Consider the following 114877-nt stretch of genomic DNA (forward strand, 5'->3'; position numbering starts at 1 on the left):
ACGGGGCCGGAGCGGCGGGGGCGGGCGCCGCCGCCTTCGGCTCCTCGGCCTTCGGAGCCTCCGCCTTCGGAGCCTCCGCCTTCGGAGCCTCCGCCGGGGCGGCCAGGTCGAACAGCGACCCGCCGGAACCGAGGTCCGCCGTCGGGGCCGGCTCGGCCTTCGGCGCCTCGGCCGGCGCAGCCGCCGGAGCAGCCGGGGCGGCCGCCGGGGTGTCGAACAGCGAGCCGCCCTCGTCGAACAGGGAGCCGCCGCCGGCAGGAGCGGCAGGCTTCTCCTCGGCCGGGGCAGCCGGAGCCGCCGCAGGCGTGTCGAAGAGCGAGCCCGGGTCGTCGAAGAGCGAGCCGCTCTCCGCCGGAGCAGCCTTGGCCTCGGGCGCAGCCGATGCAGCAGGAGCCGCCGGGGCCGGGGTGTCGAACATCGAGCCCGGGTCGTCGAACATCGACGAGCCGCCCGACGCCTTGGCCGCGGGGCCGACGTCCTCGGTGGCGACGACGGTGTCCTCGGTGATCGTGACGTCGCCGGCCTCCGGCTCCGCCTTGGTCTCGACCGGCTGGGCAGCCTTGGCCGCGGCCGGCTTGGGGGCGACCTGAGCGCCCTCACCGGGCAGCAGCTTGGTGGCCTGCTCGCCCTTGACCGACGCGAGCAGCATCTGCGCGACGTCGAGGACCTCGACCTCCTCGCGGGCCTCGCCGTCGGCCTGCATCTTGGTCAGGCCGTCGGAGAGCATCACGCGGCAGAACGGGCAGCCGACGGCGACCTGGTCGGCACCGGTGCCGACCGCCTCGGCCGTGCGGTTCAGGTTGATCCGCTCGCCGATGGTCTCCTCCATCCACATGCGGGCACCACCGGCGCCGCAGCAGAAGGACCGCTCGGCCGAGCGCTCCATCTCGGCGAGCTCGGCGCCGGGGAGGATCTGCAGCAGGTCGCGCGGGGGCGTGTAGACCTGGTTGTGGCGACCGAGGAAGCACGGGTCGTGGTAGGTGATCTTGCGGTTGTGCGCACCGGCGCCGGTGGCGACCGGCGTCAGCTTGCCCTCGCGCACGAGGCGGTTGAGCAGCTGGGTGTGGTGGATGACCTCGAGCTCGAGTCCGAGCTGGCGGTACTCGTTCTTGAGGGTGTTCATGCAGTGCGGGCAGGTCGAGACGACCTTCTTCGCCTTGGCGTCGTTGAGCGTCTCGATGTTCTGCTGGGCCAGGCCCTGGAACACGAACTCGTTGCCGGCGCGGCGGGCGGAGTCGCCCGTGCAGGTCTCACCGTTGCCGAGCACGCCGAACGAGACGCCGGCGAGGTCGAGCAGCTCCGCGACCGCGCGGGTGGTCTTCTTGGCCCGGTCCTCGTAGGCACCGGCGCAGCCGACCCAGAACAGCCAGTCGACGGACTCGAGGTCCTCGATCTGGTCGCCGACGACCTTGACCTCGAAGGGCAGGTCCTTGGCCCAGTCGAGGCGCGCCGTCGGCGACATGTTCCACGGGTTGCCCTTGTTCTCCAGGCCCTTGAAGAGGCCGTTGAGCTCGGAGGGGAAGTTCGACTCGACGAGCACCTGGTAGCGGCGCATGTCGACGAAGTGGTCGACGTGCTCGATGTCGACCGGGCACTGCTGCACGCAGGCACCGCAGTTGGTGCAGGCCCACAGGGCGTCCTCGTCGACGACGAAGTCGCCGCCCTCGGGGTTGTAGAACCACTCCCCCTCGCCGGCCGAGCCGACCAGCGCCTTCTCGGCGGCGCCCTCGACGCCACCGGCGGCGGCGTACGCGTGCTCGCGCATCGCCATCATCATCAGCTTGGGCGAGAGCGGCTTCTCGGTGTTCCAGGCGGGGCACTGCGACTGGCAGCGACCGCACTCGGTGCAGGTCGTGAAGTCGAGGATGTCCTTCCAGGAGAAGTCCCAGATGGAGCCGACGCCGAGGACGGCGTCCTCGTCGAGGTCGTCGACGTCGTCGAGCGTGATCGGCTTGCCGCCGGAGGTCAGCGGCTTGACCGCGCCGAGCGCCGTACGACCGCTCTCCTCGCGCTTGAACCAGATGTTGAACCAGGCGGTGAAGCGGTGCCAGGCCACACCCATGGTGAGGTTCGAGGAGATCACGATCAGCCAGATCATCGCGGAGGTGATCTTCACCATCGCGATGAAGAAGATGATGTTCTCGAGCGTCCCGATCGAGTCGTGGCCGGTCGGGTAGAGGTTGCCGAAGAACTGCGAGACCGGGAAGTGGAAGCCGTCGGCGTGCTCGGCGGCCTCACCGCCGTGCGCCTTGGCCAGGTTGTACTCGGCGCCGCGGATGAAGAGGATCGCGGAGCTCTCCAGGAGGACCATGGCCTCGACGAAGTAGGCCTGCCACATCGTCGATCCGAAGAAGCGGCTCTTGCGCCCGAGGCTCTCGGGACGGTGGGTGAGCCGGTAGACGATCAGCGGGATGATCGCCAGCGACCCGAGCAGGCCGAGGATCTCGGCCACCCACTCGTAGAGGAAGAACTTGCCGAGGACCGGGATCGTCCACTCGGGGTCGAACAGCTGCGGGAACGCCGCAGCCACGGCGGTCGAGAGCGCGATGAAGGCCGCGAAGGCGAACCAGTGCAGGATGCCGACCCACGTCCACTGCAGCATGCGCGTGTGGAGGACCGTCTCCTTCAGCATGGTCAGCGTGCGGCCGGCCGGGTTGCCGGTGCGCCCGGGCGCCGGCTGGCCGCGCTTGATCACGCCGAGCATCGAGCGCACGGCGCGCGCGGTCAGCACGACCGCGACGACCGAGACGGCCAGGGAGACGACGATCGCAACGATCTGCATGGTGTCCAACAGCTCCTCATCCGGCAGGGAGTCAAGGGGCGCGCACAGGAGTGCGCCCGACGAGCCTAGTGCCGACGGGCGGTCCCGATCGTGATAGGCAAGCCTTACCCACGTGCGCGGACGCAGTGAGCACCGCGGATACTACCGGCAGGTAACTTCCCGGCGCCGTGACGCTTGCCTCACCGGTGGTACTTGACCTTCCTCACGGTCCCGTCGGCCCTGAGCTTCACCGCGACGCTCACCTTGACCATCTTCTTGGTCCTGGTGCCGTCCTTCCTCACCTTCCGGGCCTGGGCACAGAAGGTGAACTGCCTGTCGAGGCGAAGGTACGGCTGGCCGACGGCGGCGATCACTTGGTCGGTCGTCAGGTGCTTGCGCACCATCCGCTTGCCGAGCTTCCTCGCCTTCGCGAGAGACATCCGCAGGTTCGGGTTGCGGCACGAGTCGGGCCGCACGCCGTACGCGCGCTCCCACATCTGCAGGTACGCCTCGGCACCGCGGGCCATGTCGTCGACGATCTTCGCGCCGTCGCCGGGGTGCTGGGCGTCGGCGACCCGGCGCAGGTCCTCGACCCAGTCCGGGTAGAGGCCGTACTGCGCGACGCCGTCCTTGTTGATGTCCCACACCCGCTCCCCGGCGCGCTGCCTGTCGATCGTCACGCCACCGAGGCCGGTGAACGGGTACCGCACCGGGTTGGGTACGTCGGCGCCACGCGGGTTGCCCTGCGCGCCGAGGCCGTTGATGTCGGCGCCGAAGCCGAAGCCGAAGTAGTAGCGCGGGTCGGCCCAGCCGAGGTGGCGGCGCCACTTGGCGACGAAGCCGGTCGAGTCGCCGGCGTACGGCGTGATGAACCCGCCGGCCCGGTAGATGCGCGGGTAGGTGTCGGGCGTCGACCACGAGTGGCTGGAGATCACACCGGCGTACCGCAGGTCCTCGATGACGTCCATCGAGGCGGAGCGCGCCTTGACCGAGAGGTGGTCGGGGTCGAAGACCATCTTGCGCTTCGCGAGCCCCTCGATCGTGTGCACGCCGAGCTCGGTGAGGCCGCGCTTGTTGCAGTGCGCGGGCTGCGGGTAGAGCGGCAGCGCAGGGAGCAGGCCGAGCACCTTGCCGAGCGCACCGAAGAGCGCGTCCTGCTGACCCGCGGTGATGTCGGGGATCGTGATCTGCGCGTTGTCGGCCGACTCGCCGTCGGCCGGCTCGCAGTGCTCCATCGCCCAGAACGTGCCGGTCTCGAGGAAGTTCGCGGCGTTGACCAGCGGCCCGATCGCGCCCGCGTCGCCGGCGACACCCGCCAACGCGTTGTCGAACTTGTTGACGAGCTCCATCTGGCGAACGCCGAGCGCCTGCATCTCGTCGAGGTTGGCGTCGATCTCCTGCGGCGTGCAGGCCGGGAAGTCGCGCCCGAGCAGGGTCTTGTAGGTGCAGCCGAACGGGATCGACGTCTCGATGCCCATGACGACGGCCATCTTGCCGGCGTTGATCACGCGCCGCGCCTCGAACGGGTCCTTCACGATCCGGTAGAAGCCCTTGCCCGGACCACCGAACTGGGCGTCGATGTAGTCCTGCATCGTGTGCATGTCCTTGGCCTGGAGCCGGATCGAGGTCATGTCGTCGCAGGAGTTCTTCTTCAGCGGGTACAGCTGGCAGAGCTTGTTGTTCTCGACGAGCAGGTTGACGAACAGCCGCTCGCCACCCCGCCAGGCCCGCTCGAGCCAGCGGTAGTAGGTGCCCTCGTGGGTCAGCGACTCGGGCGCCGGCCAGTCCTTGAACGTCGGCCAGCCGACCGGGTCGTGGGACGGCTTGCCGGAGAGCACGGACTCGAGCAGCGCGCCCTTGCCGCCGGTGATCTTGTGGTCGGCGCAGTCGTCGAGGGCGTACGGCGCGCCGTACTCGTGCCACGGGCGGCCACAGTGCACCTTGCCGCCGAGGAACTCGAAGGCCATGCCGTGGGTGTGGGCGTCGACGAAACCGCGCACCTCCTGGTACGGCGTGGCGCCGCCGAACGGCTCGCCGGAGACGTTGACGTCGGCCTCGGGGTACTCCGGGCAGCCGCCGGCGAGCGCGACCTGGAAGGTGGTGCCGGACGCACCGCTGGTGAGCGCGCCACCCTGGGCGACGAGCGCACCGGCGCCGTCGATCTGGAAGGTGAAGGCGCCGTTGCCGCCGGCGACGGTCCAGTCGGCCTGCGGGCTGGGCTTCGCCGCGACCGCGACCGCACCGGTGCCGCCGCGCGTCAGCTCACCGGTCGGGGTGTGCAGCAGGTAGCCGCCGAGGCGGGTGGCCTTGAAGTAGTAGGGGCCGAAGGAGGCGCCGCCCGCGGAGAGCGTGTAGCAGCCGCCGGCCATCGCGTAGCGGTCGGCGGGCACGGCGGTGCGGGGCGGGTAGGCGGCGGTGGGGACCAGCTTCGGGTCGGGCAGGGCGCGCTCGGTGTCGACGTACGACGCCGCCGCCTTGCGCTCGCGCGCCGTGGTGGGGTCGACGACGTCCTCGCCGACCGCGAGGCCGCGGGCGACCTCGTTCTTGGTCCTCGGGTCGTTGTGGTCGTGGGGAGGGAGCAGGGCGTCGTCGTGCGGGACGCCGAGGTCGGACTTCTGCTGCTCGGCGGCGGAGGCGAGCGTCGTCGTGCCGTCGCCCGATCCCGACGCCGGCACCGCGAGCGCGACCCCGACCACGGACAGCGCGACGAGCGCGGCCAGCCCGACCCGCTGCCACCCCTGGGGGCGTGCGACCTGTGCTTCGTCCACCACTTCACCTCCCGGTCCCGGGCACACCTCAGTGACCCCGATCACTGCTCCAACGACGGTCCGGCGCGGAGGTGACGGGAAAGGTGAATCCCTGTCAGATTCCGGGAGGCGGCATGATGCGTCCATGACGCGGAGCGCTGGTCTGGCCGCCGCAGCTGCGTGCTGCCTGGCGCTCGCGGCCTGCGCAGGCCAGGCCTCCGGAGGCGCCGCAGTCCCCGGAGGGGCGTCGTCGGCCGCACCGACCAGCTCCCCCAGCAACACGGCGGCAGCCGGCGACCTCGCGATCGCGCGCAGCGACACCCGGGCGGACTCGGTCTACCCCGAGCTCGGCAACCCGCTGGTCGACGCACTGCACTACGGCCTCGACCTGACCTGGGCACCCGACGCCGATCGCCTCACCGCGCGCGAGACGCTCACCTTCCGCGCGACCGGCGACGCACCGCAGATCCCCCTCGACTTCAACGAGCAGCTGGCGATCTCGTCCGCCACCGTCGACGGCGCGGCCGCAGAGGTGAGCGTCGAGGGCAACGACCTCACGATCGCGCACCCCCTGGTCGCCGAGCAGCAGTACGAGCTGGTGCTGGAGTACGCCGGCTCGCCCGCCTCGGCACCCGCCCCCAGCCAGCGCGCCGACTTCGCGCAGGGCGTCGGGTGGAGCACCACGCCCGAGCACGAGACCTGGACGCTGCAGGAGCCCTACGGCGCCTTCACCTGGTACGCCGTCAACGACCAGCCCTCCGACAAGGCCCTCTACGACTTCACCCTCACCGCCCCGGCGCCGATGTCCGGCGTGGCCAACGGCGTGCTCGTCTCCTCGACCACCGAGGGCGGGCGCAGCGTGAACACTTGGCACCTCGCGGAGCCGGCGGCGTCGTACCTCGTCACGGTGGCGTTCGGCCGCTACCAGCACACGGACCTGACCTCGGCGAGCGGCGTGCCGATCCAGGTGTGGGCGGACGCCGACGGCGACCCCCTCCCCGGCGACACCGCGAAGACCCCCGACGCGATCGACTGGCTGGAGAAGCGGCTCGGCCCGTACCCGTTCGACAGCTTCGGGGTGCTCGTCGTCGACAACGACAGCGGCATGGAGACCCAGACCATGGTCACGCTGGGCGACTCGCCGTACAGCCTCTCCGAGGCGGTGCTCGTGCACGAGGCCGCGCACCACTGGTACGGCGACACGGTGACGCCCGCGGACTGGTCGGACGTGTGGATGAACGAGGGCATGGCGATGTACCTGCAGGGCATGTGGGAGGCCGAGCAGGAGGGCACCACGATGGTGCGCAAGACGGACGAGTGGGCGGCCTTCGAGTCCGACCTGCGCGCCGAGTCCGGGCCGCCCGGCGCCTTCGACCCCACGCGGTTCGGCGACGGCAACATCTACTACGGGCCGGCGCTGATGTGGCAGGAGCTGCGGGAGCGGGTCGGCGAGAGGAAGTTCTTCGAGGTGCTGCGCGAGTGGCCCGCGCGGGAGGCCAACGGCACGGCCGACCGGCGCGAGTACGTCGACTGGATCGAGCAGACGACGGGCGAGGAGCTCTCGGACTTCTTCGACGCGTGGCTGCTCGATCCCGACACCCCGTCGCGCGACTAGGTGGCGCAGGTCATGGCGTGCGCCGGGATCCGTCGTCTTGAAAAATATGTAGACCGGTCTATTCTTAAGCCATGGCATCCAAGGGAGACCTGACGAAGGCGCGCCTCGCAGAGTCCATGCTCGAGCTCATCCAGACCAGCGGCTACAGCGGCACGGGGCTCAACGCCGTGATCGAGCACGCCGAAGCGCCCCGGGGGTCGATCTACTTCCACTTCCCCGAGGGCAAGGAGGGCCTGGGCGTCGCGGCGGTCGAGCTCGCGGCCCAGCGGTTCGAGGCGCTGATCGTCGAGGCGGCCGCCGACGCCGGCGGCCCGGCCGAGGCCGTCCGCCATGCGATCGAGGCCCTGACGACCATCGTCGCCGAGAGCGACTTCCGGCTGGGGTGCCCGGTCTCGGTGGTCACCTTGGAGATGGGCGCGGAGAGCGAGCGGCTGCGGCAGGCCTGCGCGACCGCGTTCGAGTCGTGGATCTCCCCCACCGCCGCGTTCCTCGAGGCCAGCGGGGTCGCCCCCGACGAGGCCCACTCCCTCGCGACCGTCGTCGTCTCGACGATCGAGGGCGCGGTCATCGTCTCGCGCGCCCTGCGCAGCACCCAGCCCCTGGAGTCCGCCGCCGACGTCGTGGCGGAGCTCATCGACCAGCGCTGCCAGACCCCCGGAGGGACGCGATGACCACCCACGACGCCACACGCCACGCGCTGGTCTTCGGTGCCTCGGGCCTGATCGGCCGGCACCTGGTCCTCACGCTCGCCAACGCCGGCGCCGAGGTGACCGCGGCGGTCCGCTCGCCCGAGTCCGGAGCCCGTGTCCAGGAGTGGCTCCGCGACCACGGACTCATGCGCAGCATCAGGACGACGACCGTCGACTTCGACGCCGCCGAGATCGTGCCCGGGGGCGCCGCAGCCTTCGCCGACGTCACCGAGATCCACAACTGCGCGGGTGCCTTCCGGTTCGGCATGAGCGCCGAGGAGGCTCGCAGCGCCAACGTGGGCCTCGTCGAGAAGGTGCTCGACCTCGCCGCCGGGATCCCCGACCTGCAGCGGGTCGTGTACGTCTCGGGCTACCGCGTCGGCGGGCAGGACCCGGCGGCGGTGCCGTGGTCCGAGGAGCGCCGGGCCGCGACCTACGCCGAGCTCGGCGCGTACGAGGCGTCGAAGATGGAGTCCGACGCGATCTTCCAGGCCCGCGCCGTCGAGCGCGGAGTCGCGTGGACCATCGTCAACCCGGCCACCGTCATCGGCGACAGCGTGACGGGCGAGACCGACCAGCAGATCGGCCTGGCCACCTCCGTCGAGCAGGTCTGGGACGGCGCCCTGACAGCGCTGCCCGGCAACGACTCCACCTTCCTGCCCGTCCTCACCGTCGACTACCTGGCGGCATTCATGGTGGCCGCAGCGACGGATCCCGCGGCCGCCGGCCAGGCCTACTGGGTCCTCGACGACGACACCCCGCCGCTGGCCGACCTGCTCACGCACGTCGGCCGCCATCTCGGCGCGAAGGTGCCGCGCCTGCGGATACCGGTCGGTGCGGTCAAGCGGCTCCCCCGCTGGCTCACCAAGGCCGATCCCGAGACGCTCGGCTTCCTGTCCGCGGACCGCTACCCGACGAGGTCCGCCCTCGAGCTCGCCGAGCGGCACGGGATCGAGATGCCCGACGTCATGGTGTCCCTCGAACGATGGGCCGACCACCTCGCCGCGCATCGCTTCGGCGCCGCCACGGGAGCTGGCCGTCGATTCGTCTCGGCCGGCGGCCTGCGGACGTTCGAGCTCGGCGCCCCCGGGTCCCGCCGGTTGATCCTTCCGGGCCTGCCGGTCAACGCGGACACCTGGGCCGACGTCGCGTCGGGCATCGGCGCGCGCGTCGTCGACCTGCCCGGACTCGGGCTCAGCGGCGGGACCGGCGTCCGGGACTGGGCGCAGTGGCTGCCGGCCGTGCTCGAGGAGCCGACCGACCTCATCGGCCACTCCATCGGCGCGGCTGCGGCGGTGGTCGCCGCCGACCGGTACCCGGCGAAGGTGGAGTCGCTCACGCTGGTCGCACCGTTCTTCCTCCAGGCCCCCATGGGCGCCACATCCCGGCTGCGGCCGCTCGTGCGTACCTACCTGCGACGCACGGACCCCGCGCGACTCGCACGCCAGCTGGGCGGCACGGACGCGGGCGCCGGCGCTCTCGAGTCCAGCGTCAGCGACCTGCGACGGAGCAGCGCCGCGAGGGTGGCCGAGCAGCTCGCACTCGCGGGATCGGAGCAGTGGCGAGCCGAGCTGCGCGAGGCACTCGGGCGATTCGGCGGACCTGTCCGCATCGTCACGGGGAGCGACGACCCGCTCTGCGCCGGTGCGCTCGAGGAGCTGGCGTCACGTCCGAACGTGGAGCTGGTCTCGGTGCCGGGCGCCGGGCACCATCCGCAGCTGACCCACGGCGACGCGCTCGTCGACCTGCTCAGGTGATCGAGCGGGCGAACGGGGCGGCGGGGGCTGCCACAGCCTCGGGGAGCACCAGCCCTTCCCAAGAAACTGGAACGCGTTCTACTCTCCCGGGATGCGCATGCTCCGCGTCGCGGCCGAGGTGATCGCCGCAGCCCTCGCCCTGTCCCTCGGCGTCCTGCCGGCGGCACCGGCCCACGCCGATCTCGGGCTGCCGGGCCTGCCGGCCCTGCCGACGATCCCCGGCCTGCCGATCCCCTCCCTGCCGACCGACCTGCTCGCCCCCCGTTTCACGGGCGCCCCGGTCACCGCGCAGCCGCTCGACGCTCCGCCGATCCCGCAGAACCCGTACCTCGCGCCCAACGGGCGCAGCAGCATGCACAACGACCCCTACAGCTCCGACGCGTACGCCGTCTCCGGGCCGCTCGGCCGCAACCTGCAGGTGAGCACCGCGTCGTACGGCGTCCGGGAGTGCGCCACGATGGCGTTCGACTCGCACGACCGGATCGTCGGGCTCTGCGGCGGGCTCGAGGGCTTCACGCTGATGGTGATCGACCCCGTCACGCTGCGCGCCGTCTCGCAGCTCCAGCTCTCGCAGCGCGACCTGCTGTCCGGCGCGAACCCGCTGACCGACATCTGCGGCGGCACCTACTTCTTCCTCGACGGCCAGGACCGCGCGTACGCGACGACGACCGACTCGTCGATCGCCGAGGTCACCGTCAACGCCGATGGGTCACTCACCCGGGGGCGGACCTGGCTGCTCGCCACGCACCTCGGCGCCGACGACTGCCTGGTCGCGACCGGCGTCGACTGGGCCGGCCGGGTGTGGTGGTTCAGCCAGCAGGGCACCGTCGGCACCCTCGACCGCACGACCGGCCTGGTCAGGGCGCTGGAGCTGCCCGAGGGCGAGGGGATCTTCAACTCCGTCTCCACCGACGAGACCGGTGGCGTCTACTTCGTGTCGACCCACCGGTCGTACCGCCTCGACGCTGCCGACGACGGCACCCCGCAGATCACCTGGGCGATCCCCTACGACCGCGGCAGCGTGAAGAAGCCCGGCATGCTCTCGCAGGGCTCCGGCACGTCGCCGACCCTGATCGGCGAACGGTGGATCGCGATCGCCGACAACGCCGAGCCGCGCAGCCACGTCATCGTCTACGACCGCCGCAAGGGCGTCGCCGACCGCGAGCACTGCTCGATCCCCGTACTGGCACCGGGCGCGAGCACGACCGAGAACAGCCTGGTCGCCGCCGGGGAGTCGCTGATCATCGAGAACAACTACGGGTACGCCGGCGTGCAGTCCACGCTCCTCGGCAAGACCACGACCCCCGGAGTCTCGCGGGTGATGATCGACCCCGAGGGCTGCCACGTCGCCTGGACCAACCCGACCAGCGCACCGACGTCGGTGCCGAAGGCCTCGCTCGGCAACGGGCTCGTCTACGTCTACTCCAAGCCCAAGGGCAACCTCGTCGACCCGTGGTACGTCACCGCGATCGACATCCGCACCGGCGAGACCCGCTGGAGCCGGCTGACGGGCACGGGCATCCAGTGGAACAACCATTACGCGTCGATCTACCTGGGTCCGGACGGCGCGCTGTACGTCGCCACGATCGTCGGGCTGATCCGGGTCACCGACGGCTGAGCCTGCGCAATGGGCTCAGGTCGTCGTCTCCGCTGCCGATCAAGGGGCTTCCAGGACTCTGCGGCAGATCGGAGGCGGCCATGACGTCCGACGTGCCCGCACCTGACAGCTTCACCGAGGCTGCCCGGCGCGTCGTCGGCTACCTGGCCCGGCGCACCCCGCTGACGAACTGGTCGGTGTCGCGGGTGGCCGGCGGCGAGCAGGTCCACGTCCACGTGCACGGGCACGGCCTGATCGGCACCGGCGACCGCGTGCGGTGGGACGACACCTTCTGCCGCCAGATGACCCTCGGCGCCGGGCACGTCGTACCCGACTCGACCCTCGATGCGTCGTACGCCGGGCTGCCGGACTCGCCGGCCGTCCGGGCCTACGTCGGGTACCCGATCCGCGACGACCACGGCGACCTGTTCGGCATCCTGTGCGGGGTCGGGGACAGTCCGCTGCCCGACCCGGCCGCGGTCGACGACGACCTGGTCGAGACGCTCAGCCACCTGCTGGCCAGCCACCTCGCCGCCGCCCGCGCGGCGGACAGGGGCCGGCGCGCGGAGCTGCTGGCGACCGCGCTCGCCGACACCGACGCACTGACCGGACTGATGAACCGCCGCGGCTGGGACGGCCTGGTCGCGGACGCCCAGGAGCGCGTCGACGCCTTCGGCGACCCGGTGGCCGTCGCGGTGCTCGACATCGACGGCCTCAAGGAGGTCAACGACACCGCGGGCCACGAGGCCGGCGACGAGCTGCTCCGCCGTGCGGCCGACGCCCTGCGGCTCGCCGCGACCGACCGGGACCGGGTCGCACGCTACGGCGGTGACGAGTTCGTCGTCCTCTCCAACAACGTGCCTGTCACCGAGCTGACCGCGCACTACGCGCGGTTCGTGCACGCCCTCAACCAGCACGGCGTCGAGGCCTCCCTCGGCCACGCGTTCACGGGTCCGGGCGAGCGCACCGTCCGGGAGGCGTTCCGGCAGGCCGACGCGGCGATGTACGCCGTCAAGCGGGCCCGTCGCGCGGGTTGACCCGACGCGGGTCGGCCCACAGGCAGCCCGCCGCCGCGGTGAGGGCTTCGTCGACCGGGACGTCCCGCAGACCAGCGGTGCCGTGGGTGGCGACGAGGGCGCGGGCGGTGCAGCGCGCCGTCGTCCGGTCGAGGCCGGCGTCGCGCTCGAGGCTGCGGGCGAGCCTCGCCACGGCGTCCGGCTCCGGGTCGTGCCTGCGAGGCACGCCGAACGCCGCCGCGGCGCTCAGGGCCAGCACGGCAGCGACGACGATCGCGACCCAGCGCCGGCGCGACCGCCGGCTGGGCGCGGCCCGGAGCGCGTCGCGCAGCCCGGCAGCCGTGGCGGGCGGCTCGGCGAGGACTCCCGCGAGCGCCTGGGTCGGCGTGTCGGCGAGGAGCTCGCGCAGCAGCCGCACCAGCGCCCGGACGTCGTCGACGGCGGCGTCTGCCTGCGCAGGGACGGCGATCCCGAAGTCCGCGAGGTAGGCGACGGTGTGGGTGCCCCGTCGGCGCAGCAGCACGTTGGACGCCTTGACGTCGCGGTGCGCCATGCCCGCTCGGTGGGCCTCGGCGAGCCCGTCGGCGACCTGCGCGACGAGGTCGACCGCCTCGCGCTCGGGCAGCGGGCCGTGCCGTCGCAGCGCCGCCCCCAGGTCGCCGTCGGGCACCAGCTGGCTGGCGAGGAAGAGCCGGCCGTCGATCTCGCCGTGGGCGAAGACCTGCACCACGTGGGGCGAGTCGAGCGACGCCTGGGCCCGGGCCTCGCGGACGAACCGGGCACGGAGGTCCGGGTCGTCGGCGAGCTCCGGGAGGATCAGCTTGAGCGCGACGTGGCGGCCCAGCGCCGTGTCGACGGCCTCGTGCACCGTGCCCATGCCGCCACGCCCGAGGTGCCGCAGGATCCGGTAGGGACCGAGCGTCTCAGGCGGGTCGGGTGCGGACATGCCGCCGTTCTACCGGCCCGGTCCGGCACGGGCGAACGCTCGTCCACAGCTCTCGTCGTCGAGTCAGAACAGGAGCGCCGTGGCGGGGTCGCTCACCAGGTCGGCGACGTCGGCGAGGAACTGCGAGCCGGTGGCGCCGTCGACGTGGCGGTGGTCGAAGGACAGCGACAGGGTCATCACCTGGCGCGGCACGACCTGGTCGCCCACGACCCACGGCTGCGGCTTGATGGCGCCCAGGCACAGGATCGCGGACTCGCCGGGGTTGATGATCGGGGTGCCGCCATCGACGCCGAACACGCCGACGTTGGTGATCGTGAACGACCCGCCGGCCAGGTCGGTCGGCTGGGTGCGGCCCTCTCGAGCGGTGGCGGTGAGCGTCTCGAGGGCCTGGGCGAGCTCGACCAGGCTGAGGGCGTGGGCGTCCTTGATGTTGGGCACGACCAGGCCACGCGGGGTGGCGGCGGCGATGCCGAGGTTGACGTAGTGCTTGACCACGACCTCCTGGGCGGCCTCGTCCCAGGTGGAGTTGATGAGCGGCGTACGACGCATCGCGAGCAGGCAGGCCCGCGCGACGACGAGCAGCGGGCTGACCTTCACGCCCGCGAGCTCCCGGCGCTCGCGCAGCCGGGCGACCAGCTCGACGGTGGCCGTCGCGTCGACGGTGACCCACTCGGTGACGTGGGGTGCGGTGTAGGCGGAGGCGACCATGGCAGCGGCCATGTTCTTGCGGACGCCCTTGATCGGCTCGCGGGTCTCACGGCCGGCGGGGTCGACGGCCACGGGCGCCGCAGCGCGGGTGGCAGGAGGGGCGGTCGGCGTGGCGGAGCCGGCGGCGGCGAGCACGTCCTCCTTGCTGACGGTGCCCTTCTGGCCCGTCGGCACCAGCGAGGACAGGTCGACGCCGAGGTCGCGCGCCAGGCGCCGGACCAGCGGCTTGGCGAGGGCGCGGATCGGACGGGCCGGCTCGTCGACCGGCCCGGGTACGACGACGGCCGGGACCTCGTCGGGCATCGCCTTGCGGGCCCGTCGCTTGAGCGCGCGCTGCTTGGGGCCGTAGCCGACCAGGGTGGCGTTCCCCTCCGGCGGGATGTTGGTGTCGATGGGCTCGCTCGCCCGGGGCGCGGACGGCACCTCGGAGGCCGGGGGCGGCGGGACCGCGCCGGGCTCGCCGATCCGGATGATCGGCGTACCGACCTCGACGGTGTCGCCCTCGCCGACGAGCAGCGCCAGCACGTGGCCGGCGTACGGCGAGGGCAGCTCGACGATCGACTTGGCGGTCTCGATCTCCACGACGATGTCGTTGATCGCGACGACGTCGCCCTCCTTGACCCGCCAGGCCACGATCTCGGCCTCGGTGAGGCCTTCGCCGACGTCGGGGAGCTTGAACTCGTTCACGGCCATGGCAGCTCTCCTCAGAACCCGAAGGTCCGGTCGACGGCGTCGAGGACCCGGTCGAGGTCGGGCAGGAACGCCTCCTCGATGCGGGCGGGTGGGTAGGGGGTGTCGAAGCCGCCGACGCGCAGCACCGGCGCCTCCAGCGAGTGGAAGCACTCCTCGGTGACCCGCGCGGCGATCTCGGCCCCGACCCCGAGGGTCACGTGGGCCTCGTGGACGACCACCAGGCGTCCGGTACGACGCACGGACTCGTGCACCGGGACGAGGTCGAGCGGGGAGAGGGTGCGCAGGTCGATGACCTCGAGCGAGCGGCCCTCCTCGGCGGCGACGGTCGCCGCGTCGAGGCAGGTCGACACGGTCGGGCCGTAGGCGACGAGCGTCGCGTCGGATCCGGGGCGGACCACCCGGGACTGCCACAGCGGCGCGGGCGGCGCCGACTCGTCGACGTCGGCCTTCGCGGAGTGGTAGAGCCGCTTGGGCTCCAGGAAGACGACCGGGTCGTCGGCGTGGATCGCCTGCTGGATCATCGCGTACGCGTCGGCCGGGTTGGAGCAGGCGACCACCTTGAGCCCGGGCGTGTGCACGAACTGCGCCTCGGGCGACTCGCTGTGGTGCTCGACCGCCCCGATGCCGCCACCGAACGGGATCCGGATGACCATCGGGACCTTCACCCGCCCCTGGCTGCGGAAGTGCAGCTTGGCGACCTGGCACACGATCTGGTCGTAGGCCGGGTAGACGAAGCCGTCGAACTGGATCTCCACCACGGGCCGGTAGCCGCGCATCGCCAGGCCGACCGCGGTGCCGACGATGCCGGACTCGGCCAGCGGCGTGTCGATCACCCGGGCGTCGCCGAAGTCCTTCTGCAGGCCGTCGGTGATCCGGAAGACGCCGCCGAGCCGGCCGACGTCCTCGCCCATGACGACGACCTTGTCGTCGTCCTCCATCGCCTTGCGCAGGCCGGCGTTGAGCGCCTTGGCCAGGGTCATCGTGGTCATCACGACACCTCCTCGTACGACGCGGCGTGCGCGTCGTACTCCGCCTGCTGGGCCGCCAGCTCGACCGTCTTCTCGGCGTGCACCAGGTCCCACAGGTCGTGGGGCGAGGGATCCGGGAGCGCGTGGCACTCACGGCGCATCCGCTCGCCGAGCGCGTCGGCCTCGGCCGCGACCTCGGCCATGAACGCGTCGTCGGCCATGCCGTTGCGGCGCAGGTAGACCTCGAGCCGGGCGATCGGGTCCTTGAGCTTCCAGTGCTCGACGTCGTCGCTGAGCCGGTAGCGGGTCGGGTCGTCGGTGGTGGTGTGGGCGCCCATCCGGTACGTGTAGGCCTCGATCAGGATCGGCCCCTGGCCCTCGCGCGCCCGCTGCAGCGCGGCCTTCGTGACGGCGTACGTCGCCAGCACGTCGTTGCCGTCGACCCGGATGCCCGGGAAGCCGAAGCCGTGGGAGCGGCGGTAGAGCGGGATCCGGGACTGCCGCTCGAACGGCTCGGAGATCGCCCACTGGTTGTTCTGGCAGAAGAACACGACCGGCGCGTTGAACGAGGCGGCGAAGACGAACGCCTCGTTGACGTCGCCCTGCGAGGAGGCGCCGTCACCGAAGTGGGCGACCACGGCGGTGTCGCGCTCGGGGTCGCCGGTGCCGACCAGCCCGTCGCGCTGCACGCCCATGGCGTAGCCGGTGGCGTGAAGTGTCTGCGCGCCGATGACGATCGTGTAGAGGCCGAAGTTGTGCTCGGCCGGGTCCCAGCTGCCCTGGTCGACGCCGCGGAACAGCGCGAGCAGCCGGACCGGGTCGACCCCGCGGCACCAGGCGACGCCGTGCTCGCGGTAGGTCGGGAAGACGAAGTCCTGGGGGGCCAGGGCGCGGCCGGCTCCGATCTGCGCGGCCTCCTGTCCCAGCAGCTGGGCCCACAGGCCGAGCTCGCCGTGGCGCTGCAACGCGGTCGCCTCGACGTCGAGGCGGCGCACGAGGACCATGTCGCGGTAGAACCCGCGCAGCTCGTCGGCGCTGAAGTCGACGTCGAAGCCGGGGTGGTGGACCCGCTCGCCCTCAGGTGTGAGCAGCTGGACGAGCTCGGGATCGGGCGCGCGTTCGGGTGCCGGTCCGAAGACGGGGTCGGTCATTCGCCACTCCTTGCATCCGCCGCCTGCGGGGTCGCCGCGGCACGGGTCGGGTTGGTCAGTGGTCCGGGTCCGTCACAGGGGTGGCGCGACGTGTGATCCGGAGCACACCGTCACTCGCCACGATACTTCGTCCCCATGATCGGCTCGTGAACCCAACGCCGGCCGGCGTTGGGGGCGACGCGGGAAGCGCTCCCGGCGTCCTGTCCCCCCAGGGCGGCACGACGGCGCGGGGAGCCGCGCCGTCGCGCCGGATGCATCACTTCTCGACGTAGCTGTAGCCGCTGACCAGCCAGCTGCCGGTGCTGCCGTCGAGGGCCCAGGTCGAGTCGAGCGTCTTGCCCGTGTTGGGCGCGTAGACGTCGCCGTAGACGTTGACGACATAGGCGTCGAGCGTCGGCTCCGGGTCCTTGAAGGTGTATTCCGCGTTGGACATCTCGAGGTTGCCCGCGACCGCCTTGCAGCCGGCCTGGTCGGTGAACTCCGAGGCGAAGTACTCCGGCGTGGTCAGGCCCTCGACCGCCAGGCAGTCGCCCTCGAGGAGCGAGTCGAGGAAGGCCCGCGCCGTGATCGTCGGGTCGTCGGTCGGCACGTCGGCGCCGTCGGTGCTCTCCGTCTCCGTCGGCTCGTCGGTGGGCTCGTCGGTCTCGGTCGCGTCGTCGGTCGGCTCCGCGGTCTTCGACGTGTCGTCCTTGGCCGCGGGCTTGTCGTCGTCACCCTTGAACACGGTGAAGGCGAGCACCGCCACGATCCCGAGGACGAGCACGACGGCACCGGCCACGATCGCGATGACCAGGCCCTTCTTGCCGCCGCCACCGGCCGGGGGCGCCGGGAAGCCGGGGCCCCCCGGGCCGCCGGGGTAGCCGCCACCCGGGTAGCCGGGAGCGGCGGGCTGCTGGGGGTAGCCGGGTTGGGGGTAGCCGGGCTGCTGCGGCTGCTGGTAGGCCGGCGCGGCGGGCTGCGGGGGCTGCGGCGGGTAGCCCGGCTGCTGCGGCGGCTGCTGGCCCGGGGCGCCGTACGGCGGGACAGGGGCGCCACCCGCAGGCGGCGCCATCTGGGTCGGGGGCTGTTCGCCCGGCTGCCCAGGTGGGGGGAACTGGTCGCTCACGCGCGTGAGCCTAGTGGTACTCGGGCTCCGGGACCGGCGATTCGTCCCGGCGCCGCGGCCAGAGGCTGACGAGCAGCAGGGCCAGGCCGACCGGAGCAGCGACCAGGAAGCCGCGCGCGTACGGCTCCAGCGAGCCGATCACGGTGTCGAGCAGGACACCCGCGAGCTCGCGGCGCTCCACCGCGACCCGGTCGAGCGCGGCGGCTGCGAGCGGGTCGGCCACGAGCAGCAGGCCGACGGCGCCGAGCGCGACACCGAGCAGGGCGAAGCCGAGCGCACGCACCTCGGCCCGCCAGCCGCGCGCCACGATCAGGACGAGCGCGGCCAGGCCGAGCCAGACGAACGGCAGCAGCCGGCTGACGCCGTCGACGGCGCGGTACGCCGGCCCCGACCCTGCGACCTTCGACTCCTTCACCACGGGGACCCGCAGCGCGACGTCGGGCAGCAGCCCGACCGGGATCCCCCGGTCCTCGAGCCGTCCCAGCACCAGGTGGACCAACGGCCCGGCATCGACGGTGATCGAGCCGTCCGCGGGCGCGTCGGGATCCTGGAGCACGGCGAGCACCTGGTCGTGGACGTCGGCGTTCGCATCGCGCCAGAACGCCGGGAACTCCGGGCTCTCCACCACCATCGTCGCGGCCTTGTCGGCCCACTCCCGCACGGCCTCGGGCAGCCCGACCGGGATGTGCTCCTGCAGCGCACGGACCGCACCGTCCGCCGCGGCGTCGGCGAGCACCCGGCGCACCGTCGGGTCGTGCGCGAGTCCGGCGACCGTGTCGACGTACTCGCCGCGGTCGTCGACCCGCGCGGTCAGCCAGCTGCCGGCGATCGCGAAGGGGGCGACCAGGGTCGCGAGGAGGACCGTGACGGTCGCGGTGAAGGTGCGCATGGGAACGTGGGATCAGTCCGAGTCCGCGTCCGCGACCTTCCAGTCGCCGTCCTCCTTGACCAGCTTCACCGTCAGGGTCCGCTCGTCCGTGCGGTCACCGTCGAGCACGTCGTCGACGAACTCCTGGTCGCCGGTGAACTCGGCCGTCTGCCGCACCTCGACGCTCGCCTCGTCGCCGTCCTCCTCGACGTCCTTGACCTCGTACTCGTAGTCGAAGTCTGCGCGGATGTCGTCGAGCGAGAGGCCGTACTCCTCCTCGTACTGCTTGGTCGCGTCCTCCTCGTCCTTCGCCTGGGCGTCGGCGAAACCACCGCAGTCGCTGGCGTCCGCGGCGTCGATCAGGGACTGGCGCTCGTCCTCGGACGACAGCTCGCAGTACTCCTCGTGGTCGCCGTCGGCCCTCGCCTCGAGGTAGTCGGTCGCGACGCCCTCGGGCCCTCCGCCGCCGACCGCCTTGACCAGGACCACGACGACGAGGAGGAGCACGACGAACGCGGCCGCGACGCCGCCGAGGACCAGGCCCAGCTTCTTGCCACCACCGCCGCGGCTCGGTGGCGGGGTCCAGCCGAGCTGCTGCGGCTGGCCGAACTGCTGGGGCTGGCCGAACTGCTGGGGCTGGCCGAACTGCTGCGGCTGGCCGAACTGCTGCGGCTGGCCGAACTGCTGCGGCTGGCCGAACTGCTGCGGCGGGCGGGGGGCGATGACGGTGGCGTCAGCAGCCGGTCCGGCGGCCGGCGGCTGCGTGTGCTCGGTCCACTGGGTGCCGTCCCACCAGCGCTGCCCACCCTGGCCGTCGGGGTACCAACCGGCAGGGACGGTGGGCTGGTTCGGGTCGGACATCACACTCTCCTGGGCGGCGCGGGCAGGTCGCCGGGCATCATGCCACGCAGGCGCAGGGCTCAACCCCGCTGCGACCGTGGTGTGACTCAGCCCGCGTCGACGCCGGCCACGCGCCACTCGCCGTCGACCTCGACGAGCTCGACCGTGCCGCGGTCGTGGGGGCCGGCGCCCTGCCAGATCGCGTCGAACCCGGCGTGGTCGTCGCCGTGATAGCGCAGCTCGACGTCGTAGGTGACCCGGGCCCGTCCGTCGCCCTCGCTGAACGGCTCGACGGTGACGACGACGTCGGTGTCGCCACGGTACGGCGCGAGGGCTGACGTCTCGGCCCTGGCGGCGGCCGCCTCGGCGTAGGCCGCACAGTCGGCGTACGGCTCACCCTCGTAGAGGTAGTCGCGCCACTGCTCGGTGGCCAGCGAGCACTCGGTGCGCCAGGCGCCGTCCCAGCTCGCGCGCAGGTAGTCCTCCGCGACGTCCTCGGGCGCCGGGCCGCGCAGCAGCACCACGACCGAGGCCACCACGGCCACGACCACGGGCAGTGCGGCCAGGGCGAGGAGGGTGCGGCGTCCGGGGCGTCGCACCCGGCTCAGTTGGTGGTGGTGATGATCGCGACCAGCACCACGAACAGCACCAGCGCGATCGTGGTCAGCAGACCCACCGTGAAGCCGATGGTCCGCCTGGTCGAGACCGGCGGGGGCGGCAGCGCGGGACCGCCGTAGGAGGCGGGTGCGCCGCCGAGGTACGGCGGGGGCGGCGGGCCCGGGGGCGGCGGCGGAGCACCGTACGGCGGCTGGCTCATGCGGTCAGGTTAGTAGGGATCGGGCCGTCGCGGGGCCGGTCAGCCCGCGTCGCTGATCTTCCACCGGCCGCCTTCGCGGACCAGCTCGAAGTCGGACTTCTGGCTCGAGCCGTAGATCGTGATCTCGACCGGCACGGTCGCCGTACCGGCGGCGGCGTCGACCGTCGCGTCGCCGACGTCCCACTTCACCGAGTCACCCAGCTCGGTCGGGATCTCGGCGGCGTCGCAGCTGCCCTCGTCGGCGAGGTACGCCGAGGTGACCAGGTCCTCCGCGGTCGCGCAGTCGCCGGCGAACGCGGAGTCGAGGAAGGCCTCGACCACGGCGGTCGGCTCGTCGGGAACGGCACCGGCCGTGCTGGACCCGCCCGCGGAGGGGCTGCCGGAGGGGCTCGGGCCGTCGGTGGGCGCCGTGACGGACGGGCCCTCGGAGCTCGCGCTGCGGGCGACGTCGTAGGACGCCACCAGCCACTCGCCGTCGACCTTCTCGAGCACGAAGGTGTACGTCGAGCTGCCGGCCTGGCTGGTGAAGTCGGCGGGCACGCTCGCGGTGGAGCCGTCGATGCTGGCGTCGTGGACGTCGGACTCGACGTCCTCGGTCGCGAGCAGCCGGAAGTCCTCGGACTCGCACGGATCGCTCGCCCTGGCGTCCTCGGTCAGCAGCTTCTCGGCGGCCGCGCAGTCGCCGTCCTCGGCGGCGGCGACCAGCCTCTCGACGACGTCCTCGGGTGTGGCGGCGGCACTGTCGCCCCCGCGGTCGCCGTCACCGTCGCTGTCGTCGTCGCCGGTGAGGGCGACGACCAGGCCGATGGCGATGCCGATGAGGAGGAGCACGCCGACGACGCCGAGCACGATCCACAGTCCCTTGCCCTTGTCGCCCGACGGCGGGGGGAAGCCGGGCGGCCCGGACGGGGGCGGACCCCACGCCGGCGGGCCCGCCGGGGGCGGGCCTGCGGGGGGCGGGCCTGCCGGGGGCGGCGGGAAGGACGGCGGCGGCGGGGGGTGCTGGCTCATCAGGGGTTCACCTGCTCGAGGTAGTCGGAGAACCACGACTCCAGGTCAGCGGGGTCGGTGGGGAACGGCGGGATGTCGTCCGGGATACCCGACGGCACCCCACTCGGAACCTTCGTCGGCAGGTCCGGGACGCTCGGCGCGCCGCTCGGCAGGTCGGGCAGGGGCTCGGTCGGCAGGTCGCTGGGGAAGTCCGACGCGTCGATCGTGGGCAGGTCGAGGGTCGGCTTCGTGGCGGGCGCCCCGGGTGTCGTGCTGCTGCTGGTGTCGTCGCCGGCCGGGGCGGCGTCGCCGTCGTCGCGACCGACGAGCAGGAAGGCGGCGAGCGCCACGATCGCGAGGACCAGCACGACACCGCCGACGGCGACGGCCGCCCGCAGGCCGCGGCCTCCGCCGACCTCGAGGGACGGGCCATCGGTCGGGAGCTCGGGGGGCACGGCCTCACCCTAGACGAGCCGGGCTTGCAGAATGGGGGGATGGCCGGAGCGTCCACGCCACCGAGGAACCCCTTCACGCCCCTCAGCGTGGAGAGCGAGTCGACGGTGTCCCGGGTCGCGGCGGAGGTACGCCGGGCGATCTTCGAGGGCGACCTGGAGAGCGGCACGCCACTGCGGGAGGTGGCGCTCGCCGAGTCCCTCGGCGTCTCGCGGCCGACCGTGCGGGAGGCGCTGACGGTGCTCGTGACCGAAGGGCTGGCGACCCGGGAGCCGCACCGCGGCGTGATGGTCGCGACGCCGCGGGCCGAGTCGGTGCGCGACGTGTGCCGGGCGCGGTGGGTGCTCGAGGGCGCGGGCGTGCAGGCGTGGCCGGCCGCGGACGCCGTACGGCGAGCGAGGGTGCGCACCACCCTGGACGCCTACACGGCGGCGGTGCGCAGCGGCGAGGCGTCGTACGAGGAGCTCAACGAGCGCCACCTGTCCTTCCACGTCTCGCTCGTGGAGCTGACCGGCAGCCCGCGGCTGGTGCAGATGGCCGAGGCGCTGATGGACGAGCTCAGGCTGGCGCTGGCCCAGGTCGAGCGGATCAACCGCAACGCGCACGACGAGGCCGGCTCGCACGAGGGCCTGGTCGAGCTGCTGGAGGCCGACCGGATCGACGGCCCGGACGGGGCGCACGCCTTCCTGCGCAAGCACATCGACGACGCCGAGGTGGAGATCATCGAGGCGCTCGGCCTGGAATGACACACTGGCCGCATGCTGGCCTTCCTGTCCCGTTGGGCGATCACGGCCGCCGCGCTCGCCGTGGCCGCGCAGCTGATCGACGGCATCTGGTTCGAGGGTGCGAGCGAGGGCCGCGCCGAGCTCGACGACAAGATCCTGCCGCTGCTGCTGGTCGCGCTGATCTCGTGCGCGGTCACCGCGTGGGTCAAGCCACTGCTGACCCTGCTGTCGATCCCGTTCATCCTGGTGACGCTGGGCCTGTTCCTCATCGTGCTCAACGCGCTGCTCCTGCGGTTCACCGCCTGGCTGGCCGACGTGGTCGACATCGGGTTCCACGTCGACGGGTTCTGGCCGGCGGTGTGGGGCTCGATCATCATCAGCGTCACCACCTGGTTCCTCGACGCGGTCCTCGGCTTCGACGACTGATGACCACCGCTCCCCCACCCCGCACCCCGGGGCGGTACCGCGTCGCCCTCGTCTGCCTCGGCAACATCTGCCGCTCGCCGATGGCCGACGTCGTGCTCGCCGCCCGGGTCGCCGACGCCGGCCTCGACGACCGGGTCGAGGTGATCAGCGCCGGCACCGGCACGTGGCACGTCGGCGAGCCGATGGACCGCAGGGCCGCCGCCCTGCTCACGACCGAGGGGTACGACGCCAGCCGGCACCGCGCCCAGCAGGTGCTCGCCTCCTGGCTGGACGAGCAGGACCTGGTCCTGGCGATGGACCACGACAACCTGCGCGACCTGCGCGCCCTGGGTGACGCCGACCCCGCTCGGGTGCGGCTGTTCCGCGACTTCGACCCGCTGGAGCCAGGCGGGGAGGTGCCGGACCCCTTCTTCGGCGGCGACGAGGGGTTCGGCACCGTGCTGGCGATGGTGGAGCGGACCTCGGCCGCGCTCGTGGCCGAGGTCGCCGCCGTACTGGCCTGAACTGGTCCTACTCACCGGTCACCCTTACGTTTACTAGGACGTCCTAGTAATCGAGCGAGGGGAACCTGATGACGAGCATCGAGCGTGTGGGAGTGGTCGGCGGCGGCCTGATGGGATCGGGCATCGCGGAGGTCAACGCCCGCGCCGGCAAGGACGTGGTCGTCGTCGAGTCCACCGCCGAGGCGGTCGAGGCCGCCCACCAGCGCCTCGAGAACTCCCTCAAGCGCGCCGAGAGCCGCGGCAAGATCGACTCGGCGGCCGCCGTCCTCGAGCGGATCCGGGTCGTCGACGACCTCACCGCCCTCGCCGACCGCGACATCGTCATCGAGGCCATCGTCGAGGACGAGCAGGCCAAGACCGACCTGTTCCGCCGCCTCGACGAGATCGTCACCAGCCCCGACGCGATCCTCGCCTCGAACACCTCCTCCATCCCGATCATGAAGCTGGCCGTCGCCACGAAGCGCCCCAGCCACGTGCTGGGCGTGCACTTCTTCAACCCGGTCCCGGTCCTCAAGCTGGTCGAGCTGGTCCCGTCCCTGATGACCGACACCGACACCACCGAGCGCGCCCGCGCCTTCGTGCAGGACGACCTCGGCAAGACCGCCATCGACTGCCAGGACCGCGCCGGCTTCGTCGTCAACGCCCTGCTGATCCCGTTCATCCTCTCCGCGATCCGGATGTTCGAGTCCGGGTTCGCCTCCGCGGAGGACATCGACCACGGCCTGGTCCTCGGCGCCGCCCACCCCCAGGGCCCGCTCGCCCTGGCCGACCTGATCGGCCTCGACACCGTCAAGGCCGTCGCCGAGTCGCTGTACGAGGAGTTCAAGGAGCCCCTGTACGCCGCCCCGCCGCTGCTCGCCCGGATGGTCGAGGCGCGGCTGCTGGGCCGCAAGACCGGGCGGGGCTTCTACACGTACTAGTCCGGCCGTCGCCTCGCTCCGGCATGTCGTGTGGGCGCGTACGACATTCGGCTGAGTCTCGTCGTGCCGCCCGCCGTTCCTGGACGACCCGACCGGCGGGCGGTGGCCACGTGGTCGGCGAGCTCGGGGAGCGGAGGGTGTGGCGGGGGCGGGTGGTGGCTCCGGGCGCTGTAACACGTGGTTCGCCCGCCTACCATCCGCCTGACCACGCAAATGGGGGACTGTGCGGGTCCGCTACAGGTGACATGGGGCTGGTAGGACGGCGAACGACGTGTTACAGCGCGGGCGGTCGGTGCGCGCCATCGCGCGCGGTGTCCCGGGCGCTGTAACACGTGGTCCGCCCGCCTACCATCCGCCTGACCACCCGAATGGGGGGCTGTACGGGTCCGCTACAGGTGACATGGGGCTGGTAGGACAGCGAACCACGTGTTACAGCGCCGGCGGTCGATGAACGCCGGACGAGCGAGCCGCGGGCGGAAGAAACGGCGTCGGCAAGCGGCGCGGCGCCAGACGGCTCAGCCCTTGAGCCCCGGGAAGTCGTCGTCGCGGAACTCGCCGGCCGGCCGAGTCCCCTCGACCTCGTTCTCCCGCTGCCGCAGCTCGACCCGCCGGATCTTGCCGGAGATCGTCTTGGGCAGCTCGAAGAACTCGAGCCGGCGTACCCGCAGGAACGGGGCGAGGTGCTCGCGGGCGTAGCGGAGGATCGACTCGGCCGTCTCGGCGCTCGGCTCGTGACCGGGCACCAGCGCCACGTAGGCCTTCGGCACTGCCAGCCGCACCGCATCGGGTGCGGGCACCACGGCAGCCTCCGCGACCGCCGGGTGCTCGATCAGGACCGACTCGAGCTCGAACGGGCTGATCTTGTAGTCCGAGGCCTTGAAGACGTCGTCGGTGCGGCCGATGTAGGTGATGTAGCCGTTCTCGTCGCGGGCCGCGACGTCACCGGTGTGGTAGAAGCCGCCGGCCATGGCCTCGGCGTTCTTCTGCGGGTCGCCCTGGTATCCGGTCATCAGCGTCAACGGCCCACCACTGCCGGCCGACAGGTCCAGGCAGATCTCGCCCTCGCCGACCCCGTCGACGACGACACCCGTGAGCGGGTCGACCAGCACCACGGGTACGCCGGGAAGCGGCCGGCCCATCGAGCCCGCGACCACGGGCTGGCCGGGGGTGTTGGCGATGGCGGCGGTCATCTCGGTCTGGCCGAAGCCGTCACGGATGGTGCGGCCCCAGTGCTTCTCGACCTGGCTGATCACCTCGGGGTTGAGCGGCTCGCCGGCGGCGATCGCCTCCCGCAGCGCGCCGGGTCCACCGGACAGGTCGGCATTGATCAGCATCCGCCACACGGTCGGAGGCGCGCAGAACGTGGTCACGCCCTCCGCCCGCAGCTGCCCCAGCAGGGCGGCGGCGTCGAAGCGCGCGTAGTTGTAGACGAACACCGTGGCCTCGGCGAGCCACGGGGCGAAGAAGTTCGACCAGGCGTGCTTCGCCCAGCCGGGGCTGGAGATGTTGAGGTGCACGTCGCCCGGCTGCAGGCCGAGCCAGTACATCGTGGACAGGTGGCCGACCGGGTACGACACGTGGGTGTGCTCGACCAGCTTGGGCCGCGAGGTGGTGCCGGAGGTGAAGTAGAGGAGCAGCCGGTCGGTGCTCGCGTTCCCCGGGTGCGGGACGGGTGTGGCGACCGACTCGTACGCCGTCGCGTAGGACGACCAGCCGTCGGCGGAGCCCACGGCGATCCGCACGTACGAACCGGGGACCTCGTCGAACTTGGCCGTGTCGGCGGCGTTGCAGATCACCGCGCGGGCGTTCCCGCGGCCGAGCCGGTCGACGAGCTCGGCCGGGCCGACGGCGGTGGTCGTCGGCATGATCACCGCGCCCAGTCGGATCAGCGCGAGCATCGACTCCCACAGCTCGACCTGGTTGCCGAGCATCACGACGACGCTGTCGCCCCGGCCGATCCCCTGCTCGGTGAGGAGCGCGGCGACCTGCTCGGAACGGGTGACCAGCTCACCGAAGGAGTACGACGCCCGTCGGCCGTCCTCCTCGACGATCACCAGCCCGGGCTGGTCGTTGTCGCGCGCGAACGAGTCGAACCAGTCGTGGACGAAGTTGAAGGTGGGACCCACGTCGGGCCACTGGAAGCGGGCGACGGCCTCGGCGTGATCGGCGCGGAGGTCGCGCAGCAGGTCACGGGCGGTACGCAGGGTGGTGCTCATGGTGCTCACTCTCCTCGCCGCCGTGGCGACGCGGCACCCTCGAAAGGGGGCGCCGCGCCGCCACGGGGCGCACGACGGGTCGGTGCGGTTCAGCTGCTGGCGAGCAGATCGCCGAACGGCGGGGCATCACCGACCCGGCTCACTTCAGCAGGATGTCCAAGAAGCGGTTCGGGAGCTCGCCGGCCGAGCTGCGCCGTCGCTGGCGCGTGGAGAGCGTGGTCGAGGGCGCGGCCGCGACCTGAGTCCGGCGGCCCGACGACGCCGGACACCCGACATGCCGGATACCCAAAATGGGGTATGCCCGGCGCAGGCGTCCCGATGGACGATGCCCAGACGGTCGAGAGAAGGGGACGGACATGGGCATTCCCACCTCAGGTGTGGCATGGGCACTGGCAGGAGGGCTCGTCGCGACGAGCCTCGTCGGCGCGGCGACAGCAACCGCTGCGCCAGCGGCAAGAGCCGCGGCGTGCGCACCGGCCGCCAACATCCAGGCCATCATCGATGACTCCGGGTCCATGTCGGGGACCGACCCGGACCGGCTCCGGGTCCAGGCGATGAACCTGCTCATCGACGCACTGGCGCCCTCGCGGATCCTCGGGGCGACCGAGTTCGGGTCGGTCGAGGACAACGTCTTCGCCCCGGCGGCCGTCGGGCCGAACGCGGCGGCGATGAAGGCCTCGCTCGACACGCTGGTCCAGGCCGACAACGGCGGCACGGACTACAACCTCGCCTTCGACTCGGCACGTGCGGTCAACCCGGGCGCCTCGGTCCGGATCTTCCTGACCGACGGCGGCCACAACAGCGGGGACTACCTCAACACCCACCTCAACCCCGCCCCGCAGGCCCAGACGCCGACGTACGTCATCGGCTTCAGCCCCGGACTCGCTGCGGCCGAGGACCAGGCCCGGCTCCAGCAGATCGCCGCCGACACCGGAGGCCAGTACTTCGCCCTCCCGGACGCGCAGGCCCTGCAGCCGGTGATGAACGAGATCCAGACGCGGCTGACCTGCCAGTCACCGCCGAAGACGTTCGTCGACACCGTCGCGGCGGGTGGCACGAAGCACCACGGCGTGAAGATCAAGCGGAAGTCGCGCTCCGCGCAGCTGACCCTGACCTGGACCAGCCCGCTCGACGCGTTCCAGGTCAAGAAGGTCAAGATCAAGCGCCACGGCCGGGTCGTCGCGACCAAGGGCCACCCGCTCAAGATCAAGACCAAGCGCGGCTCGACCTACCTGGTCATCAAGGTGACCAAGCTGGTGCCGGGCAAGATGACCTTCGTCGTGAAGAACACGGCAGCCGGATCGGGCGCACCGCAGGTCACCGTGACCACCCAGGTGAGCCAGAGCAGGTCGAAGAAGTAGGTCAGCCGGCGAAGTCGCCCGAGGCCTGCCGGACCTGGCGCAGCAGGTCGTAGGCATCGGCCTGCTGGTCACCACTGAGGCCGGTCACCGCGAAGTCGATCGCGGTGACCGCCTTGGTGGCCCGGCGCACGGTGGAGCGGCCCTCGGGGGTCAGCCGGGCGAGGGTACGGCGACGGTCGGCCTCGTCGGGCACGCGGACGACGTACCCCTGGGCCTCGAGGCGGTCGATCGCGCTGGTGACCGACGTGGGGTGGACCATCAGCCGCTCGCCGATCTTGCTCAGCGGCAGCGAGCCGTGCTGGCTGAACAGCAGCAGCACGAGGACCTCGTAGCGGGAGAAGGTCAGCCCGAACGGCTTCAGCGCGGCGTCGAGCGCACCGATCATCAGCTGCTGGACCCGCATCACCGAGGTGGCCAGCCGCATCGCCGTCGCGTCGCCGAAGTGCTCCTCCCAGAGGTCGCCGGCACGGTCGATCGGGTCGAACGGCAGGCGGGACTCAGGCATGCGCCAGACCTTAGCCTCGATCCGCCGGTGGCTGGCTACTACGCGCCACCCACCGGCGGATCGAGTCCGAGGGCAGGCCGGGACTTTTCCAGATTGCTTGGACGTCCTACTATCGGAGATCCAAGGAGTTTGGAGGATCGATGCCCGAGCACGCCCTGCACGTCCCGCAGCACCCCGTCCGCCTGGTGACGGCGTCCAGCCTGTTCGACGGCCACGACGCCTCGATCAACATCATGCGGCGGATCTTCCAGAGCCAGGGCTGCGAGGTGATCCACCTCGGGCACAACCGCTCGGTCGCCGAGGTGATCGAGGCCGCGATCGAGGAGGACGTGCAGGGCATCGCCGTGTCGTCGTACCAGGGCGGCCACGTCGAGTACTTCGAGTACCTCACCCAGCTGCTCCGCGAGCGCGGTGCGGGCCACATCAAGGTCGTCGGCGGCGGTGGCGGCGTCATCGTCCACGACGAGATCAACCGGCTGCGCGAGTCGGGCGTCACCATCTTCTCCCCCGAGGACGGCCAGCGGCTCGGCCTGCCGGGCATGGTCAACACCGTCGTCGAGGCGTGCGACACCGACCTGTGGGAGACCGGCAGCGTCACCGCCGAGCAGGTCCTCAGCGGCGACCGCGCGGCCCTCGCGCGCGCCATCACCGGCGCCGAGCTCGGCCGGCTCGACCGGGCGCTGCTCGACCAGCTCTCCGCGGCGGCGGCCGCGCACGCCGTACCCGTCCTCGGGATCACCGGCACCGGCGGCTCCGGCAAGTCCAGCCTCACCGACGAGCTGGTCCGACGTCTGCGCGTCGACCAGCAGGACAAGGTCCGGGTCGCGGTGCTCGCCGTCGACCCGACCCGGCGCAAGGGCGGCGGCGCGCTGCTCGGCGACCGGATCCGGATGAACAGCCTCGACCTGACCGGCCACGGCCTGGACCGCAACCAGGTCTACTTCCGCAGCCTCGCCACCCGCGGCGCGCACGAGGTGCCCGAGCACCTCGACGACGTGCTCACGGTCATCAAGTCCGCCGGCTTCGACCTCGTCGTCGTCGAGACCCCCGGCATCGGCCAGGGCGACGCGGCGATCGTGCCCTTCGTCGACACCTCGCTGTACGTGATGACGCCCGAGTTCGGTGCCGCGTCGCAGCTGGAGAAGATCGACATGCTCGACTTCGCCGACGCGGTCGCGATCAACAAGTTCGAGCGCCGGGGCGCCGAGGACGCGCTGCGCGACGTGGGTCGCCAGATGGTCCGCAACCGCGAGGCGTTCGGCAAGCAGCCCGCCGACATGCCCGTCTTCGGCACGTCGGCCGCCACCTTCGACGACGACGGCGTCACCGCGCTCTACCAGTACCTGCGCGGCCTGCTCGCCGGCCAGGGCCTGACGGTCGGCGAGGGCCTGCTCGCGCCGGTCGAGGGCAAGAGGTCGACCCGGATCCAGACCGTGCTGCCCGCCGACCGGGTGCGCTACCTCGCCGAGATCGCCGAGACCGTGCGCAGCTACCACGCCGACACCGAGGTGCTCGTCGAGAAGGCCCGCCGCGCGCAGCGCTTCGCCGCGGTCGCCGAGGAGCTCGCCGAGATCGAGGACCTCGCGGCCGCCGCGGCCCGCGCCAACGACGACCTGCCGCTCGACGTGCGCGACCAGCTGGCGGCGTGGCCGGCGACCGTGGCGCAGTACGACGAGGACACCGCGACCAAGGGCCGCGAGTCCCTGTCCGGCAACCGGGTGCCGCGGGTCGCCGTACCCCGCTTCGCCGACCACGGCGAGCTGGTCCGCTACTGGCGCCGGGAGAACCTCCCGGGCCACTTCCCCTTCACCGCCGGGGTCTTCCCGTTCAAGCGCGCCGACGAGGACCCGGCCCGCATGTTCGCCGGCGAGGGCGACCCGTTCCGCACCAACAAGCGCTTCCGGATGCTCTCCGAGGGCCAGCCGGCGACCCGCCTGTCGACCGCCTTCGACTCGGTGACGCTCTACGGCCGCGACCCCGACGAGCGTCCCGACATCTACGGCAAGGTCGGCACGTCCGGCGTCTCCGTCGCGACGCTCGAGGACATGAAGGCGCTCTACGACGGCTTCGACCTGCTCTCGCCGACGACCTCGGTGTCGATGACGATCAACGGCCCCGCCCCGACGGTGCTGGCGTTCTACCTCAACACCGCGATGGACCAGGCCCGCGAGCGGGGCATCGACCCGTACGAGGCGATCAAGTCGATCCGCGGCACCGTCCAGGCCGACATCCTCAAGGAGGACCAGGGGCAGAACACCTGCCTGTTCTCCACGGAGTTCTCGCTGCGCTGCATGGCGGACATCCAGGAGTGGTTCATCCAGCAGCAGGTCCGCAACTTCTACTCGGTCTCGATCTCCGGCTACCACATCGCCGAGGCCGGGGCGAACCCGATCAGCCAGCTCGCGTTCACCCTCGCCAACGGCTTCACGTACGTCGAGTCGTACCTCGCCCGCGGCATGGACATCGACGACTTCGCGCCCAACCTGTCGTTCTTCTTCTCCAACGGCATGGACCCCGAGTACACCGTGATCGGCCGGGTGGCCCGTCGGATCTGGGCGATCGCGATGCGCGACCGGTACGGCGCCAACGAGCGCTCCCAGAAGCTGAAGTACCACGTGCAGACCTCCGGCCGCTCGCTGCACGCGCAGGAGATGGACTTCAACGACATCCGCACCACGCTGCAGGCGCTGATCGCGATCTACGACAACGCGAACTCGCTGCACACCAACGCCTACGACGAGGCGGTCACCACCCCGTCGACCGAGTCGGTGCGCCGGGCGCTGGCCATCCAGCTGATCATCAACCGCGAGTGGGGCCTGGCCTCCAACGAGAACCCGCTCCAGGGCTCGTACGTCGTCGACGAGCTCACCGACCTGGTCGAGACCGCCGTCCTCGCCGAGTTCGACCGGATCTCCGAGCGCGGCGGCGTCCTCGGCGCGATGGAGACCGGCTACCAGCGCGGCCGGATCCAGGACGAGTCGATGCTCTACGAGCACCGCAAGCACGACGGCACGCTGCCGATCATCGGGGTCAACACCTTCCGCGCCCCCGACGCCGGCGACGGCACTCCCGACGAGATCGAGCTGGCCCGCGCCACCACGGAGGAGAAGGAGTCCCAGCTGACCCGGCTCCGCGACTTCCAGTCCCGCCACGCCGACGACGCCACCGCCGCGCTCGCCCGCCTGCGCGAGGCCGCCACGAGCGGCGAGAACATCTTCGCCGTACTCATGGACGCTGCCCGGGTGTGCTCGCTCGGTCAGGTCACCGAGGCGTTCTTCGAGGTGGGTGGGCAGTACCGGCGCAACGTGTAGCCCGGTCCGGCTGTAACACGTGGTTCGCTGCTGTGGCCGCCGGGTCTCCGCTGTAACACGTGGTCCGCTGCTCTAGCAGCCCCATGTCACCTGTACCAGCCCCGTGCAGGCCCCGATCCGGGTGGTCTTCGGGCTGGTAGGTGAGCGGACCACGTGTTACAGCGGCCCGAGGGCTGCCACAGCGGCCACCAACGTGTTACAGCGCCCTCGGACCACCCCGCAGAAAAATTCCTCGACACCCATGTCGAAGCCGCGGCCGTCCGTTCGACGTAGGTTCGGAAGTCACCACCAACGAACCGAAGGACTGATCAAGATGCCGCGTTTCATGGGACTCGTGCGGATGGAAGAGGGACAGGGCAACCCGCCGCAGGCGCTGTTCGACGCGATGGACGCCTACATCGGGGAGCAGGCCCAGAAGGGTCACTTCCTCGACGGCGGCGGGCTGTTCGGGCTCGAGGACGCGATCAACTTCGTGGTCCGCACCGGCGAGGTCACCCGGGTCGACGGCCCGTACGCCGAGGCTCGCGAGGCCGTGGGCGGCTGGGCGCTGCTGCAGTACGACAGCCTCGAGCAGGCGATCGAGAAGCAGCAGGAGTTCGCCGACCTGCACGCCAAGTACTGGCCCGAGTGCAAGATGGTCGCGACCCTGCGGCAGATCTCGGACGCGCCGCCCGAGGCCGCCGACGCCTGAGCACCACCCCGCACCGACGTCGCTGCCGTGCGGCCGGCCCTAGGCTGGCCGCATGGCCGACGCCACCACCGCCGACACGATCACCGCCACCTGGCGGCAGGAGTCGGCCCGGCTGGTCGGCGCGCTCGCCCGGATGACCCGGGACGTCGACCTGGCCGAGGACCTCGCGCAGGACGCGCTGGTCGCCGCCCTCGAGCAGTGGCCGTCGACCGGCGTACCCGACAACCCCGGCGCCTGGCTGATGACCACCGCCAAGCGCCGCGGCATCGACCACATCCGGCGGGCCGAGACGCTGCGCCGCAAGACCGAGGAGCTCGGCCATGCCGCGGAGGAGGTGAGCCCGATGCCCGACCTGGAGTCCCAGGTCGACCACATCGAGGACGACGTCCTGCGACTGGTCTTCCTGTGCTGCCACCCGGCGCTGACCCCCGAGTCCCGTGCCGCGCTCACCCTGCGGCTGGTCGGTGGCCTCACCACCGACGAGATCGCCCGCGGCTTCCTCGTGCCGAGCACGACGATGGGCCAGCGGATCTCACGGGCGAAGAAGACGCTCACCGAGGCCGGCGCCGAGCTCGAGCTGCCGACCGGCGCCGAGCGCACCCAGCGCCTCGACGACGTGATGGCGGTGGTCTACCTCGTCTTCACGGAGGGGTACGTCGCCACGGCGGGTGACGACTGGACCCGCCCCGACCTGGCCCAGGAGGGCATCCGGCTGGCCCGGCTGCTCGCGGGCATCGCGCCCGACGAGCCCGAGGTCCACGGGCTGCAGGCCCTGCTCGAGCTGCAGGGCTCGCGGCTCCCGGCGCGCACCGACGCCGACGGCGCCCCGGTGCTCCTCGACGACCAGGACCGCACCCGCTGGGACGCGCTGCTGGTCCGTCGCGGCCTCGCCGCGCTGCGCCGGGCCGAGGAGATCGCCGCACGCGGGGTGCCGATCGGCCGCTACTACCTGCAGGCCGCGATCGCCGCCGAGCACGCGAAGGCCACCACCGCTGCCGCCACCGACTGGCCCCGCATCGCCCGTCTGTACGACGTCCTGGCCGCCGCCGCTCCCGGCCCGGTCGTCGAGGTCAACCGCGCCGTGGCCCACGGCCGCGCAGCCGGGCCGGACGCCGGCCTCGCCGTCCTCGCGGCGCTCCCGGCCGACGTGCTGCGCGACTCGCCGCTGCTGCCGAGCGTGCGCGGCGACCTGCTCGAGCGGGCCGGCCGGCACGCGGAGGCCGCCGAGGAGTTCGAGGAGGCGGCCCGTCGTACCCGCAACGGCGACGAGCGGACCCTGCTCGAGCGCCGCGCGGCCAAGGCCCGCAGCACGACCTGACCCACTCCGGTCCCGCCCGGTGGAAGTGGACGGGGAGCCGGACCGACGGGCTGGGACCATCACAGCGTGCCGACCACGACCACCACCGAGGGGACCCGCGCACAGTTCGCGACCCTGGCCGCGATCACCGTGGTCACCGGCGTGGTCAGCAGCCTCGGCGCTCCGCTCGTGCCGGTGGTCGCCGCGGAGCAGCACGTGCCGCTGTCCACCGCCCAATGGGTGCTCACGGCCGCCCTGCTCGCCGGCGCCGTCGTGACGCCCGTGCTCGGCCGGTTGGGGACCGGGCGGTGGCGCCGTCCCGTCCTGCTCGCGGGACTGGGTGTCGTGCTCACCGGGACGGTGCTGAGCGCCCTCCCCCTCGGCATCGGACCGATGATCGCGGGCCGGGCGCTGCAGGGCGTCGGCATGGCCCTGGCCCCGCTCGCCTTCGCCGTCGCGAGGGACCTGTGGTCCGGTCCGGACCTCCTGTCCCGGCTGGCACTGCTGTCGGTGGCGACCGTGAGCGGCGCGGGTCTCGGCTACCCGGTGTCCTCGCTCGTCGCCGACCGCCTCGGGATCGGCGGCGCCTACGCGTTCGGTGCCGTCCTGATCGGCACCGCGACCCTCCTCGCGCTGCGCCACCTGCCGTCCGCGCCGGACGACGCACGTCAGCCGGTGGACGTCGTCGGCGCGACGCTGCTGTGCACCGGCACGCTCGGCGTGCTGCTGGCCGTGAGCCAGGGCGAGCGGTGGGGCTGGACGGCCTCGCCGACCCTGCTCGCCGGCGGCGGAGGAGTTCTGCTCGTGCTGGCCTGGGTCAGGTGGAGCGTCGAGCGGACCCGGCGCGGCCGCCCCTCGCTCGTGGACCTGCGGATCGCGACACGCCGTGGCGTCCGGGCCCCGAACGCCGTCACGGTCGCGATCAGCATCAGCCTCTACGGGCTGTTCACCCTGGTCGTCGTCGTGATCCAGGCCGACGGGTCCGCCGGGTTCGGCCTGCACGCCGGTGTCGCGGTGAGCGGTCTGGCCCTGGTCCCGTACGCCGTCGCCAGCATCGCGTCCAACCGGGTCGCGCTCGTCATGGCCCGCGGGGTCGGGACCCGGCTGCTGCTCCCCGTCGGCTGCCTGGTGTTCGGCTCGTCCCTGCTGATCCTCCTCGCCTGGCACGACGCGGTGTGGCAGACCTTCCTCGCCATGGCCGTCGGCGGCCTGGGTGGCGGCCTCACCTTCTCCTCGATGGCGATGCTGATCGTGCCGAACGTCGCCGCCGAGGAGACGAGCAGCGCGATGGCGTTCAACCAGCTGCTGCGCTACCTCGGGTTCTCGGTCGGCTCCGCCGTCACCGTCGCCCTGCTGGAGACGTACGGCGGCGACGCGGCCGCCTTCCGCGCCACCGGCTTGACGATGGCGGTGATCTGCGTGGTGGCGGGCGCCCTCGCGGCCCTCGAGCGCAGCCCTACCGCCCGCGCAGGGTGACGGACGGCGCCACGCCGTAGCGCTCCCGGTAGGAGGCCGCGAACCGGCCGAGGTGGGCGAACCCCCAGCGGGTGGCGACGTCGGAGACGCTGTCGGCGCCGCCCGCGAGCAGGTCGGCATGCACCCGCTCGAGGCGGATGGCGAGCAGCTGCTGGGTCGGCGTGCGGCCGAGGTAGCGCTGGAAGCCCTGCTGCAGCCGGCGGATCCCGACCCCGGACGCGGCGGCGAGCTCGGCGGCGGTCCAGTCGCGCGCCGGGTCGGCCTCCATCGCCTCGACCACGCGCGAGACGATCCGCGGCCGGATGGTGCCGCAGCCCGGCTCCTCGGGGAAGCAGGCGGCGACGAAGGCGGCGGTGAGGGTGCCGGCGAGGCGCCGCCCGACCCGTGCATCGCGGACGAGGACCGGGTTGCGCAGCGCCTCGGTGCCGATCGAGCCGAGCAGCCCGATCCAGGCCCGGCCGCCGTCGGTGCGCAGGTCGACCTGGGCGGGCAGCCGATCGGTGGTGAGCCCGACGAGGGCGGTGACCTCCTCGGCGAGGTAGGCCCGCTCGACCCGCATCCCGACGATCGAGCAGTCGGCCGACCAGCGGGTCATCCGGGTGTGCTCGTCGGGCGGGCAGACCGTCGCCTGCCCGTCGAGGGACAGCACGTGGTGGCCGCCGACGGTGGCCTCGAGCACGCCGCTGCGCGGGACGTTGACCGCCCACGCCCCCGGGTGGTCGGACTCGACGGCGACCTCCGAGCCCCAGCCGATCCGGGCCAGGCGCACGGGCCCGAGGTCGACGGCGCGCAGGTCGGCGGGACCGGCCGGGCTCCGCTTGATCGCCAGCTCGTGGGGGAAGTAGGCGCGTGCGACGGCGTCGGAGAAGTCGCCCAGCTCGTGGGACGACGCGGTCAGGGTGCCGGTCACGCTGCTCACCCCCTTCTCGGTGACGCCCATCACAGTACCTGCGCAACCTTGTCCGCAAAACGCACCCGATCCACCCCGCTGCGCATTGCGGACAGTCCCTTCGCGCAGCGGATCGCCCCGGACGTCGCACCGGCCTAGCGTCCCCGTCCACCCGACCCACCCCGGACGACGGGAGGTCTCGAACGACGAGGAGGAGTCATGGACCCGCGCACGCTGCGCTCGACCTTCGGTCGCTTCGCGACCGGCGTCACCGTCATCACCTGCCGTACCCCCGACGGCACCCACCACGGCGCGACCGTCACCGCCTTCACCCCGATCTCCCTGGACCCGCCGCTGGTCCAGGTGGCGCTGACCCGGACGTCGAGGGCGGCCGCCTACCTCGACGGCGCGTCCTTCGCCGTCAACGTGCTCGCCGCCGACCAGGTCGACGTGGCGATGCACTTCGCGGGCCGCCCGAGCGCGGACCCGCTGCCCTGGTGCGACGGCTCGGTCGCACCGTCCCTGCGCGGCACGGCGGCCACCATCACCTGCCGCGCGCACCGCACCGACGACGGCGGCGACCACCTGCTGTTCCTCGGCGAGGTGGTCGACGTCGTGAGCACCGACCGTCGCCCGCTGCTCTTCCACGACAGCGCCTTCCACCAGATCGGCCGCCGCTCGTCCGACGTCGTCTGGCTCGGCTGCCAGGACGACCCCCACACCAGCTGGTTCGGCGCGCTCGTGCCGGCCGACACCCACTACTGAGGAGAACCCCGAGATGACCGACACCCTCGCCCCCGAGACCACCTCCCACGACGACGGACCGCCGACCGTCAACCCCGCCGCGGGCTCCCCCGCCAACCAGCAGACCAACTTCGCCTCCCGGCCGATGACCGGCGACGAGTACGTCGAGAGCCTGCGCGACGGCCGCGAGATCTACCTCAACGGCGAGCGGGTCGAGGACGTCACGACGCACACGGCGTTCCGCAACCCGATCCGGATGACCGCCCGCCTGTACGACGCCCTCCACACCGGCCCGCACGTCGACGAGCTCACCGTGCCCACGGACACCGGCAACGGCGGCGTGACGATGCCGTTCTTCAAGACGCCGACGTCGTCGGCCGACCTGCTCAAGGAGCGCGACGCGATCGCGCGCTGGGCGAAGATGACGTGGGGGTGGATGGGCCGCAGCCCCGACTACAAGGCGTCGTTCCTCGGCACCCTGCACGCCAACAAGGAGCTCTACGCCCCCTTCGAGGCCAACGCCGAGCGGTGGTACCGCGAGTCCCAGGAGAAGGTCCTCTACTGGAACCACGCGATCATCAACCCGCCGGTCGACCGCAACCTGCCGCCCGACGAGGTCGGCGACGTCTACATGAAGGTCGAGAAGGAGACCGACGCCGGACTGGTCGTCTCCGGCGCGAAGGTCGTCGCGACGGGATCGGCGATCACCAACTACAACTTCATCGCCCACTACGGCCTGCCGATCCGCAAGAAGCAGTTCGCACTGATCTGCACGGTCCCGATGGACGCGCCCGGTGTGAAGCTGATCTGCCGGACGTCGTACACCCAGCAGGCGGCCCAGAACGGCACGCCGTTCGACTACCCGCTATCGAGCCGGATGGACGAGAACGACACCATCTTCGTCTTCGACAAGGTGCTGGTGCCCTGGGAGAACGTCTTCATGTACGGCGACGTCGACCGCATCAACGCGTTCTTCCCGCAGTCCGGCTTCCTGCCCCGCTTCACCTTCCAGGGCTGCACCCGCCTCGCCGTGAAGCTCGACTTCATCGCCGGCCTGCTGATGAAGGCCCTCGAGACCACCGGCTCCGGCGACTTCCGCGGTGTGCAGACCCGGGTCGGCGAGGTCATCGGCTGGCGCAACCTGTTCTGGTCGCTCACCGAGTCGATGGCCCGCGACCCCGAGCCGTGGGTCGGCGACGCGGTGATCCCGAAGCTGGAGTACGGCCTGACGTACCGGATGTTCATGATCCACGGCTATCCGCGGGTCAAGGAGATCATCGAGCAGGACGTCGCCTCCGGCCTGATCTACCTGCCGTCCGGTGCCGCCGACTTCAAGTCCGCCGAGGTGCGCCCGTACCTGGACAAGTACGTCCGCGGCTCCAACGGCATCACGGCGGTCGACCGGGTCAAGGTGATGAAGGCGCTGTGGGACTCGATCGGCACCGAGTTCGGCGGCCGGCACGAGCTGTACGAGCGCAACTACTCCGGCAACCACGAGAACGTGAAGGCCGAGCTGCTCTTCGCCGCCCAGAACCGCGGCATCGTCGACCAGATGAAGGGCTTCGCCGACGAGTTCCTCGGTGAGTACGACCTCGACGGCTGGACGGTCCCCGACCTGTTCTGACGCCGGCGGCCGCGGTCCTGCCACCTCCGGGTCGCAGGACCGCGGTCAGGCCTCCTGGGACAGCAGGTAGATGAACCCGGCGCACAGCCCGCCGAACACGATCATCGTGATCGCCGCTCCGGCGAGCATGCCCACGCCCCAGGGCCGGGTGCGCGCACTCGTGAGGAACGGGACCGGAACCAGCAGCGGGAGCAGGATCCCGCCGATGATCCCGATCGCGACCGGAGTCCCGTCGTAGTCGTTGGCCTGCGTCGAGAACGAGCTGCCGATCGCCAGTCCCAGCAGGGGACACACCACGGCGAGGATCGGCCCGATCAGGAGCCCGCCGAGCAGGTAGCCGAGAAGCTTGTTGGTCGTGTCCGGCGGCCGCTGCGGCGGCGGGAAGGACCCGGGCGGGAACTGCTGGCTCATCTCGACTCCTTCACCTGATCCACCACCACACGCCGACCCCGCCCGCGACGACGAGCGCGCCGAGGTAAGCCAGCACCAGCCGGGTGTCGCCCAGCAGGCACCGCGACCGGAGCAGCCCGGCCCTGCGGGCCCGGGCGTAGCCGACGAAGCCCAGGGCCGCGAAGCCCAGGAGCGCGACCGGGCCGAGCAGCCAGCCGAGCAGCGCGACCGTCGCGAACACGCACAGCCGCAGGGGGTCCGGCAGCTCGCTGTCGGCGCCGGCCCGGTCCGTCGGCTCGACCCGGGGCGGCGTCACCAGCCGCGGGTCCTGGTCCGCGGCGCTCACGGGGCGGTCCGCCCTGTCGCGGTCGAGAGCCTCGTGCGCGCCAACGGCTCCCACGCCTGCAGGGCGCAGAAGGGAGCGCACTGGTGCCCGCCGGTCGTCTCGTTGACGGTGGCCACGTGCACGCAGCACTGGGTGAGCCGCTCCTCGATCATCGTGTTCATGTCCATGAACGGCTTGACCGTCACCCGCAGGACCCGTTCCCCGAGCAGGCGACGCAGCCTCTGCTGCTGACCCGGCAGCCGGGCCGCGGCCAGGGTGGCAAGGGTGCCGATGCCGAGGTCGCAGGTCTGGCAGATGTCGCGCCAGATGTTCGCCATCGAGGGATGGCTGAGGCTGGACTGCTCCGAGAGCAGGTCGAGCAGCGAGTCCTTCACGACCCGCCGCAGGTCGGCGGGGATGGCGTCGTCGGCGATCCGGTTGGCCAGCAGGTCGGGCTCCAGGTCGAGCCACTGCTTGAGCCGCTCCGGGCCGATCAGCGACACCAGCGAGCGCCAGGTGCCGGCGTCGTCGCGGAGCAGGTAGCCGACCGAGCAGCAGTGCGGGTGGCTGCACGGCAGCGCGGTGAGGTCACGCCAGCCGACGGTGCCGCCGGTCTGCGGACCGAGCCGGGCCAGCACCCCGGTGTGGGTGAGCCGGTCCAGCGGGTCGATGCCGCTCGAGCGACCACTGCCGAAGACCGGCTGGATCGTCACGCCACCGACGTACGGCGTGTCGAGGGCACGCTTGACCACGAACCCGATCTCGTCGTCGTTGACGCCGAGCGCGGCGGTCATGGTCAGCGTCGTGAAGATGCCCCGGCTCGACAGGCGCTCGATCGCGTCCTCCTTGAAGCGCCGGATGTCGGCCCCGCGGTGGTGGGTCGACGCCTCGGCGCTCTGGCCGTCGTACTGCAGGTAGACCTCGACCCGCTCGCGGTGCCGGGTGAGCAGGTCGAGCAGCTCGTCGTCGCGGGCGACCAGCAGGCCGTTGGTGTTGACCAGGATCCGCACGACCGGGCGCCGCGCCACCTCGTCGAGCAGCTCGGCCAGGTGGGGGTAGAGCGTCGGCTCCCCGCCCGAGAGCATGAGGACGTCGATGCGCCCGTTCTCCCGGGAGATCCGGGTGTCGATCGAGGCGAGCACCTCGGCCAGCGGGGCGACGCTCGCCAGGGCCGGGGAGGACTCGGCGAAGCAGGTCGGGCACTTCAGGTTGCAGTGGTCGAGCAGGTCGGCCAGCAGGATGCAGGTGTGCTGGGTCTGCATCTCGGGAAGCCCGTCGGCGTACGCCGCCGGCACGGGAGCGAAGTTGCCGAGCAGGTCGGGGGTGTGGACCTTCGTCGGTGCGGTCCACTGCTCGAGCCAGGTGAGGATCTCGGGCGACTCGTCGTAGAGCGTGCGGACCAGTCCGTGCCGCGCGCAGCCGCGTTCGAGCCACACCCGGTCGTCACGGACGGCCAGCCACCCGCTGAGGCGCGCCACCTGGTCGAGGGGCCGGCTCGGCTCCTCCTCGTGGCACAACGGGCAGAACGCGTTGACGTAGCGGTGGATCCGGTCGCCACGCAGCGGCATGCCCGCCCCGCGGGGCGCCTTCACGCGGCCGCTCCGGCCGGCGTCCGGCGCAGCCCGCGATACGCACCGCGTCGCCACTGCCAGCCGATCCGCGCCAGCACCAGCGGCACCGTCGCGAGCAGGAACAGCTGGGGCCGGGTCAGACCGGCCCAGACCACCTCGTTGCCGCGCACCAGCTCGACCAGGAACCGGAAGACGCCGTAGGCCGCGACGTACCAGACGAACGTCGTGCCGGGCGGCAGGTCGGCGCGACGCAGCCACCACCACAGCACTGCGAACGCCGCCAGGTGGAAGGCGATCTCGTAGGCGAACGACGGGTGCAGGGGTACGCCGGCGGCGAGACCGAAGCGGTCGGCGTCGGCCTGGTCGAGCCGCACTCCCCAACCGTGACCGGTGGGGGTTCCCGGCTTCTCGGTGAGCAGGCAGCCGACGCGGCCCACGGCCATGCCGAGGGCGACGGCCGGCGCGAACAGGTCGCCGGTGCGCACCCGGTAGCCGACGAGCCGCTTCGTGACGTGCACGCCCAGCCAGGCGCCCACCAGGCCCCCGAGGATCGACCGGTTGCCGTAGAGCCACTGCTCGGGCAGGGATGCGTTGGCCCGCAGGTCGAGGTGCTGGGCCCAGGTGCCCAGCCGCATCAGCAGCGCCCCGCCGACCAGCGCACCGGTGACGACGTAGACCAACCGCTCGTCGGTCTGCCCGCGGCGTCGCGCCTCCAGCACGAACACCGTCGCAGCCACGGCCACGCCCAGCCCGACGAAGACCTCGTGGATCCAGGCCGGCCCGAGCGTCAGCTGCATGGGCGCCATCGTGCCACGGCTCGCCGCCGGCGCCGGGGCGGTGCGCGTTGGCCCAGCGCGTCAGCGCCCGGCGAGCTCCAGCTCGGGCGCGCCGGCCGCGAGGTCGGTGGGAGCCGGGCGCGGCGACAGGACGGCGTTCGCCACACCGGCCACCACGACCACGGCAGCGGCGACGATCGGCATGACCAACGCGGTCGAGGTGCCGAACCGGTCGGCCAGGTTGCCGGTCACGGCGGAGGCGAGGGACTGCCCGACGATGACGGCCGAGCCGAGGATCGTCATCACGGTGGCGGACCGGCCGGCCGGGCTGCGCAGGGCGCCGAGGCTGTACTGGGTCACCATCGTCGGGCCGATGCCGCAACCGATGAGCAGCAGCACGGCGCACATCGCGCCGACCGAGGAGACGAACGGCAGCAGCGCGGCGCCGGCGAGCATCGTGGCGCCGAAGACCAGCCAGCGGGCGCGCAGCGAGAAGGCGGCCGGGAACAGCGCCACGCCGAGAGCCAGGGCGGCGGAGCCGATGCCCATCACGCCGTACACCAGGCCGGCGGAGGCAGGCTCACCGTGGTCGGCCATGAACGAGGTCAGCGAGGTCAGCATCGAGCCGAAGAACAGGCCGACGCCGAAGATGCCGGCGACCACGGCCAGCAGCGCCGGCCGCGCGATCTCGCGTGCCGGCGCGGGCGGGGCGGCCTGCACGTCGGCACCGGCCGCGGCGAGGGCCGAGGGGTGCAACGCGAAGGCGGTCACGAACACCAGCGTGAGCAGGGCCGCGCCGGCGACGGGCGCCCACGGGTCGAGCGTCGTACCGAGGATGCCGACCACGAACGGTCCGACGATGAAGACGACCTCGTCGGCCGCCGACTCGTAGGCCATGGTCGCGTCGAAGGTGCGCGAACGACGGCCGGGCGCGATCCGGGCGCCGATGATCTGGACCAGGCGACTGCGCGACATCGGCGCGATCTGCGGGGCACTGGCCCCGACCAGGTACGCCACCGCGAGCACGACCGCCGCAGGCAGCGGGCTGTAGACCACCCACGCCATCAGGCCGAGCGCGCTCGTCGACGCGACGCCACTGACCAGCAGCACCCGGCGCTGGCCGAACCGGTCGGCAGCCGCACCGAGCAGCGGGCCGACGGTCGCGGCACCGAGCCCGACGACCGCGGAGTTGAGCCCGCCGAAGGCGAGCGAGTCACGCCCGGCGACGACCAGGGTCAGCACGCCGACGACCATCATCGCGTAGGGCAGGCGCGCGACGAGCGCGATCGGGAAGTACGACGCACCGGCAGCACGCACCAGTGTCGGGGAGTGATCAGGCATGTCCTTCGTCCAAGGGGTCGGGTGCCGCCTTGGACCGCCGGTCGAGCCGACGCGAGGTAGATACACGCAGTGGATCCGTCACCTCAGGATACGCCCGCGTGTCGGGCGCCGCCCAATCATCGGGTGGGAGTCGCCAGCACGCGGCGCGTAGCGGGTGAGGGGCGGACGGCCATGCCCTAGGGTCCGGAGCATGAGCACGCAGCCGACCTACGACCAGCTCGTCACCCTGCCCGCCTTCGCGGTCCAGCCGGTCCCCAGTGCGTTCGAGGACAGCAACGGCTTCCTCAACGTGCGCCACTACCTCGGCATCGGCAGCGAGGGCCTCGACGAGTCGCTCTACGACATCGGGATCCCGTTCAACTGGCCCGTGCTCAGCGGCTTCGCCTGCCTGTCGGCCGAGCACCACCTCACCTACCTGCACGAGCTGAGGACCGGCGACGACATGTCGGTCCGGGTGCGCCTGCTCGGCCGCTCCGAGCGAGCCGCGCACGCACTGGTCTTCGTGCTCGACGACACCAACAAGCGGGTCGCCTGCGTGTTCGAGGAGATCTTCCTCTGCGTCGAGATCGCCGACCGCAAGACCGCGCCCTGGCCCGCCGACATCGCCGCCGGCCTCGACAAGCGCGTCGCCGAGCACGCCGACATCGAGTGGGAGCCGGTCACCTCCGGGTGCCTGAAGCTGCGCTGAGCCATTTGGCTCGCTCCGCTCGCATGTCGCGCCGCCCGACGAGGATCAGCCGAATGTCGTGCGCGACCGCACGACATTCGGCTGAGTGCTTTCCGTCGGGCGCGCCGCGTTGCCTGGACGGAGCGGAGCGAGCGCCAGCGAGCGGAGCGGAGGAAGGCGACGCGCCAAAGCGCGCCCGACATGCGCGAGCGGAGCGAGCGCCCAAGAGATACCGCCCCATCGATACTCTCTCCACGTGAGCGACCTGCCCGTCCTGACGGCCGAGGAGCAGCGCGTGCTGGGGAGCCTCCTGGAGAAGGAGGTCACGGTGCCGGCGTCGTACCCGATGACGGTCACCGCCGTGCGCACCGCCTGCAACCAGCAGAGCAGCCGCGAGCCGGTCGTGGACTACGACGACGACGTCGTGCACCACACGCTGCGCGAGCTCAAGCGACGCGACCTGGTCGGGGTCACGTGGGACGACCGTGGTCGACGCACGCTCAAGTACGTCCAGACGCTGGTGCCACGACTCGGCCTGGCCGAGGACGAGCGAGCACTGGTCACCGTGCTGCTGCTGCGCGGCCCGCAGCCGCCCGGCGCCCTCCGCACCCGCACCGAGCGGCTGCACGCGTTCCCCGACCGCGATGCTGTCGAGGCGTGCCTGCGGCGCCTCGCCGAGCGCGAGCAGCCGCTCGTCCGGGTGCTGCCCAAGCAGCCTCGTGAGCAGGACGCCCGCTGGATCCACCTCCTCGGGCCGGTCGACCTGCCGGCGGCGGCACCGGGTGCGGCGGCCCCCGCGGTCGACCGCGATGCGGTGCTCGCCGGCGGCGCCGACTCCCGGGACGCGAAGGTGCGCTCGGCGTACGCCGCCGTCGCGACGTCGTACGCCGACGCCCTGACCGGCGAGCTCGACGACCTGCCGTTCGAGCGGTGGCTGCTCGACCGGGTCGCCGCCCACGCCGGCACCGACCCTGTCGTCGAGGTCGGCTGCGGGCCCGGCCACGTGACGGCGTACCTCGCGGAGGCCGGTGCCGACGCGACGGGCCTCGACCTCGTCCCCGAGATGGTCGCGCAGGCGCGGGAGCGCTATCCCGACGGCGTCTACGAGGTCGGGGACCTGCGCACCCTCATGCGCCCGGTCAACGGCGCGGGGTGGTCGGCCGTCCTGGCCTGGTACTCGCTGATCCACCTCGCCGCCTCCGAGCTGCCCGGGGCGGTCGAGGCGCTCACCCGGCCGATGAGCCCCGGCGGTCTGCTGGTGCTCGCCCTGCACGCCGGGGCGGAGGTGCGCCACGTCGACACCTGGTTCGGCGAGGAGGTCGACCTCGACGTGGTCCTCCACGAGCCGGCCGACGTCGTGTCGCTCGTCGAGCGGGCCGGACTCGTCGACGTCGAGTGGTACCGCCGCGGACCGGTCGTCGCCCGCGGCGAGACCACCGAGCGGCTGTACGTCGTGGCCCGCACGCCGCGCTGAGGCGCTACCCCTCCTCGACCAGCACCCGGATGCTCGGCAGCAGCGCGAGCCCGTTGACGACGACGGAGAACACGAGCAGCGCCACCGCCCAGCCCTCGTGACCGGCGTCCCAGAGGGCCAGGCTGGCCAGTCCGAAGACCACCACCTTGGCCAGCGGACGGACCACCGGGCCGCCGTACGGCGCCTTCGGCGAGGCCAGCAGGAACCAGACCGTCATGGCGGCGATCGGGAGCAGCCAGACCAGCAGCCACCGCGGGTCGCGGTCCCAGCCCCAGACCCCGAACGCGGCGACGGCCAACAGCTCGTCGAGGAACACCAGGGCCAGGACCGACCACCCGAAGATCGCGTTCACGCGCCGATCATGGCACGCGGCGCGGGGGCTCGAGACGCGTCCGCGGGCTCACCCGCGGGCGGCCTCACTTCCAGGCGCGGACCCAGTCGACGGTCATCGTCGCCGACGTCGGGGTGTCGGGCGTGATCGAGTTCCAGCGGCCGCCGAACACCTGCGTGAGCACGAGGTAGAACGGCTGGTCGAAGGGCTGCGGGGCCACCAGCGGCGCCGACGGCGTCCAGGAGTGGGTGAAGCAGACCCGGTTGTCGTACAGGAAGCGCATCGAGGTCGGCGTCCACTCCACGGCGTAGCGGTGGAACTGGGTGCCCGAGCTGGCGACCGGGCAGTTGTACCCGGTGCTCAGCGCGGTGTTCTCGCCGGCGTAGTGGACCGAGGGGTAGACGTTCTTGGGCGCACCGCTGAACCATTCGGCGACGTCGATCTCGCCGGAGTTCGGCCAGGCGCCGTAGGTGTGCTTCTGCGGGTAGAGCCACAGCGCCGAGTGGATGCCCTGGATCGTGGTGTTGGGCATCTTGGCGCGGAACTCGAAGCGGCCGTAGGTCTGGGTGAACAGGCCGTAGCTGCCGATCGTGGCGGCGGTGCGGTCGGTGTTGTAGGAGCCGTAGGGGCTCGTGCACGCGAAGACCGCGTCCTCCTTGCGCGCCGTCAGGAACAGCTGGCCCGAGCCGACCCGGATGTTGTCGGGGTCGTCGACGTAGCAGCCGGAGCCGAGGGCGCTGATGCCCGTGACGGCGGTCGACTGGACCACCCACTTCGACCGGTCGAGCGAGGTGCCGTTGAAGTCGTCCTCGAACGAGCAGCTGTAGCGCCCGCCGCCCGGCTTGGCCGGCCGCTCACCACCACAGGCGGTGGACACCGCCGAAGCAGCCGCAGCGGTCGGGCTGGCGGTCACCGGCGCGAGGGCCGCAACGGCCGCCGTGGCCGCGCCCAGGGCGCACAGAAGTCGGAAACGGAGCATGGTGGACCTTTCTCTCCCCCCGTGCGATCCGGTCAGCCCCATCGGGCTTCCCCATGTCGGCCGGATCGCGAGGTCGGAGCCGATCCTTGCCTATGGAACGTGTTACTGGCTAGGGGCGAGGGCCCGGACGGGATGGTCCGAACGAGTCATCACCGGCCCGTCGTCTGGTCAGGGCGGACTACGGTGGCGCGGTGAGCACGAGCCACGTCGACGACCTCGGCGCCGAGGTCCCCCTGCGCGGACCGGCGACCCGCATCGTCTCCCTCGTCCCGTCGATCACCGAGGCCCTGGCGACCGACGTACCCGGTCGACTGGTCGGGGCCACCGACTGGTGCACGCACCCGCCGGACCTGGCCGTCACCCGCGTGCGCGGTACCAAGAACCCCGATCTCGCCGCGGTCCGTGCGCTCGATCCCGACCTGGTGGTGGCCAACCAGGAGGAGAACCGGGAGCTCGACGTACGCCGTCTGCGCGCCGCCGGAGTGGCCGTGTGGGTGAGCGCCATCGAGACGGTGCCCCAGGCGCTGACCTCCCTCACCCGGTTGTACGACGAGGCGCTCGGCCTGGCCGCTCCCCCGTGGCTGGTCCGGGCCCGCGAGCTGTGGTCCGGACCGCCGCCCGCGCGACGGGGCCGGGTCGCCGTCCCCGTGTGGCGGGACCCGTGGATGGTCGTGGGGCCGCGGACCTACACCAGCGACCTGCTGGCCCGGCTCGGCTGGAGCAATGCGTACGCCGGCCCGGACGCCGGCGCGGACCGTTACCCCAAGGTCGACCTGGCCGACCTCGACCGCGCCGACCTCGACCTGGTCCTCCTGCCCGACGAGCCCTACGTGTTCACCCCCGAGGACGGGCCCGAGGCGTTCACTCGCGTGCCGACCCGGCTGGTGTCGGGGCGGCTGCTGACCTGGTACGGCCCGGCGATGGTCGAGGCGCACGAGGCTCTGTCACGCTGACCGCGTGCGGATCCTGCTGCTGCTCGTCGTCCTCGCCGTCGTCGGGTGCGTTGCGCTGCCCCTGAGCGCCCTCGTCCTCGACGGCACCGACACCGGGGAGGACCTGGTCGCGCCCGTCCAGGTGCTGGTGACCGCGGCCGTCGGCGCGGCACTCGGTCACCTCGTGCTCGACCGGTCGCGCCCCGGCCGACGCCGGGCGCTGGTGGGCGCTGGGGTGGGCGTGCTCGGCGCGGCGGTCGCGCTCGTCGTGTTCTTCCTGCTCCTCAACGGGCTCCACGGCGCCTGAGCTCGGCCGCACTGTCGTGCGGATCACAAGCGGGGTCACCAATTCGTAACCGACGCGCGGCCGACCCGAAACGTCGGGCCAGCAGGCTGGGTGCATGACCAAGACGACCTCTCCTGAGACCCAGATCGCAGGGCGTCACCTCGAGTCCGTCGAGGACCTCGACGCCGTGGCCCGCTCCCTCGCCCGCCGCGCCGCGCTGCGGGACCGCCACGCCCAGGGCCTGGCGCGCCTGATGGACGAGCGCACCGACCTGCGCGGTGTGCACCCGCTCGCCGACTTCGTCGACGACGCCATCCGCTGGTCGGCCTGACCGGCGCTCCTCGACCGCCTTCCCCGGACCGCCGGGCGGCTCCTCACGCAGGAGCCGCCCGGCGGTGTTGGTCCGGGGCGTCAGCGGCGCCGGCGCGCCGTCCCGAACATGCCGCGGGCGATCTCCGCGGCGGCGGTGCGCATGAACTGCTTGAACGCCGAGGACTTCACGACGTCCTTGACGATCTCGCCGGCGGCGTTGCCGTCGTCCTTCTTCCTCGGCGCGGCCTTCTCCTTCGCCGCAGGCTTGCCGGCCTTCTCGTCGGCCTCGGCCTTCGCGCCCTCCTCGAGCTTCTTGGCGAGGATCTCGCGGGCCGACTCGCGGTCGACGACCTCGGCGTACTTCGCCTGCCGGGGACTGGCCTTGACGGTCGCCTCCATCGACGCAGCAGCGCTGGGCGCCATCAGCGACTCGGGCGCGCGCAGGCGGGTCCACGCGACCGGCGTCGGGGCGCCCTTCTCCCCCATGACCGTCACGATCGCCTCGCCGATGCCGAGCGTCGTGATGACCTCGCCGAGGTCGGCGTACGCGCTCTTGGGGTAGGTGTTGACGGTCGCCTTGAGCGCCTTCGCGTCGTTGGGCGTGTGGGCGCGCAGCTGGTGCTGGATGCGGGAGCCGAGCTGGGCGAGCACGTCGTCGGGTACGTCGGTCGGGCTCTGCGTCACGAAGAAGACACCGACGCCCTTCGACCGGATCAACCGCACCGTCTGGGCGATCGACTCCAGGAACGGCTTCGACGCGTCCTTGAACAGCAGGTGCGCCTCGTCGAAGAAGAACACCAGCTTGGGCTGGTCGACGTCGCCGACCTCGGGCAGGTCGTGGAACAGGTCGGCGAGCAGCCACATCAAGAAGGTGGAGAAGATCGCCGGCCGGTCCTGCAGGTTGGGCAGCTCGACCAGGTTGACCAGGCCGCGTCCGTCGGACGCCTGCTGCAGCAGGTCGGCGGAGTCGAACTCCGGCTCGCCGAAGAAGGCCTCGGCGCCCTGGTCGGCGAAGGCGATCAGCTCGCGCAGGATCACGCCGGCGGTGGCCGAGGAGAGTCCGCCGAGCTCCTTGAGGTCGGCCTTGCCCTCGTCGCTGGTGAGGTGCTGGACGACGGCGCGCAGGTCCTGCAGGTCGAGCAGCGGCAGGCCCTGCTTGTCGGCGTAGTGGAACACCAGGCCCAGGCTGGACTCCTGGGTGTCGTTGAGCCCGAGGACCCGGCTGAGCAGGATCGGGCCGAACGACGAGACGGTCACCCGGACCGGGATGCCGATGCCCTGGCCGCCGAGCGCGTAGTACTCCACCGGGAAGGCGGTCGCCTTCCAGTCCTGCCCGACCGACCGGGTGCGCGCGAGGAGCTTGTCGTTGGCCTCACCGGCAGTGGCGATGCCGGACAGGTCGCCCTTGATGTCCGCGGCGAAGACGGGCACGCCGGCGGCGCTCAGCTGCTCGGCGAGCAGCTGCAGCGTCTTGGTCTTGCCGGTGCCGGTCGCACCGGCCACCAGGCCGTGGCGGTTGAGCATCGCCAGCGGGATCCGGATGGTGCTGGCGGAGAGCTGGTCGGGGCCGGTCATCAGGCCGCCGAGCTCGAGTGCGGGCCCCTCGAAGGCGTAGCCGGGGGCGATCGCCTCCTCGATGGGGCTCTTCGGCTCGGGGGCGGGAGCCTCGGGGGCCGTGGTGTCAGGTGCTGCGTCGGGAGTGGGCGTCTGCTCCTGCGTCATGCCGGAACTCTAAGCCCGGCTTGGCGGAACACGCCGTCGCAGTCAGGCGCGGACTCGCCCCGTAGACTCCGAAGCCGTGATCTTCAAGCGTGTGGGGGTCGGGCGTCCCTACCCCGACCACGGCCTCACCTCCAAGGGGTGGGCTGCCGTGCCCCCGCGCCAGGTCCGCCTCGACCAGCTGGTCACGACCAAGGACACGCTGCAGCTCTCGTCCCTGCTCGACGAGGACTCCACCTTCTTCGGCGACCTGTTCGCCCACGTCGTGCTGTGGCGCGGCGACTACTACCTCGAGGACGGGCTGCACCGCGCCCTGCGGGCAGCCCTGCAGCAGCGGAACGTCCTCCACGCGCGCGTGATCCGGATGGAAGGCTGAGACCCGAATGGAAGGCCTCGACGTCAAGGCGGGCAGCCGCTCGGCGGTGACCCTGGGGGCACTGGCGGTGGTGTTCGTCGCGAGCGCCGCGTGGGGCTGGGCCAAGGTGACGCAGCCGTTCCCGGAGAAGGTCGAGCCGGCGCCGTGCACCTCCACCCTGGTCGAGAAGGGCGACGACCTCGCGCCGCCGCAGGTGATGGTCACGGTGCTCAACGGCGGCGGCGCCAACGGCCTGGCCGGCAAGACGATGGACAAGCTGGTCAGCTTCGGCTTCGCCAAGGGCGACACCGGCAACGCCCCCGACACCGGCGGTGCGGTGGCCGCGCAGGTGTGGTCCGACGACCCGGGCGACCCGGCGGCGATCCTGCTGGCGTCCTACCTCGGCAGCGACGTCGACATCGTCGACCAGCCGTCCGGCTACCCGGGCGTCACCATCGTCGTCGGCAAGCGGTTCCAGGGCGTCGTCGAGGGGCACCCGACGGTGACCGCGAGCAAGGACGCCTACGTCTGCACGCCGCCGCTCAGCAGCCAGCCCGAGAACCCGAGCTGACCGCGCCGGTCAGTCCTCGAGCCACTGCGCGAGCCGGCCGCCCTGGCTGACCTGGCGCAGCCGCTGCTCGGTCGCCTCGCGCAGCTTGCGGGGCGTGACGACGATGAGGTCGTCGCCGTGGCGCAGGACGGTACGACGCTCGGGCACCATCGTCTGGCCGTCGCGGACGACCATCGAGACGTTGGCGCCCACCGGCAGGCGCAGCTCGCCGACCTCGACGCCGTGCAGCTTCGAGACGGGGCTGATCGTGACCTGGAGCAGGTCGGCCGCGACCCGGTCGAGCGGCGCCGCCTCGACCTCGATGCCGCGCGGCTCCGAGCGGCGGGCGACGCGCAGCAGCCGGGCGGTCAACGGCAGTGAGGGCGCGGTGATCAGGGTGTCGAGGACGACGAGCACGAAGACGATGTCGAACAACCGGGTCGCGCCGTCGACCCCCTCGGCGAGCGGGATCGTGGCGAGCACGATGGGGACGGCGCCGCGCAGCCCGGCCCAGGAGATGAAGGCGAGCTCCGGCCACTTCATCGGCCGGGCGACCGCACTCACCACCACCGACACCGGTCGGGCCACGAACGTCAGGATGCTGCCGGCCACCACGGCCATCCCGATGACCTCCCACGTCAGCCGGGCCGGCGAGAGCAGCAGGCCGAGCATGACGAACAGCCCGATCTGGGCCAGCCAGGCCAGGCCCTCCACGAAGGAGCGGGTGGCCACGCGGTGCGGCAGCTCGGCGTTGCCGAGCACCAGCGCGGCGACGTAGACCGCGGCGAACCCGCTGGCGTGCGCGGCCGCGGCGCCGCCGTACCCGATGAGGGTCAGGCAGAGCACCGCGATCGGGTAGAGGCCGGACGAGGGCAGCGCCGCGCGCCGCATCACCCAGGCGCCACCGAACCCGGCGGCGAGGCCGAAGGCGACGCCGGCGACGAGCTCGTAGACGACGATGCCGGTGGTGCCGAGCAGGCCGTGCTCACCCACCGCCCCGGACGAGACGAGGGTGACGAGCACGACGGTCGGGGCGTCGTTGAGACCGGACTCGGCCTCGAGCGTGCCGGTGATCCGCTTGGGCAGGGGCACCACGCGCAGCACCGAGAACACCGCCGCCGCGTCGGTCGGCGAGCAGACCGCACCGAGCAGGATCGAGACCTGCCAGGACAGGCCGAGAAGCACGTGCACGCCCACCGCGACCACACCGATCGACACCAGCACGCCGAGCGTCGCCAGGGACAGGCCCATCCGCATCGCGGGGCGCGCGTCGCGCCAGCTCGTCGTGAGACCGCCCTCGGCGAGGATGACGGCCAGCGCGCCGAACCCGATCGCGTGCGCCACCCGCGCGTCGCTGAAGTCGATCCCGAGACCCGAGTCGCCCAGCGCGACGCCCATCAGCAGGTAGACGAGAAGACTCGGGAGGCCCACCCCGGACGACATCCGCACGGCCAGCACGGCCAGGAACGTGACTCCGGCGCCGATCAGCAGGAAGGTGTCGAGCTGGTGGACGTCGAAGGTCAAGAGTCACTCGGCTTCCGTCGGGTGGCGGGGGCCTAGTCTATCGGTAGAACATGTTCTAGATTTCAGCCGTGGCATCTGCAACCCCCAACGCCCCGGCCGGTCTGGCCATCCCCGAGGTCCTCCCGGCCCGCGTCCTCGACGGCGCCGAGCACTTCGACGTGGTGGTGGTCGGCTTCGGCATCGCCGGTGGCTGCGCCGCCCTGGAGGCTGCCCGTGCCGGCGCCCGGGTGCTGCTGCTCGAGAAGGCCGCTGTCCACGGCGGCACGTCCTCCATGTCGGGCGGGCACTTCTACCTCGGTGGCGGTACGGCGGTCCAGCGGGCCACCGGCCACGAGGACTCGGTCGAGGCGATGGTCGGCTACCTGATGGCCTCGACCAAGGACCCCGACGAGGAGAAGATCCGCGCCTACTGCGAGGGATCGGTCGCCCACTTCGACTGGCTCGAGGACCTCGGCTTCGAGTTCGAGCGCTCCTACTTCCCCGGCAAGGCCGTGATCCAGCCCGGCACCCAGGGGCTGATGTTCACCGGCAACGAGAAGGTCTGGCCGTTCCGCGACCAGGTCACCCCGGCCCCGCGCGGCCACAAGGTGCCGGTCCCCGGGGACACCGAGGGCACCAGGATCGTGATGGACCTGCTGCGCACGCAGGTCGAGCAGGCGGGCGTCGAGGTCCGCTACGAGACCGGCGCGACCAACCTGGTCGTCGACGGCGACGCCGCGACCGGACGGGTCGTCGGCCTGGGCTGGCGCTCCTTCGACGAGCACGGCGTGATCTCCGCCGGCGGGGTGGTCATCGCGGCCGGCGGCTTCGTGATGAACCCGGACATGGTCGCCCGCTACACCCCGGCCCTGGGCTCGAAGCTGTTCACGCTCGGCTCGACGTACGACGACGGCCTGGGCATCCGCCTCGGCGAGTCGGTCGGCGCGGCCCTGGAGAACATGGAGGAGCCGTTCATCACCGCGCCCTTCTACCCGCCGTCGTCGCGGTGCAAGGGGATCATCGTCAACAAGGACGGCCAGCGGTTCGTGGCGGAGGACAGCTACCACGCGCGGACGTCGTACCACGTGATGCAGCAGCCCGACGCCGTCGCCTACCTCATCGTCGACAGCGAGCACCTCGGCGAGGACCACATGCCGCTGGTGCCGCTGAAGGACGGCTTCGAGACGCTCGAGGAGATGGAGGCCGGCCTCGGCATGCCCGCAGGCTCGCTGGTCAAGACGGTCGAGGCCTACAACGAGAACGCCGCGAACGGCGAGGACCCCGACTTCCACAAGCACCCCGACTGGATCGCTCCCCAGACGGCGGCGCCGTGGGCCGTCCTCGACCTGTCGCTCGGCGTCGCGCTGTACGCCGGATTCACGATCGGCGGGATGGCCACGACCGTCGACGGCGAGGTACGTCGTACCGACGGCTCGGTGGTCCCGGGCCTGTACGCCGCCGGCGCCTGCGCCTCCAACATCGCCCAGGACGGCGCCGGCTACTGCTCCGGCACCCAGCTGGGCGAGGGCTCGTTCTTCGGGCGGCGGGCTGGGCGGCACGCCGCCACCCGCTGACCCGGCCCGAACTGGCTCCCGAAGCCCGCCGACCCGGCAGAAGGTGGCACGCACGCAGGCCACCTTCTGCCGGGTCGGCGCATTCCGGGTGCCACTTCCTGCCGGGTCGGCGCAAAACCCGGACCAGTTCCTGCCGGGTCGCACGTGACAGGATCGGCGCGTGACCGACCGCTTCATCGCAGCCACTCGGGCGAACGTCCCGCCCTTCCACGTGATGGACCTGCTCGCCGCGGCGGCGGAGCGGCAGCGCACCCACGGCGACCTGGTCAACCTGGTCGCCGGGCAGCCGAGCACGGGGGCGCCGGCGACGGTCGGCGCCGCGGCGATCCGGCTGCTCAGCAGCGGCGACCCGCTCGGATACACCACCGCGACCGGCATCGTCGAGCTGCGCGCCGCGATCGCCGGCCACTACCGCCGCACGTACGACGTCGCCGTCGACCCCGTGGACGTGGTCGTCACGACCGGGTCGAGCGGCGGCTTCCTGCTGGCGTTCCTGGCTGCCTTCGACGCCGGCGCGCGGGTGGCGATCGCGCGGCCGGGCTACCCCTGCTACCGCAACGTGCTGGCGGCGCTCGGCTGCTCGGTGGTCGAGATCCCGACCGGCCCGGAGACCCGCTTCCAGCCGAGTGTCGAACAGCTCGCCGAGGCGCACGCACGCGAACCGCTCGACGGCCTCGTCGTGGCCAGCCCCGCGAACCCGACCGGCACCATGCTGCTGTCCGAGGAGCTCGCCGCGATCGCCCGCTGGTGCGAGGAGAACGGCGTGCAGCTGGTCTCCGACGAGATCTACCACGGCATCCAGTACGCCGGCTCGCGCGCGGGCTGCGCGTGGGAGACCTCGCGCGAGGCGGTCGTGTTCGGCTCGTTCTCGAAGTACTTCTCGATGACCGGCTGGCGGCTCGGCTGGATGCTCGCCCCCGAACGCCTGCGCCGGCCGGTCGACGTGCTCACCGGCAACTTCTCGATCTGCCCGCCCGTGCTCGCCCAGCACGCGGCACTCGCCGCGTTCGAGGACACGGCGTACGCCGAGCTCGACGGGCACGTGCAGCGCTACGCCCACAACCGCGGCCTGCTCCTCGAGGGCCTGCAGCGGCTCGGGATCACCCGGTTGGCCCCTGCCGACGGCGCCTTCTACGCGTACGCCGACGTCGGGCACCTGACCACCGACTCGATGGCGTACTGCCGCGACCTGCTGGCCCGCACGGGCGTCGCCGTCGCCACCGGCATCGACTTCGACACCGTCGACGGCGGCCGGTTCCTGCGGTTCAGCTTCGCCGGCACCGCCGACGACATCACCACCGCTCTCGACCGGCTCGACGGCAACCTCTGACCGCAGTCCCGGCAGATCCTCACCGATCGTTAGGGTGGCGCGGTGACGGACCGTCGGGAGCTCGAGCAGCGCAACGACGCGATCCACGCCGAGCACCGGGCGGCCGTCGCCCGCGGCGAGGAGCGGGTGCTGCGGACGACGCGGACCGGTCTGCTGCACAGCTACCGGACCGACGAGATCGGCCTCGGCCCGGCGACCACCACCCAGGCGACCAGCTGGTGGGGGCTGTCGATCATGACGGCGTTCTTCGTGGCGCTGTTCGCGGCGTCCTGGTTGATCATCCTCCTCCCGGCCCACCGCGGCGGGTCGCCGGCGTGGGCCGGCCTGTGGGTGACCGCGCTGAGCGGCCCCCTGGCCGTCTACACCGCCGGGCTCGCGCGGATGCAGCTCCGCGCCCGCCGCACGCGTCGCCGTCGCGGTGCCCCGGAGCCGAGCGACGCCCCGGTGCCGTACCGCTGGAGCGACCCCGCTCCCGAGCCGCGCCCCCGAGCACCGCACCCGCGAGCCGACCGCTGGCGCAAGCGGCCGTGGTGGTGGGTCATCGCACGCGGCCTGCTCGCGGGCTTCCTGGTCCTCGCCACGATCGGCACGCTGCTCGAACCCGACTCCGGCACGGCATCCGTGCTGGTCACCAGCGGCGTCGGGCTGGCGCTGAGCGTCGCGTTGCCGGTGGCGCTGGCATCGCGCCGCGTGCGGAACGCGGGGGTTTGAGCCGGGATGGAACAGGGAAGGGCGCGACTCATGTACGGCGACAGCGAGATCATCCGGCGTCGTGCCACCCAGCTGCGTGACCAGGGGGCCGACGTACGCGCCCTCGCCGACGAGCTGGTCGCCCGGGTCGAGGGCCTGGGCTGGACCGGACGGGCGGCCGACGCGATGCGCGAGCGGGTCACCGACCGCGCCAGCCACCTGCGGGTGGCTGCCGAGCGGCACAGCGGCGCCGCGGACGCGCTCGCCGACCACGCCGAGAGCGTCGACGCCGTGCGCGAGGAGATCGCCGCGACCCAGGCCCGCGTGGACGCGCTGGTCGCCGACGCACGCGCCCGGATCGCCGCGATCGCCAGCCGCAACGAGGCCGGCGACGGGCTCCAGGTGACGCCCGACCCCCTCGACGAGGCACTCGCCGCGTTCACGCCGCCGCCTCCCGGGCATCGCGACTGGCTCACCGTCGACGTCCCCGGGCTGGAGCGCTGATCGCCCGATGCCGACCATCGACCTCGCGTCCGTACCGGCGGCCGAGCCCGTTCCGCGTCACACGACCGCGGGTGACGGCGGAGCCCTCGCCGCTGCGCCGCGCCGGATCGGGCTGACCCTGGCCGAGCTGCAGCACGCCGCCCGCCTCGCCGGCGACGCACCGTTGCCGTTCGAGGTCGCCGCACCACCCACCGCCGACGCGATGCAGGCACGTCTCGGCCAGAGTCCCGCCTCGCTGGACGACGAGGCCTTCCGCACCGCCGTCCGCGCGCTCCACGACCCCGCCGACTCGCTCGAACGCCGCGGCCTGACGGTCGACGGCGTCCTGGAGCCCGGCCTGGCCGGCGCGATCGGACTGCTCGCCTCACCCCGGTTCGCCCTCGACGTCGACCTCACCATGGGCGGGGTGCAGGCGAAGGTCTGGCACCGCCAGGGCGGGAGCGCCGTCGCCTCGCTGGCCACCGTGGACGCGATCGTGTTCGAGCTGGGCTGGTTCGGCACCGACGCGTGGGCCGCCGAGCTGGCGCGCGTCGCCGCGATCTCCGAGGAGGTCGCGCTCGGGTCCTCCGACGTGCCGCCGTACGTCGACCTTCCGTTCGAGCTCGCCGACGCCGCTGCCGAGGCCAGCGGCTCGGGCCGTGGCGACCTGCTGCCCGTGCTCGCGTCCCGGCACAGCAGGTCCGTGCGCGGAGCCGACGGCCCGGTGGACGACGCGACCGTCGTCGGCCTGCTCGCCGCACTGGCTGGCGAGGCCCGCGGGCGGTTGCGGGCCCTGGTCGCCGACGTGTCCGGCGGCGCGGTCGATACCGTCGGCGTCGTCTCCTGGACCCTCCTCGCCGACGGCTGGCGTTCGCTGCGCCCCCACCACGAGGACGGGGTGCTCCGACTCGAGGTGACGGCCGCCGCACCGGAGGACCTCGCCGCGCTGGTCGCGCCGGTGCTCGGGGAGGCTGCGCGATGAGCACCGAGGAGCAGCCCCTCACCGCGGTCGAGGCCGCCGACCTGGCCGACAAGTACGACCAGATGCTGCGGCTCGCCGACCTGTTCGACGACGCCGGCGCCCAGATGCGGGAGTGGTCGCAGCTCGGCGCCGACGTGCTGGTCGACCCCGAGGTCGCCGACTCCGCTCCCCTGTCGCCCACCACGTGGACCACGGCCGAGGAGGAGGTGCGCGCCGCGACCACCGGCAAGGGCAGCCTGCTGAGCCGGTCCATCGAGCTCGACGCCGACGCGCTGGTGCTGCGGGCGACCGTGATGACCTACCGCTGGATCGACGAGCTCCAGGCGGCGGCGTACGAGACCCTCGGCTCGATCGCCGGCAAGGCGATCGGCTACCTGGCGCCCGAGGTCAACCTGGGCGGCGCGATCGTCGCGGCCGGTCTGATCGAGACCGACGCGCTCGACCGCGACGGCGTGGCGGCGTACCTCGGCGAGCTGGCCGAGGCCAACCCCGAGCTGATGGAGCACGTCACCACCGGTGGCGGCGTCCTCGACAGCCTGCAGATGCGTGGGCTCCTGACCGCCGGCGTCCTGGCCGGCGACGCCGGACGCTCCGCCCGCGTCGGCGGCCTGCGCGCCACCGGCATCGCACCGCTGCCCGACGACTGGGGCGCCGCGCTGCGCGACGTCGCCGTCGGCCTCACCGAGGGCACACAGCCGGTGCCCGGCGAGACGGCGACCGTGGACGGCACGCCCGCCGGGCTCGGCGACCTGATGACGATCCTCGCCGAGCAGGACGGCGCGGTCCGGGTGCTGCGTCCCGCGCCCGGTCGCCTGGTCGCCTTCCTGCCCGACACCGCCACTCCCGCGCCGGCCCCGGGACGGCTCCGGCTCGTCTCCGGCGATGCTTCCGGTGCGGCCTCGGCCGTCGTCCGCGCCCTCGCCGCCGCGCTCGACCCGGGCGGTCGGCCCGGCGACGAGCCGACCCGGGTGATGCTGGTCGGACGTGGCAGCGGCGGCGCGGCCGCGCTCGAGATCGCGACCCGGACCGACCTGCCGGGCTTCGTCGTCGACCAGGTCGTCACCGCGGACGCCCCCGCGGCCCAGCTCGCCCACCTCCCGGGCGACGTCCAGGTGCTCTCCCTCGACGACCGCAACAACCCGGTCGCCCTGCTCGGCTCGCTGATCAACGCGGGCGCCAGCAACCGCCTGACCGTCGTGTACGACGCCGGCACCGACCCCAGCTCCCCCGCTCTCGTTGCCGGCGGTCGCGCCGCCGACCGCGCCGACCACCCGGACCTGGTCGCCGCCATCGCCCGCTGGCGCGCCCTGGGCTTCCTGCGCCCCGGCGCCTGAGGAGCCACCGAGCGCCGTTCGTCGCGAACGAAGCGAGCGCCGGACCGACAGAGCGATCCCCGTCACACGCAGAGCGGGCGACGGTCCTGTTTCTCGCCGATTTCCTTGACAAAACCCGGTCCAATGTACGCAACATGGTGTTGCGCTAACAGCGAGCACGCTGCCGATTTCGATGATGAGAACGGACCGAGGACCCATGACTGCGACTGCCGACGCCCCGATCGACACCCCCACCACGCACGACCTGGCGGGCCTCAGCTACCAGGACACGCTGCGCGTGCTGTCCGAGGCGTCGGTCCACCAGCACTTCGACGCCTTCCTCGACATCGCCTGGGACAGCCCCGAGTTCGAGGTCGTCCCGAACGACCCGCGCTGGGTGCTGCCGGAGATCGACTCGCTGGGCGGCACCGACTGGTACAAGTCGCTGCCCCTGGAGCGGCAGATCGAGATCGGCCAGTACCGGCTCGCCAACATCATGAAGGTCGGCCTGCAGTTCGAGCAGGTGCTGATCGGCGGCATCATGAGCCACCTCATCCCGATGGGCAACAACCGTGCGGAGTTCCGCTACTCCACGCACGAGGTGACCGAGGAGTGCCACCACACCCAGATGTTCCAGGAGGGTGTGAACCGGATCGGCGTCGACGTGAAGGGCGGCCCGGGCTGGTTCATCAAGGTCGCGCCGTTCCTGTGCCTGGCGGGCGGCCCGCTGCCCAACATCTTCTTCTTCGGCATCCTCGCCGGCGAGGAGCCGATCGACTACCTGCAGAAGTCGGTGCTGCGCTCGGGTCACGAGCTGCACCCGATCGTCACCCGCGTGATGCAGATCCACGTCGCCGAGGAGGCGCGCCACATCGGGTTCGCGCACACCTACCTGGTCGAGCGCTCCAAGGACTACGGCCGCCTCCAGCGCTTCGGCCTCTCGCTGGCCTACCCGGTGATCATGCGCGTCCTGTGCGACGTGATCATGAAGCCGACCAAGCAGATGCAGAAGGACCTCGACATCCCCAAGGACGTCATGCGCGAGGTCTACTGGAACTCGGAGAAGTCCCAGAAGCTGCTGCGCGACACCTTCGGCGACGTGCGGATGCTCGCCGAGGAGCTCGGCCTGATGAACCGGGTCTCCCGCCTCGTGTGGCGCGCGCTCGGCATCCACGGCAGCCCCTCGCGGTTCCGCAGCGAGCCCAAGTCCGCCGCGGTCTGAGCCATGGCGTACGTCGTCACGCAGTCGTGCTGCGCCGACGCCTCGTGCGTCGTCGCCTGCCCGGTCAACTGCATCCACCCCGCGCCGGGTGAGCCCGGCTTCGGCACCACCGAGATGGTGTACGTCGACGCGACGGCCTGCGTCGGCTGCGGCGCCTGCGCGACCGCCTGCCCCGTCGGTGCGATGGTGCCGGACGCCGCGCTGACGACGAAGCAGCTGCCCTTCCTCGAGCTCAACGCCGCCTACTACGACGCGTTCCCGCACGCCGACCGCACCCCGGTCGCGCTGGTGCCGCAGCAGCGCCGGCTCACCCGCCCCGGCCCGTTCCGGGTCGCGGTGATCGGCGCCGGCCCGGCCGGGCTCTACACGGCCGACGAGCTGCTCAAGCACCCCGAGATCGGTGGCGTCGACGTCTACGACCGGCTGCGCACGCCGTACGGCCTGGTCCGCCACGGCGTCGCCCCCGACCACGCGTCGACCAAGCTGGTGACCCGGCTGTTCGAGGCGATCGAGCGGCAGCCCCGGTTCCGCTACTTCCTCGACGTCGAGGTCGGCTCCGACGACGGCATCACGCTGGCCGACCTCAGGGCGCACTACGACGCGGTCGTGTACGCCGTCGGCGCCTCCGCCGACCGCAGCCTCGACATCCCCGGCGAGGACCTGGCCGGTTCGGTCCCGGCGACCGCCCTGGTCGGCTGGTACAACGGCCACCCCGAGCAGCAGGACCTCGACGTCCCGCTCGGCGCCGTCTCGAACCCGTCCGGGCGCGCGGTCGTCGTCGGCAACGGCAACGTCGCGCTCGACGTGGCGCGCGTCCTGGCCCGCCCCGTCGAGGTCCTCGAGCGCACCGACCTGGCGCCCGGTCCGCTCGACCAGCTGCGTGCCAGCAACGTGCGCGAGGTGGTCGTCCTCGGTCGCCGCGGTCCTGCGCAGGCGGCGTTCACGGTGCCCGAGCTGATCGGCCTGGCCGCGCTCGACGACGTCGACGTGGTCGTCGACGTGGATCCCGCGCTGCTCACCGGCGACGACCAGCGCAGCGCGCTGCTCCGCGACCTCGCCGAGCGCCCCGTCTGCGCCGACCCGACCCGCCGCCGGATCGTGCTCAGCTTCGCGGTCTCCCCCGTCGAGGTGCTCGGCGCGGACGGCCGGGTCACCGGCGTCCGGGTCGCCCGCAACCGGCTGGTCGAGCAGCCCGACGGAACCGTGCGCGCCGAGACCACCGACGACACCTTCGTCCTCGACGCCGGACTGGTCGTCCGGTCGGTCGGCCACCGCGGCACCCCGGTCGCCGGGCTGCCGTTCGACGAGCGGACCGCCACGGTCCCCCACCACGAGGGCCGCGTCGAGCCGGGCGTCTACGTCGTCGGCTGGATCAAGCGCGGTCCGGTCGGCTTCATCGGCACCAACAAGACCGACGCCCAGGAGACCGTCGAGACCATCCTCGACGACCTCGACGCCGGCCTCCCCGCGCCCACCGGCACGGCCACCGCGATCGCGGCGCTCGTCGCCGAGCGGCACACCGACGCCGCCGACCTCGCGGCCTGGCAGCGTCTCGACGCCGCCGAGCGCGAGCGCGGCGCACGGGACGGCCGGCCTCGCGCCAAGATCACCGACGTCGCCGAGCAGCGCTCGGTCGCCGCGCCCCCGGCCGTCCGGCGCCGGGGACTGCTCCGGCGTACCGTGTCGCTCACGTCGTGACAGCGGCGTGACGATGCGAGGAGTGGTCGTGGGGACGGCGAGGCGCGAGGAGACCGACGGACGCAAGCGGCGCTGGCAGCAGCACAACGCCGACCGTCGGCAGGCCGTGATCGAGGCTGCCCTGACCGTGCTGGCGCGTGACCTCGAGCCCGGCGCCGAGCTCAGCGTGCAGCAGATCGCCGACGAGGCGTCGGTCCACCGCACCGTCCTCTACCGCTACTTCGAGGACCGCACCGACCTCGACGTCGCCATCCAGCAGGAGATCTGCAACCGCGCCGGCGAGCTCCTGCTGGCCGCCGTCACCCTCGAGGGCACGCCCCGCGAGATCGTGCACCGCATCATCGCCGCGTACGTCGGCTGGGGCGCCGAGCACGTGGCGTGGATGCGCTTCGCCGAGCGTGACATCGCCGGTGCGACCTCGAAGCCGCTCGACGTCGCGATCGGCCAGATCGCCGAGCAGATCGAGCTGGTCATCGGCGGCTTCCTCGCGATCCTCGACGCCGAGGTCGGCGACGACGACCGCAACGCGCTGACCCCGTACGTCTTCCTGCTCGTCGGCGGCGTCATCGCCGCCGTGCGCAGCTGGAGCTCGCGCGAGGAGCTCCTCCCCCCGGCCCCCGCCTTCACCCGGCTGCTCGCCGACGTGACCTGGCTGCAGATCGAAGGACTCGCAGCCTCCCGCAGGATCGAGGTGCCCGACCTCCCTGTCGAGCAGCTCCTCAACTTCAAGGAAGCCTGAATGAGCGACTCCACGCACCTGGACGTGCTGATCATCGGCGCCGGCCTGTCCGGCATCGACGCGGCGTACCACGTCACCAAGGCGTTCCCCGACAAGTCGTACGCCGTCCTCGAGATGCGCGACTCGCTCGGCGGCACGTGGGACCTGTTCCGCTACCCGGGCATCCGCTCCGACTCCGACATGCACACCCTCGGCTTCGGCTGGAAGCCGTGGAAGGGCGCCAAGGCGATCGTCGACGGGCCCGACATCCTCGCCTACCTCAAGGAGGCGGCGGCCGAGAACGGCATCGACCAGCACATCCGCTACCACCACAAGCTGGTGCACGCGGAGTTCTCCACCGAGGACGCCCGCTGGACCGTGACCGTCGAGCGCACCGACACCGGCGAGACGATCGAGCTGACCGCGGGCTTCTTGTGGTCGACGTCCGGCTACTACCGCTACGACGAGGGCTTCACCCCGACCTTCGCCGGGGTCGAGGACTTCGAGGGACAGATCGTCCACCCGCAGCACTGGCCCGAGGACCTCGACTACGCCGGCAAGCGGGTCGTCGTGATCGGCTCCGGCGCCACCGCGGTCACCCTGATCCCGGCGCTGGCCGGCTCCGGCGCCGGTCACGTGACGATGCTGCAGCGCACGCCGACGTACATCATCAGCCAGCCGACGTACGACAAGGTCTCGGCCGAGATGTACCGCCGGCTGCCCGACAAGCTGGCCCAGAAGCTGGTCCGCACCCGCTACCTCACCAGCCGGATCGCGTTCTACGAGTTCTGCCAGGCCCGACCCAAGGAGTCGCGCGCGCTGCTGCGCAAGCTGCTCGAGCGCCAGCTGCCCGACGACGTCAGCTTCGACGAGCACTTCAAGCCGCCCTACGACCCGTGGGACCAGCGCCTGTGCGCCGTCCCCGGTGGCGACCTGTTCAAGGCGCTGCGACACCACACGGTCGACATCGTCACCGACCACATCGACCGGTTCACGCCGAAGGGCATCCAGCTGTTGTCGGGCAAGGAGCTGGAGGCGGACATCATCATCACCGCCACCGGCCTCAACCTGCAGATCTTCGGCGGGGCCACGCTCAGTGTCGACGGCACCAAGGTCGCTCCCTCGGAGACGATGGCCTACAAGGGCCTGATGCTCAGCGAGATCCCGAACTTCGCGTTCATCATCGGCTACACCAACGCGTCGTGGACGCTGAAGGCCGACCTGGTCTGCGAGTACGTCGTCAAGCTGCTGCGCCGCATGGACGAGACCGGCACCCGGATGGTCGTCCCCCGGCGCGACCCGTCGGTCCCCGAGGAGCCCTTCCTCGACTTCGAGGCCGGCTACGTCATGCGCTCGATCGACTCGCTGCCCAAGCAGGGCGCGACGTTCCCGTGGCGGCTGAAGATGAACTACTTCAAGGACATCCTCGTCTTCCGCAAGCCGGTCGAGGACGAGGCGCTGGAGTTCTCGGCCTGAGCGTCGCTGTCGCAATGCACCTCGACGGGTGATGCTGCCACCCGCGCCGTCGTCCCAGCACGGTCGGACGTCGCACTCCCCGGGCTGTCACCCGTTCGGGGGGCATTTGAGACGGTTTGCCTGTTTTCGGGGGTCACGCCCGCGGGAACGCCGGTACAAATCCGGCCATGTCCACCTTGACTCCCCCGTCCTCACGGCGCGTGAGGCTGGCCGGCATCGCCGCGCTGGCCACCGCGACCGCCACGATCACCATCTTCAGCAGCGTGCCCAGCTCGCACGCCGATCCAGCCACGCCCCCCGACGAGCCGACCACGCTCGGCCTCGGCGCGTTCGACCTGACCCCCGCCCCCGGCTCCTGCGCCGCGATCGTCACCCTCGAGGGCGGCAACGGCGGCACGGCCATCTCCGGCGCCGACAACGACGACGAGCCGCCCACCGACGACCCGACCCAGGCCGGCGGCGGCCAAGGTGCCCGGGTCCAGTTCCGGATCCCGGTGTCGCCGACCGACGTGCTGACCGGCGTCGTCGGGCGCGGCGGCGCGGGCGGCGGTCTCGGTGGCGCGTCCGGCACCGACCACGGTGGCAACGGTGGCACCGGGACCCACCCCGGTGCCGGCGGTGGCGGCTACACCAGCTTCCTCGTCAACGGCGACCTCGTCGCCCTCGTCGGCGGTGGCGGCGGCTCCGGCGGCGGCCACAACGCCAAGGCAGGCGGTGGCGGCCACGCCGGTGTCATCGAGGGCCAGGGCGCCTTCGCCGGCCAGGACGGCGCGAACGGCGTCGACGCCTCGACCACGCCTCGCGCGCCCCGCGGCGGCGGCGCCGGTGCCATCGACGCTCCCGGCCTCGGCGGGGTCCACGCCGACAAGCCCGCCGACAACGGCAACCCCGGCGTGGACCGCAGTGGCGGCAACGGCGGCGGCGGCGACGGTGCCGACCAGGGCGGCGGCGGCGGGGCCGGCTACTTCGGCGGTGGCGGCGGTGCCACCACCGTCGGCGACGTGAGCGGCGGCACCCCTGACGCCACCGACCCCGACGTGGGCGCCGCCATCGTCGGTGGCGGCGGTGGCGGCGGCTCCAGCTTCTTCAGCACCGCGCACGGCGCCACCTTCATCGACCAGGCCGAGGGCGACTCCCTCGCCCCCGACGGCGCAAGCCGCAACGGCACCGGCGAGCTCGAGTGGGAGCCCTGTGCCTACGACCTCTCGGTCAAGAAGACGGCTGCGGCCGAGGTGTTCGAGTCCGGCACCCCGGTGACCTACACCCTGGTGATCACGAACAACGGTCCCGACCTGATGGGCATCGACGACACCGTGACCGTCACCGACGACAAGGCGGGCGGCGGCACCCTGGTGTCGGTCCAGGCCAGCGGCAGCGGCACGCCGTTCACCTGCGACACCGCGGTCGGCTCGGCGATCCCCGCCGACGGCGAGCTGGACTGCTCGCGGCCCGCGGGCGACGAGGTCCGCGGTCTCGACAACGGCGAGAAGCTGACGCTGGTCTACAGCAAGGTCCTCACCGGCAACGCGCCGGTGCTGAACAACGTCGGCGTCACCGACCGCGGCAATCCGGCCAACAACACCGCGGCCGCCACGGTGCAGCCCGCCGTTCCCGGCCTCTCGCTGGTCAAGAAGGCGACGCCCAGGAAGGTCGCCAAGCTCGGCGAGAAGATCACGTACACCTTCAAGGTGACCAACACCGGCAACATCGCGCTGAAGACCGTCACGATCGCGGAGCAGCAGTTCAGCGGCAAGGGCAGCCTGACCCCGAAGTGCCCGGCGCTCCCGGCCACCGGACTCGCGCCGGGCGCCTCGATCACCTGCACCGCCGCCTACAAGGTGCACCAGCGTGACCTGGCCGCCGGCAAGGTCGTCAACGTCGCCACGGCCACCGGCACCACCCCTGCCGGCAACCCGGTCCAGTCCCTGCCGTCGAAGGCCAAGGTCAAGACGCCCAAGAAGCCCAAGAAGGTCGCGGGTACGCCCGCCACCGGCGCCCGGAGCCTCTCCGGACGCTGACCCGGACAGCCCTCTCCACCGAGGGCGATGACGTCGAAGGCGAAGGGGCCGCACCGAACGGTGCGGCCCCTTCGTCACCACGCCAGGTCGTGCACGAACTCGCTGAGCTGGTTCAGGTTGCGGCACTCGATCATCCGCACGATCTCGCCGTACGCCGGCGCCGCGGAGTCGCCCGTCCCCCAGTTGCGCTCGTGCTCGGGGTTGAGCCAGAAGGTCCGCTTCACCGAGCCCGTCAGCCGGCGCAGCGCGTCCTCGTGGAGGTCGCTGTAGTTGGACCGGGCGTCGCCGAGGATGAGCAGCGTGGTCTTGGAGGTGAGCGCGTCGAGGTGGTTCTCCTCGAACTTGGTGAACGCCCGGCCGTAGTTGGTGCGTCCCCACAGCGCAGCGTGCGAGGTCGCTGCTGCCAGGTCGGTGAGGACGTCGACCGGGTCCGCCCCGGGCCGGAAGTGGCCGGTGACCTCGTGCACGTGGTCGATGAACGTGAACGCCCGCATGCTCTGGAAGACCTCGCGCAGCGCGAACACGAACAGCAGCGTGAACTGGGCGAAGTTGGCCACCGACCCGCTGACGTCACACAGCACGACGAGGTCCGTGCGGTGCGGCCGCTTGGGCCGGTGGTGCGTCGTGATCGGTACGCCGCCGGTGGCGATCGAGGCCCGGACGGTACGCCGGAAGTCGAGCGGCGCCGTACGCGCGTGCCGGGAGTGCTGCTCCTTGGCGAGCCGGGTCGCGAGCCGGCGCGCGAGCGGGAAGATCTCCTTGCGCATCTCCTCGAGGTCGCCACGTCGGGCGGCCATGAAGGCCAGCTTGTCGATGCTGGGGCGCACGGCGACCTCGGCAACGTGGTCGGGCCCCTTCTCCTCGGCGATCCGGCGGCGGGCGTCGTCCTCGACCATCGCGGTGAACGAGCCGATCCGGCGGTTGGCCCGACGGCGGGCGTCCTCCTCGTCGGCTCCCTCGCCCATCAGTCCGGCCACCAGACGGTCGACGAGCTCCTGGGGAGCCACCCGTTGCAGCGCGGTGTAGGCCGACCAGGACGACAGGCCGGGCCCGCGGCCGGGCATCGCCCCGAAGACACCGACCATCTCGGCGGCCATCCGGCGCAGCTCGGCCTCGTCGACCTGGCTCGCCTCGAGGGCCTCGGCCAGCCGGTCGCGGAAGTCGACGAGGGCGGAGGCGTTGTCGCGGACCGGCCCGTCGCCGGCCTCGTCCCCCTCCTCGGCTCCGGCACCGTTGCCGACCATCGCCGGGAAGTAGACGTCGAAGAGGGCGTCGAAGGTCGTGCGCTGCGCCTGCTTCTTGACCATCGTCGCGGCGAACGCGTCGCGGACCATCGCCCGGTTCCCCCAGCGCACCGCGCCGAGCGCGGCGAGGGAGTCGATGTCCTCGGCGAGCGAGACGGACAGGCCGGCACCGCGCAGCGCCTCGACGAACGCGAGGTGGCGCTCGAGCAGGCCTGACGCGTCCGACCTCTCGGTGCTCATGGTCAGGACCTCGCCAGCTTCAGCTCCTTGACGGCGCGCTCGTGGTCGGACTGGTGCTTGAGCACCGCACCGAGGGTGTCGGTGATCGCCTTCGCGTCGAGGTCGCGGATCTCGAGGGCGATCAGCGTCCGCGCCCAGTCGACGGACTCGGCGATCGACGGCGCCTTCTTCAGCTCCAGCTCCCGCAGCCGTCCGACGGTGGTGACGAGCTGCTCGGCGATCCGGTCGTCGAGTCCGGGCACCTGCTGCTGCAGGATCTGGCGCTCACGCTCGGCGTCGGGGTAGTCGATGTGGAGGTAGAGGCAGCGCCGCTTGACCGCCTCCGACAGCTCCCGACTGGCGTTCGACGTCAGCACGACGAAGGGCCGTCGGGTCGCAGCCACGGTCCCGAGCTCGGGGATCGTCACCTGGAAGTCGCTGAGCACCTCCAGCAGCAGGCCCTCGACCTCGATGTCTGTCTTGTCGACCTCGTCGATCAGCAGCACGGTCGGCTCCTCGCGGCGGATCGCGGTCAGCAGCGGCCGGGTGAGCAGGAACTCCTCGCTGAAGATGTCGTCGTGGGTCGCGTCCCAGTCGACGCCGGAGTCGCCGGCGTTGGCCGCCTGGATCCGGAGCAGCTGCTTCTTGTAGTTCCACTCGTACAGGGCGCGCGCCTCGTCGAGTCCCTCGTAGCACTGCAGCCGGACCAGCTCGGCCCCCGTCGCACGGGACACCGCCTTGGCCAGCTCGGTCTTGCCGACACCCGCCGGCCCCTCGAGCAGCAGCGGCTTCTCGAGCGCGCCGGCGAGGTAGGTGGTGGTCGCGGTGGCGGCGTCCGCGAGGTAGCCCGCCGTCGCGAGCCGGGTGGCCGCGTCGGCCGGGGCGTCGAACCAGGTCACGCGGGGTCCCTGCGAAGTTGTTCGGGGGAGCGAAGCGGAGGAGAAGAACTTCGTGGGGTGCTCATGGCCCCATCCTGCCGTGTCCGAGCGTGCTGGGCGTGTCTGCCTCGTCACGCGGTCGTGACCCGGCGCCGCCCCCGTCGTTGAGACGGGCAGTGGGAAGTGACCCGGGAACGGGCTGATCAGGACAGGCAAGGGGGGCTTCATGAGTGTCTTTGCCGCGTCCCCGTCCTGGCTCCGGGTCGGCATCCACGCCGTGCGCACGGCAACGACGGTCTCCGCGCTGACTCTGCTGGTCGGCTACGGCGCGATGAGCTCGGTCGCCACCCCGCCGCCCGCCGATCCCGCCCGCCGCATCGACATGTCGTCGGGGCCGCTCGACGCGATGATGCGCGAGAACCGGTGCTCGTTCACCGGGTTCGACCGCGACGTCATCCCGAGCACGGCGATCATCCGCACTCCTGACGGAGCCACCGAGCTGGTGTCCTTCGACCGCGGTTGGTCGGTCTTCCTGGGCGAGGCCGCGGGCGACCTGGTCGCGGTCTGCCTCGGCCCGAGCCGCGCCGGCTGACCGAACCGATCAGCGGGCCGCACCTGCCCGGGTGGGTGGTGCGATGCCGCCCCCGTGAGCAGGTCTCAGCCGACGTCGACGTACCCGTCGTCGATGGCCATCCGGCTCAGGTCGACCTTGGAGCGCACCGGACGGCCGGCTGCGGCGTACTTCGACTTCACCCGCGCGATGTAGGTCTTGGCCGTGTCCTGCTTGACGCCCAGCGCCTGGGCGACCGCACCGAGGGTGAGGCCGGAGGCGTAGAGCACGAGGGCTCGCTCCTCCTGGTCGCTGAGCTGCGGTCGGTCGGCGTCGGAGGCGATCACGGCGGCAAGGTCGGGCGTCATCCACTCACCGCGGCGCAGCACGGTCCACACGGCGTCGACGACGTCCTGCTCGGAGTCGCGCTTGCCCACGATCCCGGCGACCCCGGCCTTGATGACGGCACGGACCAGGGCCGGCGAGGCCAGCGCCGACAGCACGAGGATCCGCAGGCCCGCGTCGACGAGGCGGGCCACGACGTCCGGGTCGACGCTGGGTCCGCGGTCGACGCTGAGGTCGAGCACCAACAGCTGGGGACGCGCGCTGATCGGTGCGCGCTGCACCCAGGCGAGGAACTCGGGCAGGGTGCTGCAGCTCGCCACCACCACCAGGCCCGACTCGCCACCGAGGATCTCCTCGGTGCGTCGACGCTGCAGCAGGTGGTCCTCGACGAGCGCGACCCGCCAGACCTCCGACCCATCTCCCACTCCCACGGCGTCATTGTGGCAGCGGGGTCCGAGGCTGTCCGCGGGTTGGTTCCTCTCACCCGTCGGGAGTACGAGAAGGTTGCCCGGTGACGACAGGCCGGCGACGGGACAGGGCACGCGACCTCGCCCGCGACCTGGTGCGTCGCGCCGGGCCGTTCGCGCCGGCCGAGGAGGGATGGGCGACACGCACGCTCTCCGCCGCGATGACGCGCACCTTCCTGCTCATGACCGCCACCTGGCAGCTGGTGATGCTCACGGCGGTCGTCGCCTCACCGGGCCCGGTCACCCGGCTGCTGCCGTTGCTCGGGGCCCACGCCGTCGTGCTGGTCGCCACCCTGGTCGCCCGGGCCGGCCGGCTGCCGCTGTGGCTGCCCGTGGTGTCCGTCCCGGTGCTCTACGTCGCCGACTGGGCCGGCGCCGCATCGATGGCCGACCCGTTGCTGTTCGCGGGCTGCTGGATGATGAACCTGGGCAGCTCGACGCCGGCCTTCGTCCTGCGCGGCCGGACCTCCCTCGTGCTGGCGCTCGCCGGCGCCCTCCTCGTCCCTCCCGCCATGCTGGTCACGCGCCCAGACCTGGGGCCTGCCTTCCCGATCGCCGTGCTGGGCACCCAGGTCGCGATCGTCGCCGCGACCCGGGTCGGCCTGTCCTACATGTTCGACTTCGCCACCCTGGCCGACGAGGAGGCCGCGACCGCCGAGCGGGAGCGGGCCGCGGTCGCCACGCAGGAGGCCGCCAGCCGGGCCTCCGCGGAGGACGCCCGGGTCCTGCACGACACCGTGATCAACACCCTCGCCGCCCTCGCCAGCGGCGGTGCCGCGGTCAGCGACGCCACCGCGGTCCGCGAGCGCTGCGCCCGCGACATCGCCACGGTGCGGGCCCTGCGGGACGGCGCGGAGCCGCTGACCGACGACGGCGGGCTGCGCGGGGCGTCGTACGACACGCGGGTCGAGGTGCGTCACCTCGGCCTCACGGACGACGCCCTCGCCCGGATCGAGGCTGAGCTCCCCGTCGCGCGGCTGCGAGCGCTGCGCCGGGCCACGACCGAGCTGGTCCAGAACGCCGCCAAGCACGCCGGTGTCGACGAGGTGGTGGTGCGGGCCGACGACCGGGACGGCGACCTCGTGGTCACCGTGGCCGACGAGGGCGTGGGCTTCGACGGCCGCGTCGGAAGCGGTGGACTGGCCACCTCGGTGCTCTCGCGGACGCAGGAGGCCGGCATCGACGTCCGGGTCGACACCGCGCCCGGCCGGGGCACCCGGGTGACACTCACCGTGCCGAGGGGCGACGCCGACGGGCCGGGGGCAGGCAGCGACATCGCCGGTGTCGTCCAGCACCTTCGACGCCGCGCCTGCCTGCTCTATGCCGCCGGCGTCGCCGCGATGGGCTTCTTCCTCTCGGTCAACAACCACCCCGGCGAGGCAACGCCGGACTACGTGATGGCGACCCTCGCAGCCCTGGGGGCGGCCCTCGCGTGGCAGACGACGCGGCACCGCGACCGGATGCCGTGGTGGACGGTGGCGGTGCTCACCGGCGCAGCGGGGACGGCGTTCGCGCTGTCGGCTGCAGCGGTCGACTTCGGGCGCGAGGAACCCGTGCTCTGGCAGGCCGTCGGGGCCACCGGTCTGCTGATCGTCGTCGCCGAGCTCAGCCCACGGCGGAGGGCGGCCGTGTGGGCGGGAGGGGTCTATGCGGCGGTCGTCGTGGCGGTCGCGGCGCTGAGCGGTCGCCAGTCGACGGACCAGGCCGAGACGATCGTGCTGACGGCCGGTGCCGCCGGACTCGGCCTGCTCGCGGCATGGCGTCGGTTCCAGGGCACCGTCGGCGAGATCGGCGTCCGGGCTGCCGCCGACCAGCTGGCGGCATGGGCCGACCGGACCCGGCTCGCCGAGCGCGAGGCCGCCGAACGGTCCCGGGCCCGCTGGCGCAGCGCCGGGCTGAACCGCTCCCTCGAGCTCCTCGAGGCGGCCCGCAGCGCCGACGACCCGGGGAACCCGGCGCTGCGGCACAAGTGCGCCACCGAGGAGGCCTACCTGCGCCAGCTGACCCTGCTGCACCCGGACCTGGTGCACGTCGGCCAGTGGTTCGCCCGCGCCCTCAACGAGGCCCACGACAGTGGCGTGCGCCTGGTGGTGCGCTCCGGAGGCACGGACCTGCCGGCCGATGTCGCGGCCCACCTGGGCGATGTCGTGCTCGCTGCGGTCGCCGGTACGCCGAGCGGTGCCGACCTCACCGTGACCTTGTTCCCCGACCCCGCCGGGGCCCGGATCACCCTGGTGGGTGCGCACCCGCACCTCGGCGCCGGCGTACGGTCCGCGACCGGTCCGCTGGGCGCGACCGCGCGGGTGCTGCCGGTCGGCGACCAGGAGGTCGCCGAGATCCTGGTGCCTGCCTGACCCACTCCGCTCAGCGTGTCTGAGCCGGCGGCGTGTGCGGACCCACCTCGAACCTCAACCCTTGCCCCCGCACTGTCGTGATCAGGTGGGGAGCCCTCGGGTCGTCACCGAGCTTCCTGCGGAGCCAGCCCAGATGGACATCGATGGTCTTGGAGGACGACAGCGTGGGCCAGGTCGTGCTCCACACGTCCCGCATGAGCTGCTCGCGACTCACGACGGCCCCCGCGTTCACCATGAGGCAGTGCAGCAGCCTGAACTCCATCCTGGTGCAACGAACCTCGACACCACCACGCCAGACCTGCCTGGTCCGCGGGTCGACGCGGACACCGTGCACGTCGAGTGCCTCGAGCTGTTCGGACGCCAGCTGCCGGCCCGGTCGGCCATGTCGGTCCGGCTGTTCGATGTCGTGGGTCTGGTTCACGGAGATCGCACCTAGGCCGCTGGGACAGGACAAGTGGGTTGCCGAGGCGCGTGCCGCGCACTCAGCAACCGCCGTCGGGGCGGTGTGCTCCTGGTGGGAACGCAGCAGATCGACTCGGCCCTCGTCGCCGGCGCGACGACACGACGGAGCCATCGCCCGGCCCGTGGCGCAGACCTGGCCCGTCGGCGGTGGCGGAGCACGCCACCGCCGACGGAGTACTGCACAGCGCGTCAGCCGATCGGGACCAGCCGGTCGGGACTAGCCGATCGGGACTGCGGTGACCACGACGTTCTGGTTGTAGTGGAACCCGCCGCCGGAGGTGCGCACCTTGTTCGCGCAGCTGATCAGCACGAGCTCGTGGTCCCCGGTGGTCGAGAAGATCCGCGCCGGCAGCTTCTTGGTTCGCGAGAACCTCTCGACAGCCGTGACCCGGTACTTGATCTTCTTGCCGCCCTGCCACACGGTGACGATCTTGCCCTTGCGGATCTTGGTCAGCTTCCAGAACGCTCCCGGGCGGTCGTGCTCGTCCGACACGTGGCCGGCGATCACGGTGGTGCCGATCAAGTCACCAGCCGCGGCGGACTGCGCGAGCTGGCCGGTACGGGCGACATTGCCGGGCACCGCCATCCTGCCCCGCTTGATACCCACGAGCGACGTCCGGGCATTGACCCCGATGGAGGGGATGCTGATCCGGTCGATCGTGCGACGGCCGGCGCCGTCCCAGCCATCGGTGCTGAAGCCCGTGCTGACCACCGGAACCGCGTACTGGTCCTTGCGCACCAGCGTCGTCTCCGAGACCAGGCCGCAGGCGTGCGTGGCCGCCGTGTTGTGGCTGTCAGCAGTGGTCGAGGCGACCCAGCTGTAGTAGCCGGTGCGGTTCACCTGCACCTGGGGTGTCTCGACGGTGCCGTTGGCGGGCGTGAAAGCCACCGTGGCCACCGCGTTGGTCGGCGTGCAGGTGATCTTGCTGCGCGAGGCGAACGGCCCGTACAGCGTTGCCGAGCCGGTGGCGCCGTGACCGGGGACGAAGCCGGCGATGGTCACCTTGTCGGATACCTGGGCGCCCGGCTTGACCTCGGCGTGCGAGGTCTCCGTCGTCAGCGAGACCTTCCCCGCGGCTCCGCCGCCGGGAGTCGCGGGCTGGACCGTGGTGGTCTCGGCCGCGAGGCCGCAGGCGTGGGTGGCTGCGGTGTTGCGGTCGTCCGCGCTCAGGGTGACCTGCCAGGTGTAGAGGCCCGGTTGGGTCACGGTGATGGTCGGGGTCGAGATCGTCCCGTTCTGCGGGGTGAAGGCGACCGTGCCCACCTGGTTCGCCTCAGTGCAGACGTTGCCGTTCAGGGCGGCGACCGGACCGTAGAGGGTCGCGGAGCCCGTCGCGTTGCCGCCCGGGACGAAGCCGGTGATGGTCACGACGTCGTGCAGGGCCGCGCCGACCTGGACCGTCGCCGCCGAGGCCTGCGTTGTCACGGTCGGCGCTCCCTTGCCGACGCCCACGGTCTGGGCGGTGTCGTTGATGTCGGTGTGCGAGGCCACGACCAGGGTCTGACCGGTCACCTCGAGCGTCTCGAACGCCACCAGCGACTGACCCGCGTACCCGGGCGGAACCGTGAACTCGACATCGACGGTGCCGTTCGCGCTGGCCGGGGTGAACGTCTTCGAGCCGGTGATGCCGGTCGCGGAGCCGTCCGACTTCCTCATCAGCTCACCCGTCACCGTGTACGACGTACCCGGCACCAGGTTCTGGTAGGCGATCGTGTCGACCACCGTGCCGCCACCGGCCGGGATCGTGTGGTCGCCGTCGGCCTTGTCGGTCAGCGTGGTGCCGATCGACGGGGCCGGGGCCGCGGCCCAGCTGACGTCGGCCGAGTCGGTGGTCGTGGCGGTGCTCGGCGCGATCAGGATCAGCGTCTGCGCGTGGTCGCCGGCGGTCGGCGTACCACCGGCGGTGTTGGGCACCGAGATGATGTTGCCACTGCCGCCCGCGCCGTTGGCGGACACGGTGAGCGTGGCGGACCCGGCGGTGGCCGAGCCGCGCAGGTCGAGGTAGACCTGCTGGCCGTCGGTCACGGCAGCCGTGTTGATGGCGGTGCCGGCTGCGTCGGTCACGGTCACGCCCGGATCCACGGAGACGCTGACGGTCGGCTGGTTGGTGCTGATCGTGAACGGGCCGACCAGCGTCCCGGCAACCTGGGCGGCAGCCGGAGCGGCGATGCTCGCCGTGACCGACGGGAAGTCGCCCGGCGTCATGCCACCGCTGGCGTTGGCACCGTCGACGAGGTACCAGTACGCCGTGCCGCCGTCCGCGCTCGAGAAGTTCCATCCGGCGTCGAACCCGAGGTCGGTGTAGCGCCAGATGGCGTACTGGGTCGCCTCGATCGCGTCGTTCACCGTCAGGTTCGGCACGCCTGCGGCCGCGCGGAAGTCCGCCAGGCTCAGGTAGGGGTAGCTGTGCGCCAGCACCCAGAGCACCTTGGCCTGGACCGCGGGCTGGGTGAAGAGATTCGTGCCGAGGTAGTCGGACGGCGCCACGACCTCACCGTCGCGGTACGACTTCGCCGACACGTCGTGCTCGATGCAGTAGCCCCAGTAGTCCGGGGTCCCCGGGTTGCTGGTGTCGGCCGGGGTGTCCTTGAAGATCCCGTGGATCCCGCTTCCTGAGTAGCCCTGCATCTTCGGGCCGACCCACAGGCTGTCCCCCGGCACGACGTCAGCCGACGCCGACGGCGTCCAGGACGGTACGACGACGGCCCCCAGGGCGAGCACCAGGCCCACCACCCAGGTCCGCCACGCACGATGGCTCCAACTCGACTTGCTCACTGATCTGTCCCCTTCATCTCGACGTCGCGACCGGCGCGACCAGCGGGTCGTTCAACATGGATCTGCACGTCTCGTCCGGCCCACTGCCGGGGCCTCACCCCGGTCGCGGAGATCGTGTCCGAACCGGAACGAGCCATGACGGCGAATGCGCTGCAGGCGCGGCCAATTGACACCTGTTCGGGGGTCAGCCGGGGGTCACCCATCCGCGCTCCCCCGACCGTCCGCGAGATGCGGACAGAACGGCGGCAGCAGCGGCGAGACGCGGTAGCTGCGCGCCCCCGCGACCTCGGCGTTGACCCGGCGGTCGTCCTCGAGAGCGCAGAGCGCTGCCTGCGCATCGGCGTACGGCCCCGAGACGTAGGTGTGGCCGGCCTCGGTGATGGCCAGCACGTGTGGCCGGTCGAGGTCGGCGACGCTCTCGCTGATCATGTGGTCGACCAGCAGCTGCAGCGCGGCTCCGGTCGGACGGTCGTCAGCCCGGTGGGGTGACGGGTCGTGCGGCCCTTGGTTCGTGGTGACGGCTCCCATGCCCGGTTGACACCCGTTCGGTCCGGACATGACGCGTTGCGCGAAAAGAGTCCGACCGCGTCAGGAACCAGGCCCTCGTCCGTCTACGAGTCGTGACGAAGCGGGCCGAGATGTACGACGCCATCCGCGCGTGGCCGTGGACCCATCGGGCCGTCACAGCCGCCCAGGCGCTGGCCCTGCACCCGACGGCACTCCAGCTGCGGCGGCTGATGGAGGCACCCGGCCTCCTCGACGACGTCGTGCTGGCCGACGCACTCGGCGTCACGCACGAACGCACGACGACGGCGCTGCTGAGTCCCGGCCTGCGCGACCAGCGCCGGCACGCCCTGCTCCACGTGCACACCGCCCTGGTCGCGCAGCTCGAGCGGGGCTGCGCCGCGGCCGACGTCGCCCGGGCCCTCACCCGTCGCGTGGCTGTCGAGGCCGCTCGCGCCTGGCTGGACGACTCGGCCCGCTGGCCTCACTGACCGGGGTCGGCGTCGGCCGGGCCGGGCGTCGGCACGACGATCGACCGGCTGTTGTTGCCGAGGTCGGCGTCGCGGCCGCCGACATCGGTGATCACGACGGTCAGGTACGTCGTGTACGCGGCCTTGATGTCGATGCTCAGCTGCGTGACCCCCGGGCCGGCCATGACCAGGTCAGCCCACGGGCTGTACGGGGCGCGCGGGGCGCACCGCCCGGCCGCGGCGCCACTCACGCAGTAGCTGGTCGCCCCGACCCCGCCGAGCGCGACGCGGACCGGCTGGCCGTCACCGTCGACCGCGATCGTGACCCGGCGCCAGGCGGGGCCTGACGGCGAGGCGCCCCAGATCGGCGTACCGAGGCGAGGGTCGGTCAGCGGCGGTGACGGCGACTCGGTCGGCGACTCGGTCGGCGACTCGGTCGGCGCCTGTGACGCCGTCGGTGCCTCGGCCGGCGCCTGGAGCGTGGGCGCCTGCAAGGCCGTCGGGCCCGGGTCCCGCTCCAGCCGGTCGAGGCGCCTGCCCTGCGGGACGACCTGCGTCGGCACGACACTGCCGGGCGCCGGGATCGCGGTCGCGAGGGGGTGCGTGGCGTCCGGCGCCGGGTCCCGTGAGGGGGGTGGGGACACCGGCGTCCCCTGGCCGGACGCCACGCTGCTCTCGGTCTGCAGCGGCGTCGCCGGCGCCGCGGTCTCGTGTGGCGCCGGTGCCCGGACCGCCGCCAGCGCGACAGTCGCCACCGCACCCGCGACCGCGGCGGAGGCGACGACGCCGGTCAGCGCCTTGCCGAACGAACCGCTGACGAACGCGCCGATCCCGCCGGTGGCCGTCGCGCCGGTCGCGCCCACCGCTCCGGAAGCGGCGATCGCCAGGGCGAGGGGGGCGAGCAGCGCGCTGACGTCGCGGCGCGCCTCGCCGAGCTCGAGGATCGCGAGCGGGCAGGCGCGGCACGACTGCAGGTGCCGGTCGACCGCCTCACGGCGAGCGCGAGTCAGGTTCCCGTTCACGTACCCCGGCAGGTGGTCGACGATCTTGCGGCACTCGTCGGAGTCGGAGGACCGGGCGTACTGGGCAAGGTAGGCGTCGGCGAGCCCGCGTCGGGCACGCATGGCGAGGGCCGCGACGGCATTGGGCCGGATGCCGAGCAGCTCGCCGACCTCGTCGTGCGGGACCCGGTCGACCTCGCACAGCCAGAGCACCTGCTGCCACCGGGCCGGCAGCGCCGCGAAGGCGTCGCGCACGACGCTGCTCGTGAGGTGCTGTCCCGACGTGTCGTCCGTGACGAGCAGCGGGATCAGGTCGCTGGGCTCGGTCACCTGCTCGCGGCTGCGCCCACGCAGCCGGTTCACGGCGACGTTGTGGACGGTCACGCTGAGGTAGGGCCGGAAGGTCGTCGTCGGCCCGCGGCCGCCCTTGATGATCGCGAAGATCCGCTCGAAAGCCTCGGCGACGACGTCCTCCGCGTCCCGGTCGCCGACGACCCGCCGGGCAATGGCGTGCGCGTAGCCGCGGTGGCGGACGAACAGGATGCCGAACGCGGTCTCCTCCCCCTGACGAACCCGCTCCAGCAGCTCTTCCTCGGACTGGTGCTCCATTGCTCTCCCCGGGCCGACGACCCCACCGCTGCGCGGCAGGGTTCACCGACCCACCCCGATCGGCCGACGGCCGGACGACTTCGATGAACGAACGGGCTTCTCACCACCGCACGCGGGGAGCCACTCGCCAGTGGTGATGCACCCATCCCGCATCACGGTAGGTCGGAGGTCCCGGTCCGCGGAGGCGAGTTGGAGGACATCGCGGGAAATGCCCCCCGAACGGGGGTCACGCTCCCGCCTCCTCCACGACGGCGGCGTCGCGGCGGAACCCGGTCGTCTCGTACCCGACGACGCTCACCCACGGCGCGAGGGACAGCACGAGCAAGCACCAGACCAGCTCCACGTCGGCCGCCGCCATGACCAGCGCGATCCCGATGACCACCGCAGTGAGGAGCAGCAGCACGACGTGGAGCCGGTCGAAGGTCCGGGTGAGCGACGAGTAGCCGGCGTGGAGGAGCAGCGTGTAGAGCGACACCGGGATCGCGACGGCGAGCACCGTGCCGACCAGGCCCAGGTGGGTGGCGTGATCGAGGTACGTCGCCCCGCCGTGCAGGCCGGCACCGACCGCGACGATGCTGCCGAAGACCGCGAGGTGGCCGTAGCCGAAGCCGAAGGAGCGCTCCCGGTGCGCGTGCAGGATCGCGCCGGCCGGGGCGGCGAAGTAGCTCCACCAGATGCCGAAGGTCAGTGCCGTACCCGCCAGCGCGAGGAGTCCGACCTCCCAGCTCAGAGCGTCCTCGGCCAGCACGTTGATCGACGCCATCGTCCCGATCAGGCCCTCGCCCAGCGCGATGATGACCATCAGGCCGTAGCGCTCGGCGATGTGGTGCGGGTGCCAGGGGGTGCCGGCGAGCCGGGTCTCGGCGTACACCGGACCGCAGAGCTCGATGAGGAACGGGACACCCAGCAGGACGAAGGTGGCAGCCACCGGGACGTCGACCAGCGCGAGCACGACCCACAGCACCTGGGCCGCCAGGATCGACAGCAGGTAGGTGCCCACCACGTCGCGCCGACCCCGGTCGTGGGAGCCGGCACGCCACCACTGCAGGACCATCGCGATCCGCATGACGACGTAGCCGGCCACCATCACGTCGAGGTCGAGGGTGTCGTGGTGCTCGGTGACGGAGGCGAACATCGGCTTGAGGCCGAGGGCGAGGACCAGCACGCCGACCATCTGGAGCATGGTGGTGAGGCGGTAGAGCCAGTCGTCGGTGTCGTACGCCGACGCGAACCAAGTGAAGTTGATCCACGCCCACGAGATGGCGAAGGTCGCGAAGCAGAACGCGACGACACCCGCGCCCACGTGGCCGTGAGCCAGGGCGTGCGCGAGCTCGCTCGCCGCCGCGCCGAAGGCGACGGCGAAGGTGAGGTCGAACAGCAGCTCCAACGGACTGGACACCCGGTTGCTCTCGTGGGGGTCGCGGCCGAGCATCCGGCGGCTGCGGTGGCGGACGTTGGGTGCGGCGCTCTCCGACATGCGGCGCAGGCTAGGGCGATCCGCGGTCGCCGTGGCGCGCGGAGCCCGAGAAGGGCGTCGCGGCGGGGCGAGGCGTGATCAATCCGTGACCTGCGCCTCCGGCAGCAGCACGGTGACCGTCAGACCGGTGCCGTGGTCGCACGGGAGGTCGCTCGCCCCGGGCGGTCGCAGCACGTGCTGTCCGGCCTGGCACAGCCGCAGCTGGCCACCGGCCCGCTCGGTGAGTCCGGCGACCAGCGCGAGACCGAGCCCGGCGCCGGTGCGGGAGCGGGCCTCCTCGGCGCGGGTGAACCGCTGGGTGGCGGTCGCGAGCAGCGCCGGCGGCATGCCGGGACCGGCGTCGCTGACCGCGAGCCGCACCCAGCCCGCGGCCGGTCGGTCGACGACCAGGCGGACCGGTGGAGCGCCGTGCCGCGCCGCGTTGTCGAGCAGGTTGGCCAGCACCCGTTCGACCTCGTGGTCGGCCAGGCCGACCGGAGCCGTGGGCGCGAGCAGCTCGACCTCCCAGCCCGCGGCCCCGGCCGGGTCCGCGACCCGGCGCTCCTCGACCACTCGCGTGACGACCTGCGCCAGGTCGCTGCGGCTCCCACCGGCCGGGTCGGCGCCCACGTGGAGCAGCTGGTCGGCCAGCCGCGCCAGCCGGTCGAGGTCGATGGCGAGCTCACCGAGGATGCGCTCGTGCTCCTCGACGGTGCGCTGGCGGCGACGGGCGAGCTGGATCCGCCCGGTGAGCAGGGTGAGCGGGGTGCGCAGCTCGTGGCTGGCCTCGGCGACGAACTGGCGCTCCCGTTCCAGGGCCCGCTCCAGGCCGGCGAGCATGTCGTTGAAGGTGTGCCCGAGGCGGGTCACCTCGTCGTCGCGACCGACCGGCACCTCGAGGCGCAGGTCGGCCGCTCCGGCCGCGATCGCCGCGGCCTGCTGGCGGTACCGCTCCACCGGACGCAGCGCGGCGCGGGCCAGCCGGTCACCGACGAACGCGGTGACCAGCAAGGTGCCGAGGCCCGCGACGACGAGCTGCAGCATCAGCTCGCGCAACGCCTCGTCCTCGCGGTCGCGGCGTACTCCCACCAGCAGCCGGCGTTGGTGCGCGAGGCCGACCGCCCGGATCCGGTACGACGCCCACCCGGTCGAGAGCCGCGCCTCGACGTCGTGCTTGCCGAAGCCGGAGGAGACGAGCATCGGCGTCGTGCCTGCCGGTCCGCCGCGGTCGAGGACCGTCCCGGCGGGGTCGAGCACCTGCCAGGCGAGACCGACCGCCTCGGCGGCGTCACGGTCACGGGCCATCCCGTCGTCCCCGACGAGCGGGGCGAGCGTGCTGACCCCGTGGGCGAGCTCGGTGTCGAGGGCACGGTCGAGGGCGAAGTCGACGCGCCAGTAGACGAACGCTCCGGCAGCGACCAGCACGACGAGCGTCGCGACCGAGAATCCCGCGACCAGCCGGGCCCGCAGCGGCCAGGAGCGGGGTCGCGCCAGGCGGGCCGGGTTCACAGGTCCCGGTCCGGCGGGTCGAGCCGGTAGCCGACGCCGCGCAGGGTCGTGATCGTGCGGGTGCCGAACGGCCGGTCGATCTTGGCCCGGATCGCAGCGAGGTGGACGTCGATCACGTTGCTGCGCAGGTCGGTCTCGCCGTCCCACACCTCGTCGAGGATCGTCAGCCGGGTGACGACCTGGCCCGCGTGTGCCGCGAGCAGGTGGAGGATGTCGAACTCCCGTGCCGAGAGCGTGACCTCCTCACCGGCGCGGGTCACCCGCCGCGAGCCCGGGTCGACGACCAGGTCGCCCACCTGGACCGGCGCCCGGCCGGTCAGGCTGTTGCGGCGGTACAGCGCCCGCAGCCGGGCGAGCAGCTCGTCGAGGTCGAACGGCTTGGGCAGGTAGTCGTCGGCACCGGCGTCGAGGCCCTCGATCCGGTCCCGCACCTCGCCGCGTGCGGTCAGCATCAGGATCGGCGTCACCAGGCCGAGGCCGCGGAGCTGGCGCGCCACGCTGAGCCCGTCCTTGCCGGGCAGCATCCAGTCGAGCAGCGCGACGTCGTACTCCGAGCCGGCGAGGAGCCGCTCGTACGCCGTACGTCCGTCGTGGACGACCTCCACGTCCCAACCGGCCTCGCTCAGCGACTCGTCGAGCAGGTCGGCCAGACGCACGTCGTCCTCGGCGACCAGTACGCGCATCACGGCTCCACGGTAGTGGGCCGGTACCCGCGCCGGAGGCGACCGCGCAGGTGGCAGCCGACGAAGGCGCCGACCGCGCCGGCGAGGTGGGCGAGCAGGCGCTCGACGAGCCCGGTCATGTGCCGACGGTAGGCAGGACCGGATGAAGGAAGGATGAACGGAAGAACCCCCGCCGGGATCCGGCGGGGGTTCTTCGCTGGCGGTGACGGAGGGATTTGAACCCTCGGTGGACTTGCGCCCACAAACGCTTTCGAGGCGTTCTCCTTAGGCCGCTCGGACACGTCACCGCGGGAGACATTACCGGAGCGCCAGCGAGGGTCCGAAATCCGGGTGGGGGCCGGTCAGCTGATGGTGACGGTCCCGCCACCGGAGGGTGCGTAGGCGACGGTGAGCTCGCGGGACTGGACGACCGAGCCGGTGCCGGCCTCGGTGGTGAGCAGCGTGACCGTGTGCGGGCCGGCGGCGACCGGTACGACGGTGGTGACGGCACCGGGGACGGTGACGCCGGGGGCGACGAACTCGAGGTGGTGGACGGGAGTGGCGCGGCGGCCGTCGACGACGACGCGGTAGAGCACGTTGCCGAAGCCCGCGTTGCCCGCCTCGTCCTCGGCCTCGAGCGTGCCGGTGACCTGCAGGAAGCCCTTCTCGGTGGTGAAGGTGGCGGTGGCCTGGACCCCGTCGTTGGCCGAGGCCGAGGCGGGCTGGTCGCCGCCGGCTGCCCACACGCCGGCCTCGTCGGCCAGGTCGCTGCTGGAGAGCGAGCCGTCCGCGACGTCGCCGCCGGTGAGCGAGCCGTCGCCCACGTCGGCGCCCGTGAGCGAGCCGTCGCCGACGTCCGCGCCGGCGACGGAGCCGTCACGGAGGTCGCGGCCGGTGAGGCTGCCGTTCTTGACCTGGGCGCCGGTGACCATGGTGCCGGCGACCGCACCGCCGGCGCTGCCGAGGACGGCGACGGCGACGAGGGCAGCGAGGCCGGCCGGACCGGTGCGGGCGGCGAGACGACGGGGGTTCATGACTGTTCTCCTGGGCTCTCGATGAGGGGACGGGCAGGACGCTAGGCACCCGCGGGCGGGCGGAGAAGGCCTTCGGGCGCGGTCAGGACGCGCGGACGCGAAGTCGGGACGGCCGTCCTCCCGCCGGCCGGGACGCGCGTCCCGGAGGGCGTGCAACCTGGATGCAACCTCTGTGCGTCATCGTCGTGCGCAGAGACGCTCGTCACATGGGAGAGACGCCGTGGCCACAGCCGTGATGGACAACCGCTCGCGCGGCATGCGCGCCGAGGTCGCCGCGTCCTGGGAGCGGTCCGCCGCCGCGGGCGTCGACGTGACCCAGCGCGAGGCGCCGATCGCCCTCGAGACCCCGGACCTGCGCGGGCAGCGCGAGGCGCACGCCCTGGCCCGGGTGTTCCCGCTGCTCGACGACGTGCTCGGGCGCGAGGTGCGCGACTGCGGCGCGGTGATGGCACTGGCCGACGCGGAGGGCACCCTGCTGTGGGTCTGCGGTACGCCGGAACGGCTGCGCGAGGCGGAGCGGATCGGCTTCGTGGAGGGGAGCAACTGGGACGAGCGGCTGGCCGGGACCAACGCACCCGGGCTGGCGCTCGCCACCGGCCGCGACGCGATCATCACCCGCGACGAGCACTTCCGCTCGGCGGTCCGCTCCTGGAGCTGTGCCGCGACGCCGATCCACGACCCGGGCACCAGCCGCGTGCTCGGGGTGCTCGACGTGACGGGTGGCGACGCGCTCGTCGTACCGCAGACGATGGCGATGGTGCGCGCCGCGGCTCGCCTGGCCGAGGCCGAGCTGGCCCGCCAGGCGCCGCCGCCCGCACGGGGCGACCGCGACACCGGGCTGCGGATCGTGCTGGAGCTGCTCGGCCACGACGAGGCCCTGGTGAGCGTCGACGACGGCCGCGGCAAGCTCTCCCGGCTGCGCCTCTCGCGCCGCCACAGCGAGATCCTGGCCCTGCTCGCCTGCTCCCCGGCAGGCCTGTCCGGCGACGAGCTCGGCGTGCTGCTCTACGAGGAGGACGGCGGCACGTCGACCCTGCGCGCCGAGCTCAACCGGCTGCGCGGCCTGCTCGGTGACGAGCTGCTCGCCTCACGCCCCTACCGCCTCACGGCGCCGGTCACCGGCGACTGGCTCGCGGTCGAGGCCCAGCTCGCGGCGGGTGACCTGCGCAGCGCGATGCGGGGGTACGGCGGACCGGTGCTCCCCCGCTCGACCGCACCGGGCGTCGTCCGGCTGCGCGAGTCGCTGGCCGCCTCCCTGCGCCAGGCACTGCTGCGCTCGGGCGCACCCGACCTGATGTCGACCTGGACCCGATCGGGCTGGGGACGCGACGACTACGACATGTGGCTGGCCCAGCGGTCCGTCGTACCGGCGGCGTCGCCGATGCGCGCGCTGGTCGAGGGACAGATCGCCCGCCTGGACGCCGACCTGCTCTGAGGGACTACTCCTCCGCCGCGACGACCTTGCCGAGCGCGCGGGTGAGCGCCGCGACCTCGGTCGCGGTCAGGTGCCGCGCGAAGTGGTCCTCGATCGCGGAGAGGTACGACGGCGCCGCGGCCCGCAGCCGCTGACGACCGGCGGCGGTGATCGTCGCGTACGACGACCGCTTGTCGTCCGGGTTGGGGACCCGCTCGACCAGACCCGCGCGCTCGAGCTCGCTGACGACGCGGCTGATCTGCTCGCGGCTCAGCACCGCCGCGGCGCCGAGGTCGGACATCCGCAGCCGGCGCTCCGGTGCGGCGTTGAGCACCAGCAGCACGTCGTACCAGGAGATCTGCAGACCGGCGGCGGCGACCGCCCGCCCGAGCTTGGGGACGACGGCCGCGTGCGCGCGCAACAGCGCGGCCCATGCGGTGACGCCCGGTTCGTCCTGCGGTGTGCGTGCCATGGACCCATCGTAGAACTACGTGCGTGCACACGCACCTTGACAGCGGGAATCCTCAGGAGCAATCATGTGCGTGCACACGCACATAACTACTCGAAGGAGAACCCCCCATGGTCAAGGACCTCACCGGCACCGAGCTCGTCGAGCTCATCGACAGCGGCCACCCGCTCACGCTGGTCGACGCCCTGCCGGAGTCGTACTACAACCAGGCCCACCTCCCGGGCGCGATCAACCTGGTCGAGCCGGACGTCGCCACCCGCGCGGCCGACGTCCTGCCCGACCGCGACCGGACGGTCGTGACCTACTGCTCCAACCGCGCGTGCGGCAACAGCGGTGCGGTCGCCCGCCGGCTCGAGCAGCTCGGCTACACCGACGTCCGCACCTACCCGGACGGGATCCAGGACTGGGTCGAGTCGGGCCGCCCGGTGGAGACGGGCCAGGAGGTGTCGGCATGAGCGCCACCGACGTCACCACGCACGCACTCCCGACGCCCGGACGCTGGGAGATCGACCCGGGTCACGCCGACGTCGCCTTCACCGGCCGGCACTTCATGGTCACCAAGGTCCGGGGCCGGTTCACCGACGTCACCGGCAGCCTGACCGTCGCCGAGGACATCACGCAGTCGCAGGTCGACGTCGTGATCGGCATGGCGAGCGTCAGCTCGGGCAGCCCGGACCGCGACGAGCACCTGCGCTCGGCCGAGCTGTTCGACGTCGAGGCCTTCCCCCGGACCACCTTCCGCAGCACCGCGGTCGCGTGGGGCGAGGGCCGCAACGGCACCGTCACCGGCGACCTGACCATCCACGGGGTGACCCGCTCGGTGGACCTGGCGGTGCGCTTCGAGGGCCAGGTGCGCGACCCGTGGGGCGGCGTACGCGCGGTGTTCTCGGCCTCGACCCGGGTCAACCGCGAGGACTTCGGCATCACCTGGAACGTGGTGCTGGAGGCCGGGGGCCTGCTCGTCAGCAAGGACATCGAGATCACCATCGACGTCGAGACCGTGCTCGCCTCCTGACGGTCGCGCCCACGCCGCCGGCCGGGAGGACCCTCCCGGCCGGAACGCGGGATCAGCCGCTGGGGCGCGCCGCGTTGCGCAACCGGGCATCGACGGCGACCGGGCTGAGCACCTCGTCGAGCGCCAGGGCGGCGCACCCGACGAGGCCGGCCCGGTCGCCGTAGGTCGCCGGGAGGAACTGCAGCTCGCGGGTCGCCAGTGCGGACGACCGGGCGTAGACCGCCTCGCGCACGCCGGCGGCGTAGACGTCGTAGGCGGCCGCCATGTCGCCGCCGAGCACGACCGCGCGCGGGTTGAGCAGGTTGATGGCGACGGCCAGCAGCTCGCCGACCATCCGGCCGCTCTCGCGCAGCAGCTGCTTGGCCTCGGGGTCGCCGGCCAGGGCGTGCGCGACGAGGTCGCGCACGTGCTCGACCTCGCGGCCCTCCTCACGCAGCCTCGCGACGAGCGCCCAACCGGCGGCGATGGTCTCCAGGCAGCCGACGTCGCCGCAGCGGCAGGGCCGGCCAGCGGCCTCGGGCACCTTGGTGTGACCGATCTCCCCGGCCGCGCCGAGCGCACCGGTGACGATCCGGCCGTCGGCGACGACACCGAGGCCCAGGCCGGTGGAGGCCTTGAGCACGAGCAGGTCGCGGGCCTGCGCGACGTGGCCGAGGTACTCCGACCGAGCCAGGATGTCGGCGTCGTTGGCCAAGAAGAGCGGGGCGTCCGTGACCGAGGCGAGGTACGGCGCCAGCGCGATGCCGTCCCAGCCGGCCATGACCGGCGTGTCCACGCTGACCCCGCGCTCGGTGTCGACCGCACCGGGCAGCGAGAGGCCGATGCCGAGCACGGGCGGGGTGTCCGTGCCGATCAGTCGCGCGAGCTGGTCGGCGACGCCCGGCATCACCAGGTCGGGTCCGGCGCCGACCTCGTGGTCGACGGCGGAGGCGGCCAGCTCGGTGCCGCCCAGGTCGAAGACGGCGACCTGCGAGCGGGACCGGCCGACCGCGACGGCCAGGACGGTGCCGGCGTCGGCGGCGAGCTCGAGGCTGCCGGGCGGACGGCCGCCGGTGGAGGCGAGGTCGGCGCCGACCCGGAGCAGCCCCGCCTCGCCGAGCGCGCTCACCCGCGCGACGACCGCCGTGCGGGACAGGCCGGTGAGCCTGACCAGGTCGGCACGGGTCGAGGCGCGCCCGGCGCGCACCAGCGCGAACAGCTCGCCCGCCGTCGCCGTGTCACGACCGACCGGCTGTCGCACCTCCGTCATGCCTGCAGACTCTAAACCTGCCCCACTTTGTTCCGAAAAAGTCATAAGCATGACTTTCGGAAGACGCTCTTGCGCACTACCGTTGCACAGGTGACCGCACCCGACCTCGTGCTTCCCCCTTGCGACTTCACCGTGTTCGGCGGCACCGGCGACCTGGCCCTACGCAAGCTGCTGCCCGGCCTCTACGAGCAGGAGCGTCGCCGTCAGCTGCCGGCCGGCACCCGGATCATCGGTGTCTCCCGCAGCCCGCTCGACGACGCCGGCTACCGCGACCTCGTCACCCGTGCCCTCTTCGAGCACGTCGCCGAGGACCACCTCGAGGCCGGCGCCCTGCACCGGCTGACCGCCCGCCTGCACCACCTCACCCTCGACGTCGGCTCCGCCGAGGGCTGGGACCGGCTGCACGGGCTGCTCAAGGACCGCCCGGACCGTCCTGCCGGTGAGGAGGCGACCCGGATCCACTACCTCGCCGTCGCCTCCGGCCTGTTCGGCCCGATCTGCGACCGGCTCGACGACCTCGGCCTGGTCACCCCGCAGTGCCGCGTCGTCCTCGAGAAGCCGATCGGCGCCGACCTCGCGTCGTCGCGACAGGTCAACGACGCCGTCGGCCGGGTCTTCGAGGAGCGGCAGATCTTCCGCATCGACCACTACCTGGGCAAGGAGAGCGTGCAGAACCTGCTCGTCACGCGGTTCGCCAACGTCTTCCTCGAGCCGATCTGGAACTCCCGCTGGGTCGACCACGTGCAGATCACCGTCGCCGAGACCCTCGGCGTCGGTGACCGCGGCGGCTACTACGACCAGGCCGGCGCGCTGCGCGACATGGTCCAGAACCACCTCCTGCAGCTGCTCTGCCTGGTCGCGATGGAGCCACCCTCGTACGTCGGTGGAGATGCCCACGACGCCGTCCGTGACGAGAAGCTCAAGGTGCTGCGTGCTCTCGCCCCGCTCACCGGCGACGACGTCGACCGGGCGACCGTGCGCGGCCAGTACACGACGTACGGCACCGAGCTCGGGCACCCCAGCACCACCGAGACCTTCGTCGCGCTGCGCGCGGAGGTGCAGAACTGGCGGTGGTCGGGGGTGCCGTTCTACCTGCGCACCGGGAAACGCCTGGCCCGCCAGGAGTCGACGATCGAGGTCGTCTTCAAGGAGCCGCCGCACGCGATGTTCCCCGACAGCGAGGGCGTCACGACGCCCAACCGGCTGACCATCCGGATGCAGCCCGACGAGGGCATGCAGCTGCACCTGACCGCCAAGCACCCCGGGCCCGGCGGGATCCGGCTGCACCCGGCGTCCCTCGACCTGAGCTGGGCCGAGGCCTTCGACGAGCGCAGCCCGGAGCCGTACGAGCGGTTGCTCCGCGACGTGATGCGCGGCGTCCCGACCCTGTTCATGCGCCGCGACGAGGTCGAGGCCGCGTGGGGCTGGGTCGAGCCGATCCTCGCGCGCTGGCACGAGGCCGGCGTCGAACCCGTCCGCTACCACCCCGGCACCGAGGGACCGGCCGCCGCCGAGCGACTGCTGGCCCGGGACGGCCGCACCTGGCAGGAAGGCACCCGATGAACGACCTCCACCCCGTCCTGGCCGACGTCACGCAACGCCTCGTCGAGCGCAGCGCCGCCACCCGGTCGGCGTACCTCGACCGGGTCCGGGCGGCCGCCGTCCGCGGCCCGGCCCGCGGTCGGCTCGCGTGCGCCAACCTCGCACACGGATTCGCCGCCGCCGAGGGCAGCGCGAAGACCGAGCTCGCCCGCGGACAGAAGCCCAACCTGGCGATCGTCACCAGCTACAACGACATGCTCTCCGCGCACCAGCCCTACGGGGCCTACCCGCCCGTGCTCAAGGACGCGGTGATCCGCGCCGGCGGGCTGGCGCAGGTCGCCGGCGGCGTGCCCGCGATGTGCGACGGCATCACCCAGGGCCGCGACGGCATGCAGCTCTCGCTCTACAGCCGCGACGTGATCGCGATGTCGACCGCGATCGCGCTCTCCCACGACATGTTCGACGCGGCGCTGCTGCTCGGCGTCTGCGACAAGATCGTGCCCGGCCTGCTGATCGGCGCGCTGTCCTTCGGGCACCTGCCGACCGTCTTCGTGCCGGCCGGGCCGATGACGTCCGGGCTGCCCAACGGCGAGAAGGCCCGGGTCCGCCAGGCGTACGCCGAGGGGAAGGCCGGGCGCGAGGAGCTGCTCGAGGCCGAGGCGGCGTCGTACCACTCGAAGGGGACGTGCACCTTCTACGGCACCGCCAACTCCAACCAGCTGCTGATGGAGGTGATGGGCCTGCACCTGCCGGGCTCGTCCTTCGTCAACCCGGACACGCCCCTGCGCGAGGCGCTCACCCGGGAGGCGGCCGCGGTGGCGGTGCGCCGGGCGGCCGACGCCGCTCCGGGGATCGGCGAGCTGGTCGACGAGAAGGTCGTGCTCAACGCCTGCGTCGCGCTGCTCGCCAGCGGAGGATCGACCAACCACACGCTGCACCTGGTCGCGATCGCCCGCGCTGCGGGGATCCTGCTGACCTGGGACGACCTCGCGGACCTGTCGGCCGTCGTACCGCTGCTGGCGCGGGTCTACCCCAACGGCGCCGCCGACGTGAACCACTTCCACGCCGCCGGCGGGATCGGCTTCCTGGTGCGGACCCTGCTCGACGCCGGCCTGCTGCACGAGGACGTCGAGACGATCGCCGGGCCCGGGCTGCGGCGCTACACCGCGGAGCCCGTCCTCGTCGACGGCGAGCTGTCGTGGCGGCCCGGCCCGACGTCGAGCCTCGACCTCGACGTGCTGCGGCCCGCCGCCGCGCCCTTCTCGGCCGACGGCGGCGTGAAGGTCGTGCGCGGACCGATCGGGACCGGGGTGGTGAAGACGTCGGCCGTCGCGGTCGAGCACCGCACCGTCTCCGCACCGGCCCGGGTCTTCGACGACCAGCACGACTTCCTGGCCGCCTTCGCCGCCGGCGAGCTGGACGGCATCGACCTGGTCGCGGTGATCCGCTACCAGGGGCCCGCCGCCAACGGCATGCCCGAGCTGCACAAGCTGACCCCGGCGCTCGGGGTGCTGCAGGACCGCGGGCAGAAGGTCGCGATCGTGACCGACGGCCGGATGTCCGGCGCCTCGGGCAAGGTCCCCGCCGCCATCCACGTCACCCCCGAGGCCGCCCTCGGCGGTCCGCTCTCCCGGGTCCGCGACGGCGACGTGATCACGCTCGACGCCGATGCGGGGCTGCTGACCGTCACCGCCGACCTGGCCGGACGCCCGGCCGAGGGCTCCGCAGCGGCGGGCGAGGCCTGGGCCGGGACCGGCCGCGAGCTGTTCGCCGCGTTCCGTGCCACGGTCGGCCCGGCCGACCAGGGCGCCTCGATCTTCCCCGTCCCCGCTGCTGCTTCCCCGGAGGTTCCCCTTGTCCGCGCCTGAGTCCGCGCTCGACCTGGTCCCCGTGCTCCCGGTCGTCGTCATCGACGACCTGGCGACCGCCGTACCCATCGCCCGTGCGCTCGTCGACGGCGGGCTGCCCGCGATCGAGCTCACCCTGCGCACGCCGGCGGCGCTCGACGCGATCCGCCTGATCGCGGCCGAGGTGCCCGAGATCGCGCTCGGCGCGGGCACGATCGTCACGCCCTCCCAGGCGTCGGCAGCGGTCGCCGCAGGCGCGGGCTTCCTGGTCTCCCCCGGCTGCACCCCCGCGCTGCTGGCGGCGATGCAGGACACCGGCGTGCCCTTCCTGCCCGGCACCTCGACCGTCTCCGAGGTGATGTCCGTGCTCGAGGCCGGCGTGACGGAGATGAAGTTCTTCCCCGCCGAGGCGGCCGGCGGGGCGCCGTACCTGCGCGCGGTCTCCGGCCCCCTCCCCCAGGCCCGGTTCTGCCCGACCGGCGGCGTCACGCCCGCGTCGGCGCCCGGCTACCTGGCCCTGCCCAACGTCGGCTGCGTCGGAGGCTCGTGGCTCACCCCAGCCGACGCCGTGGCCGCCGGGGACTGGGAGCGGATCAGCAAGCTCGCCGCGGAGGCCGCCGCGCTGCGGTGATCGTCAGGCGCGGCGGCCGAGGAGGGCCAGCAGCTCGACCAGCGGGGTCGCGCCGTCCGGCACGGGCAGCACCGGGCCGAAGGCCGGGCCCCGCTCGGCGGCCGCCTCGGGCGTCGAGAACGGGCGGGCGAAGGCGAGGCAGGCGGCGACATCGGTGTCGCTGGCCGCGAAGGGCCGCCCGAGGGCGGTGGCGAGGTCCCAGCCGTGGACCACGACCTCGTTGAGGGCGACGGCCGCAGCGACGTCACCGGGCAGGTCGAGGCCGCCAGCGGCGGTCATCCCGTCGTACGCCGCCGGGTCCCGCCACGCGTCGGCGAGCTGCCCGAGGTCCGACGCGATCCGCTCGCGCCAGCCGTCCTCCAGCCGGGAGGCGTCACCGCTGCCGCCCTGCTCCGAGCCGGGCGCGGGCGACTTCCGGGCCGCCTCGGTGAAGGCCCGGGCGAGGCCGCCGACGTGGTCGACGAGGTCACCGACGGAGTAGGCCGGGCACGGGGTCGGGAGGGTGAGCTGGTCGTCGCTCACCGAGGTCACCAGATCGCGCAGCGTGGCGGTGGCGGGTCCGAGATCGAGGGGGGTCATGACCGGTACCGACTCCTCGACCGCCACGGACTCATCGGCGCTGGGAGGCGAAGAAGCCGTCGAGCAGCGCGACCGACTCGTCGGCGAGCACCCCGGCGAGGACCTCGGGGCGGTGGTTGAGCCGGCGGTCGCGTACGACGTCCCACAACGAGCCGACGGCGCCGGCCTTGTCGTCGTACGCACCGAACACGACCCGGTCGACCCGGGACAGGACGGCCGCACCGGCGCACATGGTGCACGGCTCGAGGGTGACCACGAGGGTGCAGCCGGTGAGGCGCCACTCGCCCCGGGCGGCCGCTGCCTCCCGCAGGGCGACCACCTCGGCGTGGCCGGTCGGGTCGGCGTCGCGCTCGCGGACGTTGCGGCCCGTGCCGAGGACGACGCCGTCGTCGGACACGACGACGGCACCGATGGGCACGTCACCCGTGGCGAGGGCGGCGGCGGCCTCGGCGAGAGCGGCGCGCATCGGCTCCTCCCAGCGGGCGAGCGGTGCGCTCATGCGGGGTCCCCGACGAGTTGTTCGGCGCAGCGGAGCGGGGGAGAAGAACTCGGTGGGGTGTTCACGCGGAGGTCAGGCCGACGGTGTCGTCGAAGAGGTCGCCGAAGCCGAGGCCGCGGGCGATCTCGGAGAGCATCTCGTCGGGGTACAGCTCGTCGTCGTCGAGGATCGCGGCGAGGTCCATCGCGTCGACGCCGAGGTCGCTGAGCAGCTCGAGGTCGCCGGCGGGCTCGGGGTCGTCCTCGTCCTCGACCGGCGGCAGGCCGAGGTGCTCGAGCACGACAGCGGCCACCTCCCACTCGGTCGCGGCGGTGATGTCGGAGAGCATCACCCGGGTGCGTGGCCCGGTGACGCGGACGACCACGAAGAAGTCCTCCTCGACCGCGACCAGGCCCACGGCCCCACCGTCACCGGGGAAGCGCCGCAGCGCAGCGGCGAGGGTCTCGACGTCGGTGGCGTGGTCGGGCGACAGCTCGGCCACCTGCCACACGCCCTCCTCGCGGTAGGCGGCGAGGGCGAAGTCCACCGATTCGATGGCCGTGGCGGTCATGCGTCAAGCGTGGCACGGGACCGGTCACAGGACCAGAGGGTTTCCGCTCCGACGACATCCAGCCCGGACTCGGCCGAACGACCTGCGTCCACGGGTCGCCGCGCCCGCTCGCTCGGCGAGGTCGACGCCCGCCGGACCGCCGGTCCCCACTCGGCGGCTCGTGCGGCTCATCCAGCGACGCCACCGTCCGCGACCGGGGTCGCGTACCAGACGGTGCGGTGGGTCCACCGGCCCGGACCGAGGCGCGTGCCCGAGCACACCACGATGACGAGCTGCTCGGGTCCCCACCAGCGGAAGGCCTTCCTGCGCGGGACCTTCGCGGCGCCGTACTCCTTGCGCTGGGTGACCTGGTAGCAAGCCACCGCGGAGCCGTTGCCGAGCTCGAGGCGGTCCCCCGCGCGCAGCGAGCGCAGCAGCGCGTTGCCGAGCGCGGAGCCGTCGGGCCAGGTGTGCGCGGCCATGATCACGGTGCCCTCGCCGTCGCCGGGCAGGGCCTGCGGGTCGAGGCCCATCAGCCACTTGCCGCGCTTCGAGACCGGCGGGGTGCCGACCGCCCCGGACGCGGTACGACGCACACGGACCACTCGCGCGGAGCGACCGATCGCCGGGATGCTCGCCGTCGAGGGGTGGAACGGGGCAGGAGGGCTCACACACGCCCGGGCTGCACGGGACGGCGGGGCGGGCGCATCGGCCGACGCGCCGGGCACGACGGCACCGGCGAACGCGACGGTGAGGACCGCAGCGGCGGCGGTACGGCGGGCGCGGCTCACGTCGGGTCCTCGCTTCTCGAGCAGGGGGAGGGAAGGCCAAAGCGATCCCAAGGATCGGCACGGACGCTAGGCGGGCTCGCGAGGCGACCTTCGCGCCTTGCTCGAATCGACCGGGAAATGTCCCCCGAAAGGGGGACAGAAAAGCCGCCAGGGGTCCGATTTCCCGACCCCTTCTCGGGTGAGAGAGCAATACCAGCGACTCACTCGGCGCGGGCGTCCTGCGACGGGATCATCAGGCCGTCGCGGATGGCCTCGCGGTTGAGGTCGATCTTGGTCCGCACCGGACGCCCGGCCTCGGCGTACTTCGCCTTCACGCGCTCCAGGTACTTCTTGACGGTGTCCCGCTTGACTCCGAGCGCGACGGCCACGGCGTCGAGGGTCAGGCCGGAGGCGTAGAGGACCAGGGCACGCTCCTCCTGGTCGCTCAGCCGCGGCCGCCGGGCGTCGCCGGCCATCACGCTCGCCAGCTCCGGCGTGATCCACTGACGGCGCTCGAGGACCGCCCACACCGCGGCGACGATGTCGTCCTCGCTGTCCCTCTTCCCGACGAAACCGGACACTCCGGCCCGGATCATCGAACGCACCAGGGGCACGGAGGCCATCGCCGAGAGGACCAGGACGCGCAGTCCCGAGCGCACCAGCCGCTCGACGACGGCCGGGTCGGCGTCGCGCCCCCGGTCGACGACGAGGTCCAGGACCACCACGTGCGGCCGGGTCAGCGGGGTGCCCGCCGCCATCCACGCCACGAGCTCGTCGAGCGTCTCGCACGAGTGCACGACCCGCAGCCCGGTCTGGCGACCGAGGAGCTCCTCGGTCCGCAGCCGTTGGAGCCGGTGGTCCTCGACGATCGCCACGCGCCAGTACCCGGGCACTGCCTCGTGCGCCTCGTCCACGGGCACAGTCCTCCTCGTCCTCACTCATCGCCTGAATTCCGCTCCCCCGGCGAATCGGACGGATCTTGACATGTCCTCATGACGCGATGTCGGGCACGGAATTCCGATTTCGCGTGGTTCGACCGAAGAATTCCGGCGCGGGCCCGGAATCAATTCCGCCACCTTCGCCCGGCCGGCCCTGCGCGTCCTCCCGACGCGCTCGACTGCCACACGGGCATCGCGGTGTCCTAGGCTCACCACCATGCGCACCCTGGTCGTGGATCACCCCCTCGTCGCCCACAAGCTGACCGTGCTCCGCGACAGGGAAACCGACTCCCCGACCTTCCGGTCCCTGGCCGACGAGCTGGTCACCCTGCTGGCCTACGAGGCCACCCGCGACGTCCGCGTCGAGCCGACCGAGATCGAGACGCCGGTGGCGCCGACGACCGGCACCCGGCTCGCGACGCCCCGCCCGCTCGTCGTTCCCATCCTGCGGGCCGGCCTCGGCATGCTCGACGGCATGGTCCGGCTGCTGCCGACCGCCGAGGTGGGCTTCCTGGGCATGGTCCGCAACGAGGAGACGCTCGAGGCGACGACGTACGCCGAGCGCCTGCCGGAGGACCTGTCCGGGCGCCAGTGCTACGTGGTCGACCCGATGCTCGCCACCGGCGGCACCCTCGCGGCGGCGATCCGCTTCCTGGTGGACCGCGGCGCCGACCACATCACCGCGGTGTGCCTGCTGGCCGCCCCCGAGGGCTGCGCGCGCCTCGAGGAGGAGCTGGGCGACCTCGAGATCCCGGTGACCATCGTCACCGCGGCGATGGACGAGCGGCTCAACGAGAAGGGCTACATCGTCCCGGGACTCGGCGACGCCGGCGACCGGATGTACGGCATCGCCGCAGGCTGAGACCTCAGGCGGGCGGCCGCGGGGCCGATGGACCCCGCATGACCCGCAGTCCGTTCGTCCGGATCGCCGCCACCGGCGCCGTCGCGGCCCTCGCCCTGGCGACCACGGTCCTGACCGGCCCGGCGTACGCCGCCCGGGACCGTGACCACGACCGCATGCCCGACCGCTGGGAGGCCCGCCACGGCCTCGACCCGCGCAAGGCCGACGCCCGCAAGGACGCCGACCACGACGGGCTCACCAACCTGGTGGAGTACCGGCGGCGCTCGGACCCGACGGACGAGGACACCGACGACGACGGGCAGGACGACGGCGACGAGGTCCACGACCGCACGGGGAGCACCCGCTTGCTCCGCGCGGACACCGACCGCGACGGCGTACCGGACGGCGACGAGGACAGCGACGGCGACGGGGTCGCGAACGAGGACGAGGACGACCTCCGCGAGAGCTGCCGCGCCGACGACGACGACACCGACCGCGACGGGGTCGACGACGAGGACGAGAACGACGCCGTCGACGACGACGCGCCGGACGACCTGACGTCCGACGACGGGACCGACGACGGGACCGACGACGGGACCGACGACGACTCGAGCGATCGCTGCGCCTCCCACCACGGCGGGGACGAGTCCTCCGACGACGACGCCGACGACCCGGATCTCGACGACTGAGCCTGCCCCGGACGAGCCGCCGTCCACCCCGGTCCCACTGAGCGCAACGGGTATCCCCTAGATGTACGTCACACGTAAGACGGGCCCCGTGAAGGGGTGAGGTCTGTGTAACTTGGCTCGCGCTGTATCCACAGAATGGCTGGAGGCTCGATGCTCATCGGCATCCCGCGCGAGTCGAAACAGGGCGAAACCCTGGTCGCGGCAACCGCAAAGACCGTAACCCAACTGACCAACCTCGGCTACGACGTGATCGTCGAGTCGGGCGCCGGCGACCTCGCCGACCAGCCCGACACCGCGTTCACGGAGGCCGGGGTGCGCGTCGGGACGACGCAGGAGGTGTGGGCCGCCGACGTCGTGGTCAAGGTCAACGCCCCCTCCGACGAGGAGATCGGCCGGCTCCGCCCGGGCGCCACGATCATCTCGATGATGGCGCCGGGCCGCAGCCCGGAGCTGCTGGAGAGGCTGCAGGCCCAGGGCGTGACGGCGCTGGCCATGGACGCGGTGCCGCGGATCTCGCGCGCGCAGTCGATGGACGTGCTGTCCTCGATGGCCAACGTCGCGGGCTACCGCGCCGTCGTCGAGGCGGCCCACGAGTTCGGCCGGATGTTCACCGGCCAGGTCACCGCCGCCGGCAAGATCCCGCCGGCCCGCGTCTTCGTCGTGGGTGCCGGTGTCGCCGGCCTCGCCGCGATCGGCGCGGCCTCCGCGATGGGCGCCATCGTCCGCGCGTTCGACGTGCGTCCCGAGGTCGCCGAGCAGGTCGAGTCGATGGGCGCGGAGTTCGTGCACGTCGACATGGAGCAGGAGGTCTCCTCCGACGGCTACGCCAAGGAGATGTCCGAGGCCCAGGTCGCCGCGACCGCCGCGATGTACGACGAGGAGGCGCGTGCCGCCGACATCGTCATCACGACCGCGCTGATCCCGGGACGTCCCGCTCCGTCGCTGATCACCGCCGAGACGGTCGCCGGGATGAAGAACGGCTCGGTCATCGTCGACATGGCGGCCGCCAACGGCGGCAACGCCGCGGGCACCGTGGCCGACGAGAAGGTCGTCACCGACAACGGCGTCACGATCCTCGGCTACACCGACCTCGCCGGCCGACTGGCCGCGCAGACGTCGCAGCTGTACGGCACCAACATCGTCAACCTGCTCAAGCTGCTGACCCCGGAGAAGGACGGCAACCTGGGCCTGGACTTCGACGACGTCGTCCAGCGCGGCATCACCGTCGTCGACGGGCGCGGTGCTGCCGACGGTGGGTCGGCGCAGGTCACGTGGCCGCCGCCGGCCGTGCAGGTCTCGGCCGCCCCGGCCGCGGCCCCCGCGGCCGTCGCCGAGCCGAAGCCGGAGAAGGCTCCGCTCTCGGCCGGCACGAAGGTCGGTCTCACGCTCGGCGCCATCGCACTGTTCTGGCTGGTCAACGCGCTGGCCCCGACCGACGAGCTGCGCCGCCACTTCACCGTGCTGATGCTCTCGATCGTGATCGGCTACTACGTCATCGGCAAGGTCGCGCACGCGCTGCACACGCCGCTGATGTCGGTCACGAACGCCATCTCCGGCGTCGTCGTGGTCGGTGCGCTGGTGCAGGTCGCGACCGACGACAAGCTGGTGCTCGGCATGTCCGTGGTCGCCATCCTGCTCGCCTCGATCAACGTCTTCGGTGGGTTCGCGGTCACCCGCCGCATGCTCGCGATGTTCAGCAAGGGAGCCTGATCCATGGACATCAACTCCATCACCGGTGCGGCGTACATCGTCGCCGCCCTGCTGTTCATCCTGTCGCTGGCGGGCCTGTCCCGGCACGAGTCGGCCAAGAGCGGCCTGACGTTCGGCATCGTCGGCATGGCGGTCGCCCTGGTCGCGACCGTCGCGGGCGTCATCGACGTCAGCGAGCTCGTCGACGACCGCGCCCTGGTCATCATCTTGATGCTGGCCGCGATCGCGGTCGGTGGGGCGATCGGCCTGTGGCGCGCGCGCATCGTCGAGATGACCGGCATGCCCGAGCTGATCGCGATGCTCCACTCGTTCGTCGGCCTCGCGGCCGTCGCGATCGGCTGGAACGGCCACGTCCTCGGCTCGCACGACTCGCTCCCCAGCCTGGTCAACATCCACGAGGCCGAGGTCGCGATCGGCATCTTCATCGGTGCGGTCACCTTCACCGGCTCGATCGTCGCCAACCTGAAGCTGTCGGCGAGGATCTCGTCGGCCCCGCTGATGCTGCCCGGCAAGAACCTGATCAACGTCGGCTCGCTGGTGCTCTTCGCGGTCCTGACCGCGTTCTACGTCGGCCTCGACACCCACGACAACACCTCGGCCGACATCCTGCTGGGCGTGCTGACGGTGCTGGCGCTCTTCCTCGGCTGGCACCTCGTGGCCTCGATCGGCGGCGGCGACATGCCGGTCGTGGTGTCGATGCTCAACTCGTACTCCGGTTGGGCCGCGGCCGCGTCGGGCTTCCTGCTCGGCAACGACCTGCTGATCGTCACCGGTGCCCTCGTCGGCTCCTCCGGTGCGTACCTGTCGTACATCATGTGCAAGGCGATGAACCGCTCGTTCATCTCCGTGATCGCGGGTGGCTTCGGCATCGCCGCCCCTGCGGGCGACGACGTCGACTACGGCGAGCACCGCGAGATCCAGGCCGACGCCGTCGCCGAGCTCCTCGCCAACGCCGGCTCCGTCGTGATCACGCCGGGCTACGGCATGGCCGTCGCGCAGGCGCAGTACCCCGTCGCCGACCTCACCGCGAAGCTGCGGGCCAAGGGCGTCGACGTCCGCTTCGGCATCCACCCCGTCGCGGGTCGCCTCCCGGGCCACATGAACGTGCTGCTCGCCGAGGCCAAGCTGCCCTACGACATCGTGCTCGAGATGGACGAGATCAACGACGACTTCCCCGACACCGACGTCGTGCTGGTCATCGGCGCCAACGACACGGTCAACCCGGCCGCGTCCGAGGACCCGTCCTCCCCGATCGCCGGCATGCCGGTCCTCGAGGTCTGGAACGCCAAGGACGTCATCGTCTTCAAGCGCTCCATGGCCGCCGGCTACGCCGGTGTCCAGAACCCGCTGTTCTTCCGCGAGAACAGCCAGATGCTGTTCGGCGACGCGAAGGACCGCGTCGAGGACATCGTCAAGGCGCTCGGCTGACACCAGCCGTACGACGAGGGCCCGGATCCGCTGCGGCGGATCCGGGCCCTCGCTCGTTCGTGCGTCCGCTCAGAGCAGGATCTCGGCGAGCGGCTCGTAGCGCGGCGCACGACGGGGCCCCTCCCCCAGGTGGGACGCGATGACGGAGATCGCCTCGAGCGGCCAGGTCGGCCCCTCGTAGGTCTCCAGCAGCCGCACCCAGCTGGACATCTCGGTGGGGTGAGCGCCGGTGCGGGCGATGGTGACGTGGGGCCGGAACCGCTGCCCGTCGACCTCGATCCCGCAGGCGACGGCAGCGTTGCGGGCCCGGACCGCGGCGGTCGCCAGGACGTCGTCCCCGCCGGTCACCCCGGTGGCCAGCACACGGCCCTCGGCGACGTTCGGGAAGACGACGGCGCCGGCCAGGGACAGCTCCACCGGGGCGAGTCCGTCGAGGGACTCGGCCAGGCGGTCGACGTAGACGTCGACGCGGCGCTCCTCGGCCTCGGGCATGAAGGCGAGGGTCAGGTGGAGCTGCTCGGTCCGGGTCCAGCGGAAGGGCGCGGCCGCGCGGCGCGGGTCGAGGAAGACGTCGAGGTGGCCGATGGCGTCGGGGGGCGGGACGACCGCCGCGAAGATCCGCATCGCGGCGTCTAGACCTGGGTGCCGACCAGCTGGCCGATGCCGTACGTGACGGCCATCGCGAGCAGGCCGCCCAGGACGTTGCGCACGACGGCCCGGCTCGGAGGTCCGTAGCCGAACCGAGCGCTCGCCCACCCGGTCACGGCGAGTGCTGCGACCACGGCGACCACCGTCACCGGCACCCGCGTCCCGGAGCCGAACAGGACGATGGTGAGCAGCGGCAGCAGGGCGCCGAGCGTGAAGGACAGCATCGACGCGAAGGCCGCGTTCCACGGGTTGGTGAGGTCGTCGGGGTCGATCCCGAGCTCGGCCTCGGCGTGCGCACCGAGCGCGTCGTGGTCGGTGAGCTGCTGGGCCACCTGGAGCGCGAGGTCGGGGTCGAGCCCCTTGTCGACGTACAGGCCGGCGAGCTCGGCGAGCTCGTCCTCGGGATCCTCGCGCAGCTCCCTGCGCTCCTTGGCCAGCAGCGCCTCCTCGGAGTCGCGCTGGGTGCTGACCGAGACGTACTCTCCTGCGCCCATGCTCATCGCGCCGGCCGCGAGGCCCGCGATGCCGGCGACCAGGATCGCCGTGCGGTCGTTGGTCGCACCGGCGACGCCGAGCACGATGCCCGCCGTCGACACGATGCCGTCGTTGGCTCCGAGCACCCCTGCCCGCAACCAGTTCAGCCGGTCGTTGAGGCCCTCCCGGTGGGGCTCGTCCTCATGGGGTCCGATCACCTGTCCTGTCGCATCCGCATCGACCACGCTCCCATCATCCCCGACCGGGAGGCGGGTGTGCGACCGAGTTGTGCCGACGACGCGCGACCGGCCGCGACGAGACGTCGCGGCCGGTCGGGTGGGAACGAGGGGTCAGAGGCCGAGGTCGCGGCCGATGAGCTCCTTCATGATCTCGTTCGAGCCGGCCCAGATCTTGGTGACCCGGGCGTCGCGCCAGGCCCGGGCCACGCGGTACTCGTTCATGAACCCGTAGCCGCCGTGGATCTGGACGCAGTGGTCGAGCACCTCGGACTGGACCTGCGAGGAGAACCACTTGGCCTTCGCGGCGTCGATCGCGGTCAGCGTCTTCTGCGAGTGGTTGAGCACGCACTTGTCGATGTAGGCCTCGGCCGCCTCGATCCGGGTGACCAGGTCGGCCAGCAGGAACTTGTTGTGCTGGAAGGTGCCGATCGGGGCACCGAACGCCTGGCGCTCCTTGGCGTACTCGATGGTCTCGAGCAGGATCTGCTTGGCGTGCGCGATGTTGGCGACCGCGCACCCGAGGCGCTCCTGCGGGAGCTTCTGCATCATGTGGATGAAGCCCATGTTGAGCTCGCCGATGATCTCGGCGTCGGTGACGCGCAGGTTCTCGAAGAACAGCTCGGCGGTGTCGGACTCCTCCATGCCGACCTTGTCGAGCTTGCGGCCACGCGAGAACCCCTCGGCGCTCGCCTCGATGCCGAACAGCGTGATGCCCTTGGGGCCCTTCTCCGGGTCGGTGCGCACGGCCGTGACGAACAGGTCGCCGGAGTAGCCGTTGGTGATGAAGGTCTTCGAGCCGTTGATGATCCACGAGTCGCCGTCACGCACCGCCGTGGTCTTCAGCGCGGCGAGGTCCGAGCCGCCCGACGGCTCGGTCATCCCGATGCCGAGCAGGATCTCGCCGGAGGCGACACCGGGCAGCCAGCGCTGCTTCTGCTCCTCGGTGCCGAGCTCGACGATGTACGGCGCGGTGATGTCGGCGTGGATGCCGTGACAGGTGGGGTACGCCGCACCGACCTTGGCCAGCTCCTCCTGCAGCACGGCGTTGAACCGGAAGTCGCCGGCGTCCGAGCCGCCGTACTCCTCGGGGATGCACAGGCCGAGCAGCCCCTGCTTGCCGGCCTCGAGCCAGAACTCGCGCGGCAGCGCCTTGGCCTTGATGTGCTCCTCCGCGTGCGGCAGCACCGAGCGGTCCACGAACTCCTTGACGGATGCGCGGAAGGCCTCGTGGTCCTCGTCGTAGATCTCACGCTTCATGCCGGCGACTCTACTCGCGAGTCACATCGGCGGTCGTTGTCCCCGAGCACAACAAAACCGGCCCCGTCGTTGGTCGCCCGAAACGATCAGGAGGCGGCCGAGACCAGCTCCCCGCAGCCGCACGCGGCCTGCACCTCGGCGTACAGGTCCGTTCCCTGCCGACCCCACAGCCCGTTGACGATGAGGGCGGTCGGACCTGCGACGAGGGCCTGCTTGTCGTCGTACAGGTTGTCCTGGGCGTACTTCCGGGCCGCGTCGGCCGAGGGCATCTCGACCCAGATGACGGTCTGCAGGAGCGCCGGGAGCCCGACGTCGACGGCGTCCTGGTCGCCGTAGCAGTCGAGCTGGCGGAAGTCGACCTGCCCGGAGACCCCGGTCTCGTTGGGGCTCCACCTCACGATCGCGCACGACGGGTTGTCGCTGGTCAGGTCGGCCGTCGCGGTCTCGACGGCCGCGAAGTCGAGGCGCTGGTCCGGGTCGGCCGGTCCGCCACCCGCCGGGGTCTCGGACGGGTCGGGCTCGGGCGCCGGCGGCGTCGACCCGGGCGCCGAGGTCTGGTCCGAGGCGGACGGGTCGTCCCCGCCGTCCGAGCCGCAGGCGGTGGTCGTGGGGAGCAGGAGGAGGGCGCCGGCGAGGAGGGCGGCCGGGCGTCGCAGGGCAGAGGTCACGGCTCCATCCAGTCACGAGCCGCCCGAGGACCGCATCAGGGAACGACCCCAATCCGGTGGTGCGCCGGCACTACGCTTCCTCCGTGCCCAGCCGTCGACTCGTCGAGAGGGAGGCGAGCCTCGCGCAGGCCGGCGCTGCCCTCGATCGGCTGCGCGCCGGGCACGGTGCTGCGCTCTGCCTGCTCGGGCCCGCAGGGGCCGGCAAGACCTCCCTGCTCGACTCGATCCTGGCCGCGGCCGGTGACCTGCGTGTCCTGCACGCGGCGGCGGGCGAGCTCGAGGCGCACTCGCCGTACGGCGTCGTCCGGCACCTGTTCGGCCGCGTGCTCACCGCGCTCGACCCGGACGCGCTCGACGGCCTCGACGGCCTCGCGCACGGCGCGGCCCGGGCGGCGGTCGACCTCGTGCTGCACCGCGGCGAGCCGGTCGGCGACCCGTCGGTGATGCTCAACAGCCTGTACTGGCTGCTCGACGGGCTCGTCGCCGACGGCCCGCTGGTGCTGGCCGTCGACGACGCGCACTGGGCGGACGAGGCGTCCCTGCTGTTCTGCCGGCACCTGCTGAGCCGGGCCGGCGAGCTGCCGGTGCTGCTCGTCGTCGCGGCCCGCGACATCCTGCCCGAGCGCCGCAGCCCCGCCCTGGCGGCGCTGGTGGCCGACTCGGCACGGGTCGACCTCGAGCCGCTCAGCGTTGCCGGCGTCCGATCCTGCCTGGCCGACCTGGGCCACGCGGGGATCAGCGACGACCTGGCCGCGGCCTGCGCCGACGTCACGGGCGGGAACCCGTTCCTGGTCACCGCCCTGGCCGAGCTGCTCGGTACGACGGACGTCCGCGCGCTCGTCCCCCGGACCGTCGTCGACACGGTCGTGCAGCGCCTCACCGCACTCGGCTCGGCCGAACAGGCGCTCGCCCGCGCGGTCGCGATCCTCGAGTCGGCGCCGCTGCGCACTGCCGCCGGTCTGGCCGGCTTGTCGCCCGAGGAGGCCGGCGTCGCGGCCGACCGGCTGCGCGACGCCGGGCTGTTCGCGACCGAGCGGTTGCTGGGGTTCCGGCACGCGCTGCTCCGCAGTGCCGTCGCCGCCGCGACCGGGGCCGCGACCCGCGACGACCTGCACCGGCGCGCCGCGCGAGCGCTCGCGCAGGAGCCCGACGGCCTCCACCCGGCCGCCGGGCACCTGCTGGAGGCCGAGGGCATGGCCGACCCGTGGGCAGTCGAGCTGCTGCGGACCGCGGCGCGGGCGGCGCTCGCCGACGGTGCTCCCCAGGCCGCCGTCGACCTGCTGCGCCGCGCGGTCGCCGAGCCGCCGCCGGCCGCCGGGCTCCCGGGCCTGCTCGTCGAGCTCGGCACCGCCGAGCTGCACGCCGGCGACCCGGCGTCGGTGACCACGCTCGAGCGTGCCGGCCGCGGCGTCACCGACCCCGTGCTGCGGGCGCACTGCGCGCTGGGGCTGGCGACGGCCTACCACGTCGGCGGGTTCTACGAGCTGTCCGTGCCGGTCCTGGAGGAGGCGCTGGCCGAGCTCGGACCCGAGCACGGCGACCTGACGCTCGTCGTCGAGGCCGCGCTCGTCGCGGCCGAGATCTCGGTGCCCGGTCGTTTCGAGAACGCCCGGGCCCGGCTCGCCGCGCACGGCGAGCTCGCGGGCGCCACCCCCGGCGAGCGGCTGCTCCTCATCCACCAGGCCTCGGTCGCCAACGCCACGCTCGCGCCGATCGCGCGGGCCGGTGAGCTGGCTCGCCGCGCGATCGGCGACGGCGCGACACCCGAGCAGCTGGCCAGCCCGTTCGCTTGGTCGCTCGCGCGCATCCACCTGGCCTGCTCCGGGGAGTACGACGCCGCGGCCGACCTCTGCGCGCAGGGACTCGAGCTCGCCGCCCGCGAGGGCTCGGTCCCCATCTACGCCGCTGCCTCGGTGACCCGCGGCTGGGCTCACCTGTGGGCCGGACGCCTCGACGACAGCGGCACCGACTTCGCCGAGGCGCTGCGCCATGCCGAGCTCGTCCCCGGCGGCCAGCTGGTCCGGCTGATGGCCGCCGCCGGCCTGGCGGAGGTGCTGCTCGCCCAAGGCCGGCTGGCGGACGCGGTGGCCGCGGTCGAGCAGATCCCCGAGGAGGTCGCCGTCGACCGCAACCACGCGACCGGCATCCACCTGCTGCGCGCCCGCGGCCAGGTCCGCGCCGCGACCGGCGACCACGAGGGCGCCCTCAGCTCGCTGCGGCTGTGCGCGCAGCGACTGGCCGAGCTCGACATGGACTCGCCCACCTGGTGCGGCTGGCGGGCCGTCGCCGTCGAGAGCCTGTGGGCCCTCGGACGGGTCGAGGAGGCTCGCGAGCTGGCGGCCACCGAGCTCGCCGTCGCCGAGCAGAAGGCGGGCGCGAGCATGCTCGGCCAGGCGCTGCGGGTCGCGGGCGAGGTCGCGGCCACCGACGGGATCGCGCTGCTGGAGCGCTCTGTCGACGTCCTCACCGGCTCCCAGGCCCGGCTCCAGGAGGCCCGGTCCCGGGTCGCGCTCGGAGCCGCGCTGCGCCGTACCGGGCAGCGGGTCCAGGGCCGCGAGCAGCTCCGGATCGGGCGCGAGCTGGCCCACCGGCTCGGGGCGAGGCTGCTCACCGAGCGGGCGAGCACCGAGCTCGCGCTCGCCGGCGGCCGCGCCGGGCGGATCGAGGTCAGCGGCGTCGCGGCGCTGACCTCCGCCGAGCGCCGCGTGGTCGAGCTGGCGGCGTCCGGGCTGCGCAACCGCGAGATCGCCCAGCGCCTGTTCCTCAGCACCAAGACCGTCGAGGTGCACCTCTCCCGCGCGTACCGCAAGCTCGACGTCGGACGCGACGGCCTCGCCGCGACGCTCGCCGCCGACGCGTAGGAGACTGCTGCCATGGCCGCCCACGACACCCGCATGCTGCTGCTGGGTGCCGTCGCGCTGTTCGAGCCGGTCAACGGCTACCAGATCCGCCGCGAGCTGCTCTCGTGGAGCGTCGACGACTGGGCCCACCTCAACCCGGGCTCGATCTACAACGGCCTGGCCACGCTGACCCGGCAGGGCTTCCTGGTGCGCCACGACCTCGAGGACGGCGGCCGGGAGGTGGCGGTCTACGAGTCGACGCCGTCCGGGCGGACCGAGCTCGAGCGCCTGGTGACCGCCGGCCTCGAGGAGGTCAGCGTCGTCGACCGCACGGCGTTCAGCGCGGCGTTCGGCCTGCTCCCGCTCGTCTCCCCCGACCAGGCGCTGCGCTCGCTGGTCCGCCGCCGGGTCGCGCTCGAGGAGCTCGTCGCCCGGCTCTCCTCGCCCCCGGCGCCCGGGGACGCGCCCCCGCACGCGCTGCGCACCGTCGTGATGTGGCTCGACCTCGCCGTCGCCGAGCTGGCCTGGCTGCGCGAGACCATCGAGGAGCTGAAGGCGGGCCGGCTCGCCCTCGACGCGTCGACCTGGACGCCGCCCGCCGACGATCCCGGCTGGCAGATGAACGCCGACCGCGAGCGCTACCGGGCCCTGCTCGGCGGCTGACCCTGCCCTGCTCGGCCACCGATGAATGTCGGTGGCCGGTGTTGTCGTACTCGGGAGAACCCGTTTGACGGACCGGTGTTCAACGTTGAATACTCACAGGTGTTCAACCTTGACGACGAGGGGATACGACGATGATCCGTGCACGAGGACTCGTGCAGACCTTCCACAGCGGACAGGGCAAGCAGAAGAAGGAGGTCCACGCCGTGCGTGGCGTCGACCTCGACGTCGCGGAGGGCGAGGTCGTCGGCTTCCTCGGGCCCAACGGCGCCGGCAAGACCACGACGCTGCGGATGCTGACCACACTGCTCAAGCCGACGGCCGGCACGGCGAGCGTGGCCGGCTTCGACGTCGCGACGCAGGCGGTCGACGTACGCCGCAGCATCGGCTACTGCTCGCAGGTCGGCTCGACCTTCTCCGGTGCCTACGCCGGGGACGAGGTCGTCGACCACGGGATGCTCTACGGGATGTCGAGGAAGGCGGCCGTGGCCAAGGGCCAGGAGCTCTTCGACAAGCTGCAGCTCGAGGGGCTGTGGCGGCGGATGCCGAAGAACATGTCGGGCGGGCAGAAGCGGCGCCTCGACATCGCGATGGCGCTCATCCACTCGCCCAGCCTGGTGTTCCTCGACGAGCCGACCACCGGCCTCGACCCGCAGGCACGGATCAACCTGTGGCAACACATCGCGGACCTGCGGGCGAAGGAGGGCGCGACCGTCTTCCTGACCACGCACTACCTCGACGAGGCCGACGCGCTGGCCGACCGGATCGTGATCATCGACCGGGGCGAGATCGTCGCGAGCGACACCGCCGACAACCTCAAGGCCGCCGTCGCCGGGGACCTGGTCGACCTCGAGGTCGCCACCGACGAGCAGGTCGCCGTCGCCCGCGACAAGCTCGGCACGATCAGCGCCGACGTCGAGGTCGAGGGCCACCACGTCCGCGGCCGGGTCGCCCGGGCCGGCAAGGCCGTCCCCGGCCTGCTGCGCGACCTGGAGAACTCCGGGGTCGGCCTGGAGTCGATCGAGGTCGTCCGCCCCACCCTCGACGACGTCTTCCTCACCCTCACCGGCCGCTCGCTGCGCGACGCCGAGGCCGCCGCCGAGGCGAAGGACAGCCCCGCCCCCGACGCCGCGACCACCGAAGGAGCACCGGCATGAGCACGTTCTTCCGCGAGTCCTGGATCGTCTTCAACCGCCAGCTGCGGATGAACCTGCGCAACCCGGCGTGGGTGATCATCGGCATGTTGCAGCCGGTCCTCTACCTGCTGCTGTTCGGGCCGCTGCTCGAGCCGGTCATCGCCCAGCTCGGCGGCAACAAGTACACCTGGTTCGTGCCCGGCATGCTCGTCCAGCTCGGCATCTTCGGGGCCTTCTTCGCCGGCTTCTCGCTGATCGGCGAGTGGCGCGAGGGCGTCATCGAGGCCGAGCGGGTCACCCCCGCGCACCGCTCGGCGCTGCTGTTCGGCCGCCTCTACCGCGACCTGCTCCAGCTCTTCGTCCAGGCCGTGATCCTCGTCGGCCTGGGCCTGTGGCTCGGCATGGACGCGTCGTTCGGCGGCATCGTCGTCGGCGTCGTGCTGACGCTGATGCTCGGCGGCGCCTGCGCGGCCGCGTCCAACGCGCTGGCCCTCACCACCAAGAGCGAGGACGTGATGGCGCCGGTCATCAACGTCGTGATGATGCCGGTGCTGCTGCTCAGCGGCATCCTGCTCCCGATGAGCTTCGGTGCGGGCTGGCTGGAGCGGCTCAGCGACTTCATGCCGATCCGCCACGTCGTCGACGCCGTCCGCTCCGCCTTCTTCGGCGACTTCGACGCCTCGATGCTGTGGGGGGTCGGCTGGACGGTCGTGCTGTTCGGGCTGGCGGTGTGGTGGGGCACCTCGGTGTTCAAGAAGGAGAACGCCTGACCGCACGCCGGGTGGCGCGGGACGGACTCAGCCGCCCGGCAGGCCGGCGAGCAGCTTGTCGAGGTCGAGCACCAGGTCGGGGTCGGGCGCCTGGATCGTCGCCTCCTCGTCGATGTCCGAGAACTCGAAGTGGTCGACCTCGGACTCCTCGATGCGCAGGACGTAGTGCGGCTCCGCGACCCGGATGGTGAGCACCTCGCGCTGCGAGCCCTCGGTCTGCTCGATCCTCACCGCCCTCTCGCCCTGGACGGTGGTGGTGCCGAGGTTCTTCGCGACGGCGTCCTCGCGGCCGTCGCGCTCGAGCAGCTCGTCGAGGTCGCAGAACGCCTCGGTGCTGTCGGTCATCGAGTCGTCGACGACCCACTTGTCGCCGATCAGCGGCAGCACGAAGCCCGCCGTACCCGCCCCGACGACGCCGTCCCAGAACTTGGCGTCGGCGCGCAGCCAGGTCGTGTCGCCGACGTGCAGGATGTCGGCGGTGCCGCCGGAGGTGGCGGAGGTCAGCTTGCCCTTGCAGTCGCCGCGCGTCGTGGAGACGACGTCGACCCGGACGGTGTCGCCGCCGTCGGCGAACTCGCCGCGGATCCGGGCGGTCTCCACGACCGACATGTCCTTCTGCGACGCCCGGACGATCTCCTTCGCGGGCTGCTCGAGGAAGGAGTCACCTCCGCCGCCCGGGTCGCTGTCACGGGTCACCAGGGCCACGGCGACGCCGATCCCGGCGGCCAGCAGCACGGCGAGCACGGTGAGGAGGAGCCAGGTCCGCAGCCCGGGTCCGGTCCGCCGTGCGGGCACGGTCGCGAACGGCAGGGGCGCCGAGCCGGGCGGACCGGACGGAGCGGGCGGAGCGGGGGGCGGCGGCATCGTGGTCGCCGGAGCCGGCGGGGGCGTCGGCGTGGGCGTGGGAGCCACGGGCCGCGCGACCGGGCGCAGCGCAGTGGCACCCCTCTCCTCGGGTTGCGCGGCACCGGGCGTGACCGGGAGCCGCAGCGCGGCCTGCAGGTCGGCGCTCATCTCGGCGGCCCGCTGGTAGCGGTCGGCCGGGTCCTTGGCCATCGCGGTGCGCAGGATCCGGTTGGTGGCGTGCACCATCGCGCTCGTGCCGGCCAGCTGCGGGATCGGGTCGCGGACGTGGGCCGCGACGAGCTGGTACTCCGAGTCCCCTCGGTACGGCGGCCGCCCGGTCAGGGTGACCCACAGCAGGCAGCCCAGGGCGTAGAGGTCGCTGACCGCGCTGGCCCGCGCACCGCCGTGCAGCTCGGGCGCCATGTAGGAGGGCGTACCGGCCGTCGAGGAGCTGAACCGGGTGGCGTCCGCGTTCATCCGGCGGGCGATGCCGAAGTCGGCGAGATAGGCACGCACCGAGCCGGGCCGCCGGCGTACGAGCACGTTGCCGGGCTTGATGTCGCGGTGCACCAGCCCTGCGTCGTGGGCGTCGGCGAGTCCGCTGCTGACCTGCTCGATGATCTCGAGCGCCTCCACCAGCGAGGGCACCCCCTGGCTGCGGATCAGCTGGCCGAGGTCGCCGCCGGGGATCAGCTGGCTGGCGATGTAGAGGTAGCCGTCCTCCTCACCGTGCGCGTAGACCGCGACGACGTGGGCCGACTCGAGCGAGGCCTGCGCCCGGGCCTCGCGGGTGAACCGCTCGCGGAACTCGGGGTCGTGCGCGAACAGCGGTGCGATGACCTTCAGCGCCACCTCGCGGCCGAGGTTCTCCTCCATCGCGCGGTAGACCACGCCCATGCCGCCCTGGCCGAGCTGCTCGAGGATCCGGAACCGGCCGATCCGGGCACCGACGGCCGCGGGCTCACGCGGGCCGCCGGGACCACCGGGGCCGGAGGACGAGGACACGCCCCCTGTTCTACCGGACTTCTGCCCCAGCGCGACGTTGACGAGGAGCGCGGCGCTGCCCGCCGGACCGACCAACCCCCCAGTTGTCCCCGAGAGCACGGACCGGAGCGGGGATGGAGCGCCGCGGCTCCTCGTGACCGGGCTCGCTCCCCCACGGTGCGAACCCGGACCCGATTCTCCCGGGCCGCGTGGGGGTGGCGGTACCAGCGGAATGGAGGACAGCCACGGACCCCGAGCGGTGGGTGAAATCTGTCGGCATTCGGCTGCGGATCGCCCACCGGGCCGCCATATTTGGCCCGCGCCGGGTTCCGCGGCGCGGGCGGAGGGGGACCGGATGACCGACACCGCGCAGGGGCCGATCCTCGACCCGGGCGGCTTCCACGGACCCGCGGACCTCGCCGCGGCGCTCACCACGCTGCGGACGTTCCGCGGGCTCACGGTGCGCGAGGTGGCTCGGTCGACGGGCATCCCGAGCGCGACACTGGGCGGCTGGTTCAGCGGCCGCCACCTTCCGCCGCACAGCCAGCCGGAGGCGTACGACAGCCTGCTCGACGCACTCGGCGTCCCGCCGGAGGAGCGGGCCGCATGGCGCACCGCGCTGCTCCGGCTGCGCCGGGTCCCGGGGCCCCGACGCAAGGACGACGCGGTGCCCTACCGCGGCCTGGAGAGCTACGGGGTCGAGCACGCGGGCATGTACGTCGGCCGCGAGGCGGAGGTGCAGCGCCTGGTCGAACAGGTCGTCGCGCTCGCCGGTGCGGACGGGCTGCGCGTGGTCGCGGTCATCGGCCCGTCCGGCAGCGGCAAGTCCTCCCTGCTGAACGCCGGCCTGCTGGCGAGCGCCGCCGAGCGCGGCCTCACCACCGCGGCACTCAGTGTGGACGACGTCGCGGCCGGGACCGAGCCCGAGACCGACGACCGGGACGTGCGGGTGGTCGTGGTCGACCAGCTCGAGCAGGTGCTGACCGAACGGTTCTCCGCCGAGGCGCGGACCCGGGTGCTGCGCCAGGTGCGCGCGTGGGCGAGCAGCGAGCGGACCGTGGTCGTCGTCGGCCTGCGCGCCGACTTCCTGGCCAAGGCACTCACCGACCCGTCCCTGGGTCCGCTGGTCCAGGCGCACCAGGTGCTGCTGACGCCGCTGGAGCGCGACACACTGCGCCGCGTGATCGTCGAGCCCGCGCAACGGGCCGGCCGCCCGATCGAGGACGAGGCCGTCGACCTCGCCCTGCGCGACGTCGCACCGGTCGACGACCCCGACGGCCTCGACGCGGCCAGCACGCTGCCGTTGCTCTCGCACGCACTGCTCGTCGCCTGGGCACGGGCGGGCGGCTCGCGGATCACCGCGACGACCTACGTCGCGGCCGGCGGGGTGCGCGGCGGGGTCGAGACGTCCGCCGAGGCGGCCTACTCCTCCCTCGACGAGTCCGCCCGCGTCGCAGCGCGCCGCCTGTTCCGGATGATGGTGATCGCGGACGCCGACGGCGTCGCCCTGCGCCGGCCGGTCAGCCACGCCGACCTCGCCGACGACCCCGACCTGGAGCGGGCGGCCGACGCCTTCGTCGAGCAGCGGATCCTGACGGCTCACGAGTCGACCTTCGAGATCAGCCACGAGGTCGTCCTCGTCGCCTGGGCGCGGTTGCGGGGCTGGCTGACCGACGACCAGGGCACCCGGTTGGTCCAGCACCGGATCGCGCTGGCGACCCGGGCGTGGGACGCGCACGCCCACGACCCCGGCTCGCTGCTGCGCGGCACCGTGCTCTCCGAGGCGCGCGCCCTGCCTCCCGAACGACGCCAGGAGCTGACCGCTGCCGAGCGCACCTTCCTCGACGCCAGCGCCGCCGATGCCGACGCGGTCGCCCGCCGCGAGCGGCGCGGCCGGATCCGGCTGCAGGTGCTCGCCGCGTGCGCCGCAGCGCTCGCCCTGCTGACCGGCGTGACGGCCGCCTACCTGTTCGACGCGCGCAGCACGGCGAACGATGCCCGCGCCGCGGCCGAGTCCGCACAGCGCAACGCCCTGTCGCGCCAGGTCGCAGCGGAGGCCCGGCTGACGCGCGACACGGACCCGTCGATCGCGGCCCAGCTCGCCGCGGCGGCGTACCGGATCAGCCCGACCCCTGAGGCCCGTTCCGCACTGCTGGAGGCGACCGGCGAACCGATGGTCACCCGCCTGACGGGGCCGGAGGGCCCCAGTCGCGCGATCGTCTCCCCGGACGGGCGGACCCTGGCGATCGCGCTCGCGGACGGCACGGTCCGCTTCCACGACATCGGCGCCGACGGCCGGCCCTCGCGCACGCTCGCGCAGCAGGTGCAGGTGGACGACGGCCAGCTCTACGCCTCGGCCTACAGCGAGGACGGTCGCCTGCTCGCCGTCGGCAGCGCGTCCGGCAAGGTCGCCCTCTACGACGTCTCCTCGAGCCGTGCCGTGGCCGTCGCGACAGCGTCGGTCGAGGACTCCGCGATCCTGGCCCTGCTGGTGCACGACGGCGTCGTCTACGCCGGCACCGGCGCCGGGCTGCTGCGCTGGCGCATCGGGGACGGCGAGCTCGTCGCCCTTCCCGCCACGCCGGCGCACGACGCGACGGTCGCCTCGCTCGCACTCGCCCCCGACGGCCGCCTGGTGACCGGCAGCAACGACGGCACGGCCCGCGTGTGGCAGGTCGGGACGAAGCGGTTGCACGAGATCCGCTCGTTCTCCGTCGGCAGCCCCACCACCACGGTCACCGCCGCTGCCGTCTCCCCCGACGGCAGGCTGCTCGCCACCGGCTCCAAGGACAAGGCGGTCCGGGTCTGGGACCTGGCCGGCGACCGGGCCGAGCCGCTGCAGGAGCTCGAGGGCGCGGGATCGTGGGTCAACGCCGTCGCCTGGACACCCGACGGGAGCCAGCTGGCCGCCGGCGCGTCCGGGGCCAACCTGCTGGTGTGGACTGCCGACACCTGGCGCCGGGTCGCCGACATCGAGCCCACCGCGAACATCGGATCGATCACCTACAGCCCCGACGGCGAGATGCTGGTGACCAGCTCCACCGACGGATCCACCCGGTTCTGGCCGCGCCACCCCGCCGCTCCGACGACCGCCTTCGGTGACACCGTCTGGAACCTCGGCACCCCCGACACCGGCGTCCTCTACGCGAGCACCGGCTCCGCCGATCCCGTCATCCGGCGTTTCGACGTCACCGACCCCGCCGCACCGGTGCTCGACGGCGCTCCGTACGCCGCACCGGCGGCCGCCGCACTGAGCGGCTCGGCCTCGGTCTCGCGTGACGGCAGCCTCCTGGCGGGCGGCACCAACGCCGGCGAGCTCGCCGTGTGGCGCACGGACGGACCGCGCGACCAGCCGGTCGTCGTCCCGGTGGCGACGGACCTGGTCGAGGCCACGACCTTCTCCGCCGACGGCGCCACCGTCGCCGTGGCGTCCGACGACGGCACCGTCACCCTGGTCGACGTCACCGGCGAGACGCCGCGCACGGTCCGGTCGCTGGAGGTCGGGACGATCGTCCTCAGCGTCGGGTTCAGCCCGGACGGCCGCCTCGTCGCGGCCGGCGGAGCCGACAACCTGCTGCACCTGTACCGGGTCGCCGACGGCAAGGAGCTGGCGACGATGACGTTCGACAACTACGTCTACGGGACCGCGTTCAGCCCCGACAGCACGCTGCTGGCCGCCGGCAGCACCGACCGCACGGTCCAGGTCTGGGACGTCACGCGCCCCGACGAGCCGCGGCGCATCGGCAAGGCGCTGACCGGACCGAGCTCGACCGTGTTCCTGGTCGCGTGGAGCCCTGACGGCTCCCGTCTCGCCGGCGCCTCCCAGGACGGATCGGTGTGGTTGTGGGACCGCGACGGCGGGACCTTCCGTGCCCGGGCCAGCATCGCCAACCTGGGCTCGGGCGCGGTCAGCGTCGGGTGGCTCGCGAACGGGGAGGCGCTCGCTGCCGGCGGTCTCGGCGGGACCCTGCGCACCTGGACCTCCGACCCGGAGCTGGCGATCGACCAGATCTGCGCGCGCAGCGGCACCCTGATGACCCGTGGGGAGTGGGACCGCCACGTGCCGGGTTCGGAGCCGATCGCCCCGTGCTGAGCCTGCCCGGCTCCGGGGTCCACGAAAGCGAGGACGCCGGACGCACTGCGGACGATCGGCGCCGCACCTAGCATCGGGGCGTGACGGGGACCCCGATGGCGACGCGCGACTTCGCCGCGTCGGTCGAACGGGGACTCCACATCGCCATCGGCGTCGTCATCCTCGCCAAGACGACGGTGTTCGCCTCGGCCCTGACCGCGCGGACGTCGTACGACGCCCGCGACGTCCTGCTCTCCCTGGCCGTGGTCGCGTGCGTGGGCACCGCCGGCGTGCGCTGCGTGCTCGGTCGGCCCGGCCGAGTGGACGTGGTGCTGTGCACGCTCGCGATGGTCGCCGGCGCCCTGCTGCACCAGGGCACGGTCCCGCTCGCGGGCGCGGCCGACTCGCCGATCATCCACCTCGTCGAGCCGATGCTGCTCGTGGTGGCCGCCCGGCTGCCGGCCGCGACGATCCTCACGGTGGCCGGCCTGTACGTCCTGCTGCGCTGGGAGACCGGCCGCACCGCCGTGTCGCTGTACTACGGCGTGCAGGAGGCAGCGTTCATCACCGGCACCGTGCTCGCGGTGTTCGTGCTCGTCGGCCTGATGCGACGCACGTCCGCGCGCGCCGAGGAGGCGCTGCGCGCGGAGGGTGCCCGCCAGGCCGCCGAGGACGACCGGGCCGGGGTCGAGGCGACCGCGTTCGTGCACGACGACCTGGTCCCGGCGCTGCTCTCCGTCGCGAGCCTGCCCCGCGCCGAGCCCACCCTGGCCGCGGCGGCCGACGCGCTGGACGGGCTCAGCACCCGGACGCCGACCTGGTCGCGGGCACAGCTGGCCGAGCAGGTCCGGGCCGCGGCGGACAGCAGCGGACTCGACGTCCTCCTGGTCGTGCGGGGCCGGCGGACCGCCGTACCCGAGGACGTGCGCGACGCCCTCGTCGGCGCCGTCCGGGAGGCCCTGCGCAACGTGGCCCGGCACAGCGGCGGGCACCGGGCGACGATCACCCTCACGCAGCGACCGGGCCGGGTCCGGCTCACCGTCGAGGACGCCGGCGTGGGCTTCGTGGTCACGCCGGGCGTGGGCCTCCGCGTGGCGGTCACCGGACGGGTCGAGGCTGCGGGCGGTACCGCGCTGGTCACGAGCACCCCCGGCGCCGGCACGATCGTCACCCTGGACTGGCACGCCCACCGGGTCGCCCGGCTCCTCGGCCTCTCCGCCGACACCGACACCTTCGCCCGGGCGGCCGTCGGTCAGCCCGGGCAGGCGGCGCTGCGGATGTGCGGGGTCCTGATGGCCGGGTACGCCGTCTCCGGGCTCCTGCTCGCGTTCGACGGCGTGCGCCAACCAGCGACCTGGGCCGGTGCCGCGGTCGTCGCGGTCCTGGCCGCCGGTCTCGCGCGACGCATCGACCGCGGCCCCGTGTCGGCCGCCACCCTCGTCGTCGGCGGCCTGGTCCCTGCCGCGGTGCTCACCCTCGTGCTTCCCACCGTCCCGGCCGGTGGCCTCGGCGGGCTGGAGTCGTGGATCGTGGAGTTCACCGCGCTGCCGGCGATGGTGCTCGCCTGGACCGCCTCGCTGCGGGTGGTCGCCCTGCTCCTCGTGCCCAACGGGATCGCGATCACGGTGGTCGCCCTCCAGGCGGGCGTTGCGGCGCCGGACCTCCCGCACCTGCTCTTCGTCCAGCCGCTCAACACCTTCTTCGTCGCCGTGATCATCGGCGTGTGCCGTCGCGCCGGCCTGGTCCTCGCCGGCATCAGCACCAGCCCCGTACGAGACCGCGGCGACGCCGCCCGCAGCCTCCTCGGCCCGCTGCTGCCCGAGGTCGAGCGCACCCTCGCCAGACCGACCTGCACCGAGACCGCGGCCGGTGCCGCCGTGCTGGCCCACTCCGTGCGCGACTGCCTCTACCTCCCCGGCCCGACCCACCTGGCGCTGCGCGAGGAGCTGCACCAGCTGCGCCGGACCGGCACCCACGTCGTCGTCACCCTCCACCAGGACCTGGCCACGAGCGCGACCCTGGCCAGCGCGGTCGCCGTGCTGCGGGCCCTCGCCCCCGGCCGGGTGACGCTCTCCGGCACGGCCCTGCAGACCAGCCTGGTCGTCGTACCCGCGGTTCCGGTCGCCGCCGCCGACGCCCTCACGGCCGCGTTGCCCCGGACCTGGGTGG

100 protein-coding genes, 1 tRNA gene and 1 pseudogene (2 of these 102 running past the window's edge) are annotated in these 114877 nt (G+C 72.6%); 53 read left to right on the top strand and 49 right to left on the bottom strand.

Annotated elements, in window-relative coordinates; all coding sequences use genetic code 11:
• Positions 1–2782, bottom strand: the 5' portion of a protein-coding gene (locus tag BJ958_RS16775; protein ID WP_179728065.1) for a (Fe-S)-binding protein. Its footprint begins 527 nt before the window's first position; 2782 of the gene's 3309 nt are visible here — the first part of the coding sequence; it begins with the start codon at positions 2780–2782; the stop codon falls past the left edge of the window.
• A gap of 179 nt (positions 2783–2961) precedes the next feature.
• Complete coding sequence (locus BJ958_RS16780; RefSeq protein WP_179728066.1) at positions 2962–5529, bottom strand: hypothetical protein; 2568 nt, start codon at positions 5527–5529, stop codon at positions 2962–2964.
• A gap of 124 nt (positions 5530–5653) precedes the next feature.
• Between BJ958_RS16780 and BJ958_RS16785 the strand changes: the two genes are divergently transcribed.
• The 5 genes from BJ958_RS16785 to BJ958_RS16805 all read left to right on the top strand — a co-directional run bounded on the left by BJ958_RS16785 (position 5654) and on the right by BJ958_RS16805 (position 12203).
• Entirely contained in the window at positions 5654–7123 is a 1470-nt protein-coding gene (locus tag BJ958_RS16785) for a M1 family metallopeptidase (protein WP_179728067.1), read from the top strand.
• A 71-nt stretch (positions 7124–7194) separates the two neighbouring features.
• Positions 7195–7794, top strand: coding sequence for a TetR/AcrR family transcriptional regulator (locus BJ958_RS16790; protein WP_218865815.1), 600 nt, complete (start codon positions 7195–7197; stop codon positions 7792–7794).
• Complete coding sequence (locus BJ958_RS16795; protein WP_179728068.1) at positions 7791–9569, top strand: alpha/beta fold hydrolase; 1779 nt, start codon at positions 7791–7793, stop codon at positions 9567–9569. Before BJ958_RS16790 ends, BJ958_RS16795 begins: the two co-directional genes overlap by 4 nt.
• A 91-nt stretch (positions 9570–9660) precedes the next feature.
• Positions 9661–11187 (top strand): hypothetical protein, encoded by a 1527-nt coding sequence (locus tag BJ958_RS16800; RefSeq protein WP_179728069.1) that lies wholly within the window; start codon positions 9661–9663, stop codon positions 11185–11187.
• An 80-nt stretch (positions 11188–11267) separates the two neighbouring features.
• Entirely contained in the window at positions 11268–12203 is a 936-nt protein-coding gene (locus tag BJ958_RS16805) for a GGDEF domain-containing protein (protein ID WP_179728070.1), read from the top strand.
• Here BJ958_RS16805 and BJ958_RS16810 read toward each other — a convergent pair.
• The 11 genes from BJ958_RS16810 to BJ958_RS16860 form a co-directional block, all read right to left on the bottom strand.
• A complete protein-coding gene (locus tag BJ958_RS16810; RefSeq protein WP_179728071.1) occupies positions 12178–13128 on the bottom strand; it encodes a serine/threonine-protein kinase in 951 nt (316 codons plus the stop codon). The genes BJ958_RS16805 and BJ958_RS16810 overlap by 26 nt on opposite strands.
• Positions 13129–13191: 63 nt before the next feature.
• Entirely contained in the window at positions 13192–14529 is a 1338-nt protein-coding gene (locus BJ958_RS16815) for a dihydrolipoamide acetyltransferase family protein (RefSeq protein ID WP_179728072.1), read from the bottom strand.
• Between the two features lie 11 nt (positions 14530–14540).
• Positions 14541–15518, bottom strand: coding sequence for an alpha-ketoacid dehydrogenase subunit beta (locus tag BJ958_RS16820; protein ID WP_179728073.1), 978 nt, complete (start codon positions 15516–15518; stop codon positions 14541–14543).
• Entirely contained in the window at positions 15518–16648 is a 1131-nt protein-coding gene (pdhA, locus tag BJ958_RS16825) for a pyruvate dehydrogenase (acetyl-transferring) E1 component subunit alpha (protein ID WP_179728074.1), read from the bottom strand. Before pdhA ends, BJ958_RS16820 begins: the two co-directional genes overlap by 1 nt.
• Positions 16649–16904: 256 nt before the next feature.
• On the bottom strand, positions 16905–17753 hold the full coding sequence (locus tag BJ958_RS16830; RefSeq protein ID WP_179728075.1) for a hypothetical protein: 849 nt from the start codon (positions 17751–17753) through the stop codon (positions 16905–16907).
• Between the two features lie 10 nt (positions 17754–17763).
• Complete coding sequence (locus tag BJ958_RS16835) at positions 17764–18642, bottom strand: hypothetical protein (RefSeq protein WP_179728076.1); 879 nt, start codon at positions 18640–18642, stop codon at positions 17764–17766.
• Positions 18643–18654: 12 nt separating this feature from the next.
• The gene (locus BJ958_RS16840; RefSeq protein ID WP_179728077.1) at positions 18655–19482 is read right to left on the bottom strand and encodes a DUF2510 domain-containing protein; all 828 of its coding nucleotides are present in this window, start codon (positions 19480–19482) and stop codon (positions 18655–18657) included.
• Between the two features lie 86 nt (positions 19483–19568).
• On the bottom strand, positions 19569–20060 hold the full coding sequence (locus tag BJ958_RS16845) for a hypothetical protein (protein WP_179728078.1): 492 nt from the start codon (positions 20058–20060) through the stop codon (positions 19569–19571).
• A gap of 5 nt (positions 20061–20065) precedes the next feature.
• On the bottom strand, positions 20066–20278 hold the full coding sequence (locus BJ958_RS16850) for a hypothetical protein (RefSeq protein WP_179728079.1): 213 nt from the start codon (positions 20276–20278) through the stop codon (positions 20066–20068).
• A gap of 39 nt (positions 20279–20317) precedes the next feature.
• On the bottom strand, positions 20318–21289 hold the full coding sequence (locus BJ958_RS16855) for an MTB12 C-terminal domain-containing protein (RefSeq protein WP_179728080.1): 972 nt from the start codon (positions 21287–21289) through the stop codon (positions 20318–20320).
• Positions 21289–21723 (bottom strand): hypothetical protein, encoded by a 435-nt coding sequence (locus BJ958_RS16860; protein ID WP_179728081.1) that lies wholly within the window; start codon positions 21721–21723, stop codon positions 21289–21291. The genes BJ958_RS16855 and BJ958_RS16860 overlap by 1 nt, the downstream gene beginning before the upstream one ends.
• A 39-nt stretch (positions 21724–21762) precedes the next feature.
• Between BJ958_RS16860 and BJ958_RS16865 the strand changes: the two genes are divergently transcribed.
• The 4 genes from BJ958_RS16865 to BJ958_RS16880 all read left to right on the top strand — a co-directional run bounded on the left by BJ958_RS16865 (position 21763) and on the right by BJ958_RS16880 (position 24295).
• Positions 21763–22467 (top strand): GntR family transcriptional regulator, encoded by a 705-nt coding sequence (locus BJ958_RS16865; RefSeq protein ID WP_179728082.1) that lies wholly within the window; start codon positions 21763–21765, stop codon positions 22465–22467.
• Between the two features lie 12 nt (positions 22468–22479).
• Complete coding sequence (locus tag BJ958_RS16870; RefSeq protein ID WP_179728083.1) at positions 22480–22872, top strand: phage holin family protein; 393 nt, start codon at positions 22480–22482, stop codon at positions 22870–22872.
• On the top strand, positions 22872–23375 hold the full coding sequence (locus BJ958_RS16875; RefSeq protein WP_179728084.1) for a low molecular weight protein-tyrosine-phosphatase: 504 nt from the start codon (positions 22872–22874) through the stop codon (positions 23373–23375). The genes BJ958_RS16870 and BJ958_RS16875 overlap by 1 nt, the downstream gene beginning before the upstream one ends.
• Positions 23376–23452: 77 nt before the next feature.
• The gene (locus BJ958_RS16880; protein WP_425489797.1) at positions 23453–24295 is read left to right on the top strand and encodes a 3-hydroxybutyryl-CoA dehydrogenase; all 843 of its coding nucleotides are present in this window, start codon (positions 23453–23455) and stop codon (positions 24293–24295) included.
• Between the two features lie 515 nt (positions 24296–24810).
• Here BJ958_RS16880 and BJ958_RS16885 read toward each other — a convergent pair.
• On the bottom strand, positions 24811–26511 hold the full coding sequence (locus BJ958_RS16885) for an AMP-binding protein (RefSeq protein WP_179728085.1): 1701 nt from the start codon (positions 26509–26511) through the stop codon (positions 24811–24813).
• A 356-nt stretch (positions 26512–26867) separates the two neighbouring features.
• Here BJ958_RS16885 and BJ958_RS16890 point away from each other — a divergent pair, with 356 nt between their 5' ends.
• Positions 26868–27872 carry a vWA domain-containing protein gene (locus BJ958_RS16890; protein ID WP_281367187.1) on the top strand — a complete coding sequence of 335 codons (1005 nt, stop codon included), beginning with the start codon at positions 26868–26870 and terminating at the stop codon, positions 27870–27872.
• Position 27873: 1 nt separating this feature from the next.
• Here the strand turns inward: BJ958_RS16890 and BJ958_RS16895 are convergent, their stop codons facing one another.
• On the bottom strand, positions 27874–28377 hold the full coding sequence (locus tag BJ958_RS16895) for a MarR family winged helix-turn-helix transcriptional regulator (RefSeq protein WP_179728087.1): 504 nt from the start codon (positions 28375–28377) through the stop codon (positions 27874–27876).
• 140 nt (positions 28378–28517) lie between these two features.
• On the opposite strand from BJ958_RS16895, the gene icmF reads away from it, so the two are divergent.
• The 4 genes from icmF (at position 28518) to BJ958_RS16915 (ending at position 35152) form a co-directional block, all read left to right on the top strand.
• Positions 28518–31688, top strand: coding sequence for a fused isobutyryl-CoA mutase/GTPase IcmF (gene icmF, locus BJ958_RS16900; protein WP_179728088.1), 3171 nt, complete (start codon positions 28518–28520; stop codon positions 31686–31688).
• A 313-nt stretch (positions 31689–32001) separates the two neighbouring features.
• Positions 32002–32379, top strand: coding sequence for a YciI family protein (locus BJ958_RS16905; RefSeq protein ID WP_179728089.1), 378 nt, complete (start codon positions 32002–32004; stop codon positions 32377–32379).
• Between the two features lie 52 nt (positions 32380–32431).
• Positions 32432–33697 (top strand): RNA polymerase sigma factor, encoded by a 1266-nt coding sequence (locus BJ958_RS16910; protein ID WP_179728090.1) that lies wholly within the window; start codon positions 32432–32434, stop codon positions 33695–33697.
• A 66-nt stretch (positions 33698–33763) separates the two neighbouring features.
• Positions 33764–35152, top strand: coding sequence for an MFS transporter (locus BJ958_RS16915; protein ID WP_179728091.1), 1389 nt, complete (start codon positions 33764–33766; stop codon positions 35150–35152).
• Here BJ958_RS16915 and BJ958_RS16920 read toward each other — a convergent pair.
• Positions 35133–36092: an AraC family transcriptional regulator gene (locus BJ958_RS16920; RefSeq protein WP_179728092.1), complete on the bottom strand. Its 960-nt coding sequence runs from the start codon at positions 36090–36092 to the stop codon at positions 35133–35135. The genes BJ958_RS16915 and BJ958_RS16920 overlap by 20 nt on opposite strands.
• A gap of 168 nt (positions 36093–36260) precedes the next feature.
• Between BJ958_RS16920 and BJ958_RS16925 the strand changes: the two genes are divergently transcribed.
• The gene (locus BJ958_RS16925; RefSeq protein WP_179728093.1) at positions 36261–36806 is read left to right on the top strand and encodes a flavin reductase family protein; all 546 of its coding nucleotides are present in this window, start codon (positions 36261–36263) and stop codon (positions 36804–36806) included.
• A gap of 13 nt (positions 36807–36819) precedes the next feature.
• Complete coding sequence (locus BJ958_RS16930; protein ID WP_179728094.1) at positions 36820–38409, top strand: 4-hydroxyphenylacetate 3-hydroxylase family protein; 1590 nt, start codon at positions 36820–36822, stop codon at positions 38407–38409.
• Between the two features lie 45 nt (positions 38410–38454).
• On the opposite strand, the gene BJ958_RS16935 is transcribed toward BJ958_RS16930, so the two are convergent.
• Genes BJ958_RS16935 through BJ958_RS16955 form a run of 5 tightly spaced genes read right to left on the bottom strand, consistent with a single transcriptional unit; the run spans position 38455 to position 42812 of the window.
• On the bottom strand, positions 38455–38820 hold the full coding sequence (locus BJ958_RS16935; RefSeq protein ID WP_179728095.1) for a hypothetical protein: 366 nt from the start codon (positions 38818–38820) through the stop codon (positions 38455–38457).
• Positions 38821–38830: 10 nt separating this feature from the next.
• Entirely contained in the window at positions 38831–39145 is a 315-nt protein-coding gene (locus tag BJ958_RS16940; RefSeq protein ID WP_218865817.1) for a hypothetical protein, read from the bottom strand.
• Positions 39142–40716 (bottom strand): radical SAM protein, encoded by a 1575-nt coding sequence (locus BJ958_RS16945; RefSeq protein ID WP_218865819.1) that lies wholly within the window; start codon positions 40714–40716, stop codon positions 39142–39144. The genes BJ958_RS16940 and BJ958_RS16945 overlap by 4 nt, the downstream gene beginning before the upstream one ends.
• Positions 40713–41492, bottom strand: a complete 780-nt coding sequence (locus BJ958_RS16950) for a prolipoprotein diacylglyceryl transferase (protein ID WP_218865820.1) — start codon at positions 41490–41492, stop codon at positions 40713–40715. The genes BJ958_RS16945 and BJ958_RS16950 overlap by 4 nt, the downstream gene beginning before the upstream one ends.
• 60 nt (positions 41493–41552) lie before the next feature.
• Positions 41553–42812 carry an MFS transporter gene (locus BJ958_RS16955; RefSeq protein ID WP_179728097.1) on the bottom strand — a complete coding sequence of 420 codons (1260 nt, stop codon included), beginning with the start codon at positions 42810–42812 and terminating at the stop codon, positions 41553–41555.
• A gap of 190 nt (positions 42813–43002) precedes the next feature.
• Here BJ958_RS16955 and BJ958_RS16960 point away from each other — a divergent pair, with 190 nt between their 5' ends.
• Entirely contained in the window at positions 43003–43500 is a 498-nt protein-coding gene (locus BJ958_RS16960) for a thioesterase family protein (RefSeq protein ID WP_179728098.1), read from the top strand.
• Between the two features lie 235 nt (positions 43501–43735).
• Entirely contained in the window at positions 43736–44953 is a 1218-nt protein-coding gene (locus BJ958_RS16965; RefSeq protein ID WP_179728099.1) for a DUF480 domain-containing protein, read from the top strand.
• 4 nt (positions 44954–44957) lie between these two features.
• On the opposite strand, the gene BJ958_RS16970 is transcribed toward BJ958_RS16965, so the two are convergent.
• Both BJ958_RS16970 and BJ958_RS16975 read right to left on the bottom strand, forming a co-directional pair.
• Positions 44958–45305, bottom strand: coding sequence for a DUF2568 domain-containing protein (locus tag BJ958_RS16970; protein ID WP_179728100.1), 348 nt, complete (start codon positions 45303–45305; stop codon positions 44958–44960).
• Between the two features lie 64 nt (positions 45306–45369).
• A complete protein-coding gene (locus BJ958_RS16975) occupies positions 45370–46263 on the bottom strand; it encodes a glycoside hydrolase family 16 protein (RefSeq protein ID WP_179728101.1) in 894 nt (297 codons plus the stop codon).
• Positions 46264–46454: 191 nt separating this feature from the next.
• On the opposite strand from BJ958_RS16975, the gene BJ958_RS16980 reads away from it, so the two are divergent.
• The 3 genes from BJ958_RS16980 to BJ958_RS16990 all read left to right on the top strand — a co-directional run bounded on the left by BJ958_RS16980 (position 46455) and on the right by BJ958_RS16990 (position 47812).
• Complete coding sequence (locus BJ958_RS16980; protein ID WP_179728102.1) at positions 46455–47216, top strand: helical backbone metal receptor; 762 nt, start codon at positions 46455–46457, stop codon at positions 47214–47216.
• 4 nt (positions 47217–47220) lie between these two features.
• The gene (locus BJ958_RS16985; protein WP_179728103.1) at positions 47221–47502 is read left to right on the top strand and encodes a hypothetical protein; all 282 of its coding nucleotides are present in this window, start codon (positions 47221–47223) and stop codon (positions 47500–47502) included.
• 94 nt (positions 47503–47596) lie between these two features.
• Entirely contained in the window at positions 47597–47812 is a 216-nt protein-coding gene (locus BJ958_RS16990) for a hypothetical protein (protein ID WP_218865822.1), read from the top strand.
• Between the two features lie 80 nt (positions 47813–47892).
• Here BJ958_RS16990 and BJ958_RS16995 read toward each other — a convergent pair whose 3' ends face one another.
• A complete protein-coding gene (locus BJ958_RS16995) occupies positions 47893–49515 on the bottom strand; it encodes a helicase HerA-like domain-containing protein (RefSeq protein WP_179728104.1) in 1623 nt (540 codons plus the stop codon).
• 76 nt (positions 49516–49591) lie between these two features.
• Here BJ958_RS16995 and BJ958_RS17000 point away from each other — a divergent pair, with 76 nt between their 5' ends.
• Together BJ958_RS17000 and BJ958_RS17005 are read left to right on the top strand one after the other, a co-directional pair.
• Complete coding sequence (locus BJ958_RS17000; RefSeq protein WP_141797060.1) at positions 49592–49888, top strand: type II toxin-antitoxin system VapB family antitoxin; 297 nt, start codon at positions 49592–49594, stop codon at positions 49886–49888.
• A 7-nt stretch (positions 49889–49895) separates the two neighbouring features.
• The gene (locus tag BJ958_RS17005; RefSeq protein WP_179728105.1) at positions 49896–50438 is read left to right on the top strand and encodes a LytR C-terminal domain-containing protein; all 543 of its coding nucleotides are present in this window, start codon (positions 49896–49898) and stop codon (positions 50436–50438) included.
• Between the two features lie 9 nt (positions 50439–50447).
• Here BJ958_RS17005 and BJ958_RS17010 read toward each other — a convergent pair whose 3' ends face one another.
• Positions 50448–51941 (bottom strand): potassium/proton antiporter, encoded by a 1494-nt coding sequence (locus BJ958_RS17010; protein WP_179728106.1) that lies wholly within the window; start codon positions 51939–51941, stop codon positions 50448–50450.
• A 68-nt stretch (positions 51942–52009) separates the two neighbouring features.
• Between BJ958_RS17010 and BJ958_RS17015 the strand changes: the two genes are divergently transcribed.
• The 11 genes from BJ958_RS17015 (at position 52010) to BJ958_RS28640 (ending at position 65424) form a co-directional block, all read left to right on the top strand.
• On the top strand, positions 52010–53494 hold the full coding sequence (locus BJ958_RS17015) for an FAD-binding protein (RefSeq protein ID WP_343052712.1): 1485 nt from the start codon (positions 52010–52012) through the stop codon (positions 53492–53494).
• Positions 53495–53654: 160 nt separating this feature from the next.
• A complete protein-coding gene (locus BJ958_RS17020; RefSeq protein ID WP_343052713.1) occupies positions 53655–54824 on the top strand; it encodes a pyridoxal phosphate-dependent aminotransferase in 1170 nt (389 codons plus the stop codon).
• Between the two features lie 42 nt (positions 54825–54866).
• Positions 54867–55535: a hypothetical protein gene (locus tag BJ958_RS17025; protein WP_179728107.1), complete on the top strand. Its 669-nt coding sequence runs from the start codon at positions 54867–54869 to the stop codon at positions 55533–55535.
• Positions 55536–55565: 30 nt separating this feature from the next.
• Positions 55566–56018 carry a WXG100 family type VII secretion target gene (locus BJ958_RS17030; RefSeq protein ID WP_179728108.1) on the top strand — a complete coding sequence of 151 codons (453 nt, stop codon included), beginning with the start codon at positions 55566–55568 and terminating at the stop codon, positions 56016–56018.
• 7 nt (positions 56019–56025) lie between these two features.
• The gene (locus tag BJ958_RS17035) at positions 56026–56979 is read left to right on the top strand and encodes a hypothetical protein (protein WP_179728109.1); all 954 of its coding nucleotides are present in this window, start codon (positions 56026–56028) and stop codon (positions 56977–56979) included.
• The gene (locus tag BJ958_RS17040) at positions 56976–58313 is read left to right on the top strand and encodes a hypothetical protein (RefSeq protein ID WP_179728110.1); all 1338 of its coding nucleotides are present in this window, start codon (positions 56976–56978) and stop codon (positions 58311–58313) included. The genes BJ958_RS17035 and BJ958_RS17040 overlap by 4 nt, the downstream gene beginning before the upstream one ends.
• A gap of 196 nt (positions 58314–58509) precedes the next feature.
• Positions 58510–59514 carry an AurF N-oxygenase family protein gene (locus BJ958_RS17045; RefSeq protein ID WP_179728111.1) on the top strand — a complete coding sequence of 335 codons (1005 nt, stop codon included), beginning with the start codon at positions 58510–58512 and terminating at the stop codon, positions 59512–59514.
• Positions 59515–59517: 3 nt separating this feature from the next.
• Entirely contained in the window at positions 59518–61212 is a 1695-nt protein-coding gene (locus tag BJ958_RS17050; protein ID WP_179728112.1) for an FAD-dependent oxidoreductase, read from the top strand.
• 28 nt (positions 61213–61240) lie between these two features.
• Positions 61241–61951 carry a TetR/AcrR family transcriptional regulator gene (locus BJ958_RS17055; protein WP_179728113.1) on the top strand — a complete coding sequence of 237 codons (711 nt, stop codon included), beginning with the start codon at positions 61241–61243 and terminating at the stop codon, positions 61949–61951.
• Positions 61952–63406, top strand: a complete 1455-nt coding sequence (locus BJ958_RS17060; RefSeq protein WP_179728114.1) for a flavin-containing monooxygenase — start codon at positions 61952–61954, stop codon at positions 63404–63406. It abuts the gene before it with no gap.
• Between the two features lie 167 nt (positions 63407–63573).
• Positions 63574–65424 carry a DUF7507 domain-containing protein gene (locus tag BJ958_RS28640; protein ID WP_179728115.1) on the top strand — a complete coding sequence of 617 codons (1851 nt, stop codon included), beginning with the start codon at positions 63574–63576 and terminating at the stop codon, positions 65422–65424.
• Positions 65425–65498: 74 nt separating this feature from the next.
• On the opposite strand, the gene BJ958_RS17070 is transcribed toward BJ958_RS28640, so the two are convergent.
• Positions 65499–66908, bottom strand: a complete 1410-nt coding sequence (locus tag BJ958_RS17070) for a vWA domain-containing protein (protein ID WP_179728116.1) — start codon at positions 66906–66908, stop codon at positions 65499–65501.
• Between the two features lie 2 nt (positions 66909–66910).
• Positions 66911–67786, bottom strand: a complete 876-nt coding sequence (locus BJ958_RS17075; RefSeq protein ID WP_179728117.1) for an AAA family ATPase — start codon at positions 67784–67786, stop codon at positions 66911–66913.
• 205 nt (positions 67787–67991) lie between these two features.
• On the opposite strand from BJ958_RS17075, the gene BJ958_RS17080 reads away from it, so the two are divergent.
• Positions 67992–68357, top strand: a complete 366-nt coding sequence (locus BJ958_RS17080; protein WP_179728118.1) for a hypothetical protein — start codon at positions 67992–67994, stop codon at positions 68355–68357.
• Positions 68358–68422: 65 nt separating this feature from the next.
• On the opposite strand, the gene BJ958_RS17085 is transcribed toward BJ958_RS17080, so the two are convergent.
• Complete coding sequence (locus BJ958_RS17085; protein ID WP_179728119.1) at positions 68423–69091, bottom strand: response regulator; 669 nt, start codon at positions 69089–69091, stop codon at positions 68423–68425.
• Between the two features lie 80 nt (positions 69092–69171).
• Here BJ958_RS17085 and BJ958_RS28645 point away from each other — a divergent pair, with 80 nt between their 5' ends.
• Complete coding sequence (locus tag BJ958_RS28645) at positions 69172–71481, top strand: ATP-binding protein (RefSeq protein ID WP_179728120.1); 2310 nt, start codon at positions 69172–69174, stop codon at positions 71479–71481.
• Positions 71482–71491: 10 nt separating this feature from the next.
• Here the strand turns inward: BJ958_RS28645 and BJ958_RS28025 are convergent, their stop codons facing one another.
• The 3 genes from BJ958_RS28025 to BJ958_RS17105 all read right to left on the bottom strand — a co-directional run bounded on the left by BJ958_RS28025 (position 71492) and on the right by BJ958_RS17105 (position 75247).
• Positions 71492–71902 carry a winged helix-turn-helix domain-containing protein gene (locus tag BJ958_RS28025; RefSeq protein ID WP_343052714.1) on the bottom strand — a complete coding sequence of 137 codons (411 nt, stop codon included), beginning with the start codon at positions 71900–71902 and terminating at the stop codon, positions 71492–71494.
• A gap of 258 nt (positions 71903–72160) precedes the next feature.
• Positions 72161–74719: a VaFE repeat-containing surface-anchored protein gene (locus BJ958_RS17100; RefSeq protein ID WP_179728122.1), complete on the bottom strand. Its 2559-nt coding sequence runs from the start codon at positions 74717–74719 to the stop codon at positions 72161–72163.
• Between the two features lie 195 nt (positions 74720–74914).
• Entirely contained in the window at positions 74915–75247 is a 333-nt protein-coding gene (locus BJ958_RS17105) for a hypothetical protein (protein ID WP_179728123.1), read from the bottom strand.
• A 92-nt stretch (positions 75248–75339) separates the two neighbouring features.
• Between BJ958_RS17105 and BJ958_RS17110 the strand changes: the two genes are divergently transcribed.
• The gene (locus BJ958_RS17110; RefSeq protein ID WP_179728124.1) at positions 75340–75714 is read left to right on the top strand and encodes a hypothetical protein; all 375 of its coding nucleotides are present in this window, start codon (positions 75340–75342) and stop codon (positions 75712–75714) included.
• On the opposite strand, the gene BJ958_RS17115 is transcribed toward BJ958_RS17110, so the two are convergent.
• The 6 genes from BJ958_RS17115 to BJ958_RS17140 all read right to left on the bottom strand — a co-directional run bounded on the left by BJ958_RS17115 (position 75708) and on the right by BJ958_RS17140 (position 81964).
• Positions 75708–77303: a sigma-70 family RNA polymerase sigma factor gene (locus BJ958_RS17115; RefSeq protein ID WP_179728125.1), complete on the bottom strand. Its 1596-nt coding sequence runs from the start codon at positions 77301–77303 to the stop codon at positions 75708–75710. The genes BJ958_RS17110 and BJ958_RS17115 overlap by 7 nt on opposite strands.
• Before the next feature lie 226 nt (positions 77304–77529).
• On the bottom strand, positions 77530–78780 hold the full coding sequence (locus BJ958_RS17120; protein ID WP_218865823.1) for a low temperature requirement protein A: 1251 nt from the start codon (positions 78778–78780) through the stop codon (positions 77530–77532).
• Between the two features lie 78 nt (positions 78781–78858).
• Positions 78859–80268 carry a sensor histidine kinase gene (locus BJ958_RS17125; RefSeq protein ID WP_343052715.1) on the bottom strand — a complete coding sequence of 470 codons (1410 nt, stop codon included), beginning with the start codon at positions 80266–80268 and terminating at the stop codon, positions 78859–78861.
• The gene (locus BJ958_RS17130; protein ID WP_179730231.1) at positions 80265–80951 is read right to left on the bottom strand and encodes a response regulator transcription factor; all 687 of its coding nucleotides are present in this window, start codon (positions 80949–80951) and stop codon (positions 80265–80267) included. Before BJ958_RS17130 ends, BJ958_RS17125 begins: the two co-directional genes overlap by 4 nt.
• 197 nt (positions 80952–81148) lie before the next feature.
• Positions 81149–81238: transfer RNA gene (locus BJ958_RS17135), tRNA-Ser, on the bottom strand.
• A gap of 54 nt (positions 81239–81292) precedes the next feature.
• The gene (locus tag BJ958_RS17140) at positions 81293–81964 is read right to left on the bottom strand and encodes a hypothetical protein (RefSeq protein ID WP_179728126.1); all 672 of its coding nucleotides are present in this window, start codon (positions 81962–81964) and stop codon (positions 81293–81295) included.
• 220 nt (positions 81965–82184) lie between these two features.
• Here BJ958_RS17140 and BJ958_RS17145 point away from each other — a divergent pair, with 220 nt between their 5' ends.
• On the top strand, positions 82185–83399 hold the full coding sequence (locus tag BJ958_RS17145) for a GAF domain-containing protein (RefSeq protein ID WP_273518748.1): 1215 nt from the start codon (positions 82185–82187) through the stop codon (positions 83397–83399).
• 4 nt (positions 83400–83403) lie between these two features.
• Here BJ958_RS17145 and BJ958_RS17150 read toward each other — a convergent pair whose 3' ends face one another.
• Positions 83404–83850 (bottom strand): MarR family winged helix-turn-helix transcriptional regulator, encoded by a 447-nt coding sequence (locus tag BJ958_RS17150; RefSeq protein WP_179728127.1) that lies wholly within the window; start codon positions 83848–83850, stop codon positions 83404–83406.
• A 107-nt stretch (positions 83851–83957) separates the two neighbouring features.
• On the opposite strand from BJ958_RS17150, the gene BJ958_RS17155 reads away from it, so the two are divergent.
• Together BJ958_RS17155 and BJ958_RS17160 are read left to right on the top strand one after the other, a co-directional pair.
• A complete protein-coding gene (locus BJ958_RS17155) occupies positions 83958–84302 on the top strand; it encodes a rhodanese-like domain-containing protein (RefSeq protein WP_179728128.1) in 345 nt (114 codons plus the stop codon).
• Positions 84299–84862: a YceI family protein gene (locus BJ958_RS17160; protein ID WP_179728129.1), complete on the top strand. Its 564-nt coding sequence runs from the start codon at positions 84299–84301 to the stop codon at positions 84860–84862. Before BJ958_RS17155 ends, BJ958_RS17160 begins: the two co-directional genes overlap by 4 nt.
• A 52-nt stretch (positions 84863–84914) precedes the next feature.
• Here BJ958_RS17160 and BJ958_RS17165 read toward each other — a convergent pair whose 3' ends face one another.
• On the bottom strand, positions 84915–86111 hold the full coding sequence (locus BJ958_RS17165) for an ROK family protein (protein ID WP_179728130.1): 1197 nt from the start codon (positions 86109–86111) through the stop codon (positions 84915–84917).
• A 105-nt stretch (positions 86112–86216) separates the two neighbouring features.
• Between BJ958_RS17165 and zwf the strand changes: the two are divergent.
• The 3 genes and pseudogenes from zwf to eda all read left to right on the top strand — a co-directional run.
• Positions 86217–87674 (top strand): annotated as a pseudogene (gene zwf / locus BJ958_RS17170) (glucose-6-phosphate dehydrogenase); the annotation flags it as partial.
• A complete protein-coding gene (gene edd / locus BJ958_RS17175; protein WP_179728132.1) occupies positions 87671–89521 on the top strand; it encodes a phosphogluconate dehydratase in 1851 nt (616 codons plus the stop codon). The pseudogene zwf and the gene edd, both read left to right, overlap by 4 nt.
• Positions 89508–90131: a bifunctional 4-hydroxy-2-oxoglutarate aldolase/2-dehydro-3-deoxy-phosphogluconate aldolase gene (gene eda / locus BJ958_RS17180; protein ID WP_179728133.1), complete on the top strand. Its 624-nt coding sequence runs from the start codon at positions 89508–89510 to the stop codon at positions 90129–90131. Before edd ends, eda begins: the two co-directional genes overlap by 14 nt.
• A gap of 3 nt (positions 90132–90134) precedes the next feature.
• On the opposite strand, the gene BJ958_RS17185 is transcribed toward eda, so the two are convergent.
• The 5 genes from BJ958_RS17185 to BJ958_RS17205 form a co-directional block, all read right to left on the bottom strand.
• On the bottom strand, positions 90135–90710 hold the full coding sequence (locus BJ958_RS17185) for a TIGR03086 family metal-binding protein (protein WP_179728134.1): 576 nt from the start codon (positions 90708–90710) through the stop codon (positions 90135–90137).
• Between the two features lie 31 nt (positions 90711–90741).
• Positions 90742–91209, bottom strand: coding sequence for a nucleoside deaminase (locus BJ958_RS17190; protein ID WP_179728135.1), 468 nt, complete (start codon positions 91207–91209; stop codon positions 90742–90744).
• 61 nt (positions 91210–91270) lie between these two features.
• A complete protein-coding gene (locus BJ958_RS17195; RefSeq protein ID WP_179728136.1) occupies positions 91271–91759 on the bottom strand; it encodes a tRNA adenosine deaminase-associated protein in 489 nt (162 codons plus the stop codon).
• A 167-nt stretch (positions 91760–91926) separates the two neighbouring features.
• The gene (locus BJ958_RS17200; RefSeq protein WP_179728137.1) at positions 91927–92529 is read right to left on the bottom strand and encodes a class F sortase; all 603 of its coding nucleotides are present in this window, start codon (positions 92527–92529) and stop codon (positions 91927–91929) included.
• 200 nt (positions 92530–92729) lie between these two features.
• Positions 92730–93422, bottom strand: a complete 693-nt coding sequence (locus BJ958_RS17205) for a response regulator (RefSeq protein WP_179728138.1) — start codon at positions 93420–93422, stop codon at positions 92730–92732.
• 241 nt (positions 93423–93663) lie between these two features.
• Here BJ958_RS17205 and upp point away from each other — a divergent pair, with 241 nt between their 5' ends.
• From upp to pntB, 4 genes are all read left to right on the top strand, one after another.
• Entirely contained in the window at positions 93664–94308 is a 645-nt protein-coding gene (gene upp, locus BJ958_RS17210; RefSeq protein WP_179728139.1) for a uracil phosphoribosyltransferase, read from the top strand.
• A gap of 38 nt (positions 94309–94346) precedes the next feature.
• Positions 94347–94976, top strand: a complete 630-nt coding sequence (locus BJ958_RS17215) for a hypothetical protein (protein ID WP_179728140.1) — start codon at positions 94347–94349, stop codon at positions 94974–94976.
• A 150-nt stretch (positions 94977–95126) separates the two neighbouring features.
• Positions 95127–96686: a Re/Si-specific NAD(P)(+) transhydrogenase subunit alpha gene (locus BJ958_RS17220; protein WP_179728141.1), complete on the top strand. Its 1560-nt coding sequence runs from the start codon at positions 95127–95129 to the stop codon at positions 96684–96686.
• Positions 96687–96689: 3 nt separating this feature from the next.
• Positions 96690–98114, top strand: a complete 1425-nt coding sequence (pntB, locus tag BJ958_RS17225) for a Re/Si-specific NAD(P)(+) transhydrogenase subunit beta (protein ID WP_179728142.1) — start codon at positions 96690–96692, stop codon at positions 98112–98114.
• Between the two features lie 69 nt (positions 98115–98183).
• On the opposite strand, the gene thpR is transcribed toward pntB, so the two are convergent.
• The 4 genes from thpR to BJ958_RS17245 all read right to left on the bottom strand — a co-directional run bounded on the left by thpR (position 98184) and on the right by BJ958_RS17245 (position 101400).
• Entirely contained in the window at positions 98184–98738 is a 555-nt protein-coding gene (gene thpR / locus BJ958_RS17230) for an RNA 2',3'-cyclic phosphodiesterase (RefSeq protein WP_179728143.1), read from the bottom strand.
• 8 nt (positions 98739–98746) lie between these two features.
• Positions 98747–99454 (bottom strand): VIT family protein, encoded by a 708-nt coding sequence (locus BJ958_RS17235; RefSeq protein ID WP_273518765.1) that lies wholly within the window; start codon positions 99452–99454, stop codon positions 98747–98749.
• A gap of 132 nt (positions 99455–99586) precedes the next feature.
• Positions 99587–100732 carry an acyl-CoA dehydrogenase family protein gene (locus BJ958_RS17240; protein WP_179728144.1) on the bottom strand — a complete coding sequence of 382 codons (1146 nt, stop codon included), beginning with the start codon at positions 100730–100732 and terminating at the stop codon, positions 99587–99589.
• Between the two features lie 86 nt (positions 100733–100818).
• The gene (locus BJ958_RS17245) at positions 100819–101400 is read right to left on the bottom strand and encodes a hypothetical protein (RefSeq protein WP_179728145.1); all 582 of its coding nucleotides are present in this window, start codon (positions 101398–101400) and stop codon (positions 100819–100821) included.
• Between the two features lie 83 nt (positions 101401–101483).
• Between BJ958_RS17245 and BJ958_RS29115 the strand changes: the two genes are divergently transcribed.
• From BJ958_RS29115 to BJ958_RS17265, 4 genes are all read left to right on the top strand, one after another.
• Positions 101484–104261, top strand: a complete 2778-nt coding sequence (locus BJ958_RS29115; protein ID WP_179728146.1) for an AAA family ATPase — start codon at positions 101484–101486, stop codon at positions 104259–104261.
• A 12-nt stretch (positions 104262–104273) separates the two neighbouring features.
• On the top strand, positions 104274–104903 hold the full coding sequence (locus tag BJ958_RS17255) for a PadR family transcriptional regulator (RefSeq protein ID WP_246319062.1): 630 nt from the start codon (positions 104274–104276) through the stop codon (positions 104901–104903).
• A gap of 131 nt (positions 104904–105034) precedes the next feature.
• A complete protein-coding gene (locus BJ958_RS17260; protein ID WP_179728147.1) occupies positions 105035–106057 on the top strand; it encodes an ATP-binding cassette domain-containing protein in 1023 nt (340 codons plus the stop codon).
• Positions 106054–106806, top strand: a complete 753-nt coding sequence (locus BJ958_RS17265) for an ABC transporter permease (RefSeq protein WP_179728148.1) — start codon at positions 106054–106056, stop codon at positions 106804–106806. Before BJ958_RS17260 ends, BJ958_RS17265 begins: the two co-directional genes overlap by 4 nt.
• Positions 106807–106833: 27 nt before the next feature.
• Here the strand turns inward: BJ958_RS17265 and BJ958_RS17270 are convergent, their stop codons facing one another.
• Positions 106834–108657 (bottom strand): protein kinase domain-containing protein, encoded by a 1824-nt coding sequence (locus BJ958_RS17270; RefSeq protein WP_179728149.1) that lies wholly within the window; start codon positions 108655–108657, stop codon positions 106834–106836.
• A gap of 334 nt (positions 108658–108991) precedes the next feature.
• On the opposite strand from BJ958_RS17270, the gene BJ958_RS17275 reads away from it, so the two are divergent.
• Positions 108992–112729 (top strand): nSTAND1 domain-containing NTPase, encoded by a 3738-nt coding sequence (locus BJ958_RS17275; RefSeq protein WP_179728150.1) that lies wholly within the window; start codon positions 108992–108994, stop codon positions 112727–112729.
• Between the two features lie 80 nt (positions 112730–112809).
• Positions 112810–114877, top strand: partial view of an ATP-binding protein gene (locus BJ958_RS17280; RefSeq protein WP_179728151.1) — the 5' portion only. It continues 116 nt past the right edge of the window; only the first 2068 of its 2184 coding nucleotides appear in the window; it begins with the start codon at positions 112810–112812; its stop codon lies beyond the right edge, outside the window.

The sequence above is a fragment of the Nocardioides kongjuensis genome (genome assembly GCF_013409625.1).
GTDB lineage: Bacteria > Actinomycetota > Actinomycetes > Propionibacteriales > Nocardioidaceae > Nocardioides > Nocardioides kongjuensis.

Bases quoted from the DNA above. Each gene is read 5' to 3' on its own strand.
- edd (WP_179728132.1), top strand. From the start codon at position 87,671: ATGAACGACCTCCACCCCGTCCTGGCCGACGTCACGCAACGCCTCGTC.
- BJ958_RS17195 (WP_179728136.1), bottom strand. From the start codon at position 91,759: ATGACCGCCACGGCCATCGAATCGGTGGACTTCGCCCTCGCCGCCTAC.
- BJ958_RS17120 (WP_218865823.1), bottom strand. From the start codon at position 78,780: ATGTCGGAGAGCGCCGCACCCAACGTCCGCCACCGCAGCCGCCGGATG.
- BJ958_RS16930 (WP_179728094.1), top strand. From the start codon at position 36,820: ATGACCGACACCCTCGCCCCCGAGACCACCTCCCACGACGACGGACCG.
- BJ958_RS16920 (WP_179728092.1), bottom strand. From the start codon at position 36,092: ATGGGCGTCACCGAGAAGGGGGTGAGCAGCGTGACCGGCACCCTGACC.
- BJ958_RS16960 (WP_179728098.1), top strand. From the start codon at position 43,003: ATGAGCACGCAGCCGACCTACGACCAGCTCGTCACCCTGCCCGCCTTC.
- BJ958_RS16925 (WP_179728093.1), top strand. From the start codon at position 36,261: ATGGACCCGCGCACGCTGCGCTCGACCTTCGGTCGCTTCGCGACCGGC.
- BJ958_RS17080 (WP_179728118.1), top strand. From the start codon at position 67,992: ATGAGTGTCTTTGCCGCGTCCCCGTCCTGGCTCCGGGTCGGCATCCAC.
- BJ958_RS16800 (WP_179728069.1), top strand. From the start codon at position 9,661: ATGCGCATGCTCCGCGTCGCGGCCGAGGTGATCGCCGCAGCCCTCGCC.
- icmF (WP_179728088.1), top strand. From the start codon at position 28,518: ATGCCCGAGCACGCCCTGCACGTCCCGCAGCACCCCGTCCGCCTGGTG.
- BJ958_RS16950 (WP_218865820.1), bottom strand. From the start codon at position 41,492: ATGCAGCTGACGCTCGGGCCGGCCTGGATCCACGAGGTCTTCGTCGGG.
- BJ958_RS16885 (WP_179728085.1), bottom strand. From the start codon at position 26,511: ATGAGCACCACCCTGCGTACCGCCCGTGACCTGCTGCGCGACCTCCGC.
- BJ958_RS16790 (WP_218865815.1), top strand. From the start codon at position 7,195: ATGGCATCCAAGGGAGACCTGACGAAGGCGCGCCTCGCAGAGTCCATG.
- BJ958_RS28640 (WP_179728115.1), top strand. From the start codon at position 63,574: ATGTCCACCTTGACTCCCCCGTCCTCACGGCGCGTGAGGCTGGCCGGC.
- BJ958_RS17220 (WP_179728141.1), top strand. From the start codon at position 95,127: ATGCTCATCGGCATCCCGCGCGAGTCGAAACAGGGCGAAACCCTGGTC.
- BJ958_RS16840 (WP_179728077.1), bottom strand. From the start codon at position 19,482: ATGTCCGACCCGAACCAGCCCACCGTCCCTGCCGGTTGGTACCCCGAC.
- BJ958_RS17265 (WP_179728148.1), top strand. From the start codon at position 106,054: ATGAGCACGTTCTTCCGCGAGTCCTGGATCGTCTTCAACCGCCAGCTG.
- BJ958_RS16935 (WP_179728095.1), bottom strand. From the start codon at position 38,820: ATGAGCCAGCAGTTCCCGCCCGGGTCCTTCCCGCCGCCGCAGCGGCCG.
- BJ958_RS16850 (WP_179728079.1), bottom strand. From the start codon at position 20,278: ATGAGCCAGCCGCCGTACGGTGCTCCGCCGCCGCCCCCGGGCCCGCCG.
- BJ958_RS17050 (WP_179728112.1), top strand. From the start codon at position 59,518: ATGGCGTACGTCGTCACGCAGTCGTGCTGCGCCGACGCCTCGTGCGTC.
- BJ958_RS17005 (WP_179728105.1), top strand. From the start codon at position 49,896: ATGGAAGGCCTCGACGTCAAGGCGGGCAGCCGCTCGGCGGTGACCCTG.
- BJ958_RS16805 (WP_179728070.1), top strand. From the start codon at position 11,268: ATGACGTCCGACGTGCCCGCACCTGACAGCTTCACCGAGGCTGCCCGG.
- BJ958_RS17035 (WP_179728109.1), top strand. From the start codon at position 56,026: ATGCCGACCATCGACCTCGCGTCCGTACCGGCGGCCGAGCCCGTTCCG.
- BJ958_RS16875 (WP_179728084.1), top strand. From the start codon at position 22,872: ATGACCACCGCTCCCCCACCCCGCACCCCGGGGCGGTACCGCGTCGCC.
- BJ958_RS17140 (WP_179728126.1), bottom strand. From the start codon at position 81,964: ATGAACCCCCGTCGTCTCGCCGCCCGCACCGGTCCGGCCGGCCTCGCT.
- BJ958_RS17165 (WP_179728130.1), bottom strand. From the start codon at position 86,111: ATGACGGAGGTGCGACAGCCGGTCGGTCGTGACACGGCGACGGCGGGC.
- BJ958_RS16795 (WP_179728068.1), top strand. From the start codon at position 7,791: ATGACCACCCACGACGCCACACGCCACGCGCTGGTCTTCGGTGCCTCG.
- BJ958_RS16815 (WP_179728072.1), bottom strand. From the start codon at position 14,529: ATGGCCGTGAACGAGTTCAAGCTCCCCGACGTCGGCGAAGGCCTCACC.
- BJ958_RS16810 (WP_179728071.1), bottom strand. From the start codon at position 13,128: ATGTCCGCACCCGACCCGCCTGAGACGCTCGGTCCCTACCGGATCCTG.
- BJ958_RS17115 (WP_179728125.1), bottom strand. From the start codon at position 77,303: ATGGAGCACCAGTCCGAGGAAGAGCTGCTGGAGCGGGTTCGTCAGGGG.
- BJ958_RS16820 (WP_179728073.1), bottom strand. From the start codon at position 15,518: ATGACCACGATGACCCTGGCCAAGGCGCTCAACGCCGGCCTGCGCAAG.
- BJ958_RS16785 (WP_179728067.1), top strand. From the start codon at position 5,654: ATGACGCGGAGCGCTGGTCTGGCCGCCGCAGCTGCGTGCTGCCTGGCG.
- BJ958_RS17130 (WP_179730231.1), bottom strand. From the start codon at position 80,951: ATGCGCGTACTGGTCGCCGAGGACGACGTGCGTCTGGCCGACCTGCTC.
- BJ958_RS16955 (WP_179728097.1), bottom strand. From the start codon at position 42,812: ATGCCTGATCACTCCCCGACACTGGTGCGTGCTGCCGGTGCGTCGTAC.
- BJ958_RS17105 (WP_179728123.1), bottom strand. From the start codon at position 75,247: ATGGGAGCCGTCACCACGAACCAAGGGCCGCACGACCCGTCACCCCAC.
- BJ958_RS16910 (WP_179728090.1), top strand. From the start codon at position 32,432: ATGGCCGACGCCACCACCGCCGACACGATCACCGCCACCTGGCGGCAG.
- BJ958_RS17150 (WP_179728127.1), bottom strand. From the start codon at position 83,850: ATGGCACGCACACCGCAGGACGAACCGGGCGTCACCGCATGGGCCGCG.
- BJ958_RS16865 (WP_179728082.1), top strand. From the start codon at position 21,763: ATGGCCGGAGCGTCCACGCCACCGAGGAACCCCTTCACGCCCCTCAGC.
- BJ958_RS17060 (WP_179728114.1), top strand. From the start codon at position 61,952: ATGAGCGACTCCACGCACCTGGACGTGCTGATCATCGGCGCCGGCCTG.
- BJ958_RS17255 (WP_246319062.1), top strand. From the start codon at position 104,274: ATGGCCGCCCACGACACCCGCATGCTGCTGCTGGGTGCCGTCGCGCTG.
- BJ958_RS17260 (WP_179728147.1), top strand. From the start codon at position 105,035: ATGATCCGTGCACGAGGACTCGTGCAGACCTTCCACAGCGGACAGGGC.
- BJ958_RS17275 (WP_179728150.1), top strand. From the start codon at position 108,992: ATGACCGACACCGCGCAGGGGCCGATCCTCGACCCGGGCGGCTTCCAC.
- BJ958_RS17070 (WP_179728116.1), bottom strand. From the start codon at position 66,908: ATGAGCACCGAGAGGTCGGACGCGTCAGGCCTGCTCGAGCGCCACCTC.
- pdhA (WP_179728074.1), bottom strand. From the start codon at position 16,648: ATGACCGACCCCGTCTTCGGACCGGCACCCGAACGCGCGCCCGATCCC.
- upp (WP_179728139.1), top strand. From the start codon at position 93,664: ATGCGCACCCTGGTCGTGGATCACCCCCTCGTCGCCCACAAGCTGACC.
- BJ958_RS17045 (WP_179728111.1), top strand. From the start codon at position 58,510: ATGACTGCGACTGCCGACGCCCCGATCGACACCCCCACCACGCACGAC.
- BJ958_RS16895 (WP_179728087.1), bottom strand. From the start codon at position 28,377: ATGCCTGAGTCCCGCCTGCCGTTCGACCCGATCGACCGTGCCGGCGAC.
- thpR (WP_179728143.1), bottom strand. From the start codon at position 98,738: ATGCGGATCTTCGCGGCGGTCGTCCCGCCCCCCGACGCCATCGGCCAC.
- BJ958_RS17215 (WP_179728140.1), top strand. From the start codon at position 94,347: ATGACCCGCAGTCCGTTCGTCCGGATCGCCGCCACCGGCGCCGTCGCG.
- BJ958_RS17190 (WP_179728135.1), bottom strand. From the start codon at position 91,209: ATGAGCGCACCGCTCGCCCGCTGGGAGGAGCCGATGCGCGCCGCTCTC.
- BJ958_RS16990 (WP_218865822.1), top strand. From the start codon at position 47,597: ATGACCAAGACGACCTCTCCTGAGACCCAGATCGCAGGGCGTCACCTC.
- BJ958_RS16890 (WP_281367187.1), top strand. From the start codon at position 26,868: ATGGGCATTCCCACCTCAGGTGTGGCATGGGCACTGGCAGGAGGGCTC.
- BJ958_RS16855 (WP_179728080.1), bottom strand. From the start codon at position 21,289: ATGAGCCAGCACCCCCCGCCGCCGCCGTCCTTCCCGCCGCCCCCGGCA.
- BJ958_RS16995 (WP_179728104.1), bottom strand. From the start codon at position 49,515: ATGACGCAGGAGCAGACGCCCACTCCCGACGCAGCACCTGACACCACG.
- BJ958_RS17160 (WP_179728129.1), top strand. From the start codon at position 84,299: ATGAGCGCCACCGACGTCACCACGCACGCACTCCCGACGCCCGGACGC.
- BJ958_RS16835 (WP_179728076.1), bottom strand. From the start codon at position 18,642: ATGCGCACCTTCACCGCGACCGTCACGGTCCTCCTCGCGACCCTGGTC.
- BJ958_RS17185 (WP_179728134.1), bottom strand. From the start codon at position 90,710: ATGACCCCCCTCGATCTCGGACCCGCCACCGCCACGCTGCGCGATCTG.
- BJ958_RS16870 (WP_179728083.1), top strand. From the start codon at position 22,480: ATGCTGGCCTTCCTGTCCCGTTGGGCGATCACGGCCGCCGCGCTCGCC.
- BJ958_RS17040 (WP_179728110.1), top strand. From the start codon at position 56,976: ATGAGCACCGAGGAGCAGCCCCTCACCGCGGTCGAGGCCGCCGACCTG.
- BJ958_RS16975 (WP_179728101.1), bottom strand. From the start codon at position 46,263: ATGCTCCGTTTCCGACTTCTGTGCGCCCTGGGCGCGGCCACGGCGGCC.
- BJ958_RS17240 (WP_179728144.1), bottom strand. From the start codon at position 100,732: ATGAAGCGTGAGATCTACGACGAGGACCACGAGGCCTTCCGCGCATCC.
- BJ958_RS17030 (WP_179728108.1), top strand. From the start codon at position 55,566: ATGTACGGCGACAGCGAGATCATCCGGCGTCGTGCCACCCAGCTGCGT.
- BJ958_RS16905 (WP_179728089.1), top strand. From the start codon at position 32,002: ATGCCGCGTTTCATGGGACTCGTGCGGATGGAAGAGGGACAGGGCAAC.
- BJ958_RS17155 (WP_179728128.1), top strand. From the start codon at position 83,958: ATGGTCAAGGACCTCACCGGCACCGAGCTCGTCGAGCTCATCGACAGC.
- pntB (WP_179728142.1), top strand. From the start codon at position 96,690: ATGGACATCAACTCCATCACCGGTGCGGCGTACATCGTCGCCGCCCTG.